This window comes from Pseudothermotoga sp. (assembly GCA_025060105.1).
In the GTDB taxonomy this organism is placed as follows: Bacteria; Thermotogota; Thermotogae; order Thermotogales; family DSM-5069; genus Pseudothermotoga_A.
In genome coordinates, this window is the sequence record JANXCS010000003.1 from 1 (window position 1) to 115343 (window position 115343).

The 115343-nt window shown below is 44.1% G+C and carries 109 protein-coding genes and 1 riboswitch (1 of these 110 running past the window's edge); of the genes, 53 read left to right on the plus strand and 56 right to left on the minus strand.

The window, feature by feature from the left end; all coding sequences use genetic code 11:
- The 9 genes from NZ875_03420 to NZ875_03460 form a co-directional block, all read left to right on the plus strand.
- A partial coding sequence (locus NZ875_03420) for a methyl-accepting chemotaxis protein (protein MCS7174784.1) occupies positions 1-639 on the plus strand: 639 nt, incomplete at its 5' end.
- Positions 640-844: 205 nt separating this feature from the next.
- Entirely contained in the window at positions 845-1717 is an 873-nt protein-coding gene (locus tag NZ875_03425; GenBank protein MCS7174785.1) for an RnfABCDGE type electron transport complex subunit D, read from the plus strand.
- Positions 1714-2313 carry an FMN-binding protein gene (locus NZ875_03430; GenBank protein ID MCS7174786.1) on the plus strand — a complete coding sequence of 200 codons (600 nt, stop codon included), beginning with the start codon at positions 1714-1716 and terminating at the stop codon, positions 2311-2313. The genes NZ875_03425 and NZ875_03430 overlap by 4 nt, the downstream gene beginning before the upstream one ends.
- On the plus strand, positions 2310-2912 hold the full coding sequence (locus NZ875_03435; GenBank protein ID MCS7174787.1) for an NADH:ubiquinone reductase (Na(+)-transporting) subunit D: 603 nt from the start codon (positions 2310-2312) through the stop codon (positions 2910-2912). Before NZ875_03430 ends, NZ875_03435 begins: the two co-directional genes overlap by 4 nt.
- On the plus strand, positions 2912-3502 hold the full coding sequence (locus NZ875_03440) for an NADH:ubiquinone reductase (Na(+)-transporting) subunit E (GenBank protein ID MCS7174788.1): 591 nt from the start codon (positions 2912-2914) through the stop codon (positions 3500-3502). Before NZ875_03435 ends, NZ875_03440 begins: the two co-directional genes overlap by 1 nt.
- Before the next feature lie 16 nt (positions 3503-3518).
- Positions 3519-4625, plus strand: a complete 1107-nt coding sequence (locus NZ875_03445; protein MCS7174789.1) for a 2Fe-2S iron-sulfur cluster binding domain-containing protein — start codon at positions 3519-3521, stop codon at positions 4623-4625.
- Positions 4626-4639: 14 nt separating this feature from the next.
- A complete protein-coding gene (locus NZ875_03450) occupies positions 4640-5089 on the plus strand; it encodes a hypothetical protein (GenBank protein MCS7174790.1) in 450 nt (149 codons plus the stop codon).
- Between the two features lie 61 nt (positions 5090-5150).
- Positions 5151-5570: a hypothetical protein gene (locus NZ875_03455; GenBank protein MCS7174791.1), complete on the plus strand. Its 420-nt coding sequence runs from the start codon at positions 5151-5153 to the stop codon at positions 5568-5570.
- A gap of 7 nt (positions 5571-5577) precedes the next feature.
- Positions 5578-6177, plus strand: a complete 600-nt coding sequence (locus tag NZ875_03460) for an HAD-IA family hydrolase (GenBank protein ID MCS7174792.1) — start codon at positions 5578-5580, stop codon at positions 6175-6177.
- A 51-nt stretch (positions 6178-6228) separates the two neighbouring features.
- Here the strand turns inward: NZ875_03460 and NZ875_03465 are convergent, their stop codons facing one another.
- The 8 genes from NZ875_03465 to NZ875_03500 form a co-directional block, all read right to left on the minus strand.
- Entirely contained in the window at positions 6229-6783 is a 555-nt protein-coding gene (locus NZ875_03465; GenBank protein MCS7174793.1) for a hypothetical protein, read from the minus strand.
- Positions 6784-6822: 39 nt separating this feature from the next.
- A complete protein-coding gene (locus NZ875_03470) occupies positions 6823-7686 on the minus strand; it encodes a bifunctional methionine sulfoxide reductase B/A protein (protein ID MCS7174794.1) in 864 nt (287 codons plus the stop codon).
- Between the two features lie 136 nt (positions 7687-7822).
- Positions 7823-8797, minus strand: a complete 975-nt coding sequence (locus NZ875_03475) for a phosphoglycerate dehydrogenase (protein MCS7174795.1) — start codon at positions 8795-8797, stop codon at positions 7823-7825.
- 14 nt (positions 8798-8811) lie between these two features.
- Entirely contained in the window at positions 8812-9654 is an 843-nt protein-coding gene (locus NZ875_03480; protein MCS7174796.1) for a MurR/RpiR family transcriptional regulator, read from the minus strand.
- A gap of 17 nt (positions 9655-9671) precedes the next feature.
- Positions 9672-10433: an SDR family oxidoreductase gene (locus NZ875_03485; protein ID MCS7174797.1), complete on the minus strand. Its 762-nt coding sequence runs from the start codon at positions 10431-10433 to the stop codon at positions 9672-9674.
- A 13-nt stretch (positions 10434-10446) separates the two neighbouring features.
- Positions 10447-11730, minus strand: a complete 1284-nt coding sequence (locus NZ875_03490) for a TRAP transporter large permease subunit (protein MCS7174798.1) — start codon at positions 11728-11730, stop codon at positions 10447-10449.
- 1 nt (position 11731) lies between these two features.
- Entirely contained in the window at positions 11732-12214 is a 483-nt protein-coding gene (locus tag NZ875_03495; protein ID MCS7174799.1) for a TRAP transporter small permease, read from the minus strand.
- Between the two features lie 65 nt (positions 12215-12279).
- The gene (locus tag NZ875_03500) at positions 12280-13281 is read right to left on the minus strand and encodes a C4-dicarboxylate TRAP transporter substrate-binding protein (GenBank protein MCS7174800.1); all 1002 of its coding nucleotides are present in this window, start codon (positions 13279-13281) and stop codon (positions 12280-12282) included.
- Positions 13282-13523: 242 nt separating this feature from the next.
- Here NZ875_03500 and NZ875_03505 point away from each other — a divergent pair, with 242 nt between their 5' ends.
- Positions 13524-14873 carry an SLC13 family permease gene (locus tag NZ875_03505; GenBank protein MCS7174801.1) on the plus strand — a complete coding sequence of 450 codons (1350 nt, stop codon included), beginning with the start codon at positions 13524-13526 and terminating at the stop codon, positions 14871-14873.
- Between the two features lie 62 nt (positions 14874-14935).
- Complete coding sequence (locus NZ875_03510; GenBank protein ID MCS7174802.1) at positions 14936-16378, plus strand: gluconokinase; 1443 nt, start codon at positions 14936-14938, stop codon at positions 16376-16378.
- Between the two features lie 2 nt (positions 16379-16380).
- Here the strand turns inward: NZ875_03510 and NZ875_03515 are convergent, their stop codons facing one another.
- From NZ875_03515 to NZ875_03540, 6 genes are read right to left on the minus strand one after another with little or no spacing between them, the layout of a single operon-like run.
- Positions 16381-18117 (minus strand): ABC transporter ATP-binding protein/permease, encoded by a 1737-nt coding sequence (locus tag NZ875_03515; protein ID MCS7174803.1) that lies wholly within the window; start codon positions 18115-18117, stop codon positions 16381-16383.
- Positions 18118-18146: 29 nt separating this feature from the next.
- Entirely contained in the window at positions 18147-18965 is an 819-nt protein-coding gene (gene prmC, locus NZ875_03520; protein MCS7174804.1) for a peptide chain release factor N(5)-glutamine methyltransferase, read from the minus strand.
- Positions 18962-19261 (minus strand): metal-sulfur cluster assembly factor, encoded by a 300-nt coding sequence (locus NZ875_03525; protein MCS7174805.1) that lies wholly within the window; start codon positions 19259-19261, stop codon positions 18962-18964. The genes prmC and NZ875_03525 overlap by 4 nt, the downstream gene beginning before the upstream one ends.
- Positions 19262-19275: 14 nt before the next feature.
- Positions 19276-19770, minus strand: coding sequence for a ferritin family protein (locus NZ875_03530; protein MCS7174806.1), 495 nt, complete (start codon positions 19768-19770; stop codon positions 19276-19278).
- Positions 19767-20255 (minus strand): ferritin, encoded by a 489-nt coding sequence (locus NZ875_03535; GenBank protein ID MCS7174807.1) that lies wholly within the window; start codon positions 20253-20255, stop codon positions 19767-19769. The genes NZ875_03530 and NZ875_03535 overlap by 4 nt, the downstream gene beginning before the upstream one ends.
- Before the next feature lie 45 nt (positions 20256-20300).
- Positions 20301-20933 carry a peroxiredoxin gene (locus NZ875_03540; protein MCS7174808.1) on the minus strand — a complete coding sequence of 211 codons (633 nt, stop codon included), beginning with the start codon at positions 20931-20933 and terminating at the stop codon, positions 20301-20303.
- 185 nt (positions 20934-21118) lie between these two features.
- Here NZ875_03540 and NZ875_03545 point away from each other — a divergent pair, with 185 nt between their 5' ends.
- Positions 21119-23857, plus strand: a complete 2739-nt coding sequence (locus tag NZ875_03545) for an Ig-like domain-containing protein (protein ID MCS7174809.1) — start codon at positions 21119-21121, stop codon at positions 23855-23857.
- A 213-nt stretch (positions 23858-24070) separates the two neighbouring features.
- The gene (locus NZ875_03550; GenBank protein MCS7174810.1) at positions 24071-25324 is read left to right on the plus strand and encodes a hypothetical protein; all 1254 of its coding nucleotides are present in this window, start codon (positions 24071-24073) and stop codon (positions 25322-25324) included.
- A 45-nt stretch (positions 25325-25369) separates the two neighbouring features.
- Here the strand turns inward: NZ875_03550 and NZ875_03555 are convergent, their stop codons facing one another.
- Entirely contained in the window at positions 25370-25807 is a 438-nt protein-coding gene (locus NZ875_03555) for an OsmC family protein (GenBank protein ID MCS7174811.1), read from the minus strand.
- A 293-nt stretch (positions 25808-26100) separates the two neighbouring features.
- Between NZ875_03555 and NZ875_03560 the strand changes: the two genes are divergently transcribed.
- Genes NZ875_03560 through NZ875_03575 form a run of 4 tightly spaced genes read left to right on the plus strand, consistent with a single transcriptional unit; the run spans position 26101 to position 30283 of the window.
- The gene (locus NZ875_03560) at positions 26101-27354 is read left to right on the plus strand and encodes an extracellular solute-binding protein (GenBank protein ID MCS7174812.1); all 1254 of its coding nucleotides are present in this window, start codon (positions 26101-26103) and stop codon (positions 27352-27354) included.
- A gap of 58 nt (positions 27355-27412) precedes the next feature.
- On the plus strand, positions 27413-28297 hold the full coding sequence (locus NZ875_03565; GenBank protein MCS7174813.1) for a sugar ABC transporter permease: 885 nt from the start codon (positions 27413-27415) through the stop codon (positions 28295-28297).
- Positions 28298-28319: 22 nt separating this feature from the next.
- Positions 28320-29150 (plus strand): carbohydrate ABC transporter permease, encoded by an 831-nt coding sequence (locus NZ875_03570; protein MCS7174814.1) that lies wholly within the window; start codon positions 28320-28322, stop codon positions 29148-29150.
- Complete coding sequence (locus NZ875_03575; protein MCS7174815.1) at positions 29147-30283, plus strand: ROK family protein; 1137 nt, start codon at positions 29147-29149, stop codon at positions 30281-30283. The genes NZ875_03570 and NZ875_03575 overlap by 4 nt, the downstream gene beginning before the upstream one ends.
- Before the next feature lie 5 nt (positions 30284-30288).
- Here the strand turns inward: NZ875_03575 and NZ875_03580 are convergent, their stop codons facing one another.
- The 5 genes from NZ875_03580 to NZ875_03600 form a co-directional block, all read right to left on the minus strand.
- On the minus strand, positions 30289-31224 hold the full coding sequence (locus NZ875_03580) for a hypothetical protein (protein ID MCS7174816.1): 936 nt from the start codon (positions 31222-31224) through the stop codon (positions 30289-30291).
- A 101-nt stretch (positions 31225-31325) separates the two neighbouring features.
- Positions 31326-33260: a TRAP transporter permease gene (locus NZ875_03585; protein ID MCS7174817.1), complete on the minus strand. Its 1935-nt coding sequence runs from the start codon at positions 33258-33260 to the stop codon at positions 31326-31328.
- A 12-nt stretch (positions 33261-33272) separates the two neighbouring features.
- Positions 33273-33731 carry a DUF1850 domain-containing protein gene (locus tag NZ875_03590; GenBank protein MCS7174818.1) on the minus strand — a complete coding sequence of 153 codons (459 nt, stop codon included), beginning with the start codon at positions 33729-33731 and terminating at the stop codon, positions 33273-33275.
- Positions 33732-33734: 3 nt separating this feature from the next.
- Complete coding sequence (locus NZ875_03595; GenBank protein MCS7174819.1) at positions 33735-34661, minus strand: TAXI family TRAP transporter solute-binding subunit; 927 nt, start codon at positions 34659-34661, stop codon at positions 33735-33737.
- A 160-nt stretch (positions 34662-34821) separates the two neighbouring features.
- On the minus strand, positions 34822-35655 hold the full coding sequence (locus tag NZ875_03600) for a DegV family EDD domain-containing protein (GenBank protein MCS7174820.1): 834 nt from the start codon (positions 35653-35655) through the stop codon (positions 34822-34824).
- A gap of 98 nt (positions 35656-35753) precedes the next feature.
- Between NZ875_03600 and NZ875_03605 the strand changes: the two genes are divergently transcribed.
- On the plus strand, positions 35754-36527 hold the full coding sequence (locus tag NZ875_03605; GenBank protein ID MCS7174821.1) for an SDR family oxidoreductase: 774 nt from the start codon (positions 35754-35756) through the stop codon (positions 36525-36527).
- Here NZ875_03605 and NZ875_03610 read toward each other — a convergent pair.
- A complete protein-coding gene (locus NZ875_03610) occupies positions 36519-37223 on the minus strand; it encodes a 2-C-methyl-D-erythritol 4-phosphate cytidylyltransferase (GenBank protein ID MCS7174822.1) in 705 nt (234 codons plus the stop codon). The two genes, NZ875_03605 and NZ875_03610, sit on opposite strands and share 9 nt — an antisense overlap.
- A gap of 105 nt (positions 37224-37328) precedes the next feature.
- Between NZ875_03610 and NZ875_03615 the strand changes: the two genes are divergently transcribed.
- Complete coding sequence (locus tag NZ875_03615) at positions 37329-38258, plus strand: anion permease (protein MCS7174823.1); 930 nt, start codon at positions 37329-37331, stop codon at positions 38256-38258.
- Complete coding sequence (locus tag NZ875_03620) at positions 38255-39100, plus strand: lysoplasmalogenase (GenBank protein MCS7174824.1); 846 nt, start codon at positions 38255-38257, stop codon at positions 39098-39100. The genes NZ875_03615 and NZ875_03620 overlap by 4 nt, the downstream gene beginning before the upstream one ends.
- On the opposite strand, the gene NZ875_03625 is transcribed toward NZ875_03620, so the two are convergent.
- The 4 genes from NZ875_03625 to NZ875_03640 all read right to left on the minus strand — a co-directional run bounded on the left by NZ875_03625 (position 39075) and on the right by NZ875_03640 (position 44552).
- Positions 39075-39806, minus strand: coding sequence for an rRNA pseudouridine synthase (locus NZ875_03625; protein ID MCS7174825.1), 732 nt, complete (start codon positions 39804-39806; stop codon positions 39075-39077). The genes NZ875_03620 and NZ875_03625 overlap by 26 nt on opposite strands.
- Entirely contained in the window at positions 39796-41604 is a 1809-nt protein-coding gene (locus NZ875_03630) for an LTA synthase family protein (GenBank protein MCS7174826.1), read from the minus strand. Before NZ875_03630 ends, NZ875_03625 begins: the two co-directional genes overlap by 11 nt.
- Positions 41605-41612: 8 nt before the next feature.
- Positions 41613-42998 (minus strand): MATE family efflux transporter, encoded by a 1386-nt coding sequence (locus NZ875_03635; GenBank protein MCS7174827.1) that lies wholly within the window; start codon positions 42996-42998, stop codon positions 41613-41615.
- Between the two features lie 1020 nt (positions 42999-44018).
- A complete protein-coding gene (locus NZ875_03640; GenBank protein ID MCS7174828.1) occupies positions 44019-44552 on the minus strand; it encodes a GNAT family N-acetyltransferase in 534 nt (177 codons plus the stop codon).
- Positions 44553-44656: 104 nt separating this feature from the next.
- On the opposite strand from NZ875_03640, the gene NZ875_03645 reads away from it, so the two are divergent.
- From NZ875_03645 to NZ875_03670, 6 genes are all read left to right on the plus strand, one after another.
- Positions 44657-45217 carry a YkgJ family cysteine cluster protein gene (locus NZ875_03645; GenBank protein MCS7174829.1) on the plus strand — a complete coding sequence of 187 codons (561 nt, stop codon included), beginning with the start codon at positions 44657-44659 and terminating at the stop codon, positions 45215-45217.
- Between the two features lie 55 nt (positions 45218-45272).
- A complete protein-coding gene (locus NZ875_03650) occupies positions 45273-46637 on the plus strand; it encodes an MATE family efflux transporter (GenBank protein ID MCS7174830.1) in 1365 nt (454 codons plus the stop codon).
- A gap of 3 nt (positions 46638-46640) precedes the next feature.
- Positions 46641-46703, plus strand: a riboswitch (Fluoride riboswitch).
- A gap of 30 nt (positions 46704-46733) precedes the next feature.
- A complete protein-coding gene (locus tag NZ875_03655) occupies positions 46734-47384 on the plus strand; it encodes a hypothetical protein (protein ID MCS7174831.1) in 651 nt (216 codons plus the stop codon).
- A complete protein-coding gene (locus tag NZ875_03660) occupies positions 47381-48319 on the plus strand; it encodes a MoxR family ATPase (protein MCS7174832.1) in 939 nt (312 codons plus the stop codon). Before NZ875_03655 ends, NZ875_03660 begins: the two co-directional genes overlap by 4 nt.
- Entirely contained in the window at positions 48319-49599 is a 1281-nt protein-coding gene (locus NZ875_03665) for a DUF58 domain-containing protein (protein ID MCS7174833.1), read from the plus strand. Before NZ875_03660 ends, NZ875_03665 begins: the two co-directional genes overlap by 1 nt.
- Positions 49577-50938: a hypothetical protein gene (locus tag NZ875_03670; protein ID MCS7174834.1), complete on the plus strand. Its 1362-nt coding sequence runs from the start codon at positions 49577-49579 to the stop codon at positions 50936-50938. The genes NZ875_03665 and NZ875_03670 overlap by 23 nt, the downstream gene beginning before the upstream one ends.
- Before the next feature lie 78 nt (positions 50939-51016).
- Here the strand turns inward: NZ875_03670 and NZ875_03675 are convergent, their stop codons facing one another.
- The 5 genes from NZ875_03675 to NZ875_03695 form a co-directional block, all read right to left on the minus strand.
- Entirely contained in the window at positions 51017-51994 is a 978-nt protein-coding gene (locus NZ875_03675; protein ID MCS7174835.1) for a Gfo/Idh/MocA family oxidoreductase, read from the minus strand.
- A gap of 2 nt (positions 51995-51996) precedes the next feature.
- Positions 51997-53205: a Gfo/Idh/MocA family oxidoreductase gene (locus tag NZ875_03680; protein MCS7174836.1), complete on the minus strand. Its 1209-nt coding sequence runs from the start codon at positions 53203-53205 to the stop codon at positions 51997-51999.
- 1 nt (position 53206) lies between these two features.
- Entirely contained in the window at positions 53207-54019 is an 813-nt protein-coding gene (locus NZ875_03685) for a carbohydrate ABC transporter permease (protein MCS7174837.1), read from the minus strand.
- Between the two features lie 15 nt (positions 54020-54034).
- Positions 54035-54886: a sugar ABC transporter permease gene (locus NZ875_03690; GenBank protein ID MCS7174838.1), complete on the minus strand. Its 852-nt coding sequence runs from the start codon at positions 54884-54886 to the stop codon at positions 54035-54037.
- Positions 54887-54955: 69 nt separating this feature from the next.
- Positions 54956-56233 carry an ABC transporter substrate-binding protein gene (locus tag NZ875_03695; GenBank protein MCS7174839.1) on the minus strand — a complete coding sequence of 426 codons (1278 nt, stop codon included), beginning with the start codon at positions 56231-56233 and terminating at the stop codon, positions 54956-54958.
- Positions 56234-56461: 228 nt separating this feature from the next.
- Here NZ875_03695 and NZ875_03700 point away from each other — a divergent pair, with 228 nt between their 5' ends.
- Both NZ875_03700 and NZ875_03705 read left to right on the plus strand, forming a co-directional pair.
- Positions 56462-57223: an alpha/beta fold hydrolase gene (locus NZ875_03700; GenBank protein ID MCS7174840.1), complete on the plus strand. Its 762-nt coding sequence runs from the start codon at positions 56462-56464 to the stop codon at positions 57221-57223.
- An 8-nt stretch (positions 57224-57231) separates the two neighbouring features.
- A complete protein-coding gene (locus NZ875_03705; protein MCS7174841.1) occupies positions 57232-58098 on the plus strand; it encodes a DMT family transporter in 867 nt (288 codons plus the stop codon).
- Between the two features lies 1 nt (position 58099).
- Here the strand turns inward: NZ875_03705 and NZ875_03710 are convergent, their stop codons facing one another.
- Complete coding sequence (locus tag NZ875_03710) at positions 58100-58612, minus strand: hypothetical protein (protein MCS7174842.1); 513 nt, start codon at positions 58610-58612, stop codon at positions 58100-58102.
- Between the two features lie 78 nt (positions 58613-58690).
- On the opposite strand from NZ875_03710, the gene NZ875_03715 reads away from it, so the two are divergent.
- Entirely contained in the window at positions 58691-58933 is a 243-nt protein-coding gene (locus NZ875_03715) for a DUF4258 domain-containing protein (GenBank protein ID MCS7174843.1), read from the plus strand.
- A gap of 62 nt (positions 58934-58995) precedes the next feature.
- Here NZ875_03715 and NZ875_03720 read toward each other — a convergent pair whose 3' ends face one another.
- Genes NZ875_03720 through NZ875_03730 form a run of 3 tightly spaced genes read right to left on the minus strand, consistent with a single transcriptional unit; the run spans position 58996 to position 62267 of the window.
- Positions 58996-60531, minus strand: a complete 1536-nt coding sequence (locus NZ875_03720) for a glutathione ABC transporter substrate-binding protein (protein MCS7174844.1) — start codon at positions 60529-60531, stop codon at positions 58996-58998.
- A 58-nt stretch (positions 60532-60589) separates the two neighbouring features.
- Positions 60590-61786 (minus strand): dihydropteroate synthase, encoded by a 1197-nt coding sequence (gene folP / locus NZ875_03725; GenBank protein ID MCS7174845.1) that lies wholly within the window; start codon positions 61784-61786, stop codon positions 60590-60592.
- Entirely contained in the window at positions 61761-62267 is a 507-nt protein-coding gene (locus NZ875_03730) for a CoA pyrophosphatase (protein ID MCS7174846.1), read from the minus strand. Before NZ875_03730 ends, folP begins: the two co-directional genes overlap by 26 nt.
- Before the next feature lie 46 nt (positions 62268-62313).
- Here NZ875_03730 and NZ875_03735 point away from each other — a divergent pair, with 46 nt between their 5' ends.
- The 6 genes from NZ875_03735 (at position 62314) to NZ875_03760 (ending at position 67700) form a co-directional block, all read left to right on the plus strand.
- Complete coding sequence (locus NZ875_03735) at positions 62314-63030, plus strand: ribonuclease HII (GenBank protein ID MCS7174847.1); 717 nt, start codon at positions 62314-62316, stop codon at positions 63028-63030.
- 153 nt (positions 63031-63183) lie between these two features.
- Positions 63184-64503 carry a glutamine synthetase family protein gene (locus tag NZ875_03740; GenBank protein ID MCS7174848.1) on the plus strand — a complete coding sequence of 440 codons (1320 nt, stop codon included), beginning with the start codon at positions 63184-63186 and terminating at the stop codon, positions 64501-64503.
- A 34-nt stretch (positions 64504-64537) separates the two neighbouring features.
- A complete protein-coding gene (locus NZ875_03745; GenBank protein MCS7174849.1) occupies positions 64538-65149 on the plus strand; it encodes a response regulator in 612 nt (203 codons plus the stop codon).
- The gene (locus NZ875_03750; protein MCS7174850.1) at positions 65136-65561 is read left to right on the plus strand and encodes a TrkA family potassium uptake protein; all 426 of its coding nucleotides are present in this window, start codon (positions 65136-65138) and stop codon (positions 65559-65561) included. Before NZ875_03745 ends, NZ875_03750 begins: the two co-directional genes overlap by 14 nt.
- Positions 65558-66217: an NAD-binding protein gene (locus tag NZ875_03755; GenBank protein ID MCS7174851.1), complete on the plus strand. Its 660-nt coding sequence runs from the start codon at positions 65558-65560 to the stop codon at positions 66215-66217. Before NZ875_03750 ends, NZ875_03755 begins: the two co-directional genes overlap by 4 nt.
- A 178-nt stretch (positions 66218-66395) precedes the next feature.
- Positions 66396-67700: a TrkH family potassium uptake protein gene (locus NZ875_03760; GenBank protein ID MCS7174852.1), complete on the plus strand. Its 1305-nt coding sequence runs from the start codon at positions 66396-66398 to the stop codon at positions 67698-67700.
- Here NZ875_03760 and NZ875_03765 read toward each other — a convergent pair.
- Both NZ875_03765 and NZ875_03770 read right to left on the minus strand, forming a co-directional pair.
- On the minus strand, positions 67671-69632 hold the full coding sequence (locus NZ875_03765) for a PQQ-like beta-propeller repeat protein (protein ID MCS7174853.1): 1962 nt from the start codon (positions 69630-69632) through the stop codon (positions 67671-67673). The two genes, NZ875_03760 and NZ875_03765, sit on opposite strands and share 30 nt — an antisense overlap.
- Positions 69633-69649: 17 nt before the next feature.
- Positions 69650-70801, minus strand: coding sequence for an MFS transporter (locus tag NZ875_03770; protein MCS7174854.1), 1152 nt, complete (start codon positions 70799-70801; stop codon positions 69650-69652).
- Positions 70802-70918: 117 nt separating this feature from the next.
- Here NZ875_03770 and NZ875_03775 point away from each other — a divergent pair, with 117 nt between their 5' ends.
- The 8 genes from NZ875_03775 (at position 70919) to NZ875_03810 (ending at position 80451) form a co-directional block, all read left to right on the plus strand.
- Positions 70919-72001 (plus strand): GntR family transcriptional regulator, encoded by a 1083-nt coding sequence (locus tag NZ875_03775; protein MCS7174855.1) that lies wholly within the window; start codon positions 70919-70921, stop codon positions 71999-72001.
- Between the two features lie 213 nt (positions 72002-72214).
- Positions 72215-73534 carry a sugar ABC transporter substrate-binding protein gene (locus NZ875_03780; protein MCS7174856.1) on the plus strand — a complete coding sequence of 440 codons (1320 nt, stop codon included), beginning with the start codon at positions 72215-72217 and terminating at the stop codon, positions 73532-73534.
- Positions 73535-73569: 35 nt separating this feature from the next.
- Entirely contained in the window at positions 73570-74457 is an 888-nt protein-coding gene (locus tag NZ875_03785) for a sugar ABC transporter permease (GenBank protein MCS7174857.1), read from the plus strand.
- A complete protein-coding gene (locus NZ875_03790; protein MCS7174858.1) occupies positions 74454-75305 on the plus strand; it encodes a carbohydrate ABC transporter permease in 852 nt (283 codons plus the stop codon). The genes NZ875_03785 and NZ875_03790 overlap by 4 nt, the downstream gene beginning before the upstream one ends.
- A 27-nt stretch (positions 75306-75332) precedes the next feature.
- Positions 75333-76787, plus strand: a complete 1455-nt coding sequence (locus NZ875_03795; GenBank protein MCS7174859.1) for an alpha-N-arabinofuranosidase — start codon at positions 75333-75335, stop codon at positions 76785-76787.
- 14 nt (positions 76788-76801) lie between these two features.
- Positions 76802-77455 (plus strand): L-ribulose-5-phosphate 4-epimerase, encoded by a 654-nt coding sequence (locus NZ875_03800; protein ID MCS7174860.1) that lies wholly within the window; start codon positions 76802-76804, stop codon positions 77453-77455.
- A 35-nt stretch (positions 77456-77490) separates the two neighbouring features.
- A complete protein-coding gene (locus tag NZ875_03805) occupies positions 77491-78927 on the plus strand; it encodes an L-fucose/L-arabinose isomerase family protein (GenBank protein MCS7174861.1) in 1437 nt (478 codons plus the stop codon).
- Positions 78928-78930: 3 nt separating this feature from the next.
- A complete protein-coding gene (locus tag NZ875_03810) occupies positions 78931-80451 on the plus strand; it encodes an FGGY-family carbohydrate kinase (protein MCS7174862.1) in 1521 nt (506 codons plus the stop codon).
- Positions 80452-80476: 25 nt separating this feature from the next.
- On the opposite strand, the gene NZ875_03815 is transcribed toward NZ875_03810, so the two are convergent.
- The 4 genes from NZ875_03815 to NZ875_03830 all read right to left on the minus strand — a co-directional run bounded on the left by NZ875_03815 (position 80477) and on the right by NZ875_03830 (position 84261).
- Complete coding sequence (locus NZ875_03815; protein MCS7174863.1) at positions 80477-82030, minus strand: alpha-galactosidase; 1554 nt, start codon at positions 82028-82030, stop codon at positions 80477-80479.
- 142 nt (positions 82031-82172) lie between these two features.
- A complete protein-coding gene (locus tag NZ875_03820; GenBank protein MCS7174864.1) occupies positions 82173-82535 on the minus strand; it encodes a hypothetical protein in 363 nt (120 codons plus the stop codon).
- A complete protein-coding gene (locus tag NZ875_03825) occupies positions 82532-83494 on the minus strand; it encodes a cytochrome B5 (protein MCS7174865.1) in 963 nt (320 codons plus the stop codon). Before NZ875_03825 ends, NZ875_03820 begins: the two co-directional genes overlap by 4 nt.
- A 95-nt stretch (positions 83495-83589) precedes the next feature.
- Complete coding sequence (locus NZ875_03830; protein MCS7174866.1) at positions 83590-84261, minus strand: endonuclease III domain-containing protein; 672 nt, start codon at positions 84259-84261, stop codon at positions 83590-83592.
- 53 nt (positions 84262-84314) lie between these two features.
- Between NZ875_03830 and NZ875_03835 the strand changes: the two genes are divergently transcribed.
- Positions 84315-85196, plus strand: a complete 882-nt coding sequence (locus NZ875_03835; protein MCS7174867.1) for a DUF4438 domain-containing protein — start codon at positions 84315-84317, stop codon at positions 85194-85196.
- Between the two features lie 45 nt (positions 85197-85241).
- On the opposite strand, the gene NZ875_03840 is transcribed toward NZ875_03835, so the two are convergent.
- From NZ875_03840 to NZ875_03880, 9 genes are all read right to left on the minus strand, one after another.
- Positions 85242-85775: a glucose-6-phosphate isomerase gene (locus tag NZ875_03840; GenBank protein MCS7174868.1), complete on the minus strand. Its 534-nt coding sequence runs from the start codon at positions 85773-85775 to the stop codon at positions 85242-85244.
- 13 nt (positions 85776-85788) lie between these two features.
- Positions 85789-87228 (minus strand): NAD-dependent succinate-semialdehyde dehydrogenase, encoded by a 1440-nt coding sequence (locus tag NZ875_03845; protein ID MCS7174869.1) that lies wholly within the window; start codon positions 87226-87228, stop codon positions 85789-85791.
- 16 nt (positions 87229-87244) lie between these two features.
- A complete protein-coding gene (locus NZ875_03850) occupies positions 87245-88081 on the minus strand; it encodes a GntR family transcriptional regulator (protein ID MCS7174870.1) in 837 nt (278 codons plus the stop codon).
- 24 nt (positions 88082-88105) lie between these two features.
- Positions 88106-89083 (minus strand): aldo/keto reductase, encoded by a 978-nt coding sequence (locus tag NZ875_03855; protein MCS7174871.1) that lies wholly within the window; start codon positions 89081-89083, stop codon positions 88106-88108.
- On the minus strand, positions 89080-90630 hold the full coding sequence (xylB, locus tag NZ875_03860) for a xylulokinase (GenBank protein MCS7174872.1): 1551 nt from the start codon (positions 90628-90630) through the stop codon (positions 89080-89082). Before xylB ends, NZ875_03855 begins: the two co-directional genes overlap by 4 nt.
- Before the next feature lie 22 nt (positions 90631-90652).
- Positions 90653-91291: a hypothetical protein gene (locus tag NZ875_03865; GenBank protein ID MCS7174873.1), complete on the minus strand. Its 639-nt coding sequence runs from the start codon at positions 91289-91291 to the stop codon at positions 90653-90655.
- A gap of 3 nt (positions 91292-91294) precedes the next feature.
- Entirely contained in the window at positions 91295-92206 is a 912-nt protein-coding gene (locus NZ875_03870; GenBank protein MCS7174874.1) for an ABC transporter permease, read from the minus strand.
- Positions 92207-92262: 56 nt separating this feature from the next.
- The gene (locus NZ875_03875; GenBank protein ID MCS7174875.1) at positions 92263-93783 is read right to left on the minus strand and encodes a sugar ABC transporter ATP-binding protein; all 1521 of its coding nucleotides are present in this window, start codon (positions 93781-93783) and stop codon (positions 92263-92265) included.
- A 168-nt stretch (positions 93784-93951) separates the two neighbouring features.
- On the minus strand, positions 93952-94917 hold the full coding sequence (locus tag NZ875_03880; GenBank protein MCS7174876.1) for an ABC transporter substrate-binding protein: 966 nt from the start codon (positions 94915-94917) through the stop codon (positions 93952-93954).
- A 223-nt stretch (positions 94918-95140) separates the two neighbouring features.
- Between NZ875_03880 and NZ875_03885 the strand changes: the two genes are divergently transcribed.
- The 4 genes from NZ875_03885 (at position 95141) to NZ875_03900 (ending at position 102823) form a co-directional block, all read left to right on the plus strand.
- Entirely contained in the window at positions 95141-97087 is a 1947-nt protein-coding gene (locus NZ875_03885) for a methyl-accepting chemotaxis protein (GenBank protein ID MCS7174877.1), read from the plus strand.
- Between the two features lie 18 nt (positions 97088-97105).
- Positions 97106-99229 carry a glycogen debranching protein GlgX gene (glgX, locus tag NZ875_03890; GenBank protein ID MCS7174878.1) on the plus strand — a complete coding sequence of 708 codons (2124 nt, stop codon included), beginning with the start codon at positions 97106-97108 and terminating at the stop codon, positions 99227-99229.
- Positions 99230-99281: 52 nt separating this feature from the next.
- Complete coding sequence (locus tag NZ875_03895; protein ID MCS7174879.1) at positions 99282-101033, plus strand: hypothetical protein; 1752 nt, start codon at positions 99282-99284, stop codon at positions 101031-101033.
- A gap of 86 nt (positions 101034-101119) precedes the next feature.
- Complete coding sequence (locus tag NZ875_03900) at positions 101120-102823, plus strand: YgiQ family radical SAM protein (GenBank protein MCS7174880.1); 1704 nt, start codon at positions 101120-101122, stop codon at positions 102821-102823.
- Between the two features lie 6 nt (positions 102824-102829).
- Here the strand turns inward: NZ875_03900 and NZ875_03905 are convergent, their stop codons facing one another.
- Positions 102830-104560, minus strand: coding sequence for an NAD+ synthase (locus tag NZ875_03905; GenBank protein MCS7174881.1), 1731 nt, complete (start codon positions 104558-104560; stop codon positions 102830-102832).
- Between the two features lie 85 nt (positions 104561-104645).
- On the opposite strand from NZ875_03905, the gene NZ875_03910 reads away from it, so the two are divergent.
- Genes NZ875_03910 through NZ875_03930 form a run of 5 tightly spaced genes read left to right on the plus strand, consistent with a single transcriptional unit; the run spans position 104646 to position 109186 of the window.
- Positions 104646-105329: a metal-dependent hydrolase gene (locus NZ875_03910; protein MCS7174882.1), complete on the plus strand. Its 684-nt coding sequence runs from the start codon at positions 104646-104648 to the stop codon at positions 105327-105329.
- Between the two features lie 10 nt (positions 105330-105339).
- The gene (locus NZ875_03915; GenBank protein MCS7174883.1) at positions 105340-106086 is read left to right on the plus strand and encodes a protease complex subunit PrcB family protein; all 747 of its coding nucleotides are present in this window, start codon (positions 105340-105342) and stop codon (positions 106084-106086) included.
- A 3-nt stretch (positions 106087-106089) separates the two neighbouring features.
- On the plus strand, positions 106090-107157 hold the full coding sequence (locus NZ875_03920; GenBank protein ID MCS7174884.1) for a hypothetical protein: 1068 nt from the start codon (positions 106090-106092) through the stop codon (positions 107155-107157).
- A complete protein-coding gene (gene galT / locus NZ875_03925) occupies positions 107145-108104 on the plus strand; it encodes a galactose-1-phosphate uridylyltransferase (GenBank protein ID MCS7174885.1) in 960 nt (319 codons plus the stop codon). The genes NZ875_03920 and galT overlap by 13 nt, the downstream gene beginning before the upstream one ends.
- Positions 108105-108106: 2 nt before the next feature.
- Entirely contained in the window at positions 108107-109186 is a 1080-nt protein-coding gene (locus NZ875_03930) for a galactokinase (GenBank protein ID MCS7174886.1), read from the plus strand.
- Here the strand turns inward: NZ875_03930 and NZ875_03935 are convergent.
- The 6 genes in view from NZ875_03935 to NZ875_03960 are tightly spaced (at most 46 nt apart) and all read right to left on the minus strand, a layout consistent with a single transcriptional unit that may run on beyond the window.
- Complete coding sequence (locus tag NZ875_03935; protein ID MCS7174887.1) at positions 109155-110081, minus strand: ABC transporter permease; 927 nt, start codon at positions 110079-110081, stop codon at positions 109155-109157. The genes NZ875_03930 and NZ875_03935 overlap by 32 nt on opposite strands.
- Positions 110078-111124, minus strand: coding sequence for an ABC transporter permease (locus tag NZ875_03940; protein MCS7174888.1), 1047 nt, complete (start codon positions 111122-111124; stop codon positions 110078-110080). Before NZ875_03940 ends, NZ875_03935 begins: the two co-directional genes overlap by 4 nt.
- Positions 111121-112665 carry an ABC transporter ATP-binding protein gene (locus tag NZ875_03945; GenBank protein ID MCS7174889.1) on the minus strand — a complete coding sequence of 515 codons (1545 nt, stop codon included), beginning with the start codon at positions 112663-112665 and terminating at the stop codon, positions 111121-111123. Before NZ875_03945 ends, NZ875_03940 begins: the two co-directional genes overlap by 4 nt.
- 46 nt (positions 112666-112711) lie before the next feature.
- Positions 112712-113776, minus strand: coding sequence for a BMP family ABC transporter substrate-binding protein (locus NZ875_03950; GenBank protein MCS7174890.1), 1065 nt, complete (start codon positions 113774-113776; stop codon positions 112712-112714).
- Complete coding sequence (locus NZ875_03955) at positions 113776-114528, minus strand: nucleoside phosphorylase (protein MCS7174891.1); 753 nt, start codon at positions 114526-114528, stop codon at positions 113776-113778. Before NZ875_03955 ends, NZ875_03950 begins: the two co-directional genes overlap by 1 nt.
- Positions 114525-115343: the 3' portion of a nucleoside hydrolase gene (locus tag NZ875_03960; protein MCS7174892.1), read on the minus strand. Its footprint extends 108 nt past the window's final position; 819 of the gene's 927 nt are visible here — the last part of the coding sequence; the start codon falls outside the window, past its right edge; it ends in the stop codon at positions 114525-114527. The genes NZ875_03955 and NZ875_03960 overlap by 4 nt, the downstream gene beginning before the upstream one ends.

The following is a 115343-nucleotide window of genomic DNA, read 5'->3' on the forward strand; positions in this document are numbered from 1 at the left end:
GTTGAGATGATCAAACAAGCCAGGGACAAAGTCGAACAGACTGCGAGTGTGGTATCCAGTTTGAGCGAACAAGCCAAGAACATAGGTCAGATACTACAGACCATAAACTCCATAGCCGAGCAGACGAACCTACTTGCGTTGAACGCTGCGATAGAGGCGGCCAGGGCAGGAGAAGCGGGCAGGGGCTTTGCGGTGGTTGCGGATGAGATAAGGAAGTTGGCTGAGGAGAGCAAGAGGGCGACGAGTCAGATAGGTCAGATTTTGAATCAGATAAGTCAAGGTGCGGCCAAGGCGGATGGTGCGACGAAGGAAGCGGTGGGTGTGGTGGAGGAGGTGGCGAAGAGATCAGAGCGTGTGGTGGAACAGTTTGGGAAGATAACAGAGCAGATAATGAACATGGGTAGTCAGATAGAGAGCTTAGCTGCGAGTGCGGAGGAGCAGAGTGCGGCGGCGGAGGAGATGAGCAGTGCGATGGACAGTGCTACGAAGTCGATAAGTATGATAGCGCAGCGTGTGGAGGAGATGACGAAGGCGGTGAGGGAGCAAGCAGGAGGGGCGCAGGGTGTGAGTGGTATGTCTGAGGAGTTGAGTTCGATAGCTGAGAGTTTGGTGGAACAGGTGAGAAAGTTCAAATTTTGATGTGTGAATCGAATGTGAAAAGGGGCGCAAACGCGCCCTTTTTTGTTGATGTAGCAAATCAGGGTAAAAATTTTGAATGAGTGAAACAAACTCAAAGTCGGAATGATTAGAATTGCTATAATTCGAATTGGAAGAAACTGTTAACGTTCAACTCGATTTTGTAGGGGTGAACAGTTTGAGCGAGAAATTCTTTTTGAAGCAACCTATGATGCGACGTATGCTCTATGCACTTGCTCCGATTTACGCTTTTGCAGTTTTCGCTTACGGTTTTAGGGTGATCTTGCTCAGTTTGATCGTCTTTCCAACAGGTATTTTCGTGGAGTATCTGTTCGAAAGGGCTAAGAGGAAGCCTGTCAGCGAAGCTGTCCTTGTGAGTTGTGCACTGTTTGTGCTCGCCATGCCACCAAAAGTTCCACTGTGGATCGCCACGTTAGGTATAGCGTTCGGTATTGCTTTTGGAAAGTGTGTGTACGGTGGTTTTGGAAGAAACGTTTTCAATCCAGCCATAACTGGGAGGCTGTTCATCTATATAACTTTTCCTGCGTTCATGACGGCTGGATGGATCAGCCCAAGTTTGTTTGGAATCGATGCAGTTTCGAGTGCGACGCCTTTGGAACTTCTGCGCGAAGGAGTGCAAGTGAAACTGTCGAGCCTCTTTCTCGGTTGGCGTGCTGGTTCTATAGGCGAAGCTCCCATTTTTTTGATGATTCTTTCCGCACTGTATTTGGTGTTCACAAGAACGGCGAGCTGGCGCATCATAGTTTCAACCTTTGGTTCGGCGACGATCCTATCTTTTCTGCTCGATCTTCTCAATGCTCCAAAAGCCCTACCGGTTGTTCCAGCCGTGCTGTCAGGCAGTTTGCTTTTTGTGTCCATTTTCATGGCGACAGATCCAGTTTCTTCCCCGAGGAAAGTTAAAGCTCACTGGTTATTCGGTACCATCGTTGGAGTGTCCGGTGTTCTTGTACGCACGTTTTCCCTCTTCCCAGAAGGTTGGAGCTTTGCGATCATGATCGCCAATTCCTTTGCTCCTCTTTTGGACGAGTTGATGCAAGATAAAAAGAAGGTGAAAGCGTGAAACTCAACAGAGAGGGTAAGATCTACACTATTCTCTTCACTTTCATTGTGAGCTTCGTTTTTGTCTTCTTGCTCTCCGCAGTCAATTCTTTAACGGTAGAAAGGTCTAGGAACAATCAAGAACTCTTCAAAATCAAAGCATTACTGAATGCGTTCGGTATTCCTTTCTCGTCGAACGAGGACGCATTCGAAAAGTTCTCAAAGTTCGTTCAGCGCTTCCAACCTTCCGATATAGAACTTTACCGCACAGTTCTAAACGGTGAGGAAATGTACGCGTACGTGTTCCAAGGTAACGGTTTGTGGGGACCGATCGTTGGGGTGATCGCTGTAGATTCGAAGGTGAACAAGATCTTCGGGATCGATTTCATCTCGCAGAGTGAAACACCAGGGCTCGGTGCAAGGATAGAAGAAAAGTGGTTCAAGGAGCAATTCAGAGGGAAAAATGTCCAGCATGGCCTGATCGTAACTAGGACCAGAACGGGCGCAGAGAACGAAGTTGATGCCATCACGGGTGCCACCTCGACGTCGAAGGCGGTCGAACGGATCGTCAACGATGCTTTGAACAATTTGAGGAAAACTTTGGGGGTGAGACCGTGAAGGTCAGAGAGATTACCCTGAAGAACCTTTGGTTAGAAAATCCCGTGTTCGTTCAGATACTCGGTATTTGTTCTACATTGGCGGTGACGAACAATCTCAGAAACACTCTCGTCATGACGGTGGGAGTTTGTTTCGTTACGGCCCTATCGAACGCCACCATCTCGGCCTTCAGATCCTTCATACCGAGAAAAGTGAGAATGATGGTTCAAGTGTTGGTGATCTCTTTTTATGTGATTTTGGTCGACTTGGTCTTGAAGGCCTACATTCCGGAAGTGAGTAAAGCATTGGGACCGTACGTAGGTTTGATCATAACCAACTGTATCATCATGGGCAGGGCGGAAGCCTTCGCACAAGCGAACCCTCCTTTAATTTCCTTCTGGGATGGTCTAACGTCTGGATTCGGTTACATGCTCGTTTTGGTGGTGATCGCTTTTGTGAGGGAGCTTTTAGGTTTTGGAAGTTTCATGGGATTCAAGATCTTACCAGATTCGTTCGTGCCTTGGACGATCATGGTGGTTCCTGCGAGTGCTTTCTTCGTCCTTGCCAGCTTCATATGGATCGCAAGGACTATGCAGATGAAAAGAAGAGGTGGTAAATGATGCCACGGATCGACCCATTCTCACTTTTGATCGCTTCCATCTTTACAAGCAACGTTCTTCTCAGCTATTTTCTCGGAATGTGTTCCTTCATATCCATATCGAAAGACCTCAAATCCTCAAACGGCTTGGGTATGGCCGTCACGTTGGTGATGACGATCACTACAGCCGCGAACTGGATCGTAGAAAAGTACATCATACAGGTGTGGAATCTTTCTTATCTCAGATACATTTTGTACATAATCGTGATCGCTGCGGTGGTCCAAATGCTAGAGATGATAATCGATCGTGTATCACCAGCACTCTACATTTCGCTGGGAATCTTTTTACCACTGATCACCGTGAACTGTGCCATTTTGGGCGTGGCTCTTTTCATGCAACTGAGAAACTATTCTTTGATCCAATCTATCTTTTACGGTTTTGGAAGTGGCCTTGGTTGGTGGCTAGCCATAGTGCTCCTCGCGGCTATAAGAAAAAGGATCGAGAACGCACCAATCCCAGCAGGTTTGAAGGGAGTTGGAATCACGCTCATCACGATAGGGCTCATGGCGATGGCCTTCATGGGTTTTGCGGGCATGCTGCCAGTTCAGTGATTGGGGGAAGATTCAAATGGATTTTCTTGCGCCTTTGATCGTTTCTTCTCTCGGTGCAGGACTCGCGTTAATGATCTCCATAGTCGATGCGATCGTGAACAATTACGGAGAAGTGGAAATAAACATCAACAAGGGAAAGAAGAGGTTGAAAGTCAAGGGAGGTTCACCTTTACTGCAGACTCTCGCTGCACAGAATATCTTTGTGCCATCAGCGTGCGGTGGTAGAGGAAGCTGTGGGGTGTGCAAAGTGAGGATTTTTTCCGATGTGGGTCCATATTTGCCAACAGAACTACCGCATCTGAGCAAGGAGGAGATGGCGAGCAACGTGAGGCTTTCTTGTCAGATAAAGGTTAAAAAAGATCTTCAGATCGAGCTTCCCGAAGAACTCTTCAAAGCTCAGAGGTTCAAAGGCATCGTGGAGAGTATCAAGGACCTCACTTACGATATCAAAGAAATCAGGATAAGACTTGTAGAACCAGACAGTATCGATTTTCTGGCAGGTCAATACATCCAATTGGTCATACCACCTTACGGAAAAGTGGAACAGTCAGTACAGCGTGCTTATTCTATATCTTCTCCACCGAGCGATTCTGGACACATAGAATTGGTGATAAGACTAGTTCCAGGGGGCATAGCGACGACTTACGTTTTCAACCACATGAAAGAAGGGGAAATAGTTGAATTTGTTGGTCCATTCGGCGAATTCTACATGAGGAACACAAAAGCGGATATGATCATGATCGCTGGTGGTAGTGGCATGGCACCGATAAAATCGATCATCCTAGACATGATCGATAGAAAAATCAAAGACAGAAACGTGTGGTTTTTCTTCGGTGCGAGAAGTAAAAGAGACCTGTTCTACGTGGAGCTGTTTCGAACGATCGAGAAAGATTGGGACAGGTTCCACTTCATTCCAGCTCTTTCCAATCCAAATCCTGAAGATGATTGGACTGGTGAGTTGGGATTGATCACGGAAGTTGTGGATAGGTATTTGATGAGTAAGATATCAAAAGAAAATGAAAAAGAAGCTTACCTGTGTGGAAGTCCTGGTATGATAAATGCCTCGATACAGGTGTTACAGAAACATGGGATCAACAAGATCTATTATGACAAGTTCGCCTGATGGGAGGTGAAACGATGAAGATGACACCTCAGCAGATCAAAGCTCAGGAGAACATGAAACCTGGCAAGATAACGGCCGATGGTTTTTTAGGTGACGACGATAGGAACATAGTTGATATAATTCAGGAAGACGAAACCAACTTTGCTCGCCTCGGGATCGATTTCAACGAAGTTGCTGAGCTGATGCGAAAACTCATGAAAGAAGGACTCAAAGGTTTAGGCGAACCCATCGTGTACGAAAAATGGGAAATAAGAGTGGATGAAGCGCGTGGTTTCTTGCCTTGTCCGTATCAGGATGGAATATTCAGAAAGAGAGTCGCCACGGTGAGGAACCTCAGAAACGATGAACAGATCATTTTCAGTGATCTTTCCATACACCTGCTCGAGAAGCACCACTTTTTGCAGGGGAAAGGCTCCAAATTCAGGATCGAACCAGAGAAGATCAAAAAAGTCTTCTATGATTAAGGAGAAGTGATTAAAAGTGTGGATGACTGATCAAAAGCGTGTTAGATCACTTCTCATACTGGTGATATTCGGATGGAGCTTTCTATTCGCTTTCGCTTCGATACTGTACATCGCGGAAGTTGAATGGTATGTTCTACTAGTTTTCTTGGCTGTCTACACTCTATCTGCTGTGATCAGCACGCTTCAATTCATAAGCTATTCAAAAGGCATCTTTGTGAGTGACTTTGAAATAATCCTGCCAGGTGTAACGAGAAAAAAGTTCTCTTCACAAGATCTGGAAAAGATTGTTTTGTCTGACACTAGATCGAGGTTTGGAACTAACTACTTTGCCATGTTCTATCTGAAGGGGAAAAAGTTTCCTTACGGTGTGACGTTCTCATCCGACGAAAAGCGCCGAGAGATCATCGAATTGTTATGTGAATTCTGCCCACACGTTCAGCTGGTAGATAAAACTAAACGTTCCGAAAAAAGGAAAAAGTGAGATTGAAATGCAGCAACACGGATTTAAACTTTTCATTTTCGATGTGGGTGGAGTCTTGTGCGATGGAACTTCCGTGACCCATTTGATAAGTGAGTATCTATCTATAAACCAGCAGGAATTTATCAAGCTTGCCAAACTTTCTGGACTCAGAGACCTTCAGACGGGAAAAATCACAGCAAGACAATTTTGGGAGAATTTTTCAAAGCTTTCAGGTAAACACGTTGAAGAAGATCTGTGGGTTAAATTCTTCAAACCAAAGTTGAAGTTAGAAACGGCGAGGCTGATAGAACGCTTGAAAATGAGATACAGAGTGGTCGCTGGTACGAACACCATAGAGTCACACTATCAGATTCACCTTGAAAATGGAGATTATCGTTTCTTCGATCGTGTCTATGCATCCCACCAAGTAGGCTATCTCAAGCCAGATGATGATTTCTTCCATTACATTTTAAAGAAAGAGTCGATCTCACCGCAGGAAACTTTCTTTGTGGATGATTCATTCGAAAACGTTTTGGCAGCTCAAAAGCTTGAAATTCACTCTGTGTTGTTCACAAATGCACAAGATCTACAAAGCAAGTTGTCTTCTCTCAAGCTGATCGATTTTTAAATGAAAAACCAAGCCCCATAGGGCTTGGTTTGAGCGTTACTGATTTTTCCATCAGAAAGTTTGGATAGAACTTCGGTGTAGTACAATATCGACGTTTGGAATCGGCCTAGTGGCGTACGGAACGATTGGGTAAAACTTCGGTGTAGTACCTTCATAATATACGGCGAAGAAGAAGGCTTTTTTAGCAACGTCCTTGATAGTGACCATAGGTAACATCAAAGCAGTTGAAGTTGCCGAACTGCCGGTACCATAAGTTGCCAACACTTCGATCATGTAAACTTTCTCAACGAACGTCGGTGGATTTTGAACTAGGTAAATGAATTTTGTCGAGTAATCTGTAACATTCTTCAAAGTGATGGTCGGTGTTGGATAACCAGAAGGTTTTAATAAATGCTTGACAAAATCGAGTAATTCGCTCGCTTCAGTTGTGAGTGTTGCATCCATTGTCTTTACATAAACAACTTCGGTGGCACTGGCTGTGAACAGCTTGGATAGCAAATCATTTGCGAGTTGGTTCGGAGAAGGGCCAAATAGATTTGCACATCCTGAGAGTACGAAGATGATTGTAGCAGCCAAAACCATAATGAGGACGTATTTGTACCTCACCTTTCATCCCTCCTTCGGTTATGAAAAATTATAACACGATCACCAAATTATTTTTCTTCTGAAGTGACAGTAAGGAACTTTACCGGTTCTTTCGTAATAATCTTGATGATAATCTTCCGCAAGCCAAAACGTCGAAGCTTTTCTTATCCGGGTTGTCACTCGATAACGTGTGCTCAATCGATTCTTCAAACTCTCCGCGACCATTTTCTGTGATTCGCTTGTGTAAAAAATTACACTTTTGTACTGTTCGCCTATATCTGGACCCTGTCCATCTTCTTGAGTGAAATCATGAATTTCGAAAAAGTATTTTATTAGGTTTTCTTCGTTCATCTTTTTAGGATCGAATATGACTTCCACGGTTTCGACATGGCCTGTTTTCCCAGTGCACACGTCTTCGTAAGTTGGGTTATCCACATGTCCTCCCATGTAACCGACTCTGGTATCGATGATCCCTTCCAATTGTTTGAACAGATGCTCCACACCCCAGAAACAACCTGCCGCAAAGAAGATTCTATCTATCTTGGGTTTCTGACCAGCAGGTACAAATTTCAAAGAGACACTGTTCACACAATGACGAACATTTTTCGGTGTGAAACCTTCGTTAAAGAAGACATGCCCAAGGTGAGCTCCACAATAGGCACACGTTATCTCTATTCTGACGCCATCTTTATCCAACTCTTTTCTCACAGCGCCAGGAATTTCATCGTCGAAAGCAGGCCAACCACAACCAGAGTGAAATTTATCTTGGCTTCTGTAAAGCGGTATGCCACAGTTTTTGCAGGTGTATATTCCCTCTTCAAAATGATCGACGTATTCACCACTGAACGGTGGCTCTGTACCTTTACCAAAAAGTACGAACTTTTCGAATTCACTGAGTTGCGTGTTCCTTTTTATACGTTTCAAATTCTCTCCATCTCTCCCAAACAAATCATATCATAAATCAAAATTAAGCGAACCTTCCGTTAGTTCAGGATCATTCAAGTTTCCTTCCAACTAAAAGCGCTTCGACATTAGCTACGTTTCCTTCGAGGTCTATACATCATTCCTTAAAACCTTTCTGGCGGAGTTTTTCCAAGACGGTGTTGTTCGCAACGTACTTTGGAATCTTACCATTGAAGAAATCTACGATCGACTCAGCAGCCATCATGTTCATGCGCAAGATGGCTTCAAACGTGTGAGCGCCGACGTGAGGGGTTAAGATAAGGTTTGGACAATCGAACAACGGTGAGTCTGATGGTAATGGTTCGGGTTCGAAAACATCGAGAGCGGCGCCGGCGATTTGCCCATTCTTCAAAGCATCTATGAGCGCAGTTTCATCAACTACACCAGCGCGTGCGGTGTTTATCAAATACGCTGTCTTCTTCATCAAGGAAATCTTTCTCTTATCAATGAGATTTCTCGTGGATTCATTGAGTGGTACGTGCAAACTGACAAAGTCACTCTGTTTTAAGAGTTCTTCGAGCTCTACTTTTTCTGCTCCAACCTGCCGCAGAGATTCTTCCTGAACGTATGGATCGTACACAAGAACCCTCATACCCAAGCAAATGGCTCTTTTAGAAACTTCCCTACCGATTGAACCGAAACCCACCACACCGAGTGTCTTACCAGACAGTTCGATACCGATGGAGGAAACGAATTGTCTTTTTTCATAGAGTGTCTTGTGCGATTCTACCAGCTTTCTTGCGAGTGCAAAGATGAGACCAACGGTGAGTTCTGCAACGGAAACTGCGTTGGCATTCGGCGTAACCGTGACTGGAATTCCTAGCTCGGTGGCAGCTGAAAGGTCTATGTTGTCAACGCCCACGCCGTGTTTCGCGATGATTTTGATTGATGAATTCTCAAGCATGTTGCGCGTAATTTTTTGAACTCCTACGATTATTGCTTCAAAGTTCTTCAAATCTTGGCTCTCTATCTTTTCTTTCCTTTCCACAACGAAACCATTTTTTTCAAGCAAAACGATCGGTTCGTGTGAGTATCTTCCGAAAGTTCTTGCCAAAACAAGCACCTTCTTCACATAATCGCCCCCATTCAGTACTTCAACTCGGAAATGGCGAGCCTGCTCTTTTTGAGATTCTCTATCGCATTTGGATCTTTTGTTGCGAGCAATGTGTAGATCGTATCTAAGATGACGAGCTGAACTATGCGTGAGGTCATGGCATCCGTTCTTATCCTGGTTTCCTTCGTATTCGTAACTAGAACGACGCTTGAAATTTTGGCGAGGCTGGATTTAGGATTCCCAGTGATCGCCACAACTGGGACGTTCACTTCGATGGCTTTTTTCGCAAGAGCAACGATGGATTTCGTCTCACCGGTGTGTGAAATTGCCACAACTAAATCTTCTTTCGTTGCCGTTGCGAGGATCGTGGCCATGATGTGCTCATCGTTGGAGAACAAGCAGTGTTTACCAAGTCTTGTGAACTTGTGAAAAGCATCGAAAGCCACCGCTGCTGAAGCAGCAAAACCGAAGAAGAGAAGTCTCTTTGCGCTCAAGAAAAGTTCTGTCGCTTTTTCCAAGCTTTTTATGTCCACTGTATCGAGTGTATCCAAGATGGCTCGAACGGTCGCTTTGAAGATTTTCTGCGTGATAGTTTTTGAATCATCTCCCTCAGAAATGTCCTCATAAACTATTTCCAGTGGAGCCTTGGAGAGTTCCTGCGCGAGGAGGACTTTGAACTGCTGAAAACTCGTCAAACCGATTTTCCTGTAAAACTTGACGACCGACGCCTCACTCTTCACACCGGCAAGCTGGCTTAACTCGCTTATTGAGCATTCGAGTACAGTCCTTGGATTTTGTAGGATCACATCCGCGATCTGACGTTCAGCTTGTGTGAGATCTCTGTAGTTCTCTCTTATAGTTTGAAGTACGTCCATAAATCGCCCCCCAACGTTCAGGCGGTCGTGGCACCTCCATCGATCACAACGTAGCTACCCGTCATGAAAGCGGCCTCATCGCACGCTGCAAACAGTATGGCAAAAGCGATCTCTTCCTCTTTGGCAAGTCTTCCCACGGGTTGTCTTGCGATCATCTCTGCAAGAACGGCTTCTGGGTCTTTCGATGCTCTGACTCTCTCGGCGAGTCCCTGAGAATAGGTTGTACCTGGACATACCGCGTTCACTCTGATGTTATCTTTGACATAGTCTATGGCGAGCGATTTTGTGAGTCCAAGTAGCGCAGCCTTGGAAACGCTGTAAACGCATCTGTTTGGTATCCCTTTCAAGGCTGCCACTGAAGAAACGTTCACTATGACACCCCCACCCACCTTTTTCATCTCGGCCACGGCGTACTTCGCGAGGAACATGGGGCCTTTCACATTCACAGCCATGGTCCTTTCGAAATCCTCTTCAGTGAGATCTTCTATCTTTCCAGATGGGACGATCCCTGCGTTGTTGATGAGAATATCCAACCGTCCAAATGCATCGACAGTCTGCTTCACTATCTTTTCCGCCTCTGAGGCTTTCGATACATCTCCATGAACGAAGGTGGCTATTCCACCAACTTTCTTTATCATCTCGACAGTTTCGTTCCCGCGCTCATTGGATATATCGTTAACTGCTACTTTGGCACCCCTTTCAGCGAACATGATCGCAGCTTTTCTACCTATGCCAGAACCTGCCCCAGTGATCAAAACGACTTTGCCTTGAAAGTTCATCCGCTAACCCTCCTCAACCGAAGATGAGTTTTGGTATGAGCAATGACAGTTGTGGGAAAAAGATGACGAGAATAATTATGATGATCGTTGCTATCAAAAATGGCCAGGAAGCTTTCACGTACTCTTCCAAGGTAGCACCCAGAACGCTACAACCTGCGTACATCGAAGCACCAACTGGAGGTGTTTGATTTCCCATAGCTGCGGAGAGTATGAAAACGAGTCCAAAGTGCACAGGATCTATACCAATCCTCCTCGCAACGGGTAGAAAAACCGCCGTGGTCATGAGTATCAATGCGGTTGCATCTATGAAAAGACCTGCGAAAACCAAGAAGATCATTATGATTATCATAAGTACGTATGGATTAGTTGAAATACCCAACAAGAAATTGGCCATGGTCTCGGGCACTCTTTCCCACACCATACCATAGCTGAATATGTTCGACATGGCCAAGATCGCCAACACTGCGCCGATATCACCCACGGAATACTCCAACGCTTCAGTGAAGAAGCTCTTCAAACTCATCTCTCTGTGTATGAGAAAACCTACGATCATTCCGTACACGACGGCAAAGGATCCTACTTCGGAAGGTGTGAAGATGCCAGCCCTCAAGCCAAAGATGAGTAGCACTGGGAATATCAAGGCCCAAATGCTCTTTGATAAAGCTTGCGATATTTCTCTATATGACGCTCGTCTTTCTCTTTCCGGTTGGAGTCCCAACCTTCTCGATACGAAGTAGATCACGATCATGTAGATCACCATCAGCAAAAGACCGGGTATGATGCCTGCCGCAAACAATCTTCCAATGGAGACCTGACCGATGGTTCCATAGAGGATGAAAGCTATACCAGGCGGTATGATTGGCACGATCAAGCTGGTCCAAACGTTCACCGCCACTGCAAAACCACGTGGATAACCTCTTTTCAACATTTCAGGCCCGAGCATGCGTGTTTCCATCGCTGCGTCGGCTATGCTTGAACCCGACACACCACCCATGAGGGTTGAGAGCACTGCTGAGACTTGTCCAAGTCCCCCTCTCATGTGACCAACGAGCGATGAAGCAAAGTCGAGCAACCTTTTGGTCACACCTGCCGAGTTCATTATGTTACCCGCTATGATGAACATGGGTATGGCTAAGAGTGTGAAGTTTATTATCTGAGACAGAGAGAGCTGGATAGGTATGGTTATCGGAAGATAGGGATTCTGCAAAAACCATATGAAACCGGCTATCCCTATGGCGAATGCAACTGGCATACCAAGAAGCATGAAAGCAAAAAATGCTATCAGCATCCAAATCATTTCATTTTGCCTCCTCGATAGATTTATTTCTGAATTCCTTCAATATTTTTTGCACAGTTGTTCTCACCAGCAACAACGAACCAACAGGAACAGCCAGAGTTACCCACGCATAACTGAAATTCGGCATTCCCTGAAATTTTCTGAATCGCTGTGTCCAGGTTAGTTCTGATCCCCAGATAACCATATAAGCACAGAAAGCTAAAATTATGAACAAAGTGATGATCCTGATCAGTTTTTGAGCTTTTTTTGGTAATCTTTTAACGAACAGATCCACCGACATCATTTTGTTTTCGCGCCATGCAACGTCCATGGCGAAGAAACAAGCCCAGGCAAAGAGAAAAGAGCTGAGGTCCACTGCCCAGTTCATTGGATGTCTCAAAAACCTCGCAATACCTGAAGCAAAAACCATTATAATCATCGTTATTAGAAGTATCTTCGCCGCATTCTTTTCAAACCACACCAGATACTCGTCCAACTTTTTCACGATCTCTCACCCCATCTCAAAGTATAAAAAATCCCAGTCCCCGAATGGGGACTGGGTTGAAAAATTCACATACCCTTGACTTCCTTCATGAGTTGTTCGAGAGCATCCATGATACCAAGCTTAATGTAAGCTTGCTTTGCAGCTTCCATGAACGCAGCTTTGTTGACATCGGTGATGACTGTAATACCTTTTTCGATGCATTTTTTCTTGAAATCTTCACTGAGTTCTTTCATGATTCTCAGCGAAACTTCAATGCCAGCCTTGTCGCATTCTTCTTCCACGATCTTCTGATACTCAGGTGGTAAGCTTCTGAACCACTTTGAACTGACGACTTCGAAGTTGATCAGCAGTATATGACCAGTCTCGGATGCGAACTTAACAACTTCGTACAACGAGCCATTATAAATATTCGCATAAGTCAACTCAGCACCGTCGCATGCCTTCGTTTGAATAGCTTGGTATATCTCGCCGAACGCTATAGCGACTGGTTGTGCACCGAGTGCTCTGATCGACTCTTGCCATGCGGGTGATGGAGGTGTTCGAATTCTCAGACCAGACAGATCTGCAGGCGTTCTAATGGGTTTATTGGTGAAGAAATGTCTGTATCCTTGGACCCAATAGAACGAAAGAACTTTGAATCCAAACTTGTTCTCAAGCTCATCGAGCCACTTTCTCATCGATGGAGATCCTTTCACTTTTTGCAACACTTGGATGACTTCTTCTGGTGTTTTGGCACCCATGAAATCAATGAAATAAGCGATGTTCATCACACCGATCGGAGGAACGTACATACCCATTCTCGCAGAGTCAGTGTTCTGACCAACTGGAGCCCCTCTTCTGATTTGCTCAAGTATGTCTTCTTCGACCCCAAGCTGTGCACTGTGATAAACTTCGATTTTAACATCGCCGTTCGTTCTTTCTTCGACTGCTTTGGCCCATTTTAAGAATGCTGCATGGTAAGGTTCGCCGGCGGCTAAAACGTGGTTGAATTTGAGGACGTACTTCGGAGCCGCGATGAGTGTAACGAATGTGAGTACCAGAACAACTGCCACCAGCAGTCTTTTCACCGCTGATCCCTCCTCCTTAAGAAAAATATTTTGACAAAACCCCACTATGCGTGGGTATGTCAAAAAAATTATATACGAACGATACCCCCACTTGTCAATCATGGATTTTTGTTAATAGTCATCAGCATCGTCTGACCTAGCTGTGAAAAAAACGTGAAAGATGGCTCGAAGAGACATTGAAGTCAGCAGAGCGTTGGTAAGATCCTAACTGAGAGAGCCACTTCGAACCAAGGGGAACTGAAATGGTCGACTTGGTAATCGCACTCAATCTTTTTTTCGCTACAGTGTTTCTAACGATCAAAGAGCCAAAGATAAAGTTGAAGAATCGTGATGTTTCGCTCGATCAAGCGAAATCTTCTATCTTTGTTCTGATCTTGTTGATCGTCACCGGTGTCGTACCACTCACCTTGATCAGAACGTCCCTCATGAGGCAACTCAACATAGTTCCTTGGCAAATACTCGTGATCTTCTTTGGTTCGGCGTACATCTGTACCAGCTTGGATGCTTCCGGCCTGTTGAAGGTGATTGCCTACAAATTCTTGATGCTAAGTAAAGGAAGTGGAAGAAAGCTCTTTTTCAACACCCTGCTGCTTGCTGGAATCATGACGATCTTCACGTCGAACGACATAGTGACCCTCACGCTCACTCCAATCATCGTTTATATGTCGCAGTACTCTGGTATAGACCCTGTACCCATGTTGATCACCGTCTTTTTCACTTCCAATACTTGGAGCATGTTTTTCTACATAGGTAACCCTACGAACGTGATAGTTGCCCAAGCTTATTCTCTAGGTTTTTTTGACTATGCGAAGTTGATGTTCATACCAACTCTTGCAGCTATAGCTGCATCGATCGTAGGCTTTTATTTGCAGTACAGAAAGAGGATACCGAATCGTGTTGAGATAAAACTTCAACTCGATGTTCAAAAGGTCATCAAGGACAAACTGTACGCGTGGCTCTCTGGTTTGACCTTCTGTGCATTCTTTGTTACTGTATCGATCGGCGATTTTATAAACCTTCCTCTGTGGAAAGCGGTTGTGTTGTACTGTGCTGTTTATCTTGTACTCAATTTTGTTTTCTCCAGCAAAATGTCAGATAAGGAGCAATCAGGTATCGATATGAGCCCTGATCTTTCTTTTTTCATGGACGTGTTCAAGAAAGTCCCTTGGAAGATACTGCCAATGATTATCACCTTCTTCATCTTCATTCAGATCTTCTCGATGTACGGTATAACTAACTTAGTGGCCAAAGTTTTTACGTTCAAAAATGATTTACTCGCCATCGTTTTCACTACGTATGTAACTGCTTTTGCCGCGAACATCATGATAAATCAACCCATGACGATTTTCTTTGCACACGTACTGTGGCAGAAACCCATTACTTACGCTATGAGTTTGGTCATAGGCTCCAACATAGGAGGAAATATAACGCTCATGGGAGCCTTGGCTGGTATGATGTGGTCCCGAATTTTGAAAAATTACGGTATAGAGATGAACAACCTCAAGTTCTTCAAAAACACCTTTCCCGTAGCTCTTCTGACATTGTTCGCTTCAAGTTTGGGTGTCGTCCTCACCCAAACGTTTTTGAAATGAATTTTTTGTTGCTTATCCCCTCCAAGTTGGTGTAACATAGCTCAGTGTGGAGGTGTGTCGTTGTGGGACTGTACGTCGGTGTCGATATAGGTACAACTGCCGTTAAAGTTATCCTCTATGACTCTGATGCGATGAAAGTCTTAGTTGATGTGAGTCAACAGTACGACGTTTTCACCACAGGGGCGGCCATGTTTGAGCAAGATCCAAAGCAAATAGAAAATGCCATCTTCAAAGCGTTGCGAATCATCGGGGAAAAATATCCAAAAATTGAAGGGATCGTACTGGACAGTATGCTCCATTCTTTACTCTTCCTCGACGAGCAGTTCGAACCGTTGGGCAATGTTGTGCCGTGGGTAGATGAAAGATCAATTCCACAAGTGTTTCAAATAAAGAAGAACAGAGATCTGGCACAGTTGCTCCAAAAGAAAGCAGGATGTGCCAACAATTTTGCGTATCCTTTGTTTAAATTGATGTGGTTCGCTCAAAACGACAAGGAAAAACTCATCAAATCGAGCAAGATTGTCTCCATAAAGGATTACATCTTTTATAAACTCACCGGCACTATGGTCAGCGATATTTCGGTAGCCTCAGGCAGTGGATTTTTGGACATCCATACGAAAAGGTGGTTGGATGACCTCTTAAGAGATTTAGTTGGAATAGACGAAAGAAAGTTGCCTCAACTCGTACCACCGAGTTTTGAAGAACCTTTAAGCAGTGAAGCGGCTGAAAGGACTGGATTTTACAAGGGCACACCTGTTTTCATAGGGATCTCGGATGCAGCTGCTTCCAGCATAGGATCAGGCGCGGGTGTAGACGATTCTTTGACGATCTCTTCGAGTAGTAGTGCTGCAATAAGAGGGATCGTCAGTGAACCACCGAAAGAATACCCTTCACCTGGTGTATGGTGTTACGTGGTGGATGAGAAGTACTACATCAGTGGTGTGGCCACAAGCAACGGTGGGATCGTTTTCGATTGGTACGTGAAACTTTTCTCGAAGTATGATCATGCACATCTAATAAAAATGATCGAAGAGAATTTGTACGATGTGAATTTACACAAGGCCGTTTTGTTCTATCCCTTCGTGTTCAGCGAGAGATTCCCAGAGCTCGATCCAAATTTGAGTGCAAAGTTTTTGCGACTCAGAGGAGACATTTCTGAAGCAGCTGTGGCGAGAAGTGTTCTTGAGGGCATCATTTTCAATCTCAGGAGGATCTTCGATGTCGTCAAGTTTTTACCAAAGAAACTTGAGCGAGTTTACTCAACAGGTGGTCTAACGAGGGCGGACGTGTGGACGAAGATATTAGCAACGGTGATAAATGAGAGGATCATCGTTCAGAGTAAAAGGCAAGGAACGGCTCTTGGAGCGATATGGCATTTACTCGGAGAAAACCACAGGAAAAAAGCAATGGAAGCGATCAAGGAAGAACTCGAGGTCTATGAACCTGATGAAAAGCTCCACGCTCACTATGAGAAACTTTATAAGTTGTGGTGTGAAAATCTATGAACTTATGAAGCAAACTGTATTTGGTATAACTGATAATAAACTCCGCGAGCAGCAAGGAGCTGAGTGTGTTTGCCTTCTTCGACTATTTTTCCATTGTGAACAACGAGTATTCTGTCGGCGTTCTTCACAGTTGAAAGCCTGTGTGCGATCATGATGACGGTCTTCTCTTTGGACAGTTCTTTTATCGTTGTCTCTATGCGCGTTTCTGTTTCAACGTCGATGTTACTGGTGGCCTCGTCGAGTATGAGAATCTTCGCATCGAACAAAACTGCTCTTGCCAGGGCGATGAGTTGCCTTTCACCGGCCGAGAGAGTATAACCCCGTTCAACTATTTTCGTTCGTATACCGTCGTTGAGTCTACAGACGATGTCATACGCATGAACTCTCTTCAGAGCCTCGATAACTTCTTCCTCACTGTAAGTATCGTCGAACAGCCTCACGTTGTCGAGCACAGTCCCAGTGAAAAGTATTACATCTTGAGGCACGGCAGCTATCTGTTTTCTTATCCTCTTTAAATCGTATTCGAACATGTCTCTACCATCTATCAAGATGCGACCTTTTTGAGGCACGTACAAACCGTTGATCAAGTTCATCAATGAGGTTTTCCCAGCACCAGTTTCGCCGACTATGGCTGTGAGTTCTCCCGGTTTGAACGAAACGTTGATGCCTTTAAGAACCCATCGATCTGAGTCATAGCTGAACCAGACATCTTCGAACTTTAGCTCTCCTTTTTCTATAACGAAGTGCGCCTTTGGATTTCCCTCAGGTTCAGGTTCTTCATCCATGAGTGAGAAAATCTTCTCGCAAGAGGCTGTCGTGTTTTGAATGATATCGTATTTTTCAGAGATATCCTCGAGAGGCCTCATGAAGGTGTCTATGTAAGCGATGAATGCGTATAACTCACCGAATTTTATCGTTTCTTGCAAGATCATTTTTGCACCAAAATATACTATCACGCTGGTTGCGAGGTATCTGACGAAGCTTATGAAAGGTCTGAAGATTCCAAACACGTACATTTGCTTCAAGAGTGATCTATAAAGTTCAGAGTTCACATGATCGAATTCTTTTCTTTTGTAATTCTCGGCAAGGAAAAGTTTTATCACACTCATACCGCTTATGTGTTCAGCCAAATAAGCGTTGACCTTTGCAAGATTTGTTCTCACTTCTCTGTAGACTTTCAAATCGAAGTATCTGAAAAGTATCATGGCTGCTGCGATGATGGGGAAAATGAAACTGCTCGCTGTGAACAACTTCGAACTGAGTCGAATTAGAAAATAGATCGTACCAGCAAGCAGAAAAACGTCTTTCACCATGGAGGTAATAACGTTCGTGAAAAACTCTTGGATGTTTTGCGTGTCGTTCACAATCCTTGTGGTGATCCTACCTGAAGGATTTCTATCGAAGAAGGTCATCGGTAATCGCATCACTTTTTCAAAAAGCTCGATCCTGACATCGTGCACGATCCTGTTTCCAAGATAAGAAGTGATGAACGTACTAACATAACCGAGTAAAAACTGAGCGCAGAAAACAACTGTAACGAGTAGTCCCATTCTGTAAATACCACTGATTCTCTCGAACTGTGCGAGGGCATCGTTGTTGAGATAATCATCTATGGCTGTTCTTATGAGCTGTGGTGGTAGCAAATCAACGATCGCTGCGATCAGAACTATGAATATCGCGAGAATGAAGAACCAAACGTACGGTAAAGCATACTTGAGTAGCCTTGCCAAATGTACCACCCCGAAAGTTAGTTCCACGAATTATTTTATCACTCAACGGCGAGCTTGAAGAACCTTGTTTTGTTGAACTGATCATTAAAGAACGTGATTTTTCCAAATGCGTTGCAGAGTTTTTCTATCGAATCTTTTTGCTCTGGTGAGAACTCCATGATGATGGTTTTATCTTTCAGGAGAGAGACATCTGAAAAGAAGTTTCTGAAAAATTCAAGGCCATCCTCTCCAGCAAACAGTGCCTCCGAAGGCTCTTTTCGAACATCTGCGGGTAGCTCGGCTTTCGTGGAAACATATGGGGGATTTGAAACTATCAACTCGATCTTGTCTAAGAAAGGGATCAACGGCTCCAAGTATGGTCCTTTGAGTAAAGTGATATCAACTCCATACTTTTTGGCATTTTTCTTCGCGATTTCGAGTGCTTTCTCGTTCACATCTGTGGCATAAACCTCAGAATGAGTGTTGAGCGCGATCGCTATAGCGATACAACCAGTACCTGTACCTATGTCGGCGACTGTTTTGATGTCATTCTCATGAATTGTTTCAATGGCGAGATCGACGAGAACTTCTGTTTCTATTCTAGGTATGAAAACACCTTCACAGATATGGAGCTCAAGGTTGTAGAAGTGACACTTTTTGGTGATGTATTGCAATGGATAACCTTCAGCCCTTTTCCTCGCTAAAAAGAGAGCAGTTTCCACTTGTCGTTGTTCGACTTCATCTTCGAAATCCATCAAGAGTCGCTCCCGCGTTTTTACCATAACTTCAGACAAAAGAAACAGCGCTTCCGAACCTGGGGAATCGGAAGCGCTCTTGAGAATGTCTCTCACAGCTGTGTAAAGTTCTTTCAATTTCATATTCCAAAGCGCTTTTTAACTTCCTCACTCATTCTATCCGGTGTCCAAGGTGGATCGAAGGTGAGATTGATTCTCACATCTTTGATGCCTTCGATCTGTCTCACTTTGTCTTCCGCATCTTGGAGTATGAGACCAGCGAGTGGACAAGCAGGTGTCGTCATGGTCATGGTAATGGTCACATTGTTCTCATCATCGATGTCTATATCGTAAACTAAGCCTAGACTCACCACGTCGAGTCCTATTTCAAAATCAATGACATTCTTCAAAGCTTCAAGCACTCTTTCTTTCGTTACCACGATAAAACCTTCCTTCAAGAAATTTTTTCCAACATGTCGCTCAGAATCGCCACATGTGACATTTCTTCACGAACGATGAATTCTATCTTATCTTTTCCAAGGCCTTGAGGCACCATCTCTTTCAAACCAAGATAAAATATGATGGAATCTTTTTCAATATCGATGGCGATCCTGAGTAACTCGGATACGGATTTGATATCTTTGAATCTCTTGGTTGGATCCAACTTAGGATCGAACACTTTGCCACTCACCATCGCTCTGAGATAAGCTGCTGCCTCACCTTGTGGATCGACAAACTGAGATATCTCACGTTCTTTTTTCGCAAGCTCGAGTCTCATTTGGTGGAACCTTCTTTCATGTTCCTTTTCCATTTCGGCGAGTTTCAGAAAGATGGATTTCTTAGTGTACTCAGGGAAAAGCTCGGCCGCCTTGTTGTAGAATGTAACTCCATTCCTCTCAATTTGTTCAGCCATTTCAAAGATTTCGTCGATGTTGAACAAGTTCCTCACTCCCTCTTTGCAAGTTCTCTGTCGAGCATTATTATACCAGCGATATTGTCTTTTACGTGCTCGAGCAGAGTGACGATCTTCTGAGCGTTGGCTTCTTCTTCGATCTGTTCATTCACGAACCAGTTCAGAAACACAAGAGCCGCATTGTCATTCATCTTCCTAGCCAACTCAACGAGTCCATTTATGCTCGCCGTTACTTTTTGCTCGTGTTCATAAACATGTTTGAAGACTTCGAGTGGAGAAGACCAACTCTTCCTTGGTTCACTCAAAGCGAAAAGCTCCACCCTTCCTCCGCGCTCGTTCACATGCTCATAGAACTTCATCGCATGATTCACTTCTTCCTGAGCTTGTTTTTTCATCCAATGCGCCATGCCTTCGAAGTTCTCATGATCGAAGTACGCAGCCATGGAGAGATAAAGATAAGCTGACTCGAGCTCTTTTTTGATCTGTTCATTGAAAGCTTTTTCAATTTCCTTAGGAATCATTTCTCATCCCCCCATACTGTAGAGGCTCCCAAGGGGAGCCTCTTTTTAGACTTTTTTGTGGCACAACCACCAGTCAAGGCATTTATACTGTTCTTTTCTTTTCGCAGCTTCTTGAACGTTCGTCGGCGGAGGAACTATGACTTCATCGCCGAAAAGTTCATTGTTGGGCCAGTTCGCAGGTATAGCTACTTTGTGCTCGTCTGCAACCTTGAAAGCTTTGATGATTCTCACGATCTCATCGATGTTTCTTCCGACCTCCTGAGGATAGTAGAGTATCGAGCGTATGATTCCATTGGGATCGACCACGAACACGGCCCTCACCGTGTTACTGCCCTTCGCTGGATGAATCATTCCAAGATTCTCAGCAATCTTTCCTGTATCCGCGATGATGGGAAATTGGATCTCCACACCCGTGTTTTCTTTGATCCACTCAATCCACTTGATGTGGGAAAAAACTTGATCCACACTCAAACCTATCAGTTCAGCGCCGAGTTCCCTGAATTGGTTGTACCTCTTTTGAAAAGCGATGAACTCCGTCGTGCACACAGGGGTGAAATCTGCTGGATGGCTGAACAGAACAAACCATTTACCTTTGTAAGCGTCTGGGAGTTTCATCTTGCCATGGGTTGTGAGCACTTCAAATTCTGGAAACTTTTCACCTATCAAAGGAATACCCATGAAACCACCTCCTGTTCGATCTCAAGTAAATTGTACCATACATATTGTATGTATTACATATCGTAGTTCAAATATAAAAATTTTATAAGAAATTGTCCGAGAACGTCTTTAATGTTTTTCTAATCCAAGCTCGCTATAAGTCGCAGTAGAAGGAGGGTTATCCTTAAAGCGAAGGAGGGAGACTCATGAAGGTGAAGATCGGATACACCATCTTCCTTCTGTGTCTCACCTCTACTTTGTTGTCACAAGCTCTTTTTAGCAACTGGCAGGTAATATCTGAAGGTCGAGATGAATCACGTTACAGAATCGTTCTGGATGGCTCAGTTGTTGAAGCTTTGGAAATTTCTTGGTACGCTGTTTCTGCATCCGGTTCGATCCACAACGATTGTGTGTTGTTCATATGTAACGACGCTTTCGGAAAACCTGCGGCGGTGTTCAGATACGGTAGAGACGGTGACAATGTTGATAACATCAGTGGTTGGCATTTGGTGTATTTGATCTTGCCGAGCAAAACTGCAGTGAAAACTCTAGACATTGTTCTTCGAAAGAATTATTCCAATCCGAAGTTGGTGACAAAACTGAGCACAGTCAAACCTGCAAACCTCTATGTCGATCTTCAGTGGTTCCCGTTGACACATCAAGGTAAGGTTTCATACACGGGCTATGAATCGCTTCCTAGAGGAAAAGTATGGATGCACGCTGCGGGATTCTTTGGTGCTCCCAGCGACTCAAGGATCGACTACGTGATCTGGAAGAGATTCACAAAACCAACGGTTCCACAGAATTTTTCACCCAACCCAGACGTCTATTTCGATACAATTTATGCCGGCACGATCAATGTGGTCGGAGAAGGTTGGACTGGCCAGGGAGGCTATACCGCAGCAATTCAAGCCGGGATAGGGCAAGGTGACTGGATAAACAATGCCATCGCTTCTGGAAAGGCGCAATTGCTATGGAAAGCTACGAACCATGCCTCTGAAGGTTTCATAAGAGAGATGATGGTCAACACCGCCAGCGGTGTTATAGATATCGCTATAGATGTTCTTGATCTAACTCTACTTGGATACATAAAATTCGCTATTGAGAGCGCTTTACTTTTCAATACACTTCGCGATATAGATGAAAAAGTGTTCGGAAAAACAACGGTGGTCTTCGAGAATTTTCCCCTCAATCCCAATCAATCTTCCATCAATGTATGGTTGCGACTCAGGGCACAAGTGGTCGCACTCGGTTTTGCCCACAGTGTTCTCAGCTTTCATACAGACGGAACTGTCGAAGGAGATTTGAAGGGTAACAGGGGAATGGAGATAGGCACTATTCTTCTTCACTACAAAGGTCCACAGTCACCAGAGATTCTTGAGAGCTCTCTGAAAGATGGTTCAACGGAGGTATCACTCCAACAGCAGATCACCTTGAAACTCAGCACAATTGTAAACAGTCTTGATTCATCTAAGATCTTTTTCAAAAAGGCTGGAACGGGTCAAATCGTTCAGTCAAACGTTAGACTCGAGGGTGATACAGTCAAAATCTCTCCAAAAACGAACTTCGAACCGAACACAGCTTACGATCTGACGGTGCAATCTGGTGCGTTCAGATCGAACCAAGCTGGTAACTTGAGAGAATTCAATCTCAAATTCACGACAGGGAGTGCACCAACCATCGTGGGTTGCACGTTGAACAATGGAGCCGTTGAAGTGCCGTTGAAACCTTCGATCAAGTTCTTACTCAACAAAGATGCCATCATTGCCTATTCTTCGTTCATAGTTGTGAAGAAATTGAACGGTGAGTACGTAACCGATGCTGGTAGATCCGCCAACGTGAGTATCGTTGGTAAGGAATTGATCGTCAATTTTGTAGAAGCGCTTTCGCCGGAGCAAACCTATGTTCTTGAGGTACAAAGAGGAGTCTTGAAAGATTCTTCGGGGAACATGAACACGCCTTACTCGATCATTTTCACCACGGTTCCTTATGTGAGAGTAGTTTCAACTCAACCATCCAACAAACATCCGGATGCTCCAGCGGATAAGCCGATCACGATCCAGTTCAACAAAAACATCAAGCCTGGTTCGAAATATGACTCCATACAACTGAAGAATGCGAAGACAAACGCAATCGTTGCCATCGACAAACTCATCAGTGGTTCCAGCCTTGTTTTGAAACCCAAGCAACCCCTTCAACAGCTGGTAGAATACGTCGTGGTCATACCTGATGGAGCAGTGGCGAATGCAGAAAATGATGCACCCAACACAGCCCATAACTTCAGCTTCAAATGTGGTGCCCCCCCACAATTGGTCAAAGTTGAGCCAACGAATGGTTCAAAGGAAGTTTTTAGAGATCAAATCATTCTGTTGACTTTTTCGGAAGCTATCAGAGCTGGAGCTGATTTTTCACGCCTTTCCGTAAGGACGGGAAACACTCAAATAAATTACAGCATAAAGTTGGAATACAACTGCATCTTTCTGACACCAACCTCGATTCTCCCTGCCAACACCTTGGTGACAGTTTTTATACCAAAGAACGCCTTTGTGGATCTCGGTGGTTCTTCGCTCGACAAAGACTACACGGTGAGTTTCACAACAGGATCAGGTGCATATCCACCACGAATCGTTTCATCTTCACCCTCCGATGGTGATCAATCTGTTTCCATAAACAGTAACATCTATGTGCGCTTTGATAAAACGATTCTGGAAGGCCCGAACTGGGGTAACATCGTTTTGAAAACGATCTCGGGTGAAACAGTGCAGATCCAAAAACTCATTTCCTATGGCGTGCAACTCGAAGTCAGACCAGTTCAGAAACTGAAGCCCAACACAACTTACACGCTCATCTTACCAGCAGGTTGCGTCAAAGAGCAACTCGGTTCACTCCTACAAGGTGAAGTGAGTATAAAATTCACAACTGAGGCTCGATCAGGTACCATGTGATGTTATCTTCCTCATTTTCTATTCGCAAACTTAAGACCTTAATTACCTTAACGTATCACGGTGGTCAGCAAAGCAAGTGATCGTTTGATCTCTGTGAGCCAAAAATTGATATCAACCGTTCAGCGTCTTTGCGCGACTTTTTCGCATGTTGTCATCCACTCGGTGAGGAACTTTAGCGGTAGAATATCTTGGAAACGTGAGGGGGGATGGACGATGAGAAACTTCGCTTGGCTTGTAAACCTGTTTTTGATCGTAGGTTTAGTGATAGCTGTTTTCTTCTCGTCCTCCTATAATGAATCTGACAGGGATGTCGTTTGGACAAGGTTCTTAGGAAAAATGGGTAGAGACATCGCTTATGATTTGACAATGCTCGATGATGGCATTGTTGTTGTCGGTTGGACTACATCTTCGAGTGGCACAGGTGATCAAAATGCGATGATAGTGAAAATGACTAAGGATGGGAAACTGTTGTGGCAACGAGAACTTGGCTGGTCTGGGAATGAAGGAGCAAATTGCGTCGAAAGAACAAAAGATGGAGGATTCATAGTCGGCATAATCAGTGATTCGAAAGGCGGAGATACACCGGCCGAGATTGGCAATCAGGATGTTTGGATTTTGAAATTCAACGGTCAAGGGGATTTACTCTGGAAGAAGTGTTATGGTACAGAAGGTTACGAATCGATCTTCGATATCGTTGAAGATGAAGGTTATCTGTTCGTCGGTTATACAACGAAAAATGGCAGCGAAGATTTCTGGGTAGTGAAGGTGAACGAAACAGGTGATCCGGTGTGGGAAAAAACCTTTGGTGGAAAAGATTGGGATTGTGCGTTCGCGGTAGACAGTACTAAAGATAGCTACTTTGTTGTTGGAATGACCAAATCCACTGATGGAGACGTAACTTCTCCACGGGGATCTTCAGACATGTGGATTTTGAAACTCACAAAGCAAGGGGAGTTACTATGGCAAAGAAGCATAGGAGGGGTCGATTGGGATCAAGCAAGTGACGTCGTTGCACTCAACGATGGAGGGTGTGTGGTTCTTGGAACAAGCTGGTCTGAAGAACTCTCTCATTTGAGGAAGGGAAATTTTGTGTTCGCAAAATTCAATGCAAACGGCCTGGTTGAATTATTGAAAAGTTACGGTGGGAATCGAGACGATATAGCGCAGAAACTTGTGAAATTGGAAGATGGATATTTGTTGGTGGGAACAACTTGGTCTGAAGATGGGGATGTGAAGGGTAAAACTAAAGGGAGCGATTATTGGCTTTTGAAAATCAGTAGGGATGGGGAAATCATGTGGAGTAAATGCTTGGGGGCGGAAATGGACGAGATCGCTTATGCTCTAACCATCGACGGTTATACTTGCTTCGTTGCAGGCGTTTCTTATTCTCACATGATCGGTCTTCGGACGCGTTCACATGGTGGTGGCGACGCGCTGTTGTTCAAACTTGAAGTGAAGAAAAACTGAGTCTCTAAAAACGGCCCAGGTTGTTCCCTGGGCCATAGATTCGTTTTAAATTCTAGACAGGTGAAACTTCAACGGTGTTGGATTTTCAATGTTATCTGAAACAGGGCACCTATCTTCCACTGACTTGAGCCATTTCGTGAGTAAATCTTCCGAAGCATTGCTTTTAACCTTGATATTTACATTGATCTGTTTGTAACCAGCCCTCTCTTGGAAAGATCTTCCTTGAAGGCGTGCGGGGTTAAGGGTACCTTCAATGTCTATACTCAGTTCGTCCAACCTTATGTTCATCTCCTTGGCGACCAAGTGGCCCACGACATTGATACAACCCGCTAATGCCGCGAGCAAATATTCCACTGGATTTGCACCTTTATCGTCTCCTCCAAGCTGAGGTGGTTCATCGACGTACATTGTGAAATTTCTCGCTTTCACCACAACTCTCGAAGGAGTTTCCGATTTCGCACTTACAGAGAATTTGACATCCATGTATTTCACCTCCTAGTTTTATTCTATTCTCACAGTATTCCGACTAAATTACTCGGAGATTAAAAATGGGGCGTTATTCGTTTCAACATTCAAAAGAAAAATGGAGAGAGATGACATAAAACTTAGTCATCCTTAGAAAGACTGAGAATCAAGATCGCAGTAATTGGCAAAACACGTTTTTCATTCTCTTCGATCATTATTTGTCATTTTTGGTTCTTGATTTTAACATTGAATTGAAATATCATTAGTAAAGAAATCTTTCTAACCAACCTTAAACGGAAGGAGGGGATATCGTGAGGAAAGCTAGTGTTGTGTTTTTCGCGTTGATGATCGTTGCCTTGTTCGCCGAAGTTGTCGAGCTGAATACGATTTTTGGTCCTGAGGATCTGAGTTATTACATAGGACGAAACCAAAAATTCTACGATCAAACAGGTGTTAGAGTCAACATCACGGTCGTTCCCTATGGAAGAGATCAAAACATCAAGCTCATAGCATCGATGTTAGCTGGGGGAAGTCAATATGATATTTTCATCATCGACTGTGTTGAAGTACCTCTCTACGTCGAAAACGGTTGGGTCCTTCCGATCGACGAATGGCTCACGGAAGCTTTGAAAAAAGACGCGATACCTTTCGCACTGGATGGAATGGCTTACCAAGGCAAATGGTATGGCTTACCTTGGGTTTCAGAATGGAAATCTTTCGTATACAACCGCGAGATGATGAAGAAGGTTGGCTATCAAGAATTTCCGAAAACTTGGGACGGAGTCGTCGAGCTGGCGAAGAAATTGCAACAAGCAGGTGTCGTCAAATACGCCACAGCGTGGTCTTGGGCGCAGAAGGAATGCTTGGTGTGCGACTTTGTAGCGATCCTTTCAAGCTTCGGTGGAAAATTTTTCGATGAAAATCTGAATCCTGTATTCAACGACGAAAAGGGTGTCCAAGCCCTTCAATTCATGGTAGACATGATCTATAAACATCAAATCGTTAATCCAGCTTCACTCGGTTGGACAGAAACTGAAGTATACAAAGCTATTTACAACAACGACATCGCTTTTGGAATGATGTGGGGTATACCACTCGTGGATCTTGACAATCCCGAGATCTCTAAAGGTGTTGGTCAGTGGGAAATAGGTTTGATGCCATCTGTTGACGGTAAAAATCCATACAGTGTTTCTGGACCCATGGGATGGGCGATTTCTTATGGCACGAAACATCCCAAGGAAGCCTTTGAATATATAAAGTTTTTGGCAGGTCCAGAGGGTTCTCTAGATGCAGCTTTGAAGGCTGGAATAGTTCCAGGCTGGAAATCTGTGTGGGAAAATCCAGAATTCAAGAAAAAAGTCAGAGGTTTGGACAAGATGTATGAGCAAGCAATGTATATAGTTCACAGGCCAAGGGTACCTTGGTATCTGGAGTTTTCGAACGTTTTGCAAGAAGAACTCCACAAAGCTCTGACGCGCCAGAAATCTCCAAAAGCTGCCCTCGATGCTGCTGCCCAAGCAGCCATTAGGATAAAGAACGAATACGAGAAGGCAAAGAAGAAATGATTATTCACAAGGTGGGGTGGTTCGCCCCACCTTTTTTCCTTGAGAGAGTGAGGTAGCCTTGGAAAAGCGTAAAAGGACCATCGGATACATGTTCATGATACCTTCTCTGCTTATACTGCTTCTGGTTTTGGCGTTTCCACTGGTTCATGCTTTTTATTTGAGCTTATTCAATGTGCGCTTTTTTGGTGGAAGAATAATCACGAGTTTTGTTGGCTTGGAGAATTATTTGGCTGTTCTTCGAAGTGAATCTTGGTGGCGATCTTTCATCAACACCGTGTATTTCGTCCTAGCAGACATAACCGTTGGTATGTTTCTTGGTTTCATTTCAGCCCTCGCTCTGAACAGGAGATTGAAGTTCAAGTCTTTCATCATAGCAGCCATACTTCTGCCTTACGTTCTGCCACCGATAGTTCACGCATTGATCTGGAAGTGGGCATTCAATGCAGATTATGGCTTCATAAACCAAACATTGCTCAGGTTTGGGATCATCAAGCAAAACATTTACTGGCTTACCGATTCGAGATTAGTTCTCTGGGCCCTCATCCTGGCTAATCTTTGGCAGGGAACAGCTTTCGCTACGATCATATACCTTGGAGGTATGAAATCCATACCTGATGAGCTCTACGAGGCAGCGAGGATGGATGGTGCCACACGAATGCAGCAAGTTATGTACATCACACTTCCTCTTCTGAAACCGTTCACTCAGCTGCTCTTGGTTATGAAGACGATACTGACTTTCAAGCTCTTTGAGCTCATTTATGCGGTGACTGGTGGAGGGCCAGCGGGCAGAACAAGAGTTGTGTCTTACGAGATTTACAGAACTGCTTTCGAATCTTACAAATTCGGTCAAGCAACGGCGATGTCGTACATTCTCCTTGGAATAGTTGCAATTATAGTTCTGCTTTACAGAAAGTTCCTTGCCACGGAAGCGGGTGAAGAGTGATATGGCACACACGTTCTATAAGATGTCAGTCATAATTGTGATCTTAGCTGCCGTCTTCGTGTCCGTGATCCCAATATATTGGGTTCTCGTTACGAGTTTTTCACTCGACGTGGATTTGATGAAAACGTCCCACAGTTGGTTCCCACCGAGACCTACAGTTAAAAATTACAGAGATGCGTTGGGGATAGGTCAAGGGATGTACAGCGTGGCTTCTCAAGTGAAGGTAACTTTGTTCAACAGCACCGTGATAAGTTTTTCCGTCACGGGGATAACTTTGATTTTGGCGATAATGGCGGCGTATGCGATCGAAAGACTTAGAGTACCGTTGAGAGGATATGTGAGCTTTTTTGTATTGCTGACGCAGATGCTACCTCCCATCATACTCGTGATACCAATATATCTGTCACTCGCTCGCTTTGGTATGCTCGATAGAAAAGTATCTCTCACATTCATTTACATCGCTTTGAATTTGCCATTCGCTATATGGATCATCAGTTCCTATTTTAGAAGGTTACCTATATCCGTAGAGGAAGCGGCGATAATAGATGGCTGTAGCCACGTTAGAGTTCTTTGGAACATACTGGTTCCAATGTCAAAACCTGCTATCTTCACATCGGGCATCTTTGTTTTTCTCTCAGCTTGGAACGAGTTCATAATCGCTTTAGTTTTAACCTCAAGCTTGAAGGCTAAGACTCTACCGATAAGCATTTCTGAATTCATGGGAAGGTTCTACACGAACTACCCACTGATGTGCGCAGCCGGGATAGTTTCGATGGTTCCTCCGATAATATTCGCTGCTCTCTTCCAAAATTTCTTGATCGAAGGTCTTGCGAAAGGAGCTGTCAAGGAGTGATAGAGAGATCAAATTTGAGAGAGTCTGAGATCAGAGTGCTCGAATGTATCAGAAGAAATCAACCGATATCCAGAGCAACGATAGCCTCTTTGACAGGGTTGAGTAAACCTGGTGTTTCGGAAGCCGTTGAAAAACTGTTGAAGCGAAACATCATTAAAGAATTCAGGAAAGGCAAAAGTACGGCGAGAGGTGGAAAGAAACCAACTTTACTTGTGTTCAATCCCAACTGTGGTTACATCGCTGGGGTGGACATTGGTGGAAGTAAGATTAGGGCGATCATCGCAGATTTAGACGGGAATATCGTTCGGAGGGCTGAACGTAGGGTGGAAGAAATGGAATCTTCCGAAAGTTTGGTTGAACAGGTATCCAACGTGCTCGTGGATATAGAAATTCATAAGTATAGATTGATCGGTGTGGCTGTTGGAGTTCCTGGTACTTGTGACAGAGAAACTGGTGAGGTACGATACATCCCAGCTTTCAATTTGAAAGACGTTCCACTCAGAAAAATGTTGGAAGAAAGATTCCATTTACCTGTGTTCGTCGAGAATGATGTAACTTTGAATGCCCTTGGGGAAATGTGGAAAGGTTCAGCGAAAGGATTGAAGAACATTCTATTAATCTCACTCGGTACAGGTACTGGAGCGGGGCTGGTGTTGAATCGTTCACTGTACACTGGTTCGAAAGGTATGGCTGGCGAGATCGGTTATTTCGTAACCGATTGGTCCATGGAGAGAGACGTTGAGTATCGCTTTGGTAGACTAGAAAGATGGTTCTCTGGATATTCGTTCATTGAATTTTTGAAAGGAAAGAGTGTTCGAACTGAGCTGAAATGGATCTTTGAAGATCTCAATTCTCATCCTGATTTTGCTGAATTTTTTGAACACGCATGCGAGCATCTGGCTGTAGCGATAGCGAATGCGGTGTGTTTGTTGGATCCAGACGCAGTTGTTTTGTCCGGCGGGATAGGTTACAATCAATACGAAAAGATAGTAGAGAAGATCAAGCCCATCGTTTCAAGGATAGTTCCACCTGAGATACTTGAGCACGTTCGGTTCATGAAGTCTGAGCTCGGTGAGCTTGGAGTTGTACTCGGAGCGGTTTATTTCGTTCAAAGCGAATTGTTCGTGGTTTAGACAGTTCATATTTTCAGGTCCAGTTGGTGAACCGTTCTTACCTGACCATCTTCTGTGAGATAGATTCCAGTGGAATTCAATCTTCCAAGTGGAATCCCGCCATCGTAGAAGTTGAACTGCGTCCTCACAAAACCAAGATAAATTGCGCCAACATTCATTTCAGATAGAGAAAGCAACTTCAACCCGTTCCCATCAGTTTTCAGGATTTTTAGTTTTGCGAACACGACGTCTGATTCGTCTATCCAACTGTTTCCATCATCGTCGTATCTTGAAAGTTCTAAAAATCCTTTCCCAGTCAGAGGTCCGAACAGCTCACGGCCATCATCCAGCTTACCGTTGTCGTTCGAATCCAACACGAGCAGTGCGACATTTTTTGGAAGGAAGAACTCTTCAAATTCGCCGTCAAGATCGAGATCCAACTGAAGTTTCTTTTCGAAAGGTCCTATGGGAGCATCATCCAATTTCAAAACGATCGGATCTTGCAACGCGCCAACGGTGAGTCTAAAGTTTTGTCTGCTTTCGTACAATCTACTCAATTGAAGGTTCACTTCGAATTCTATTCTTCTGCCATCTTTCGTTTCGATGTAACCCTTCGCTGAAAAACTCGTAGTCTCAGACTCTCTTTGGTATTCATTCTTTTCGTAGATCAATCCCACCTGTGTTCTGATTCCTCCCGGTTCTGCAATGGAAAGCTCTTTGGACTCTGAAGATTCGAGAATGATCAATCTCACCTTACGTCCTGTCAGCTTTTCCAAGAGAGCCTTTATCAACATGAGCTTCAATCTGTCTTTCTCACTCAACTTGATTTCAAACTTGGTGCTCTCAGATCGAACAGGTTCAGTCTGTACAACTCGAACGATTCGAATCCGTTCCTGTTTTTCGCTCAAATGTTCGTAACTTCTCACTGAGGACATCGACACGTGATAATTTTCGATTTTCAACCTATCACTCCTCTTATTTTTATCGGCAATTTTGAGGAACTGGAAAGATCTGCAAAAAAATTTGGCGGCCTAAGCCGCCAAACCGATTTAGTAGTGGATTTTCAAGATTTTCTCGTCAAGCGCATCCTTGCTCTTTGTAACAAAAACGCGAGGACTATCAAACCGAATCCTATCAGATCGGTTGTACGCCTTGGTTCGACGAGCAGTACTCCACCCAGACCATAGAGCAATCTTTCCCACGCAGCGAGATTACCGAACAAATAACCAGCGAGGCCTCCGGAGAGAGTGAACAATCCAACAGCACACGTGAAGGCGGGCCAGATGACCTCCAGTGGGTTCGAAACTTTCACTAACAGTAATTGTGGAGAGAGGACAAAGGCGTAAGGGACGAGGAAAGCGGCAATGGCCAATCGTGACGCAGTCAAACCTGTTTTCATCGGATTGGCCCTGGCTATACCGGCTCCCGCCATCGCAGCGAGTGCTACTGGGGGTGTCACGTCCGCTATGATACCGAAATAGAATGCGAACATGTGTGCGGGCAGGATCGGCACACCCAACCTCAGAAGGGCAGGGGCAGCGATCGTTGAAGTGATCACGTAGTTTGCGGTTGTGGGAACTCCCATACCGAGCACGAGGGATGTCAGCATGGTGAAAAAGAGCGTGATCAAAAGATTACCGCCGGCCAGGTCGACCAACGCAGTTCCAAGTTTCAAGCCTATACCGGTGAGCGTGACCACACCTATGATTATTCCGGCGCACGCCGTGGCGGCAACGACACTCAGGGCACCTCTAGCACCAGCTTCGAGTGCCGCCGGTATGTCTGAAAACTTTATTCTCGTACTTTTTCTTATGAGCGAAGAAGCCACAGAGAATACGATCGCATAGAGAGCCGCTTTCATGGGAGTGAAACCAGTCACTAAAAGATAGATGATCGCAACCAACGGGAACAGAAGATGACCTCTCTCCATCAAAACCCTCTTCATCTTTGGAAGCTCTTCCTTGGAGAGACCTCTAAGGCCAAGTTTCTTTGCTTCCCAGTGTACACCCATCCACACTCCGAAATAGTAGAGCGCGGCTGGTATAGCCGCAGAAACGATGATTTTAGAATATGATATACCTGTGAACTCGGCCATCAAGAACGCGGCGGCTCCCATGATCGGTGGCATGAGCTGACCGCCAGTGGAAGCCGTCGCTTCCACCGCTCCGGCAAACTCAGGTTTGTAACCAAGTTTTTTCATCATGGGTATAGTGAAGGTTCCAGTACCCACAACGTTTGCAACGCTGCTACCGCTGATCATGCCCATCATTCCACTGGAGAAAACTGCCACCTTTGCAGGTCCACCCGTTGCCCAGCCCGCGAGCGCGTTCGCGAGATCTATGAAGAGCTGTCCAAGCCCCGTCCTTTCGAGAAAAGCGCCCAAGAGAATGAACAGGAAAACGAAGGTTGAAGATACTCCGAGCGGTATACCGAAGATACCTTCCGTTGTGTAGAAAAGATGTCCTACCAACCTTTGAAAAGAAACACCTCGATGGGCCAAAATGCCTGGAATGTACCTTCCATACAGTGCGTAGAGGATGAAACAGATCGCCACCACTGATATGGGAAGTCCAACCACACGGCGTGCTGCTTCGAGCACCAACGCGATTCCCAGAAGACCAACGATCAAATCCAAACTCGTCACGGTTCCAGCGCGCAGCACCAGTTCTTTATAGTTAGCAACAACATAGATCGTTGCCAAAGGTGCGATGATCGCTAATAGCAGATCAAACCAATGAAGTTTTTCTCTGGACCATCTTTTGCTTGCTGGATAGAGTAAAAAGATGAGAGAAAAGCCGAAAGCAAGGTGTACTGAACGTTGTATCATCGCATCAAACACACCGAAGGCTGCGGTATAGATCTGGAAGACCGAGAAGGTGATGGCGATTGCGGCAACGATTCTTGCCAGAAAACCTTTGAATGTTCTATAACGAGCCTCTCTGTCATATTTTTCAAGAATTTCACGCGTTTGCTCAGAAGACATCTTCTCGTTGCTCACGATCATTCCTCCTCAGAATATCTTGGATCTTTTGCTCAGTTTCGGTTTCACATAAAAGGTTAAAGTATCACCAACGTTGGCAATGCTTTTGAACCACACTGGGCCGTCTCTGAAAACTATGCCGTGACCATCGATGTGAGAAACACGGAGGGTGATCCGCTCAAATTTTCTATCGAGTTTGAGAACGAACTCGCCATCTTCAAGAGCGAATCCCCCTCCGATGTCCGAAGGTAAACCAGCACCATAAGAACTATAACGACATTCGTACAAAAGCATCTCACCGTTCGGTTCGATTCTGAAACGTTCTTCTACCTTGGTTTTCTCGACCGAATGGATGAACACCAGGCTGAAAAATGGCTCTTCCAATCGTTTTTCGAAAATTACCTCGCCTTGTTTTTCGATCAACAGAACGAACTCAGGCTCAATGATCGTCAGTAAGAAGGCACAGAAACATAGCGAAAACTTAACCACCGTTTAGAGTCCCATCTCCTTGAAGAATCTTTCGGCGCCAGGATGTAGTGGTATGGACATACCTTCTTTTCCTGTTTCTGGAATTATCAATTCTCCCTTGGCATGAGCTTCGATCAATCTTTTTTGGTTTGCATACATAGTTTTGAGAAGTTCGTAAACGAGACTCTCAGACATTTCAGCTCTGACTGCCAACATGGCCTTCACTGCAACCGTGACAACGTCTGTGTCAATACCTTTATATGTACCTGCAGGAACAACGATCTTCACGTAGAACGGATAAGCTTTCTGCAGAGACTGAATGATCGCCTCGGCGACTGGAACAAGAACAATTTTTCTGACTGCCGCAAGATCGACTATCGCCGCCGTTGGATGACCTGCTGTGACGAAAGCTGCATCGATGTTGCCGTCTTTGAGGTTGCTAGCTGCTTCCGCAAAGCTGAGGTATTGCACTTTGATGTCGTTATAAGTGATTCCAGCCGCTGCGAGGATCTGTCTGGCATTCACTTCAGTTCCACTTCCCGCAGCTCCAACGGCCACCCTTTTGCCTTTCAGATCGTACACGCTGCTGATGCCTCTGTCTGCCAACGCTACTATCTGCACAGTTTCAGGATAGAGTGTTGCCAAACCTCTCAGTTGTGGGAACGGTTCTTTGAACAATTCCACACCGTTGTAAGCGTAGAAAGCAACATCGTTTTGAACGAAAATGAGGTCCACTTCTTTGTTTCTTAGCAAATTGATGTTCGCCACCGACGCACCCGTTGACTGTACCATGGCGTTCATACCCTTGATGTTCTTGTTCCAAATATCTGCCATACCAGCACCCAATGGGTAGTACGTTCCAGCCGTACCACCTGTAGCGATCGTTAAGAATGTGGCCGCATAAATTGTAATAACTGAGAGCAAGATTGCCACAAAGATCAGCTTCTTCATACATATACCCCCTTTGAAAGTAGTATGATCTGATTTTATTCTAACACAACGCTTACGGAACTACAAAGACTTTAACACAGATTAAGCAAACCAACTCGCTCTTCAATGATTCTTGCTGGTTCGATGTGCCGCACAAAACAGGACACATAAGGGATCACAATTAGAAAGCTTTACCAACAAGGATTCCAAGCACATCTGGTCCTGTGTGAGCCAGAACGGTTGAACCTACCCGTGCGATGCCGTCGCATTTTGGGAACTTTGAGAGTATTTCTGTTAATTTTTCTTTCATCTTCATTGAACCATATCCGCCGTACAGAACGTATTCAGGAGAATCTTTCGTGAACGCCTTGACCAGCTTGGTCAATTTCTCTAGAGCATCTTGATCGTTCCTACCGATCGCCGCTTTACAGACTTCTCCATCTCTGTCGAGTCGTAAAACAGGTTTTAGATGCAAAAGCTTACCTAAAAGAAGGGAAAGCTTACCGACTCTACCACCTTTTTTCAAATGATTGAGCGAACCGAGCAAGAAGAACATTTCGCAGTCCCTACCGTATCTCTCGACAGACTGTTGTGAAACATTCCTTCCGTTCATAACGTCGTTGATCAAACGAGAGAGAACGTAAAATATTTTTCCACTGACACCCTTGGAATCCAACAGGACGAAGTTCTTCAAACTGAGGTTTTCGATGACCATTCTCACGGCGTTGAACGTTCCACTGAGTTTTTGTGACAAGGTCAACACGAAGACCTTTCGGTACTTGCTTTGAATGCTTCTGAACAAGCTGACAATATCCTCAAAGCTTGGTAATGAAGTCGATACATCGTGGCCTTCGCTCATGAGCAGACAGAGTTTATCTGCATCTATATCTACACCGTCTCTGTATTCTATTCCACCGACACGTACCCTCAACGGTAATCTATACATATCCATCGGCGATGACCAGTTCTCTGGAAAATCTGCCGTGCTATCCACAACGAAAGCAACCTCGTTCAAAGCCTTTCCCTCCAATTGAATTTTTCAAAAAAATTCTATCACTTTTTTCCATCAGTACAGATTTTCACATGTGAGAGAATAATCTCAGGGGTGTGAAGATGGATCTTGGACTCATTAACAAGAGGGTACTTGTTTGTGGTGGAACGAGGGGTATAGGTCGTGCGGTCGCCGAAGAATTTGCGAAAGAAGGTTCTGTCGTGTTCGTGGTTGCGAGGCAACAGTCAAAAGAGGTCGCAAAACAGATTTCGATGCTGTACCCTGCCAAAGTGTACGGTTTCGATGCTGATCTTTCAAAGGATGAAGATATAAAGCAAATCAAAAAAGCTGTTGGTGAAGTGGACGTGCTCGTCGCCAACGCTGGTGGCCCGAAACCTGGAGATTTCTTTGAGTTGCACGATGAAGATTGGCATTTTGCCTTCGAACTTCTCGTGATGAGCACCGTCAGATTGATAAACGCTTTCTTACCTGGGATGGTTGAAAGAAAATGGGGTAGAGTGATCGCTATAACTTCCATTTCCGTTTTCGAACCCCTGCCAAGGCTGTTGCTTTCCAATTCTTTGAGGATGGCCGTCGCTGGATTGATGCGAAGCCTTTCTGGAGAGTATGCAAAATACAACGTAACTTTCAACTGTGTTGCGCCTGGCCACACGATGACTGAAAGATTACACCAGATCATTGAAGACACTGCGAGAAAAACTTTGAAGAGTGAACAGGAAATAATGAAACAAATGGCAGAAGAAAACGATGTCAAGCGTTTAGGTAGACCAGAAGAGATAGCTGCTGCTGTGATTTTTCTGGCCAGTGAGAGGGCTTCTTATATAACGGGGACCACTCTGAGGGTAGACGGTGGTTTTGTAAGCTCCTCAATATGAATGCTTTTGAGCTATGAATTCTGCCAGAGTGATATCTTCCTTCGTTGTTATTTTGATGTTTCTCTTGTCTCCCTGTAAGATGGCAACGGGATGATCGTTCAGTATGAACACACCCGATGCATCGGTCAGGGCGGCTTTTTCCTGAGGTGTGAGTCTTTCGTATAACCTTAGAAACAGTCTAACTTTGAAAGTCTGTGGCGTTTGTATTAGATAAGTTGAGTTCCTATCGGTCAAAGATTTGATCACGCGACCATCCGAAGATAAACCGACAGTATCTGTAGCTGACACTGCCAAGGTTACGGCTTCGAATTCTTCACACAATCTTATGCTGGAGAGAATATGCTCTCTTGTAACGAAAGGCCTCGCTGCGTCGTGCGTCACAGCTATATCCTCTTCACCTATGTTGAAACGTTCATCTATGAAATAGAGTGCTTTCATTAGTGAATCTGTTCTCGTCTGACCTCCTTTTATGAATAACAACCTCTCATCTCTCAAATACGATTCCACCAGCTTTTTTGCGTATTCGAGCCATTCTTGTGGAAGAACAACGATGATCCTTGCAAAACTTGAAACTGACGAGAATGTCGTCAAACTCCAGATCAAGATAGGTTTATTCGCTATCTCAACGAACTGCTTCGGAATCTCTCCGGAGAATCTCTCAGATCTTCCACCAGCCAGAATGACTGCGTAAATCAATCAAAATCCCTCCTAACGATTATATGAATTCCACCCGATTGCACACACAAGGTGAAATTAGTGTAAAATGAATTACAGTCTTTCTACTTTTAGAGGTGTCGAGCAATGTGGTACGTGTTTCCATCCGTGTTTTTAGGTTGGTCACTCGGTGCCAACGATGCAGCGAACGTCTTTGGTCCAACTGTGGCATCAGGCTTGATACCGCACAGAAAAGCTATGCTGCTCGGAGCGATCTTCGTGGTGTTGGGAGCTGTGGTGGGCGGTTCCCACTGTCTCATCAACGTATCTCAGATTTCAACTGGTATAGCCCTCGACAGCGCCGTAGCTATTTTATCTGCTGCTTTGACCGTCACGGTGATGACCTTGCTCAAATTTCCAGTTTCCACATCTCAGGCCGTGTTTGGAGGAATAGTTGGAGTGAACATTCACAGGTTCGGATTTTCGAATGTCAACTGGGCTCCCATGGCAAAATTCGTGATCGTGTGGGTGCTCACTCCCATCGGTGCTATGATCATTTCTTTTTTACTTTACAAGCTTGGATCCACGCTTTTTAGACGAATCAAGTCGATTCAGGTGCAAGATAGCTTTGTTAAATTAGGATCTTGGATTGCAGGTTTGTATGGGAGTTACGCACTCGGTGCCAACAACGTAGCGAATGTTACTGGAGCCCTTGTAGGTAGCTTGTTCGGCGTGTTTGAAGCTGCTTTGTTAGGAGGTATCTGCATAGGACTTGGCATGATCACGTTCAGTAAAAGGGTGATCATGACTGTTGGAAAGAGCATAATCGCACTGGATCACTTCTCGGCGATGATAGCGATCTTTGCGCATTCTTTGACTGTTTGGGTTTACAGCTTGGTAGGAATTCCAGTTTCATCCTCTCAAGCTATAGTTGGAGCAGTGATAGGTGCAGGTTATGCAAAAGGAGTCAAACTCTCCAACGTCAAAATGATTCTGAACATCGTTTTAGCGTGGGTAGAAACACCTTTCGTTTCGGCGACGGTTTCGTATTTGCTGATCCGAGGGATTGAATTATGATCTTGAAAAAATGTGCACTTTTAGTCCTATTCCTCTGCATAATCAACTCGATAATGGTTTCACATGCAGCTGGATTTGGCAGGAAACATTTCGCCGTTTATGCTACCGCGCAGGATGGCATATTTTTCAGCAAACCGCAACTGAACACTGTCGATTTCGAAAAAGCAGAAGTTAGAACAGTATCCTATGGGGAAGAATCTCACATGGAGGTGGGGAGCTTCAAATTTAAGGTCACTTTGATGTTAGCTTTTTCCACCTTTTTGCTCATGGTGGTAACCATCGTGCTCAAGAATAGATCCAAAAATTGCGTCTTTTTCAAAGCGCTCACAACAATTTGTATCATCTCCATCGCTTTACTGAACTATAGTGGATCGGAATGGTTCATACTGGCAGGCTTGATCTTCAGTCTCGTTGGAGATATCTTCCTAGAATTTGAAAGACATTTTCTTCATGGTATGCTCGCTTTCTTTATTACTCATGTCCTCTATTCCGTTGGTTTTGTGAAACTGTTCGGTATACCGAATTGGTGGACCTTTGCAGGGATTTATTCGATTGTGTTGTTTCAATATTTCTTTCTGAAAGCGAATCTTGGCCGGTTCAAACTGACAGTCCTTTTTTACAGCTTGGCTATTGCAACGATGTTTTCACTGAGTTTTGGGGCTATGGGGAGTGAGATCTATCCTCTGAGGACCTTGCTTCCAATCGGTGCAGCTTTGTTCGTTCTCTCCGACTCGTGCATCGCTTGGGACAAGTTCGTAAAAAGACTTCCTTTGAGAAATTTTCTGGTCTTGTTCACATACTTCATCGGTCAATTGTTCATAGTCCTCTCGATCGTGACCTGAGTTTTCGATTGTACGTAGCGATCTGTAACAGTTGATGAATTTCATCATTCGTCAAAGCTCTCCACTCACCGAGCGTCAGATCACCTAAGGTTATATTTGCAAACCTTACACGTGTTATCTTTTTATACTCAAGACCTATCGAACGAAGTATCCTCTTCACCTCGTGATACTTCCCTTCCGTCAACACTAACCTAACGATACCTTCCTGAATTTGCTCGATGGTTGCTGGCGCGAATTGAACTTTTCCGACGGCGAGTCCAGATTCGACGATCCGTTTCATCTCTTTGGTGAGTGACCCTTGCACGTGGATCACATATTCTCTCTCCAAGAGTGATTTTGGATCTATCAACATGTGTGTGAACCAACCGTCGGTCGTCAAAATGATCAAGCCTTCGACGTCCCTATCGAGTCTCCCTGCCACGTGAAGTTGATCAGACCTTGGATGATCGATCAAGTCAAACACCGTTGCATCTTGAACTCTATCGCACACATACCCTGAAGGTTTGTTCATGATCAAATACAGATGCTTCGGCGCTTCGATGATCTCACCGTGACACTCAACGACATCGACTTCATGTATTTCAAATGAAATATCCCTCACCGTGCGCCCGTTCACTTTAACGAACCCCGACTTGATCAGCTTTTTAACTTGACTTCTGCTTCCCAAACCGGCGTTGGAAAGATACCTGTCAAGCCTAATCTTCACCACTTCCTTTCGATCTCAGACCTTCCAAGAAATCTCGAGAGATATGTATTTGTTTGATGGCTCTTTTGTATCCGTCTAAGCATTCATAGTATGGCAATTGTTCTTTGGTTTTCAAATCTAAGGCGACACTCTTTTGGATCACGCCGTCTTCTGAGACAGCGAAAAATCTTGAGCAATCCACAAAAGAGCCATCGGGCAACTGATACCTCAAAGCTGCAAAGTTACCACCGTTGCAAAGGTCTTCACCTAGCATGAAGGATGGTTTTTCGCTCATTCCGATCAGATTCAACAGTGTCGGTGCAAAATCTATCTGTCCACCCACGTTATCGATTTGGTAGCTCCCTCCAAGACCAGGTACATGAACTATGAGAGGAACATTCATCGCTTTGAGGAAATCGTATTCTTCTCCGAGCCATTCTGAAACGAGTTGTTTAACTTCCCTGTTGAATGGGTACAGTCCTGCGTGATCTCCATACACAACTATGATTGAATTTTCGTATAAACCGGATTTTTTCAGCAATTCTAGAAAGTATCCAAAAGCGCTGTCTGCGTAATTGATCGCTTGCAGATAGTTTCCAAACAGCGTGTTTTCGTGGTTGGCGTCCAATTTGAGCGTTTTGAGATTGCTAGGTAAGAAGAACGGTGTATGGCTGGATAGAGTGACCATGAAAGCGAAAAATGGGCGAGGAATGTTCTTCAAAATCTCAACTGCTTGTCTGTAGAATGAAAAGTCACTCAGACCCATGTTGATGATCTCATCTGGCGACAAGTCTTCCAAGCTTACGAAATCTTTGAAGCCAAGATGCGGATATACTTTATCTCTGTTCCAAAAAGTGGCATTGTTTCCGTGGATCGCCAAAGTGTAGTATCCCATCTTAGCTAAAATACGGGGTAACGCATCCAAATCGATGTCCGAATAAACTTCGTACGCAGGTTGATCGATGGGTGCATGTAGGGACGTTAAACTAACAAATTCGGCATCAGCGGTGTTTCCCGAACACGACTGTTGATAATATCTGCTGAAGTATATTGAATTGTTCCCTACGAGATCGTTGAGATTCGGTGTGATAGGCTGGTTGTTGTAGCTTCTTCGTATCACCATGTTTTGCAGAGCTTCAAACTGAATGACTATCACATTCTTCCCTTTGGCGACGCCGGTAAAGTTCTTCTGTGATGTTGGTTTGTTGAATTCGTTTGACACAGGATTGGATGGAATTTGTGGATCCTTCTGTAATAGATAGACAGGGTCATACAAATGGTAGGCTATCAACCCATATCTGTTGAAAACTTGCATAGGTTTGAGATCTTCAACGAAAATCGGAAAGCTCGCGAAAGCAAAGCACAGTACTATGCACAGCCACAGAGATTTTGATTTTCTTGAAGATCTTTCCTCGCGATCGAAGTGTTTGAGGACCTTTCTGTCCAATTTCAGTATGAACGGAACATCCGCCACAAATGAAAGTGATATGGGGTTGAGGAAATACTTTATACTGGAACCAACTTTAGGTAACTGTGGGAGTAAGAGCAGATGTTTAATGGAAGGTAAGGAGCCAAAGTTTTGAAAATAGAGATAATCAACGACGAGCATGCAAGACACGATGGTGTACAGGACGAAACGCTTTTTTTCCGTGAGAGTTGAGAAGACAAGGAAGAGAAACGACAACCACAACAAACTTGCCAAGTAGCTTTGAATCTTGGATGGTCCAAACGTGAACAAGTAAAACAAAACCATCTTTGCATTGATCAGTGTGAAGAGAAGAAATCCGTATTTTCTAGTTATGCTCCACAAGGGTACCACCAGCTCGTTCAACGGTTTTGATTTGTTTGGTCATGCGATTGCCTAAGCTTTTTTATGACACTTCTGCCCCAATTGAAAGCTACCACAGCATTTGTTAAATTACCAATGACTATACCCCACCAAACGCCAGAAACACCGATGTGTAAGATGTTCACGAACAACCAGCAGAAAAACACTTGAAGAATTATCGTTCTGAAGACTGTAACTATTAAACTCTTAATTCCGTGACCTATACCCTGAAACATAGCAGAGGTGAACATGCCGAACGGTGTGCCAGGCAAGAAAAGGCTGAGGATAACCAATGCATGAACGATATCGGAGAATATCGCGCTACCATCTTTAGAGTAAGTGAAAAGATACGCTATTTGCTTAGAGAAAATCTGTATAACCGCCATCACCGATATTCCTATAATGAATCCAAGTTTAATGGCGAACAAGTGAGCTTTTTCAAGTTTCTCAGGATCTCTGGCTCCAAAAGCAGCACCAGTCACGGAGGTAACAGCGGCGGATATGCCCAACATCGGAATGGTACCAAAATTTATGATCCTCCATGCGCTCGTGAAAACGGCTATGCCTTTAGCCCCGGCAGCAATAGCTGCGAATCTGTTGAGAATGAAAATCGCTACAGACATCGAAAGCTGTGCCAGAGAGGCTGGGATTCCTATGACAAGGATTTTCCAAAGAATAGAGAAATCGAGATGGGTTTTCTTGAAGTCCAAATTGAGGTAGGTATTTCTGCGAAAGAAAAACCAGTACAAACTCATCCAAAGTCCCACGGATGCAGATACGACTGTAGCATACGCCGCCCCTAGAACACCGAGCTTCAAAGGATAAATGAATATAGGATCAAGCACGATGTTCAAAACCGATCCGGTAGTGATGACCAACATGGCGCGCTTGGCATCACCTTCGGCACGAAAAATCGCGTTGGCTATGTTGGTAAACATGAATATCACTGTGAACAGAAGTACAACGTACGAATACTTCAAGGATAACTGGAACGCCTCATCGGACAACTTCATCAGCATCAAAGCTGGCTTAATGAGCAGCAAAGAAAGAATCGTTATTGTACCACCCAAAATCAAAACCAATATTATCGACACCTTTGCGGCATTTTCAGCAGCATTTTTGTCTTTGGCGCCTATTTTTTGTGAAACGACGGCATTGGTACCTATACCCAGTCCTGTGGCGAAAGAAAGGATGATCATGAATATAGGGAAAAACGCTCCAACGGCTGCCAGTGCGTTTGGTCCCAACCCAGCGACCCATACGGCATCGGCAAGGTTGTAAAGTGTTTGCATCAACATGGCAAACATCATTGGTGTCGATAATTTCAAAATCGCTTTCTTTGGATCTCCCAGCAGTGTAGCTACACCCTTGTACGTCGTCTCCATGAGCATGCACCTCCAAAGATAGTTCGCTGGCAGGACGATTTTAACATCATCATTCAAAAAGTTTTTGTAGTTCAAGCTGGATAATGTGAAAAAAAGATAAAAGCGTCGGCATCTTCAACTTTGTGGCTATAAAAAATGAGCAAACTCAGTTTTGAAGAAAATAGAATTGATTTACGGCAATTCAACCGCATCAGTTTTCACAACTAATCCTGCGAGATTGGAGATCTTCATTGGTAGCATGATCATATACATTTAATTTCTAAACATGAAGTAATTACTAATTTATAAGTAGTCGATTTAACTATTATTTATAGTCTGTATTCGCATAAATAATAATCATATGTACTAATTAAATGGACATGATGTAGAATTACCAATAAGTTATGTATATATGATGTATTTATCAGCAAAGAGAATCATAACCTTTTGGAAAACTCCTCACCATCTGCTTGAAAAGTCGAAACTTGCAACCTCGCCAGAATACTAAAGGCTTCGAATTCAAAGTGTTCACAAACAAGTTGCTTATGCAATATAATGTACCTTATATTGCATATTGAAGAAAAGGTTCGATGTTGATCTACCAAAGCGAGTTGATAGTTAAGATCGCTTCGAGAAGGATTGCAAGCAAGAATGCTTTGCGGAGCGGCGTAGTGAAAATTTTGATAAAACCATCGAAGGCTTAAAGTTCATGCAAATTAAGAATTCCCAAGCCAAGCAGATTTCAAATCCTCGATCGGTTTCCTCGAGAAGTTGTTAACTACTGGATTTTCTGACACCAAAAAAGCATGAAATTTTCGACAAACCCAGGCAAAATTTCGCCGATAAAAGTTTAATGGTTCGAATCTATAGAACTATTAATATATTTGATCAATCAATATTAATAAGTACCCATTAAAGCTCAACTTTGACTTTTTAATCAATACTTAGGGTAAATTGATCTCTAAACGATAATTTAGTTATGCCATTATTTCATATTTAGGATCTAAGCATAACTTGGTTTCCTTGGACGCTCGAGGTTTTTCACTGGATTTTGAAAACGAGGTCTATTCTGACTTCGTTCCTATCAACGTCGTCGTTGTGATACTGCGTGAGGTCGAAACCGTTCAGTTCAAAACCGTGCTTGCGGTAGAACTCTATCGCTTTGAAGTTGCTGTTATGAGTGTCGAGCACTATCGCACGGAATTTCTTCTCTTTAGCTATTTCCTTTGCCTTGTTGAGTAACATCGATCCAAACCCACGATTCCTGTATTCTTCAAGAATGAACAACTCAAAAATTCTCAATCTGTTACACCAATGTTCGTAACTCAGCGTCATCCAACCTACGATTTTCCCATCTAGCTCTAGACCGTAGATCTCGCAATCTTCCATCCATGGTCTGTAGAGATATTCTCGAAACGTTTTCACAACCCTTTCATCGTTCTTTGACCTTTTCACTTTCACAACCCAACCATCTTCATCTTCTGCGACCTCCACTCTGTAGATGTCGAAGGTTTCCCAATGATACTCCAACTTGAATGACTCCCATTCTTTCTTGTTTAATTTCACGATGTTCATTCCCATTCACCTCAACTTCGAAAGCAATCAGAAACACTAATTCTTAATCTCATAACCCCTTTGTCACGAATTTTTGTTAATTGAACATTTCTGGGTGAATCGAGTTGCAAAAACTTAGAACGATTTCAACCCAAGTTGTAAGTTTATACGAAGAACTGGACGAAGTGCACGACAAACTAGCTCTCAGTTGTGATGGTTGTAGACTTTGTTGCGATACTCCTGCCTACAACATAGAAGTTTCTATGATGGAATTTTTCCCACTGGCTTGGTACTTACTCGAATCTGGACAGTTTGAACGATGGTATGAAAAATCTCAACGTGTGACACCACAAGATCGGTGTCTTTTGTTAGAGACGAACATTGCTTTCAAGCCCGAGGGTGGTTGTTCTTTCCACCGGTATAGACCTTTGATTTGCCGTTTGTTTTCTGCCAGTTTCGTTGTTCGAAAAACTCCGCAAATCCTTTCGTGCGTACTTTTGAAGGAAAAGCTACAGAATAATTTTCATCAGCTGGTCAATGCACAAGTTTATTTCGACAGATTGTACAATATCGATCCGGAATTGGCTATAAACAGATATGATATAAATACCGCGTTCCGTAAAGCACTAGAGTATGTTGGCTTGAGATTATGGTTCAATAACTCGTCGTTTCCGCTCGCTGGCTGACGAATATTCAGAATTGAAATTGATTTAACCATCAATTAGAGAGGGGACTTCACAAATGGCCCGCGATTTGACTGAGGGGAACCTCAGCAAAAATTTGTTGTATATGGCGTTACCCACCATGGGTGGCTTTGCGATCCAGATAATGTATGACATAGTCGATATGTTTTGGATTGGTAAGATTTCATCATTTGCAATGGCTGGTGTTGCTGTTTTCTCATCAATTTTTTGGCTCGCAACGGTGTTGAACGAGATCATAGGTACCGGATCGGTTTCACTGATATCTCAAGCTTACGGTGCAAAAGATTATGTTCGCGTGAATCGAACCATTGAGCAAACGATCGTGTTCAAAATTTTTGTTGCAGTCATTGCTTCTGCCTTTCTGATTGTCTTTCTGAATCCTTTGATGAGATTCTTCAGCAGAGAATCAACGGTGATATCGTCAGGCCTCGATTATGGTTATTGGCGTATATTCTTTTTACCAATCTTTTTCGCGACGTATTCTATCCACACGGCTTTGAGGACAACAGGAGAGTCTAGACTTCCAACCATCATATGGATCAGTAGCGCCGTTTTGAACATGGTTCTGGATCCGATTTTCATGTTCGAACGCGTTCCGATCGTGAATTTTAGAGGTTTGGGTCTGGGAGTCAAAGGCGCCGCGATAGCTACTGTTCTATCAACATGTGTTGCTTTCCTTTGGGGAATGGCAATCCTAATTCGCGGGCACGGTGTTGTCAAGATAAAGATTTCTGGACTTTTGAGACTAGATTGGGCCATCGATAAAAAGTTGATAACCATAGGCTTGCCAACGGGCCTCGAGATGTTCTTGAGGAACCTTTCTTGGATGATCATGATGAAGTTTTTCAGCATGTATGGTTCAACGGTGCTCGCTGCTATAGGTGTTGTCGATCGGATGATGGGTTTGGCCTTCGTTCCACTGTTTGGATTCTCTATAGGGGCGAGCACGATCGTCGGCCAATGCTTGGGTGCGAACAAGATTGACAGGGCGGAAAGAACGGTCATGTTATCCGCAATTTACAGTTCTTTGTTCGTCTCGGCATTCGTGATCTTGGCAAACACATTTCCCGACATGATAATCAAGCTCTTCACCAGTGACGTGGAAGTCGTGAGAGAAGGGATGTTGGCTATTCGTATAGGGTCTTGGGCAATACTACTGGCCGGTTTTTCCGTTTCTATCATGAGTGCTTTCTTTGGATCTGGATACACCAAAGCTGCTATGTTTTCGAGTATTGTGGGCAGATGGTTCGTGCAAGTGCCTTACGCATTAGTGGTGGTATACGTGTTCAAACTCTCTGGGAAATTTCTCTGGTTTTCCTTTCTCGCAGCTGAGTTAGGAGAAGTCCTTTACGCTTCCATTGTTTTTTTCAAAGGTAAATGGAAGACATACAGGGTCGTATGATAAAATAAAGTCGGCAATGGAGTCCGCCGTCAATTGCCCGAAGGGGCTGATGACTCCTACCCAAAAGGGTAGGAGTTTTTGTTTAGGTGAGGATCGATGGACCTTGTGGGGATCAGTTTGAAAGATGCTATACTCGAATTTCAATTCACATGTCCAATATGTTCACTTGTGAAGAAAGCTGTGGACTCAAGCATAGACACTTTCTTCTATGAACTTGTCAACGATGTTGGACTGAGATCTGAACTACGCTCGAAAAGGTTGTGTCAAGCGCACGTTCAAAGGATCGAATCTTACCTTAGTCGTCATATGGAATTGAGCTTCATGAGTTTGGCGATCGTCTACGCAGACTTACTCGATCACCTAGCCAAGCTCACCGAAAAAAGTTCCAAATCTGTACAAGATGGGATTTGTTTGTTTTGTGAAAAAGAGAGAACCTTCGAGATGGTATATCTCCAATGTTTCATAGAAAATATCCGAGACGTTTTTGATCTCTACAGTTCTTCAGAATCCGTCCTTTGCTTCGATCATTACATTTTTTTGTCGTCAAAGCTCAAAGATCCCTTGAGGAACGAACTTAAGCATGTGCAGCTTCTAAAATATCAACGTTTGATGAATCTGCTCACTTCTTACATTAATAAGCATGATTACAAAAATAGGGAGAATTTCACGGAGGAAGAAATATTAGCACGAAAAACTGCTGGGAATTTGATAGCAAAAAAGTGCCATTTTTGGAGGCGTTCAGGATGAATTCAGTCTCAGATTTTGCGAACCGTGTGTTGGACAACGTTTGTCGTGTAATCGTTGGGAAAAGGAACATCGTTGAAAAGATGTTGGCTGCTTTTTTGAGCTCATCTCACGTGCTGATAAACGATGTACCGGGTGTTGGAAAAACTATGCTGGCCAGATCCTTTGCAATATCTCTAGGACTGAGTTTCAGTAGAATTCAGTGCACACCGGATTTAACACCTTCCGATATCACAGGATTCAGCGTCCTTGACCCGAGAACTGGTTCCTTCAGCTTCAAAAAGGGTCCCATTTTCACCGATGTGCTGTTGGTAGATGAGGTGAACAGGGCCACTCCGAGAACGCAGTCTGCTCTTTTACAAGCGATGGCCGAAAAACAGGTGACGATCGATGGTACAACGTATCATTTGAATGAGCATTTCTTCGTCATAGCGACACAAAACCCCGTGGAATTCGAAGGAACTTTTCCGTTGCCAGAGGCACAACTCGACCGATTCGCCCTGTGTTTGAACCTGGGTTATCTAGAAAAAGAGCAGGAAATAGATCTACTCAAGAGATTACAGAAATCTCATCCTATCGAATCGCTTAAAGCTGTGTCTGAACCAAGCGAGTTGACTTGGATGAAAGAGCTCGTCAAGGAAGTGTATGTGGATGAGTCCATCATGGACTATGCAGTCAGACTGGTCGCACGGACAAGATGTCATCCAGATGTGGCGCTCGGTGCCAGTCCTAGGGGTAGTATCGCTTTAATCCATCTTTCTCGTGCTTTAGCGATTATAAAGGGTAGAAATTTTGTCCTACCAGACGATGTAAAATCAATCGCTGTGGATACTTTGGCTCACAGATTGGTGCTAAAACCTGAAGCTCTGTTGATGCGTAAAACGAAGCAAGCAATCGTTGAAGAAATACTTGAGACTGAGGAGGCACCAATAAAGTAGTGAGACTCAAGTTGAACTCCCTCACTTCGAACGTTCAACCTTTGATTCTTCTTTCTGCGACAGCTGTCGTCTGGCTAGTTCTCGATGTGATGGTTTTCAGCGTTCTGTTCGGCGTCGTTTGTCTTTTTTTATGGTTGAACTATCTTAATGTGAAAAGAAACATTTCGAAGCTTGAAGTGTACAGAAGATGTTCAACGGAAAGGGTATTCGTTGGTGACGAAGTTTGGATTCACCATTCGATTCACTCTCCGGAAGGACGGATCTTGGTTACACTCATGGGGCAAATACAGGTTGGTCGTTCTCTCACGTACAACCTCTTCGAAAAGAACGTGACCCTCAACACAGAGCCTGTTACACTGGACGTGAGGACGTCCTTCCCAACGAAGGGAAAAAAAGTGTTGTGCGATCTGGTGTGTTATTATGAACATCCTTTTGAACTTTTCAGAATATGGGCTAAATTCAACGCACCACAGGAAATACTCGTTCTTCCAAGATTGATGCCTCTAGAGTTTTTCCCTGCGAGATTGAGAGAACCTATACCGGGAAGAAGGTCAGATTTCAAATTGTTCGAGGATCCTTTGAGAATACGAGGATTGAGAGCATATTCGAACGATCCTATAAAAAAGATTCATTGGAAAGCCTCAGCAAAGTTTGGAAAATTGCTGGTCAAAGAATATGAACCCACTGCTGCGAGCAAAACTTTTGTCTTCGTTGATTTGAACATGTCCAAGGAAATTTTCGCGAAGAACGTGTGGGCTCAGATCAGAATTAACTATGAGGAGGAAGTCGTGCATGCTGCGACAGCCATTTTATATTGGCTCTCTCAGAGTAACGATGCTATGAACGTGACCGTTGTGGGAAAGCAAGTCCTAGAAATGGATTGGGCTTCGAAAGATGGTTGGGTCCGAGCCGTTGAGATGCTCGCGCTGGCTGAAGGTGACGAGGATGGCCCTCAGTTGACCGATGTACTGTTTTCGCAAATACCTAAATTGACGTTTTCTTCGACAGTGGTAGTTCTCTCCATGTTCTTGACTGATTCTATCTTACCAGTACTGCTGAAAGCAAAAGCGCGGTGTGCTCGGCTCATGGTTTTTCTTTTGCCTTACGGTTTCAGAGATCCTCGTTATAGACCCACGAGGACTTACGAAATGTATCCACTGGACATGGTGAAACTGCATGAAAAAGCAAAGTTGTTGGAACAAGAACAAGTGATCGTGAGAATCGTAAAACCAAATCAAACCTTGCAGGAGGTTTTCTATGAGATCGACAAGATTCACTGATTGGTTCTTAACTGTGATCTGTGCAATTCTGACTTTACCGATGCTTGGGCAGGATAAACCATTGTGGCTTTACATAGCGATACCCGCTTCGGTTTTCTTCACATGTATGATGTTTGATCACAAGCCGAGCTGCTCAAAACCTCTGTTTTCTTTAATAACGTTTTTTTCGAGTTGGATCACATTTTACTGGATTTCAAGGAGCAGTTTACAATCTTTCCTCACCAGTCTGGGTATAGGAGTGATGATGAACGCTCTCAAGAGTCGAAGCATGTCGATTTGGATTTTCGTCATCGTTCTGGGGACATGTTTGAGTTTTTCTCAATGGATAGGAAAAGTCCAAGCGATTGTGACTTTTCTGATCGTGGTATTTTCTATCCTCTGGATCAAAGTCCGCGTCAACAAAAAAATACTCATATTCTTTTTAATCTTTTCATCGCTGACCTCACTTGTCTTACTGAACTTTAGATTTTCTCCAATGCAGTACGTATTGAAATTGTTCCCTAAAGGTACTCCGCAGAAGGAACTGGTGACAGTTCAAATTGAGCCAGCAGAGAAGCACAATGCAAAAATCGAGCAAACGCAAAAAAGTGCCTCAATGGACCTTGGCTCGATTTTGGAGAAGATTTTCTTTCCTATTATGTTGATTCTTTTCGGGATTTTCCTGTTCACACTCAGCTTCAAAATGTTCAAAGTTAAGGGAACTTTGGTTCTTCTAACGCTGGGTGCCGTGAGCTTTTCTCTGATCATGTCAGTGCTTTCGCTGGTTTTCTCGTTAATCAAACCGCAGATGGATTCTAGTCTTGTTCAAAAAATCGAGGTCGAATCGGTTCAGCAAAATTCACAACAGAATGTCCAGTTCGTCGAGTCTACGCCAACTGCGACGAGCGAATCAAAACGTAATGTAATTGGAATTGCAAATTTTTTGAATTGGTCTTCACTCGTTTTATTGATTCTCAGTGGTTTTTTCATGATCTACTTGACCTTTTATATAACTACGAACGTACGTGCTCCTGTGGAATCGAAAAAGCCGATGCACACAGGAGTGAATGAAGTGACGTCTCATGAGAGCCTTCTCAAATACGAAGTGTCTGAACACTTCGTCAAAGAAGCATATTGGTGGCTTAGAAGAAAATATTTTCCAAATCTGCATCATTTGACTCCGTACGAGGTTTTAAACTTGAAAGATCCGTTCGAGGCGTTCAAGAGATTAACAGATGTGTATGTGACTTTGAAATACGCGGGCAAAAAATTACGATCCGAAGAGATCCAAAATTTTTATACTGATTTTCTGGAAACTTGCAACTTTCTAGAGAAAGATCTCCCACAGAGATCGACTTGAATTCACTAAAAATCCCGAGGTTCCAACCCAAACTTCATTTGAATGTAGAGCCCAAAGAGCAAAGGAAACGTGAAAAGATTAAAATCTAATCGTTGTATGATTATCGGCCGCTTCTATAGCTTTCAACGCGATGTACGTTGCATAAATGGACTGTTGCTCACTCACCATACACTCGTTTTTGCCAAGCACACAGTTCAAAAAATCTTTGAATATACGGCCACCTTCTGTGAGTGGTACGAAACGTGTCCCATCTTCATCGATGAGTTTCACTCTTCCTTCCGCAACCTCAAGAACACCTTTTGTACCCACGATCCTCAACCTGTCATCATCGTGTGTTTCTGCACCTTCTGGACGCAAATAGTCCACCGAAACGGTTGCGATCACTTCCTGCTCGAGCTCGAACAAGCATGCGCCTGTGACCTCAAGCTCGGCGTGGTTTCGATTCGCCATTCGAGAGTGGAGTGCACATACACTCACGAAACGTTTGTTCGATATCCAATGGATCCAGTCTATCGCGTGTATGCCAACCCAGGCGAGAGTTCCTCCAAATGTTTCTCTTTTTCTGAAAAAAGCGGGCCTCTCACCGAGCTTGTAAGATTTTTGAGCGTTCATGAGCCTTATATCACCGATCGCACCAGACTCAACAATGTGTTTTGCTGTGAGAAACCAAGCTTTATATCTTAAACCAAACATCGCTGCGAAACGAACTTCTTTTTTTAACAGTGAATGCAATTCTTGGATCCGCTCAAGATCTTTGAGGTTAGTTGCGATGGGTTTCTCAACGAAAGCGTGTATGCCCATTTGCAACACTTCTTGCAGGATTCTACCGTTCATGTAAAAGTGAGTGTTTATGACCACCACGTCCGGTTTCTCCAATCTCAGCATTTCTGAGTAATTTTCGTACACACGTGGCTTCAATGAGAGCCTTTCGAGTTTGAAGAGTAAGTGCGAGACATCTTCATTCAAAACACCAGGTGCAATCGCTGAAATTTCAAAATCTTCACTCAGTTCTTCCAATACGTATCCATAGTGACCACTCGCACCGATGATGCACACTTTTAACAAGATTCAAACACCCCACCACATTGCCCTGAATTAACTTTCTTACTCGCCCTGGCCCAGGGTAGATTCAGCTCACTTGGAAGTTTTCCTTGGTTGAAACACTCTCTGATCCATTTTGAAAGGTCCTCGATCCAAACCAAGGGCGGGTCGCCCTCAATTCGTTTCAAATTTTTTGGAAAATCAACAACCTCAGAAGAAAGATGTGCACAATTCACAGTTAAAGTGAGACTGAGAGCAGATTCCAAAGTGCAGTAAGTTTTTTTCTCACCTTTCAGAAGATCTACAACGTCCCATAGCTTTTTCATACTACCGTGATTGACTGCCCCGTAAATTTCTTTCGTTCCGTTCCGATGAACGACGAGAAGGCTATCCGTACTGTCCAAAAAATCTGGATGGTTGAAGTATACGATTGCTTGAGAGAATTCAAGTTCGAACATCGGTCCCATCTTTTCTTTAACAGCATGAGACGCGAAGAAGAGTATCTCGACATCCTTCGTGCTAATCCTCATCGCGCAGGTGTCGAAACTCTCTATCTGATTCGCCCTATAAAGTTCTGCCTCAACGAAATCGGGATATGCGCTGTTCAACATATCTTGGCCAAGCAGGAAAAGCATGAAATGTAGAAAGTGTGCTGTGGCGTTTGAGGCAACACTGTCCAGTACCCATTGACCGTTGATTTTGAGTTTTCCTGCCCAGAGAGATCTATTGTAGTAAGCGGTGTTCCTCGGCCAGAGTACCAAACATTTGAATCTTTTTGCTGCACCGAATTTTCCAGACAGGATATCTTCTTTCAACCGTTGAACGGCTGGATCATAGCACCACTGAAAACCAACAGCTACGGTGCGTTTCCAATAGTTTCTCACTCGGATCATCTCTTTAACTTGCTCAACAGTTGGTGCGGCAGGTTTTTCGCAAAGAACATGACTTCCATGTTGAACAGCATAACAAGTTTGCTCACAATGCAAGTGTATTGGTGTTGAAATCACAGCAAGATCGGCATTCATATGTGAGTAGAACTGTTCCAACGTCTCAAAGATTGGAATTTTCGCTTCGATAAGTTGCGCGTAAATTTCACTCTTGGTGGCGTATGGGTCTACAACAGCTACGAGAAGGGTATTGTGCAGATGACTTTCTCTCAGTAAATACTCTGCGTATTTTTTACCGTAGCCACCTGACCCGACGAGAACAACTTTAATCGTGTGCATCTCAATACTTCAGCCCTCCTGCGGTGATACCGCGCATGAAGAACTTCTGGAACACCAAGAAAATGATCAGAGTTGGTATGATCGATACGGTTGAAAACGCCAAAATTGTGTTCCATGGTACTCCACCGTACTCTCCCTGGATGACCGCGAGCGCGAGTTGCAAAGTGTACAACTTCCTTCTGTTGACAACGATCAATGGCAGAATAAAGTCGTTCCATCGCCAGGTGAAAGAGAATATGGCTAAAGCTGCTATGAGTGGTTTTGATAAGGGAAAAACGATTTTCCAGAATATTGCCCATTCACTAGCACCATCGATTTTCGCACTCTCAAGGAATTCATCTGGAATATCCTTCATGTACTGAATAGCTGTGAACATACCAGTCGGTGTGTATACAGCGGGGAGTATAAGACCCCAGAGATTATTTATCAATCCTAATCTCCTTATGATTACAAACAATGGAACCATTATCACCTGCGCAGTTACGAAAAGTGTCATGACGACCAACCTGTTGAGAGCAATTTTACCGATGAAAGTTCCTTTTGCAAGACCATATCCTCCCATCACGTTGATCAAAACAGTTATCACTGTCGCAACACAAGCGACGAACAAAGTGTTTTTCAAATAGGTCGACATATCTTGTTTTTGTAGAGCTTCTTTGTATCCCTGAATTGTCGGCTTTTCAGGGAAGATGGTTGGGGGATAGGAATAGATCTCTTTCAGTCCCTTGAAAGAGGAAGCGATCGAGTAATACACCGGTAACATGTAAAAGATCAACATTGTGAAGAGAAAGATCCATTTTATGTATTTCGCCATCGCTTTCCCTCCCATTCAACGTTCCCGCACGCGTAGAGTGACCATGGCTATGGCAAATGAGATCAACAAGAAAACGATCGACATCGCATATGCGTATCCTATACGCCATTGGGTGAACGCGGTGTTGTATATGTAGAGGGGTGTGACCATCGTCGAATAGCCTGGTCCTCCACCAGTTAGAACATAGATTCCCGCAAAGTCTCTGAATACGTGTGCAATATCCGTCGTTAAAACTAGCAGGTTCGTGTTCTTCAACAGTGGGAACGTGACGTACCAGAACATTTGCCATCTGTTCGCACCATCCACCTTTGCGGCTTCGTGCAATTCCTCAGGAATGGATTGCAATCCTGTGATGAACATCATCATCAAAAGTCCGGTCATACCCCATGTGCGCAGCAGAGCGATCGCAATCAATGCAGCAGTTGGTTTGAGTAACCAAGGAACCGGATTGAAACCTACAGATTTCAAAACGTGGTTCAATAAACCTAGATCGTATGACAAGAGCCATTTCCACATGGTTGTCCCTGCGACGGCAGGCATCATGTAAGGCCAGTAAAACAAAGCTCTCAGAATTTTCGAGGAGGTGGTTTCTTTGTACAAACACACTGCGAGCGCCAGTGATATGAAGAACGTCATCGGTACAGTCAGTATCAAAAGTTTGATGGATACCCACACCGAGTTCCAAAACCATTTGTCTTCAAACAGTCTGGCGAAATTCGACCAACCCACAAAACGCGGAGGAGAAAGAAGGTCCCAGTTGGAAAAACTCATCACAAAAACGCTGAATATCGGCAGCAAAACGAATATAGACAAAAATATCAACGCTGGTATCGTAAAAATGAATCTACTACTCACTACCTTGTTCATTTCAATCCACCTTCAATCTGCATAAATTCAACATAAGGGGGGTACCACAGTGGTACCCCCCTCTTCATTTCATTTCTTTCCGCCAAGCTCTGCGACAAGTTTATCGTATTCTCTTCTTAAACTCTTGATGGCCTCATCTAGATTGATCTGACCAGATATCACTGCGGATATTTGATTCACTATAGGCGTCTGCAATCTTGAATAAATGGTCGAGTTACGCACATTGACCACCCAGCGTGGTGTAACCTCGGCCAGCCTTCCACAAACTGCTTGCACTTGGTTCATGATATCTCGGTCATAGGCAACGTTGTGCTCTTTGTACGCAGACATATGGTATGTCTTTTTGAGATAGATATCGTAACCGAGTCCTTTCCACCCTACCCAGAGTGCAAACTTGGCAGCTGCCTCTTCCCTATCTTTCTTTCCTGTCTTGAAAGCTCCGAAGAATCTTCCTCCTTCACAGCTCAGCCATTCAACATCTTTTGGTAAGTATGCAGGTACAAAGTTCTTCTCAACCTTGAGTAAATCGAGCGTGCTCCAGCTTCCAGCCCACAATACAGCGGTCAATCCACCCGTGAAAGCCATGTTTGGATCTTGGGCAGCTATCCATTCTGCAGGTACCATGAGGTTATTTTTGAAGAGGTTCACAAATTCTTCGAGCGTTTTCTTTGCCCTCGGATCTTTATCCAATGTGAAGTCTAAGTTCTCATCGAGGATCTTGACACCTCTGATGCCCAGATAGTTGAACAGCCTCTCGGCAGTTCTCTGCATGGACATGGCGTAAGGCAAGTTGTTCGCTTCTTTTACTTTCTTCAATACGTCGACGAACTCTTCCCAAGTCCAAGGATCTGACCTTCCTCCGAACGGTGGGAAGGGAATCCTCGCCTTTTTGAAATAATCGGCGTTCACCCATAGACACTGCATGGTGAAGTGTAAAGGAACGTACCTGATTTCTCCTTTCGTATCAACGACTCTGACTGCTGCCACATCGTACATAGCTTTCAAGAACTGCTCCGGTTTTATACCTAGATACTTCTCGATGTACGGCCTAAAGTCAATCATGTACTGCATATAACCGGGTGCGAATGGATACGTGATCGTTACAAGATCTGGTAGATCACCACTCACAATGCCTAACCTCACCTTTTGCTCGTACTGTGCGTATGGAACGTCGACTAGCTCGAAGTCAACGTCAGGGTTCTGCTTTTTGTATTCGGCAATGGCTGCTTCGAGTCCTTCTCTCTCAGTTCCTCCCCCGCACCAAACGACCAATGTGATCTTCGCGGCGAGGACACTGCTAATCAACGCTACCAACAGTGAGAGTGAAACCCACTTTACCCACTTCATGACTACTCCCCCTTTCAGTGAAATATCCGTAAAAAATTTTATCAAAAACCATTTATTGTTTCAACTTTCAACACATCTAATCTAAAAAACGAAACATTCATTTTGATCCTGATGTATTGCAAAAAATTTTTCTCTAGCTCTAAGGTTATCGACGATTTCCATAGTTTTCTGATTGAATTGAAAATGAACGCAATTTGAGTACAATCATAATTAGCTTTGGGGGTGAACGTGTTGAAGTTCGCAAACTGTAAGACGGTGAAGTGTTCGCTACCGATGTTCTTGATCGGTGGTGAAAGTGGTGTGTTGTTCATCCACGGTTTCACAGGATCACCCCACGATTTTGAGTATATGGCGAGAAAAGTTCACGAAGCTGGTTTCACAGTTTCAGTACCGAGACTTCCCGGTCATGGTACCTGTGGGGAAGATTTTTTGAAAACCACCGCGAACGATTGGTTACGGAGGTCTTTCGATGCTTACTACGATTTGAAAACCGTGTGTGAGGATGTGCACATCGTTGGGCTTTCCATGGGTGGTGTCATAGCGCTGATCATGGCTTCGATTTTGAAGCCGAAAAAGCTTGTCACACTTGCCGCCGCAACACACCTCAGAGACGATCGAATCAAAATTGCGTGGCTTGTTAGTTTATTCAAGAAGAAAATTCCAAAAGATAGCTCACAGGTCTACAACGATCCAGATTATGAATTTCTCAATAAAGAATATTGGTCTTTCAATTGGCCCAAACAGGCATCAGAACTTTACAAACTCATCAAAACGGCGAGAAAGAGCGTTGGTCAGATCGTTTCAAATACACTCGTGATTGCAGCCCGTAACGACAATTTAGTTCCACTTAAGGCCGCACAATTCATATACGACAATGTACGTTCTGAGAAGAAAAAGCTTTTGATCTTTGAACAATCTGGTCATGTTTTGAGCAACGATGTAGAAAAAGAGGCCGTAACTGAAGCGGTCATAGACTGGTTGAAAGGCTGAGAACAAAAATGAGTCTAAAAGTGATCTTGTCAGGATTCTGTGTTTCACTGATATTTGGCCTTTCTTTTCTCTTCACAAAGAATGCTCTCGACTACGTTGAACCACTGACATTTCTTTCCTATCGTTTTTTCGTAGGAAGCCTTTTCTTTTTGCTTCTCGCATTGACTCGGGTGATAAAGTTAGAGAGAAGACCGTACTGGAAACTGTGGAAATTAGTCATTTTTCAGCCGATCTTGTACTTCCTTTTTGAAACATTCGGGCTTCAAAAGATCAGCTCTGCTGAAGCTGGCATGATAGTTGCGTTGATACCGATTGTGGTCAACGTATTTGCAGCTTTCCTTCTGAAGGAAAAAGGCGATCTGTTCCACTACATTTTGGTGATAAACGGTTTCGTTGGAAGTATTCTCATTGTCGGTTTCAACATATCGGCTCAGAATTTCACTGGAAAATTGTTCATGCTCTTCGCAGTCCTGTCCGCAGCTTTGTACAATATAAGCGCGAGAAAGCTTTCGAAAGAGTTCTCACCTTATGAAATCACCTTTTTCATGATGATCTCAGGTTTCATATTTTTCAGTTTAATGAGCTTGGTGAGTGAGCGATTCAGAATCGTGCTCAACGTGAGTACGGTATTTGGAGCTCTCTACCTCGGTGTTTTTTCCTCTGCTGTTGCGTTTTTCCTGTTGAACTACATGGTGAAACACGCATCTCCAATTTTGACAAGTTTATTTTCGAACTTTACAAGCGTGGTCGCACTGGTTGCTGGTATGTTTTTTCGAAGCGAGAGCGTTGAAATTCGACAGATATTCGGAATATGTATCGTTCTGATCTCGTTGTTTTTGATAGCTTATAGAAAGAGAGGAACTATCCACAGATGATTCATGGCGTGATAGGTTTGGGATACACAGCGACGCTACCATCTCTTTCGAAAATCACTGCGATATAAATTTTGTTGGCTTCATTCTTCAAAGTGATTATAGGTAGAGAATAGATACTTCTCTTCTGCTGAGCTGGATTGATGAAAAGAAGGTTGATGAGATAAACTCTATCCACAACATCTGGTTTGAGTCCCAAGTCAAATGAATAAATTGGAGTTGCAGCTTTCGTCTCGTACACGGACAATAATTGCACTTGATTGCCCAAGGAAGACAAAGTGGTTCTGAGTTGTGCCAACAGATTACTCTTTGCTGTGAGTATGGCTTGTTCGGAGCTAAAGGTTTTTACATAACCATCCAAGGCTGTTGGCGAAATTGTCACAAAATTTTGAAGAGCGCTGACAAGTTCTTGAACCAATTTGTCGAACGTCGGTTTTTGCTCTTGAGTTTGTTGCGCACATGCGAAGAGTAAGAGAATTAAACCAATAGAAACAAAAGACAGGATCCACTTTTTCACGCAGAACACCTCCAATAAATTTTTTCTACAAAAAACTATACTATATCCAACCACAAACGGGAAGGGAGAAATTTTCACATGGTCTTACACGTGGAGCTTTTGGGGAAAGATCTTCTTTTAACACCTCATGCGTACGAAAGGATGATCGAAAGGGGCATCAGCCTTGAAGAACTCATGAACGTTCTCTCATCGAAAGACTCATACGCTTTCATTCAAAAAAATGGAAGAATCAGAATAGGGAACGATTACATGGAAGCTGTTCTTCAACTTTCTGGATCTGTTTTGTATCTTGTCACCGTTGTGAAGAAAAAGTCTAAGTAAACAAGATGATTCTAGCGAGTTCAGAGTTTTGAACAAAAAGGTGCGGCTTAAGCCGCACCTTTTCATTCAAACCAAGCATATTTGAGGATGACAAATTCAGTTGGCAAGAGCCAGACGTTCTTCAAATCTTTTCTGTGTGCAACGATGTTCGTCATGTTGTAGAGGAAAATCCATGGAGCGTCTTGTACGATTATCTTCTGCGCTTCGGCGTAGTATTGTAACAACTTGTTCTTATCCAGTTCATAGGCAATTTTATTTATAAGCTCATCCACCTTTGGATTGCTATAGAAAGCGTTGTTGTCGCCCGTTCCACTCGGCTTGATGTTCTCAGAATGGAACAGAGGATACAACACCCAATGACCTTCAGCGGTTGAAGGAGCCCAACCGAGGAGGAAAAGTTCATAATCCCAATCTTGTGGGTTGGGAGATGAAAGTTTGTTGAGGTAGCTTGCCCACTCCATGGGTTTGACATCGACGGTGACGCCTATTTCTTTTAACATGCCTTGGACGGCTACAGCAACTTCATAATCGTTGAGATATCTTCCTTTCGGTGTGAGCAATTCAAGCTTGAGATTTTCATACCCTGCTTCTTTCAACAACTGCTTTGCTTTCGCCGGATCGTACGGATAACCCCCTGTGGAGTGATAGCCAAAAGTGTATTTTGCAAGGGGCGAATCAGAAGGTATTGCGAAATTCCTCATGATGGTGGTGCAAAGTTTTTGTTTATCTATGGCGTAGTTCAAAGCCTGTCTGATCCTCACATCGTTCAACGGAGGTTTCCTCGTGTTGAATCCTATGTATATGACTCGCAGGCCAGGTTCGACCCGAACCACGAGTCGCTCATCTTTCTGCAACACAGATACTAGAGCAGGTGGTGGGTTGAACATGACATCCACATCACCGGCTCTCAACTGGTTGACCCTCGTCACATCTTCCGGTACTACGGTGAAAACTATCCCGTCCAAGTAAGGCTGCCCTTGTCTCCAATAGTTGGGGTTCTTCACCAACTCGATCCTCTCACCAGCTTTCCATTCTTTGAACATGAAAGGACCTGTGCCGACAGGATTTCGACCCAACTTTGCAGGATCATCACCGTAAGTGTCGAGTGCCTTTGGGGAAACTATCAAAGCACCTTCGTGCGCTAGTCTGTTCAGGAACGGAGAATAAGGCTTTTCCAAAATGAATTTCACAGTGTAGTCATCGACAATTTGAACCTCCTTCACAATGCCTTTGAACAGACCAGTCCTTCTGAGAGATTTCGTGAGCACATAGTCGTAGTATTTTTTCACAGCTTGTGCGTTGAAATCTGATCCATCGTGGAACTTGATACCTTTTCTCAAATAAAACGTATAAACAGTGCCATCCTGTGAAATCTCCCATCTTTCCGCCAAAGCTGGGTTGATGTTCAACTTCTCGTCGAACTCAACCAAACCTTCGAAGATATGACGACAAACGGTTCCACTTATGTTGTCCGTTTGGTTGGCTGGAAGCAGTGAAACGGCATCAGAACCAAGAACGTAACGAACGACTCCTCCATACTTTGCTGAGAACGAAAGCGCGGCGATCAAAATCGCTAAAATCAATACGACTTTCTTCACGAGTGCTCACCTCCTTGGTGGTTCAATCATTGTTTTTATTGTACCATATTCGTACGCTTCAAAATGAACGATTGTCCGTCTTACGGATGGTTTCGATCAACTTGATCACGTGTGAATTTTCCCTAACGTCGTGCACTCTGATCACGTCAACGCCGTTCAGAACACAGTAGGCCGTGACAGCGAGGGTTCCATAGAGCCTTTCTTCTGGGGGTACATCGCCTAAAACTTTCCCTATGAAAGATTTCCTAGAAGCACCGATCAAAACGGGTCTTTTAAGACTTTTGAACTCTGAAATGCGCTTTATGATCTCCAAATTGTCCTCGAGCCTTTTCCCAAAGCCTATACCAGGATCTATCATGATCCTGTCATCGATGCCTGATTCGCTGAGAAACTCGATTCGTTCTTTGAGGAAATACAAGATCTCTTTCACAACGTCATCGTAGTGTGGATTTTCTTGCATTGTTTTTGGTTCACCTTTCATGTGCATCAGAACAACCGCAGGTTTATACTTTTTCAAGACTTCTACCATGTTTGGATCGAACCTCAAGGCGCTTACGTCGTTCACTATCTCGGCACCTACTTTGATCGATTCTTCTGCAACTTTCGCCTTGTAAGTATCTACTGACACCACGACATCGAAATTCTTTTTCACTAGCTCTACAGCAGGAACGACTCTGCTCATTTCTTCTTCCTCAGTCACTCTATCCGATCCCGGTCTGGTCGATTCACCACCTATATCGATTATGTCGACACCTTCTCTGATCATTTGAGCGACGCGATCCAGCAACTTATCTTTTTCAACACGGCTCGCGGCATAGAAGGAATCTGGTGTGACGTTTATCACACCCATGATCAGGGTTCTATCGAAGTACAGCTTTCTACCAGAAGGAAGATTCATACAGCGAATAACTTCACCAAAGAGACAATCTTCGATGTCTTTCGCAATTTTGTCGAGTTCCCAATAGTGCATCATGGAGAGTTTCTCAATGAGCTTTCTGTGTTGAGCGAGTGTTCCCATCGTGAGCACGTGAGTACGATCCACTCTGTGTGTGATCGCTTGCCTGTGGACGGCGGCATCACCTCCGGCTGCGAGCATTTCTTGTTTTATCACATTCGCGGCGATCACAGGTACATCGTAAATGAGCAGACTGACAAACTCTCCCTTGTTTTTGAATATCACAACCGATGCTGGATCGACACCGACCCTCGATAGATGTTCGATCGGATTGTTAACTTTCGTTACGAGGAAGTTCATCTCTATATCCCTCCAACAGATGTTCGATCTGCAAGAAAGAATTCCTCATAATTCTCGCCGTGGCTCCCCAGACGACGAGATCACCGAACTTGAACCGAAAGGTCTTTCCTCCCTTCGGAAGAACAATTTCTTCACAATGATTTTCTTCGAACAGCTTCAATTCAATGAAATAGATATCTTCCACTTCGTTCCTGTTCAGCCGAAAATGTGGTAGTTCGATCTTGACGAGGAAAGGTTGCATATACAAGTTGGATTTCGCAGTCACGGTTGGGCTGAGCTTGCCAAGTAACTTACAATTTTGCTTTAAAACTCCAACCTCTTCTTCAAGCTCACGGAACAAGGCATCCACCATCGATTCATTCTCTTCCACTATACCTCCAGGGAAAGCGACTTGATTTGGATGTCGTTTCAACCTGCGCGCTCTCCTTATTAGAACAACGTATGGACTACCAAAAAGATGTACGATTGGAACTGCAACCACGGATAGCAAGAACGATCACCAAACTTTTATATTATTATAGAGCTGAGTGCTGGTTCTACTCATTCTGGAGTATCATGTTATATCGATGAGAAGAGAGCTTTTTTTATTCGACGATTTTTATCGAGCAAGTTTTGGTACCATCATAGGGATCGATGAAGCTGGCAGAGGTTGTTTGGCAGGACCAGTCGTGGCAGCGGCCGTTATTCTGTTGGAGCCCGTCGATGTGTACGATTCGAAAAAATTGACGCCTAAGCAGAGAGAAATCCTTTTTATGAGGATACAAACATGTGCAAAAGTGGGTGTTGGAATAGCAACACCAGAGGAGATAGACGTGTACAATATTTTGAACGCAACAAAGGTGGCTATGAATCGAGCGCTTGAGAATCTCAATTGTCCAAGCGGCTTCGTTTTAGTGGATGGAAAATCTTTAAAGCTTTCTCAACAAGGTGTGTGCGTCGTCAAAGGTGATATGAAAAGCGCCTCTATTGCAGCAGCATCTATAGTCGCGAAAGTGACGAGAGATCGATTGATGGAACAATTCGACAAGCAATATCCAAACTACGGGTTTACAAGGCACAAGGGTTATTCGACAAAAGAACACCTCAAAAGCCTTCATCGTTATGGCCCTACTTCTTTCCACAGGCTCACTTTCAAACCCGTTTTGAACTTACTCAATGAGCGCTTACTTGCAGAGATCGTCGAGAAAGATACGGAACGTTTCCGAATAGTTCTTCAAAAATTGAAGCAAATCGTTGCTAGTTAAGACATTCTGGGTTGATCGTTCGTTGATATCGATGAAAAGTTTCTGTTACTTACTTCTACTGTTTTGTTCTGCGTAGCTTTTTATATTCTTCACGCATTTGAAAATTGACCCTGCATAAAATAATGGCATATGAAACTTTCTGGGGGGATCAAAATGAGAGCTGAAGACATTTTGAAGATCGTTGAGGAGGAGAACATCCAATTCATAAGGCTTCAGTTCTCGGATATCAACGGTAACATCAAGAACGTGGAGATACCTTCTCAAGAACTCCCAAGAGCTTTCGAAAGAGGTATCATGTTTGACGGATCATCCATCGAAGGTTTCGTGAGGATTGAAGAATCTGATATGTATTTAAAACCTGACCTCGACACTTTTTCAATTCTACCTTGGACTACCAACGGTATCAAGAGCGCCAGGCTCATCTGTGATGTTTACAAACCGAACGGCACGCCGTTCGAGGGGGATCCACGCTACAGATTGAAGCTCGTTGTCGAAAAAGCTAGGAGAATGGGTTTTGAGCCTTACGCAGGTCCCGAGCTAGAATTCTTCGTTCTGCCCAGAGATCCAAAAGGTTTCCCAGTCGCCGAGTTACTCGATAAGGGTAGCTATTTTGATCTTCTACCACTCAATGAAGTAGAATCTTTGAGAAGTGAAGCTGCAGTTGCGCTCCGCACAATGGGAATAGAAGTTGAGGCTTCTCACCACGAAGTTTCTCCGTCTCAGCATGAAGTTGACTTTCGATATGGCGAGCTCGTGAAGACTGCCGACAACGCACAAACTGTAAAGCTCGTCTTGAAAACGATCGCCATCAAGCACAATTTGCACGTTACGTTCATGCCAAAGCCTTTCTTCGGTATCAACGGATCAGGTATGCACACTCATTTGAGCCTTTTCAAAAATGGAGAGAACGCATTCTATGATCCAAACGCTTCTGACGGGCTTTCGAAAATACTCTACCATTTCGTCGGGGGACTTCTCGCTCATGCAAAGGAGATCACGGCTGTCACAAACCCAACGGTGAACAGCTACAAAAGACTCGTACCAGGTTACGAGGCGCCTGTGAACATCGCTTGGTCGAAGGCTAATAGAAGTGCCCTCATAAGGGTCCCAGCTGCCAGGGGCAAATCGACGAGAATAGAATACAGAGCACCAGATCCAAGTTGTAATGCATATCTGGCTCTAGCAGTGATCGTTGCAGCAGGTCTCGATGGCATCGAGAAAGGTATAGAGCCACCACTACCCATAGAAGAAAACATTTACACGATGAGCGAAGAAAGAAAAGCACAATGTAAGATAGAGGCCCTGCCTGGTTCACTGAGAGATGCCTTGGAAGAGATGAAAAACTCTGAGCTGGTGAGGGAGGTTCTGGGAGAACACATATTCAGGAAATTTTTGGATCTGAAGAGGAGAGAATGGAGAGAATTCAGCATCTCTGTGACAGATTGGGAGATCAAAAGGTACCTCTCGGTTTGAAATAGTGATAAACTACTAAATGATGTGAACAATCATGGTAAACATCCTGGTCGTGGACGATGAGCGGCACGTTAGAAATCTCATCAAGAAGATCCTTGAAGAGAATGGCTACGATGTAGTCACAGTAGCCACAGGTGAGGAAGCTCTCGTAGAGCTTCGAAAGGCGAGATTCGATCTTTTGATACTCGATCTGAAGCTACCTGGTATCTCTGGGACAGAACTTTTGAGAAGAATGAAGCAAGAAGGTATAGACATTCCGATCCTCGTTGTGACGGCTATAACGAATGCAAATCCAATTGTAGAAGCAATGAAGTACGGTGCGATGGACTATTTATCTAAACCATTTCCCGCACAAGATCTTCTCAAAAAGGTGGAAGAACTCCTCAACAAGGATCAGATCAGCTTTGAAAAGCTGACACGTTTGGTGGAAGAAAAGTTAGAGCAGAACAAACCGATCATCGCTGAAAAGCTCGCACGACAATTGTTTGCAATTCGGCCTGACGCAGAAGCACACTATATCTATGCCATGGTGATGGAAAAACTTGGCAATCGAGAATTAGCGCACAAGTACTTGAAAGCTTGTCTTTCAATCGATCCAGAACACAAAAAAGCCCTCAAGGAGATCATCAAATATGAAGAAAGCTGAGCCATTGTATGTGGTTATAGTTGGTTGTGGACGTATAGGTTCTATAGTTGCAACGCGTCTTTCAGTTTCGGGGAACAACGTAGTAGTGATCGATTCCGATGAAGTTGCGCTCGATAGCTTACCCGATGAATTCACAGGTTTCAAAATCGCAGGCGATGCCACCGAAGTGTCGCATCTGCGTGATGCGAAGCTTGATAGAGCTGACATCTTGCTCGCTCTCACCGGCGATGACAACACCAATTTCATGGTTTCCACAGTTGCAAAAAGATTCTTCGGTGTCGAGAAAGTCATCGCTCGAGTGAACGATCCGAGCAATGAGGAGATTTTCAAAGAATTTGATATTGAAATCATATCACCCACGAAGCTCGCGGCACTGAAAATTTTGGCGGAGTTGGGAGTGGACGTGACTTGAAGCTGGTAATAATAGGCGGGCACCGAATCGCTTATTATCTTGCACGAATGATGATCTCGAAAGGATATCACGTTTACATTGTGAACAAAGACCCACGAACTTGTGAGAATCTCGCAAAAAGTCTGTCGGCAGTCGTCGTCATGGGTGATGCGAGTAAAAAAAACGTACTCGATCAACTCGGTTTGACCGAAGAAGACCTCGTAGTGATTCTCACCGACACAGACAGGGACAATCTCATCATATCTCAAATGGTCAAGCACTATTATGGAGTGGAACGTATAGTGACTTTAGTGAACGATCCAGAGGACATCGAAATATTCCGTAGACTTGGCGTAAAAGCAGCGGTGAGCCCAACGAACTTCTTAATTCAAACCATTCAAGGACTTTTGTTGGTGGATGAAATGGAGGAATTTTCACTGGTCGAGGAAGGTAGGTTGGTGTTTTTGAGACTAGAGATACCCGAGAGTTCTCCTTCCGCCGGGAAAAAATTGAAAGATCTACAGCTTCCAAATAACTGCGTGATTGGTGCGATCCTCAGGAACGATTTGATCGTGATCCCCCGTGGTGAAACGGAGATCTTACCCCGAGACAGAGTTATGGTCCTTTGTGAGCCTGCGATACAATCCCAAGTGATAAGCAAGCTCGTCGGGGATTGATATGAACGCCACATTTCGTGAATACCGTATTGTATTTAGAACTTTGAGCCGTCTTTTCATGTTTTTTTCACTGATTTTAGTTATCCCGCTAGTATGGTATTTCTCTGATCCAAGATCGCCCTCGTTACTGATCTCTTTCTTATTACCTTGTTCCATCTCTTTGATATTCGGTTTAATCATGAAAAGACTTTCACAAGGAGTTGTGAGTGAAGTCATCACGATGAAAGAAGGAACTGTAATAGTGTTGATTTCGTGGTTAGTCGTGATATTCATTTCTGCTCTACCTTATCGAATCTGTGGCTTGCTCAATTTCTCCCAGGCGATTTTCGAATCGACGAGCGGCTGGACAACCACAGGTTTGACGATGTTCACGGATGTAGAACGACTCCCAAAATCTATTCTTTTTTGGAGAAGTTTGACCCAATATTTAGGAGGAGCTGGCTTCGCCGTGATAGTCATGAGCACTCTCATAGGTCCTACAGGGCTTGGTTTCTACCAGGCCGAAGGTCACGTGGATAATATCATGCCAAACATAAGATATTCTGCAAGATTGATTATGACGTACTATTTGTTGTATGCGGTTCTAGGCACCGTTGCCCTCATGTTCAGCGGATTGAATTTTTTTGACGCTTTAAATCATTCGATGACGGCTCTCGCAACTGGTGGTTTTTCAACCAAGAGTATGAGTGTTGCAGCTTTCAACAATTTCGTAGCGGAATTGATATTGATCCTTCTGATGTTCATCGGGGCTACGGGCTTCGGAATTCACCATACCTTTTGGAGTAAGGATTGGTACGCTTTGAAGAAGAATTCAGAACCAAGACAAATGATTACTTTGATTTTACTTGGTGGTTTTTGCATATCACTCGCAGGTGTTGGCAAGTTTTTCCCAAATTGGTCCGAGGCACTGCGCCATGGATTTTTCCAAGTCGTTTCAGCGCTCACTGGTACAGGTTTTTCCACAGTGGATCTGAAAGCTTGGCTTTTCTTTCCCACAGGTTTGTTCGTGTTAATAATTCTCATGTTGATGGGAGGATGTATGGACTCAACTTCTGGTGGTATAAAACAGTACAGAATAACAGTTTTACTGAAAACGTTGCGATTCTCCATCAAGAAGTTTCTGTTACCCAAGAATTCAGTCGTGTATGTGGAAATCTGGAAAGGTTCTGTGAAAAGATATTTAGACCTTCAACTTGTAAAAGAAGCTTTCATGATCGGCTCAGCTTACATTTTGTCGTACATCGTTGGAACGTTCGTTTTAACACTCATCGGTTATGACTTAGGACAGGCTATGTTCGAATTTGCTTCTGCTCTAGCAGGTGTTGGACTTTCCTGTGGAGTTACATCACCAAACATGCCGTTGGGAGCAATGTGGACATTGACTTTAGGCATGTTCATGGGTAGACTCGAGTTCTTCGTAGTTATATATGCTTTTGCAAAGATCTTTTCAGATTTACTTGGACCTCTTCGTAAAAAAACTTGAATTGGTTGCATCTCCAAGGTACATAGGCCAGCCTGAGACAGGCAAACTGTTGAGTTTATAAACCAACAATTTGTCACCGATGATTACAGTTAGCAAACCTTGGGGGGACAATTTCAATTTGCCTGAGATCGGATTCGGTAAATCTTCCTGTTGTATGATGGAACCATCGCTAGTTGAGATCAAGTAGAGTTTCTCACCTGCTGCGAGCAAACCAGCTTCAGTCAACAGGATTGACTTTGCAAAAAGGCTTTCTTTCAACCATATAGTTTTTCCTGAGAAATTCAACGCATGTATTCTTCCAAGGTTATCACAGATATAAAGGGTTTTCAAATCACAAACGGCTTGAATCAGTTCTGCTCCGTCAAAGGATTGAGACCATTTTATCTTTCCATTCTTGATATCGATAGACCATATTGTATCTTGGGTGATCACGAAAGCTGTATCAGCAGCGAGGATTATCTCGCCGGATTTTGCGGCTTTTGTTACGAGTGACCAAACTTCTTTACCAGAAAAATCCACTAAGCGTAGGATTCCAAGCCAATCTAGTAAGACCACACCGTACTCTTCATGGACGGCAGGGGGACAAATGAACCAAGCGGCGAGTCTGACTTTCCTTGGAGGTTCAGTTCCATTCAGATCGATGAAATAGAGCGTTCCTCCATCGTCCACAGCGACAAAACCGTTCGACGTTCTGGCTACAGGCAGTGAAATGTTTGATTCAACAGAAATTTTACTTGTTGTTTTGTCTGAGATAATGTATATGTTCTTGTCCCAGCCGCCGAGCACGATCGAACCATCTTCTAACAAAACCGGATCAGCGGTTAGTATGAAGGCTATTTTGTTCGATTGAACTTTTAAGCTTTTTGGATCTATTCTGAGGAGATTACCATCGAGACTGTTGGCACAAAAAACGTTTCCCAACGCCAAGCTGTTGTTCACCCTTTGAGAAAGTTTAATCTCTGCAAGAAAAGTCAAAGCTTTCTGAACTTCCTCTGTCTTTTTCTCCTCCTGAACTTTGGGTGTGGTACTCATGGTAGATTGGGTCGGTAAGCTGGCTGTTTGAAATAAATTCAAATTGATCATGTTTGCCAGTTTGACACCAGCTCCAAAGGTTTGAAAGAGTTTCAACGAATTCAGAAGAACACCAACGATGGTAACGTTCCCCTTGTCTGTAACTACATAGAGGTAATCTCTATGGGAAACGATTGAAACGGCCGAAATATTCAAACGATCTTTCACTGAAAAATCAGCCATTGAGAGCAGTAAAATCGATCTGTCTTTCATCAACACAACAAAACCGTTTCTGAAAGGAATCATTTGCTGAAAATCCATTGTGAATTTGTATTTCGCCTCGAACACTGGCACAGTTCCAATCAGATTCATTACGTAGAATTCTTTCCTCGTGGAGAACATGAGTTTATTTTCCACAACCTGCATGGCAACGATGGGATCCGGTGCCGAAACCTCCCAGACCCGTTTCATTCTCTTATCGAAGGCAATCACTTTTCCATCGCACAGTGCAACCAATGAATCACCGTAGATATCGATCTTAGTTATCTTCTCGTTGATAGCATAGGCGGCTTTTAACTTCAGATTTTTGTCGAAAACTGTCACAGAATAATCGTGGAGAACGTATATATCTTCAGCAACCATAACAGCATCGATGATCCTACGATCTGGTTCGACTGAATTGATCAAATTGAGGTTACTATCGAACACATCAATTTTCAAAGGGCTCAGCACGTACAACGAATCACCTTGCGAGAACGATTTAATGGCGTTCGGTACATTAACTGTACCCAATCTAACTGGTAGCAACGGGATCGAAATATCATAAAGTTCAACTCCTCCTTCTTTCACGAGCGTAAGGATTGTTCCTAAAGATATTTGTGAGAAGATTAAAATCACTATCAATACTGGCAAACGTTGCATATGCAGCACCTCAGACTTTATGATACCAATTTTCCGAGTTTTTTCTTGAACCTCCAAGTGATCAAAGCGTTCATCGCATAGAAAAAACAGCTGAGTAATAACAGTTTCCCATAATCATTCGGACTCCTCACCAGAAGACCGTACAGATATGCAGCCAATGCCCTCGAAGAATTGCTGAGAAGAACGCCGAACCCATTCGCTGGCATCACCATTTCCTCAGGTAAATTGTTGAATATTAGGACAGTGAATGAAGGATTCACCATGTTCATCAACATGAATCTTAAAACATACAAGCTTGAAAAAATCACCAAATTTCTAACGAAAGAAAGCACAAGCATCAAGGGAACGACGCTCGTATAACATGCCAATATGATTCTGATTGCACCGAATTTCCTCTGTAGGAAGCCACTGCTGAGACTACCAATGGCCGTCATGATCTGCGCCAATGCCATTATGAGACCAACGAGGCTGAGGGATATTCCAAACAAATCATGGAACATGAGATTACTGAAGCTCAAAAACAAACCAGCCCCAAACCCGACGAGAACGTTGGACAGGATGTAGTACCATAAAACACGCTTCTGAAGATCATTCAGTTTCAGTCGTCTCAAGTTGAATGAGCTGATAGCCCTCGCTGGAACAACTCTAAGAGCCACGCTCGAGAACAACTGGAGCAAAGCTGAGAACGAAAGCGTAGGTAAATAACCGAGCTTGTCCCCCATGGCCCCTCCAAGAACATTTCCGAGAACGTTCGCCACCATAGAAACAGAAAACTGAGAACCGAACATGAAGTACCGTTTCTTCGATTCCGTCGTTCCCATGAGTACGACAGTGAAGATCAACCCGGAGAGACTCGATATGGCTCCAGAACCAAGAGCAAGAAAAACTTGAGTCGAATAGTCTTTGATCACAGCTCTCAATATCATCAGAATGCCAACGCATACGTTTGAAACAATCAAAAGTTTTCTTCTATTGATTTTCGAAAAGATAGCGGCGAGAATCAAACTCAAAACGGCGCTTCCCCAAAGGTTTGCAGAAACGATGGTACTTATATGTTGATTTGTAAAATTTTCCCTGCGCATGTGCAGGTTGAAAATCACTCCATAAACTTGTCCAGCGAAGTTTGTCAAAAACGTGTAAATGTACAAAGAAAGCTCCGTTCGCTTCACGTTTCCAAATTATACCTTTTATGATTGATTCTTCCTGCATATAGACGTTAAGTTTCTTCAACTTTCAACTTTTCTTGACTGAGGGATTAAAACGGCGTAGAATTGGATAGAACAAAAATGTACGTACATAAAGGAGTGAAAGTTATCATACCCAAGTACAGGCTCATCGAGCAGTTCTTACTATCAGAAATCAAATCCGGTAAATATACAGCCGACGGAAAGTTGCCCACGGAGAAGGAACTCATGGAAAAATTCAGCGCGAGCAGGGAAACTGTCAGAAAAGCGCTCGATAGATTGACGGTAAAGGGCATCATAGTGAGAAAACCAGGTGTTGGAACATTCATCAACTCAGAAAGGAGCAACCATTTGGTGGGAATCATCGTACAACAGATAACTAGTTATATATTTCCCTATGTGGTCTTCGGTGCAGAGGATTATTTGTTCAGAAACAATTACAAGATGTTGCTTGGGAATGCATCTGAAGATCCATCTCGAGAAAGACAAGTCATAGAGGAATGGATCGAATCGGGAGTCTGCGGGTTGATAATTGATCCAGTTTACAGCGCCACGAAACGTTCGAATAGAGACTACATAAAGTCTCTGGTAAAGTTAGGGATAAAAGTTGTAGTCGTACATACTGACTGGAATATAGATGGAACGAGTTGCGTGATTCTGGACGATGCTTACGGTGGTGCAAAAGCGGCCGAGATATTTCATCAGTTTGGCCACAGAAGGGTCGCTGTGTTGTACAAATCGATACACTTGCCGAGTTTCGTCAGGGCAATGAGCTTCATTCAGAGGGCCAGAGAACTCGGATTTGAGAAAATTTACGAAAAATCATTCAATGTCTCAGAGTTCACAGGCGTACCCATGCAAATGGCATACGAGCTTCTAACGATGCCTAGGCAGTTAAGACCAACTGCGGTGTTTTGCTACAACGACGCGACTGCACTTCAACTGCAGTTGGTTGCGAAGAGATTGGGCTTGAGTATTCCGGAAGATCTCTCAGTGATTGGTTTCGACGATGCACCGATAGGTGATTTCAGAGATATTCTCACAACTTTTGCCCATCCTAAAGAAGAAGTCGGCAGAAAAGCAGCTGAATTACTATTGAAGATGCTCGATAATGGTCAAGTAGAAAGATGTGTTCTCCCACCGGAACTGATTGAGAGAAGCTCGGTGGCATCCCCGAGTTTTTGAAAAACTTTGTGAAACATAATGTACGTACAATAAAAAACACACTGAGCCAAGCGATGCAAAAACAGGTTCTCGTTATAGTTGGTTTCTTCAAACGATCTTGACAAGACGGTGACAAGGAGTTTATAATACTGATGTAAGTATTTGAACGTACATAACACAAGTTTTATCCATCATGGGGGATGCCAGTGATTCCACAGAAGGGAGGGGGATTACATGGTTAGAAGGTTGCTGACGGTGGCTTTAGTGATCCTTTTCATTGCGGTTGGGTTCTCCACAGTTAAGATCTCCGTTTTGTGCTCTCCAGATAATGCAGATGCTCTCAAATGGCTCGCAGGCGAATTCATGAAGCGAAATCCAGACATTCAGGTCGAAATCGTCCCACTCTCATGGGAAGTTCTCTATCCAAAGCTGTTACAAGATTTGAGATCGCAAGCAGGATCATTTGAAGCGTTCACCTATGACGTCATGACAACGGGTGCTGTTTCCTTCGGACTTGTAGATCTTGGAGAATTCATGAGCAAATATCCACACCTTTTGCCTCCAGATTACGATCTGGGAGATTTCATTCCACAAGTGCTTGAAGAGTCCGGCAAGTGGCAAGGTAAGCTGATCGGTTTACCATTTTACAACAACACGATGCTTTTCTACTACAGAAAGGATTTATTTGAAGATCCGAAGTTGAAACAAGCATTCAAGGAAAAGTACGGTCGAGAGTTGACCTTGCCCGTCACATGGGAAGAAGTCAAGGAAATAGCTGAGTTCTTCACAAAGAAATTCAACAGGAACTCTCCCACCGAGTATGGAATTGCCTTGATGTTCCCAAGAACTCACACTTTGTTCTACATGTATCTACTGTTCTTCGGTGAGTACAGAAACGCCCCACTCGGTATCATGAAACATGGTCAAGCAGATTTAGAGTATGGTGAATACTTCACGGCCGACCGCAGGCCTGCATTCAACAGCGAAGAGGGACTTAAAGCTCTTGAAATGATGAAAAGGCTCATGCCTTACAGCCCAGATCCACTAGGCTCTGATTATGGTGAAACGATAGAATACTTCAACCAAGGGCTTGTAGCAATGGTTCCTCAGTGGACAGGTCCATACCTCATCTTCAAGTCGACCGTCGGAGCTGAAAAGGTCGGTATTATACCTATGCCTGGAAGATCGGTGAGTGGCCAATGGGCTCTCGCTATCAACAAGTTTATACCTGAGGAGAAAAAGGTGGCGGCTTTCAAATTCATAACCTTCGCCACAAGTAAATGGGCCGATAAAAGCAAATTCCTCAGATTTGCCGTAGCTCCAGCGAGGATGTCCACACTCAAAGATCCAGAGGTCAGAGCCGCCGATCCAAGAGTGCCAGCACTCGAGGTGACTTACATCACCCAGACACACAGGCCAAGAATTCCAGAAGAACCACGTCTTGAAGACATCACCGTTGAAACGTTCTCAAAAATACTTGCAGGTACATTGCCACTCTCCATGGACACACTCAACGATCTTGCAAGGAGATGGCGAGAAATACTCGGTAAATGAGGGGGTGAAGAGGGGGCGTAAGCCCCCTCGTTTTTATGAAAGGCAGATTAATTCCTTGGTTGATGGTTCTTCCAACTTTGATTCTTTTTCTTTCTATGACCATCTATCCTTTCGCCTTCATGATCTGGGCTTCTTTCAGAGACTATGATCTCTCTAAACGCGCTGAAACTCACTTTATAGGTCTTTCGAATTATTTCCAAATACCGAAGGATAGAACCGCGATCGAGTCGTTCAAATTCACAGTTAAACTTCTTTCTATAGCTGTGCCGATTGAAATTCTCCTCGGAGTGGGTATAGCTTTCCTGGTTAGAGGTGCTAAAGGTGAGAAAATCATACGTTCTTCCTTCTTGATACCCATGATGGTGCCAGCCGCCGTATCCGGTGTGGCTTGGAAAATGCTTTATAACTATGCGTTTGGTCCAGTGAATTGGTTCCTTTCCTTGTTTGGTGTGTCCAAAATTTCCTGGCTCGGTGATATGAACTACGCTCAGCTCGGGATAATAATCATCGATGTGTGGCAGTGGACACCTTTCGTTTTTCTTATGATATACGCAGGTCTACAGTCTATACCTCAAGATTTGATAGACGCGGCAAGGGTCGATGGTGCCGATTGGGGTAGAGTGTTTCTACACGTCGAGTTCCCTTTGCTCAGACCATTGATACTTGTTGCTCTTGTGCTGAGAATCATCGATTGTCTTAAGACGTTCGACATAGTCTTCATGACCACTTGGGGTGGCCCCGGGGCAGCAACACACACGTACAGCTTTTATATTTACAAGGTTGGAATTTCTTTCGGGTGGAATATCGGCTATGCTTCTGCGCTCAGTGTACTTCTGTTAATAGTCAGTATGGTCTTAGTCAATCTCGTCTTTAGGTTGGTGAAGATGAGGCGTCAACTGGGATTTGGAGGTGAAGAATTGTGAAAAAAATTCTCAGAGTTTTCAAATACATCCTCATCGGCATCTGCTTAGTCTTTTTCCTTTTTCCTGTTTATTGGCTCGTGATAACAGCTTTTAAACCTTCGAACGAATGGTTCGGTTGGCCACCAAAGTTTTGGCCTTCGCAACTAACTTTTTCGAATTTTTATGGCGCTAAAGAAACCGAAGTTTTCGGTGGAACGACGGGTTCCATAGAGAACATCTTTCCATACTTGAGGAACAGTATAATCGTTGGAGTATCCGTTGCGCTCATCGGAACTATTGTCAGTGCCCTGTCAGCTTACGCCATAGCGAGGTACAAAGTTGGCGGAGCGTTTTTAGCGGAGTGGATCATTTCAATCAGAATGTTACCGCCTATCGTTTCCGCATTACCACTGTATGTGATATTTTCACGCTTGAGGCTTATAAACACATGGTGGGCCTTGATACTTTCGCATTTGGTGATAGTGGTACCCTTGGGTGTGTGGTTGCTGATAAGTTTCTTCAGAGAAATCCCTAGGGAGATAGACGAGGCAGCTTATGTAGACGGTGCGAATCCTGTTCAAGCTTTCTTTTACGTGGTTTTACCGCTCAGCGCTCCTGGATTAGCAGCCGTTGCAGTGCTTTCTCTGATACAGAGTTGGAGTGAGTTCCTGCTCGCTTTAGTCTTGACCAACGATGCTCGAGCGCAAACGTTACCCATCTTTCTAGGTAGGTACATCACCGGTTGGCGCGTAGCTTGGGGCCCCCTTTCTGCTGCCGGAATAGTGACCATGCTGCCGGTGGTCGTGTTCGCAGTGATGGCTCAAAGATACCTCATAAGGGGACTAACTTTCGGAGCTGTGAAGGGATAACACACGAATTTTGGAGTGTGATGTGGTATGCCTTATCAAATTGTTGTAAAAAAAAGCAAGGTTCTGGGCCCAGTTAGTAAATACATCTACGGTCATTTCATAGAGCACCTTGGTAGATGCATCTATGGTGGTATCTATGATGAAAATTCTCCTCTTTCAGATGAGCGTGGTTTCAGAAGAGATGTTCTCGAATCCGTTAAAAAAATCAGAGTCTCGATATTGAGGTGGCCAGGAGGAAATTTTGCTTCGAATTATCATTGGGAAGATGGCATAGGACCAAAAGCATCAAGGCCTGTCAGATTCGATCTCGCTTGGCAGAGAGAAGAATCAAATAGGTTCGGTACAGACGAGTTCATAGAATACTGTAGAGAAATAGGAGCAGAACCTTATATTTGCATCAATATGGGTACTGGAACCTTAGATGAAGCCTTGCGTTGGTTGGAATATTGTAACGGAAAAGGGAACACGTATTATGCACAGCTGAGGACGAAGTTTGGTCATTCTGAACCGTACGATGTGAAGTTTTGGGGTATTGGCAACGAAATGTACGGCGAGTGGCAAATTGGCCACATGAAAGCAGAGGAATATGCGAGGAAAGCCAGAGAATATGCAAAATGGATGAAGGTTTTTGATCCCTCGATAAAAACCATTCTTGTAGGTTGCGATGATCCCACCTGGAACTTAGAAGTTCTGAATACTGCTGGCGACATCATGGATTACATTTCTTATCATTTTTACACAGGATGTGAAGATTATTATGGTACAGTCGCCACGGTGTACTTGCTCAAAGAAAGGTTGTTGGGGCTCAAAAAGTTGATCGATATGAGTCGCGCCAGAAGAAAAGATATCATAAAGATCGCTTTGGATGAATGGAACGTTTGGTACAGGGTCGTAGACAACCAGCTCGAAGAACCGTACGAATTTAAGGATGGTATCTTCGTGTGTGGGGTGTTGATAACACTACAGAAAATGAGTGATATAGTTCCTATAGCAAATTTGGCGCAACTTGTGAATGTTTTAGGCGCGATACACACCGAAAAAAGTGGTCTGTACCTCACTCCCGTGTATAAGGCATTCGAGCTGATCGTTAACCATTCAGGATCTATGCTTGTAGAAACACATGTTGAAAGCGAAACGTACGATGTGGAAAGCGTTATGTTTTTCAACAAAACTCCCTTTTCTCTATCGAACGTGCCTTATTTGGATGCCTCTGCAACTATCTCCGAGGACGGAAAAAAGTTGTATGTGACCGTCATCAACTATAAAAAGGATGAAGCTTTGAGAGTACCGATCAAAGTTGAGGGGGTTGACAAAAGGATAGCAAAAATGTACACATTAACAGGTCCAGATGTACATGCTCGCAACAGTTTTGAGAATCCAGACGTTGTTAGCATACTGGAAGAAGCAATTTTGGTCGATGAGAACTTTAACCTCACCTTGAGGCCTTCCTCATGCTCGGTAATCGAGATGAATCTCGTTTGAAAAGAGGTGAGCACATGTACGAAGTGGAGAAAAAGCAGTTGTACGAAGCACACTTGGCATTGGAGAAATACGGCTTGGTTTCATACACGAGTGGTAATGTGAGTGTTAGGGTGAATGACCATGTCATAATCAAGCCATCGGGTGTTCCGTATTCTCAACTCAAACCGGAAGATTTCGTGGTCGTTGATCTTTCGGGAAACGTGATCGAAGCCAGTAAAAAACCATCGATAGACACGGCAACTCATTTGTATCTCTACAGAAATGTGAGCTGGGCACGCTCCATCGTTCATACTCATTCAACTTTCTCTACCGTATGGGCGGTCATTGAAAGACCGATACCTGTGTTGTGCACCGCGCACGCCGATGTTTTTGGAGAAGAAATCCCGTTGACGGAGTATGCGTCCGTTGGATCTGAAGCCATAGGTAAGGCCGTTCTGAAAGTGATGGGACGTTCTGGCGCGGTGCTGTTGAGGAAACACGGAGTGATGGTTCTTGGAACGAGCATAGAGGATGCACTTAAAAAAGCGATATTCCTCGAAGAAGTGGCTAAGATTGCGTACTTCGCCAACTTGATGACCATTCCAGTGCCATTAACCAATGTGGAAGTTGAGAAACTCTTTGAGCAGTACCACAGTAGGTACGGGCAAAGAAGAGAAACTGGGAGTTAGAATATAAGAAAACCGCATGAAGGAGGTAGATCGTGATGCAAGCACGGACGACTGTGGGGTTACTCGTGGGGAACAGGGGATTCTTTCCAGGTTCACTCGTGGAGGAAGGTAGAAAGAGGATTCTGAAAGTGCTCAACGAGATGGGAGCGAATGTGATAACTCTCAGTCCTGCAGACACCAAGTACGGTGCGGTTGAAAACCTGAAGGACGCAGAAAAGTGTGCAAAGCTCTTTAGAGATCACGCGGATAAAATCGATGGCATCATAGTGACGCTTCCAAATTTCGGCGATGAAGGTTCGGCAGCGTTGGCAATACGCATGTCCGGTTTGGACGTACCAGTTTTGGTCCACGCTTTTGCTGACGAACTTGGAAAAATGGATGTGAGCCACAGGCGCGATTCTTTCTGCGGGAAGATATCTCTGTGCAACAACCTCGTTCAGTTTGGTATATCTTTCACAGATACAAAACTGCACGTTGAGGATCCTGAAAGTAAAGAGTTCAAAGAAGATATCGAGAAATTCTTTGCGATTTGTCGCATCGTGAAAGGTGTCAAAGGTTTAAAAATAGGTGCCATAGGTGCTAGACCAGCCGCTTTCAATACAGTCAGGTTCAGCGAGAAAATACTGGAGAAGTATGGGATCAGCGTGGTGACGGTAGATCTGTCAGAAATCATCGCGCGCGCCAAATCTTTTGAATCGAAATCCGAGAGGGTAAAACACGAACTTGAGAAACTTCGCACAACCTTCAACGTTAAGAATGTTCCAAGTGAAGCTTTAGAGAGAATGGCACGCCTTGCTGCAGCCATAAACGAGTGGATAGAGAACAACGGGGTAAAAGCCATGGCGTTGCAGTGCTGGACGGCACTAGAAATGCTCTACGGTGTGGTTCCATGCGCCGTGATGAGTCTCTTATCTGAATCTCTATTACCGAGCGCTTGTGAAACCGACGTCATGGGAGCGCTCTCCATGTACGTCCTTCAACTTGCTTCGGGAAAACCTTCTGCACTGATGGATTGGAACAACAATTACGGTGATGATCCAGACAAAGCCGTCATGTTCCATTGTAGCAATCTGCCAGTATCGTTCTTCCAGAGTTGTGAGATGTCTTACCAGCAAATCATTGCAGGCACAGTTGGCGCTGAGAACGCGTACGGTACATGTGTTGGTAGGATCTCACCCGGTCCAGCAACTTTTCTGAGACTTTCATCATTTGACACAGAAGGTATCATCGCAGGTTTTGTAGCTGAAGGAGAATTCACCGACGATCCAATAGAAACGTTTGGAGGTTATGGTGTTGCAAAAATAAACAATTTAAGATCATTGCTCCATTTGATAGTCAAATACGGTTTTGAGCACCACGTAGCTGTGAGTAAGAGCTTGGTCAAAGATGCAGTCATTGAAGCACTGGAGAACTATCTCAACTGGGAGATCTTCACAATTGGTGAATGCTCATGCCATCGTGAGGAGGTATGAGCTGTGTATTTGATTGGTACTGACATAGGAACGCAGGGGACAAAATCCGTCCTTGTGAACGAAAAGGGGAAGGTTCTCTCCGAAGCCACGAGAGAATACGATGTGATAACACCGAAACCGAACTGGGCTGAAGTATGGCCCGATGTGTGGGTCAAAGCAGCTTTTGAGACGATAAAGGAAGTCATCGAAAGAGCGAACGTTCCAAAGAAGAACATCGCTGGTATCGCTATCAGTGGTTTGTACGGTGGTTCTGGCATTCCCGTCGACAGAAACATGGAACCGTTACGGCCTTGTTTGATATGGATGGACAGACGTGCGGTTCGGGAAACCGAGTGGGTCAAGGAGAATGTACCGAAGGACTTGATCTTTTCGATAACTGGAAATTATGTTGATTCTTATTATGGTTTCACCAAAATCATGTGGATAAGAAACAACGAACCCGAGATTTGGAAAAAAGTCTACAAATTCGTCACTCCGAAGGATTACGTTATTCATCGAATGACCGGGTGCCTTGCCATAGATTATTCCTCTGCTGGTAATCTTGGAGGCGTGTTCGATGTAAAAAAGCTCAATTGGTCCAAAGAAATGTGCGACATTTTGGGCATACCTATGGAATATCTGCCAGAAAGGATAGTCAAGTCTTCCGAAGTGGTTGGAAAAGTCAAGCGGGAAGTTTCACAGCTCTGTGGGTTGTTGGAGGGTACGCCCGTCGTTGCTGGAGGTATAGATGCACCGGTGGCACAACTTTCCGCTGGGGCACTCGAAGAAGGAGAGCACGTCGCGATGGTTGGTACATCAACGTGTTGGGGTACTGTACACGATGGGAGTAAGCTTGCTTTCGGATTGGTCAGTTACCCATACGTCGTGTACGACACTGAGAGGATATACACCTTCGGTGGTTCTGCAACAACGGGTGCGTTGGCACGTTGGTTCAAAGAACAATTCGCAGAGAGCGAAACTGTTGTAGGTGAGCGAATCGGAGTATCACCCTATCAATTACTCGATGAAGAAGTCAAGCGAGTGCCGCCGGGAAGCGACGGCATCGTAGTGCTGCCTTACTTCATGGGTGAGAGGTCTCCCATCTGGGATCCAAGCGCACGCGGTGTCATCTTTGGCGTAACTCTCTATCATAAGAGATCTCATATCTATCGAGCTTTGATGGAGGCCGGTGCTTACGCTCTGAGGCACAATATAGAAGCAGGTTTGAAAGCCGGACTGAAATTGAACGAAGAGTGTTGGATCGTGGGAGGTGTTGCAAAGTCCTCCGTGTGGGTGAAAATATTCGCCGACGTCACCGGTTTCAAAATGAGACAAGTTGAAACCTTGGTCGAAGCACCTTTTGGTGACGCGTTCCTGGCAGGTCTCGGTACTGGCGTGATAGATAAACCTGAAAGGATTAAAGAGTGGGTGAAGTACAAAAAGCCCATCGAACCAGAACCTGAAAATAAGAAAATCTACGACAAGTATTACGAAATTTACCTAAAACTCTATGAAAATACGAAAAAACTCATGCAAGAACTTTGAAACCCCGTCTCTCGGACGGGGTTTTTCAAAGCTTTTCAAACGAGAACTTCTTGCCGTTCAAATCCACGAAAAATTTTGTTCCCTTCGAGGTGATGAAGTAGGTCAAATCAGTACTAAGAACGTTTTCGACCCTCGCTTTTCCTCCGCGCAATGATACAGCATGTCTCAAAACATTCTTGGCTTCCTCATCCAGCAACGTTAGGTCATCACTGAGAACTATCATGTTATCCAACATTCCACAAACGTATGCATAGATTTGTCTTTCCTGCAAGTTCATTTGAGTTTGCTGTGCTCGTAACAAGAGACAATCTGGATCGTTGACCCAAAAACGTTTGTGCATGAAATATCTTGTAATCGCATTCCTAAGTGCCCACTTTGCTGATGGAAGACCCGCATCGGGTTTATCGTCTCCCCAGTACGGTGCCGTATCTGGACCGATCCTCATTCCATCAACTAAACCAACTGCCGGGAGCAAAGGACAGCCGCAACCTAGGATGAAAGCACCTTGAGTCGCCTCTCTGATGACTTTCAAACCTTCCCGCAAGGCTTCCACTGGAGTTCGGCGCTCTGTTCTCTCACCGGGAATGGCACCAGCGAAAAGAAAGTCGATCTTGAAATATTCAACGCCGAGCTCTTTCAGATCTTTGAACAAATTCCATAACCATCGCTTCACATCGTTCCTCGTGAGATCCAAAGCGTATATTTTCTTATTCCAATTCTTGTAAGCCATCTTCGGTTCACCGTTCTCGCTCACAAACCATTGAGGATGTTCCTTAAAAAGTTGGGATGTCTCCGAAGCACTGAACGGTGCCAGCCAGAGCCCCACTTTTAGACCATATCCTTTCAACGCCTCTATAATTTCTTCCAGCCTTGGAAAACTTTCTTTCGTGATAGTCCAATCACCTATATCATGTTCATACCCATCATCGATTTGAAACGTTGTGATTCCAAACTGGCCCGCTAGTTTCGCATTTTTCAACAACTCATCCCAACTCAAATCGAGGAAGTAATGATACCAACTACACCAACCAACAGTTTCGAAGGATTGAAACTCAACCTTGTTGTGAGCTTTTACAGCTTCTGCATAATGTTCGAGCAGAAGCGCCGTGTTCGAATTTTCAGCTATGAACAAAGGTTCAAGTTCCGTAGGTTCATCGAAACATCGATCGAAATATTCAAGACAGGCTACGACACGATCGTCCTCGATCGTGAAAAATCCATGACCGATTCTAGAGCTTAAAAATCCCGCTACCGAGCCCTCAGTTGCGAAGAAATAATCACTCACGAGTTTCTTTTCAAAAATTTCTGGAAACATTGAGGCACTGTATTTCCAATCTTCATTGAGTTTCACCTGAATCTGCTGATTTTTCTTAACAGTACGACATGGCCCCCAAGATTGCCAATTGTTCAAAAGCAAAACCTCCTTAACCGGTAAAGCGAGTAGCTCTATGCGTCCAGGTCTACCGACCACTGTTCCAGAAATTAACCAAACGTTGTTGATTCGTTGTACCCTCAATTCAATAGAACAGTCTTTCTGCTTAAAACAAAATGTGCCTTCTTTCAAAACCTCCAATAGCATGTTCCTACCTCCCCATCTATTCTTGCTCGAACGAACCATAGCATTCCATCAATTAGAGTATCACTCTCTGCAAAAACTCTACCACTTATGAAGAATAAACCGGCCCAGACGGCCGGTTCAGACATCGCTCATAACTCATGGATCATATCAACCATGGGAAGAAGAAGTGAACAAAGAACATGGCCATGACTATGAAATCGGTCCACCTATGTATGCTGAGCCATTTTCTTTTCAAGATTTTCCTGAATAAATAGATCGAGAAAAGGGTTAAGATACCCAGCCAAAGCAGAGAACCTGTGTGGATTCTGATAGCACCGAGGGCAAGATAACCGTGAATCGATCCAGTGAACAAGAGAGCTATACCCGTGAATCTGTGTATTTTAGAGCCGTAGAAGAGAAATCTCTTTGACCAAGAGAATTTTTTCAAAAGTCTTCGGAGCGGAAAGAGAGAAAAATTGTAGAACAAAAGTACGACACTCGTCCAAGCTAAAATTTTGTACATCATAACATCCTGAACCCAACGATGCTGAATTCTTTCAAAATTGCAGGGTCTGGATGTTCATGGGAACATGTTTCTCCAAGCTCGCATTCGAAATGAATCGTGTAGTCTCTTCCTGGGTGCTCATCTTCGTTCAAACCGAGTTTTTCGCGCCAATCTGTCACATCTGTTACGTCATACACACGATCTGCCACCATGATGAAAGCTTTGTGCACTTGCTTTTGAACTGATGCCCGAATGGTTTTTCCATCGAATTTCGAAAGACTCACTTCATCGAAAACCAGTAAGCCTATCGCCGGTACACGTTTGAGGAGTTCCACGTGACCTGGACGTTGCTTTATCTCATAAGTCAATTCGTTTCCCATAGGATAACCATAATGTTCACCGTCTTTAACGGTTTTTGAGTTGGTCATGTCGTAGACTACACCGAAAGCCGCCACGTAAGCTTTGCTTTTATTCCTTCCATTGAAGCGGGCAAGCTGTTCCACCCTGAAAACGAGTACTCCAAAAGGTTTAACTCTGCTGAGTAATCTGGTTCCATGTGGGGAGAGTTTCACTATGTCGTGAGTGAGTTCTTCACCTGCACTGTGCCTGTTTTGGTGAACACCATTTCTCCAACGAGCTGACGTGGAAACATCGTACACGATCCCATTCACAGCGACTAAGGCAGGCTTACCTTTGCCGTCGTGAGTTTTCAGTTCGTCAATGTTGATCGCTAGGAAACCCACGAACGTGGAGTCGTTCAACAACTTTGGATCGACTTCTGCACGTGTGAGAAATTTCTTGGGAGCTTTGATTCTATAGACTACACCCTCTACTGAGACGAACTCGTCCGTTTCCATGAGCCTCTGTAAACTTATCAGCGGAAATTGGCCTTTGAACTGAGTGATATCGAAGTTCGTAAGATCCTGCGCCAAAATCACAACCGACAAAAAGATCACCAAAAACAGAATGATCTTTTTCACAAACATCACCTCAATTTGATTCTATCACAATAATGAATCTCATTTGATCTAAACATGACAGAACAAAAACAAATCATTCTTGTAAATCTATTAACTTAGTAACTCTTTGGGTTTTCGAAAGGGGTGTTCATAAAACCTGAACACCGACAAATGTCTTTCAGAACACACGAACCACATCTTGGATTATTCTTTTTACAAGTTCTTTTTGCATGTTCTACGATCAGTGCGTGAAATTCTTTCATAGTATAGACATCCTCAATCACTGAGTGGAACACGCGTTGTATTTCAACATAACTTGCCTTGTCGCTCAGCAATCCAAGTCTGTTCAAAATCCTTCTGGTGTAATTATCTACAACGAAGTATGGGCGATCAAACGCATACAAAAGAATAGAATCTGCCGTTTCTGGTCCTATTCCATCCACAGCTAACAGTTCTTCTCTTTTGAGGTTACTTTTGATCTTTTCAAAATCGAAGTCATACTCGGAAAGTTTTGTAAGAAGTCTTTTGAGCCTTTTCGATTTTACTCTCCAAAATCCAGCAGGCCTTATAAGTTGTGCGAGATCTTCTTCCGATATTTCCAACATTTTCTGCGGATCTAAAACACCATTCTTTTTTAGATTATCGATGGCTTTTTCCACATTCCTCCAGGCTGTGTTTTGAGTGAGCACGGCTCCAACAACGATCTCAAACCAGCTCTCAGCTGGCCACCAACCTTGAGGACCATACGCTTCATAAAGCCTTTGGTAGATATCTTTCAGCAGGTACAATTGAAAATCCTCCCGATCTTTGAATGCTATCATAAACGTAGGAGGTGAAAAAAGTGAGAACAAACAAAGAAAAGTTAGTCATGATCTCCGTGCAAGGAACGATCGTGAAACCCGAACACACAGGAAGGCATGCCGTTGCACACGATGGTAAACCCTTCATGCTTCCTGGAACGGGTGGTATCACTTATAACGTGAAGGTGGGTGATCCTGCTTTCGGTTGGGCTGCAGATCACGTTGAACCGGGAGTTTCCACGATCCTCGATCAAGAAAAACGCGAATCTGGTCCAAACAAAGGTTACAATTTTTACGCATGTATCGGTAATGAAGCGAGAGTTGTGACAGGAGATGCCAAGGGGGCGAAGGGTGTAGTTACTGGCCATCATGGTGGGGCAGAGCACGTTTTGATAGACTTTCCTGATGAAGTCTTAGAAAAGTTGACACTCGATGATAAGATCCTCATAAAGGCTTTCGGTCAAGGCTTAGAATTGCTCGATTATCCTGATGTTCACGTGTATAACATTGACCCAAATCTCTTTGAAAAACTCGGAATAGTTGAGAAAAACGGTAAATTGCTCGTTCCAGTCGTAGCCGTCGTGCCTTCGTATTTGATGGGTTCTGGCATCGGTTCAACGAGCATGGGCACAGGTGATTACGATATCATGACGGCAGATCGAGAAGCTCTGAAGGAAAACAACTTAATGAACCTTCGCTTTGGAGATATTGTTTTTATTCAAGATCATGATAACAGCTATGGTCGTTGCTACCGAAAAGGTGCGGCAAGCGTTGGGGTGATCATTCACAGTGATTGCAAATATGCAGGTCATGGCCCTGGCGTGACCATATTCATGACATGCGCAAAACCGTTGATCGAACCAGTCATAGATGCAGATGCGAACATAGGTAAAATACTGAAAATTGGTAGATATAGAGGATGATTTTTTTTAAAAAGCCCCATCTTGTTGCAAAGATGGGGCTTGATTTTACACCAAGACGAATCCATCGTTTTGACGGAAGACTCTTTTTTGGAAGCCAGATTCTTCAACTGTCACGTAATCGTGCCCAGCGTTGGCTGGATAAACTGCGAAGAACACCAACGGTTCATCTGAGATGTTCACCGATCTGTGAGCCCAAAATGGTGGAATATAAACTGCTTTATTCTTCTCTATGGGCACCGTCTCGAAATCTCCCGATTTTGTTTGGCACAATATCAATCCCTTACCACCCAAACCGTAGTACACTTCGGCCGTATCTTCAATGACATGGAAATGACCTTTAGTCATGAAATATTCGCCTTGAACCGTTCCTGGGTGAACAACCGTTATTAAGAAAATGAGTTCACCCTCTCTTTCAGACACCGGCACTTCAAACACTTCATAAATAATAGGATTTTGTCTCTCAAGGTTTGGATCACGCTTTAAAAATATGTTTTTCACGTCACAATATCTTCTTACGATATGTCGTCCTACAAAACTTTTTAAGTCGTTCAGATCGAACAAGACTGAGAATGGTCTCATTTCTTGCCACCTCTCAGTAATCGATCCTCACATGTTTGAGTAAGAGGTACTGTTCATAGGCGTGATGGGAATTTTCAACACCAAAGCCACTCTGTTTCCAGCCACCGTACGGATATGCGAATTCTCCTCCAACAACATTGTTTACGCCAACTGTGCCACATTGTAAGAGCATGGAAGCTCTGAGAGCCTTGGTCAAATCTTTCGTGTAAACGTACGCAACCAAACCATAATCCGTATCGTTTGCCATCGAGATGGCTTCGTCGAAAGATTCAAAAACCATTATAGGTGCGGTTGGTCCAAACATCTCCTCTTTGACAACTTTCATGGTGTGATCTGTCTCAACCAAAACCGTTGGTTCGTAGAAATAACCCTTTTCAAATTTATCCCCCGACGGTTTTTTTCCACCATACAGAACCTTTGCACCCTTTTCCAATGCTTCTTTAACAGCGCTCTCCACCCTCCTCCATCCTTCAAGAGTCGTGAGTGGACCCATAGTCACGCCTTCTTCTAAACCATTACCAACCTTGATCTTCTTGGTTTCTTCGAGAAAAACATCGACAAAATCAGAAAATATGGATTTATGTACGTACATTCTGTTAACGGCATTGCATATCTGACCTGCGTTTCTGAACGATCTTCGTACGCCATCCTTTGCAGCGATCGATACGTCAGCATCTTCAAAGACTATCATTGGACAGTTACCACCAAGCTCTAAGGTGAGTTTTTTGACGGTTTTTGATGCTTCACTCATCACGTGCTTTCCAACATCGGTACTACCTGTGAAAGCTATCTTCGAGATCAAAGGATGACTTATTAGTACCTCGCCAACTTCCTTGTTTGTCCCAGTGACGACGTTCAAAACCCCGGCAGGTAATCCCGCTTCTAAGAAGCATTTGACTAATTCGAGTGTTGACAGTGGGGTATAAGATGAGGGTTTGGCAACCACTGTGCATCCGACTGCTAGGGCTGGCCCAACTTTCCATGATAAAAGAAGCAATGGATAATTCCACGGTACTATGGCGGCAACAACACCCACAGGTTGCTTAAGAACCAAGCTGAGTCTGTTGTTTTTCTCTGTGGAATAAGTCTCACCCAACACACTCAGAATATTATCTGCGAAATATTCTATAGAATCCAAGCTTGCCTTAACCTCTTCTTTAGCTTCACTGAAAGGCTTTCCCTGTTCCAGTGTCAACAACTTTGCGATTTCATTCTGACGCTCTCGAGCCACCTTCACTGCTTGTCTCAGAATTTCGGCTCTCTTGCTTGGACCTGTGTTGCTCCAAACCTTGAACGCTTCGTATGACGATCTTATGGCCTGTTCAGTTTCCTCAACCGTAAGTGAAGGAACCTCACCAACTACTTGTTCAGTGTTTGCTGGATTCCTCACTGGGATGGTTCTGCCCGAGGACGATTCCACAAATTTGTTATTGATGATGCACTTATAGATCATTGTTTATTCCTCCTTATCAACGCCCGTTGAACGTTCTGTTGAGAGTTTTGGTCAACTTGGATTCTTTGTTGAGAACCTGTTCCAACTCGTCAGTTTCGATGTTGGAAGTTTTAAACAAACGTGTCACGAACCTGGCTCTATCGGCACGATGTTTGGCTTCGTAATACTCTACCGGAACATTGTTGTGTGTGTAAGTTATGCTTCTCAGAAAGATCAATGGTGATCCCCTATCTATCCAAAGTAACTTGGCATCCTCTGAGCTCGCTGAAATTGCCTCGATGGTTCTTTCACCCCATACGAGCTCGATCTTGTACTTTGTTTCCAATATTTCATACAGTGATCGGTTTTCGAGGTCTTCATCGAGGAGATCTGGACAAAACTTTCGTGGTATATAGTTAACGACAATCAAAATAGGTTCATCCTTGACAAATCTCAGTCTTTGAAGTTCCACGATCTCGTCGCCTATGTTCAGATCTAGATAATAAGCCAACAATTCATTTGCTTTTACCAACCTCTTTGATAAAATCTTGGTTCTAGGTTCTAATCCTTGAGACTTCATATCCGCATGGAAACCTGTGAGCCTTGATACCAGATATTCGTTTATTTTCGGCCTGATCACTACCGTGCCAACACCTCGTCTTCTTTTGATCACACCTCGGTTCACTAGATCGTTTAGAGCTTGACGGACGACTATACGACTGACGCCGAAAGCTTCACACAACTCTTTCTCGGTTGGTAACATATCGCCAGGTTTTAAATTCTTAGAGATCCACCTCAGAAGTATGCTCTCAATTTGGTAGTACAAAGGTACGGGAGAATCTTTGTTCACAGGTTCCAGCGGATGAAATTTCACCCCTTCGCCTCCCAATATACTATGTTAATCAATAACGTTCATTTCTTGAACAACTTTTTCAATTTCATTGTAAATTTCATCGCTCAACTCCCAGTCGATTGCCTTCACGTTTTCCTCGACTTCTTCGGGACCAGTAGCACCTGCAATGATCGAAGTTACCTCCTCGTGTTTGATGAGCCAGTTGAGACTCAAATGAGTTAGGGGTTTGTCGAACTTGGATGCCAAAGTTTTCAGTTTATTTGCAGCGGCGATGTATCTTTTGTAGTTCTCACCGGTCAATTTAGGATTTGCTGAGCGTACATCCGTGAAGGATTCATTGTCTGACAACTTGCCAGTCAGCACACCTTGCATGAGGGGACTGTACGGGAAGAAAGCCAAACCGTTTTTCTTACAGAACGGTAGAACTTCACTTTCGGTACGATACTCGAGTGGTATGTTGTGATAACTTTTTGGATTTCGTTCAAACAGATTGTATAAACCTTGCATACTGCTTATGTGCGGCAATAAACGTTGAGCGGTATCTACTGAGAAGTTTGACAAACCAATGTATCTGATTTTACCTTGCTCTTTCAGTTTGAGCATGGCTTCCATCGTTTCCTCAATTGGTGTGTTAGGATCTGGCCAATGCAACTGATAAAGATCGACATAATCAACTTTGAGCCTCTTTAAACTAGCATCTATCTCTGTCATGATGCTCTCTTTGCTCAAACATCTTTTTATTCTGCCTTGTTGGTCCCATATCAAACCACATTTTGTCGCTATAATGATCTTGTCGCGAGGAAAACCCTTGATGGCTTTCCCAAGAATTTCTTCTGCGTGACCGAATCCGTAGACGGGCGCCACATCGAAAAAGTTGACTCCCAATTCTAGCGCTTTATGAACGGTTTTAATTGAGTTCTCATCACTGGAGTTTCTCCAAACGCTCGGGCCTGATAATCCCCAACAGCCCAACCCTATTACTGATACCTTCACTGGAAATTTTTCAGTGCTCCTGTACCTCATCGATCTTCCTCCTTCCTGGGTTTTTGTAGGGTTGCCAACTCATCGAACACGTTTATTAAAGATTGATAACTTTTCTCAAATAATTCATAGAGTTTCTCATAGATTTCCCAATGAATTTGCTTTGGCTCAATGGTGATGACATCTTTTACAAAGCTTTTTGCTTCTTTCAAACTTATCATCTCAGCTCCTATCGCACCAGTTATAGCTGCTCCTATCGATGTAGCTTCCGCAGGATACTGAGGAACCGTCACAACCTTTTGAAAAATGTCTGAAATTATCTGTCTCCAGTTACGACCTTTGGCTCCTCCCCCGATCAATCGGATTTTTTCGAACTTGAAACCACCAACTTTTTCAAAGATGTCGAGTATGATCTTCAAGTTCATCGAGACACCTTCCAAAACCGCCCTCAACAAATCAGCTTTATTGTGTAACACTGAAAGTCCAATGAAAGCGCCCCTCGCATTCACGTTCCAACGGGGACTTCTCTCTCCAAGTAAATACGGAAGAAAAATCAATCCCTTTGCCCCTGGTTCAGTGTTGTCGAGGATATCATCCAAGATCGTGTAAACATCCAGATGAAGATCTCGAGCAACTTTGCTTTCCAAATCACACACAGTGTTTTTGATCCACTGATAGGCTCCCCCTCCGCTTTGCATCGTACCAGTCGGGCAGAAAAAGCCGGGCACAGGATAGAAAAAGTTGAATGTTCTCGCAAATGGATCAAAGAAAGGTTCATTAGAACAAGTACTGATCCAACTCGATGAACCAAGGTAAAGGTAGGCTTCCGTTGAATCGAAAACCCCAGCTCCCACAGTAGCACATGGGCCATCTCCAGCGCCTCTGACCACCAGCGTTTTTGGAGAGAGCCCCACTTCTTTCGCAACTTTCGGTAGAACATTGCCAACGATCTTTATAGAATCTGTGGCTTCTGGGAGCTTTTCTAGATCCAAACCGAGGGCTGATACGAGTTTTTCTGACCAACGCTTCTTCTTTATGTCGAAAATATCACTCATAGAAGCGTCGGAGAAATCTGTTCCAAAAGCGCCGGTGAGTTTATACACAATGAAATCTTTAGGGAAAAGGAATTTATGAGTTCTTTTGTATACCTCTGGTTCATTTTCTTTAATCCAAGCGATTTTTGGTCCAAAGTATGTAGGGGTGATTCTACCACCAGTGATGAGATAAACTTCGTTGTTCCCAACCGCCTGTTCTAGCTTTCTAGCTTGCTCGACACTCCTTTGATCGGCCCATATGATGGCTCTTCTGAGCACGTTACCTTCCTCATCCAGTGGTACCACTCCCATCATCTGTCCACTGAAACTCACACATTTTACTTGCTCCGGTTCTAGTTTGGTTTCCAAAAGTAATTTAGTGGTTGTCACTTTCACCGAATGCCACCATTGCTCTGGGTCTTGCTCAACCCAGTTGATAGCTGGATAAAAAGTTTCGTAAGGATAGAAGGAGCTGGCCAAAAGCTTTCCATCCGTTCTAAAGAGAGTCGCTTTGTTGCCTGTGGTTCCAAGATCGTATGCAATTATGTATTCCACTGATACCACCTCTGCGAAATAATCATGGAAAATTTCGAACAAGTTTTGCAAAATCCCTACTGAATTCGAAGGCGTCATTCAAGGCCATTTCATCCTCTTGAAGTAGCCGTTCAAACAACTCTACCGGTACTGTCAGATGGGTCGCTCCAACGTTGATTGCTTCAATCACCTGTTCAATTGTTTTCAAACTCGCCACTATGACCGTCAATTCTCCTTCAGTTTTGTTTATCATCGAAATGAAACAGGACAATTTTTCGCGTGGGTCAAAACCTTTTTTCGAAGATCTATCAAAATAAAAGGCCACATAATTGACTCCAAAAAGAACCGCGCTAACAATTTGTTGAGGAGTGTAGACTGCCGTGGCACAGACACGAAATCCGGCTTTTTTGAAAGTCAGAGCAAGATCGTATTTATTCCGGATCCAAGGCAACTTAATAACGAATTTGTTTGGATCGATTAAGCTGAGGATCGATTCGTCAAATGTTTCTAAATGAACGAAGATTTCAGGTACTTTCGCCAACTTGAGTCTCTCAATTACTTCTTCGATGGTTTCACCAGGTCGATCTCTGAGAATGATGGTTGGATTCGTCGTGATACCTAAATTGAAATCTTCAGCTATTTTTATTGCCGTTTCACTGCAACCATCTATGTAGAGTTTCACAGCTTATCCCCTCTTCGCTTTGATGTATTGGTCAAAGAATACTGCGGCTATTATGATCAAACCGATCATCATCTGCATGACAAACGGGTCTATTCCGAGCAGGTTCCCCCCATTCCTCAGTGTTTGAATCAGGATTGCTCCTATGACTGTTCCGAGTGCAGTCCCTACCCCACCACTCAGGCTCGCTCCACCTATTACAACGGAAGCTATTGCATCGAGCTCATAGCCTTGACCAGCTGTTGGAACACCGGCAGCGAGTCTAGAAGCAAGCATTAAACCTGCCACACCGCTTAGAAAACCTGAAACTGCGTAGGCAAATAGATAGTTCAATCTCAGATTCACACCGGAAAGTCTTGCAGCTTCTCTGTTGCTACCAATAGCATACAAATTCCTTCCAAACTTTGTGTATTTGAGAACGATCCCTGAGATCAAAGCTATAGCCAACCACAACCAAACGAGTGCAGGCACGTCCAAAAAGATCATGGAAGCAAAATTCGTAAAACCTCGAGGCAATCCTGTGATCATTCTTCCACCTGAGATGTACATCACCAACCCTCTGACAAACGTCATGACACCGAGAGTGGCTATGAAAGGAGGTATCTTCATATCGTACACTGCAAAACCATTCGCTAAGCCAAGCAAAATTGAAACGGAAAGTGCTATCAAAATCGCCTGAACGCTCGAAAGTTGATAATCCAGTCTGTTTGAAGTTAGCATCGCATAGACCATCCCTGAAATACCAACTATCGCGCCCACCGATAGATCTATTCCACCTGTGATGATCACGAACAACATGGCAAGCGCTACAACACCATTTATGGATGTTTGCCGTAGCAAGTTGGTTATGTTTCCAAAAGACAGGAAGGCACCTTTCGTGGCAACGGCGAGCAACACGACGAGGACAGCGAATATCAAAAGCAAATTTTTCTCACTAAAAGTTGTAAACCCTTTGAACACAGAGGCGCGATCTTTCACAGTACGTCCACCCCTCTTTTAGTTCCAATATAGTTGATCATCGCCAGAGTCAAAAGTTTTTCTTCAGAAAATTCGTTCCGCCCTACTTCACCAGCTATCGTCCCATTCGAGATGACGATGATCCTATCACTTATACCTATCAGCTCGGGGAGATAAGATGAGATGAAAACAACAGCCTTGCCTTGACTGACGAGCTCGTTGATCAACCTGTATATTTCAGCTTTTGCTCCAACGTCTATTCCATTCGTCGGTTCATCCAATATCAAGACATTGGCCACTCTACTTAGCCATCTGGCCAAGATGACTTTCTGTTGATTTCCTCCACTCAGCTTTTGAACAGGATGAAATATGCTTGGGGTCTTGATGGCCAATCTGTTGACCTGATGTGAAGCTATTTCTTTCGCTCTCTTATGGTTTACGAAAATTGCTAGAAAGGACAGTAGATCCGAGTAGTTCACGGAATTGACGTTGAATTCAACATTTTGTATAGAAAACACTCCCTGTGTTCGTCTGTCTTCGGGAAGATATCCAATACCATGTCTAATAGCATCTCTCGGTGACCCTATGGTGACCTTCTTACCTTGCACATAGATCGAACCTGATTGAAAACGATCCAAACCGTATATTGCCCTTGCTATTTCCGTTCGTCCTGCTCCGACTAAACCGTAGATACCAAGGATTTCCCCCGCACGTAAAGAAAATGAAATGTTTTTGAATTTCTTCCCCGTGAGGTTTTCAACCCTCAACACTTCAGGCCCCAAGGTTACTTGTTGCTTATAATACATTTCTTCTATCTTCCTACCCACCATTAGTGGTATCAGCTCTTTCACGGAACCTAATTCAGAAACATTATAAGTTCCAACAACTTTGCCATCTTTCAATACTGTGACCGAGTCGCATATCTCAAAAACTTCCTCTAAATTGTGTGAGATATATATCACACCGATATTTTGTTGCTTCAAAGTTCTTATCATGTTGAACAGAAGTTGTTTCTCTTTGCTGGTTAACACCGCTGTGGGTTCATCGAAAATGACTAATCTGGGGTTCATGAGTAACACTTTTGCTATGGTTAGCATTTCTTTCTCAGCCAGGCTCAGTTCTTTTATTTGCTTGTTCACATCGACCTCGAGCCCCATTTCTTTCAAAAATCTTTGAGCCTCAGCTTTCATCTTCTTCCATCTCACAAATCCCAAGCGTGTAGGTTGAGACCCGAGAAAGAAGTTTTCTGCAACGCTCATGTCTGGGGCTATCATTACATCTTGATACACAGCAAAGATTCCCAACTTTCTTGAAAGAATTGGATCTATCTTTTTAAGCTCCCGTCCCAAAAAATAGATGTTTCCACCATCTTTTTCATACGCGCCGGTGATTATCTTTATCAAGGTGGATTTACCAGCCCCGTTTTCACCGACCAATCCTCGAACCTCGCCTGAACTTAAAGTAAAATTCACATTGTCGAGAGCTTTCACGCCTGGAAAAGACTTACTCACATTCTCAATTCTCAGCAGATCAACCACCACGTTCCCCCCGTTTTTCCAGCCCATTCAAGTTTGCTCTGGCCATTCCCATGTGCACGATCGATACACTCAAAGTTCTCAAATTTGTACCACACTGATTCTAATTCTATTTTTTGTTTAAGAAACGAGGGGGATAAACCCCCTCGTTTCAGTGGCAAGGAAACAGTCTCAATATCTCTTCCTCAAGTATGGATCAAGTACCCATTTGAGTTGGTCCATATTTTCCCTCGTTACGACATAGACTCCTGTATCAAAATAGGTTGGGAGTGGTTCACCGTTGATGGCCATGAATGCGAACATGACACCTTTGTAACCCATACCATGTGGATCTTGAACGATGAGAGCTTTGAGTATGCCCTTTCTCAATGCCTCAACTTCTTGAGGATCAGAGTCGTACGCAACCGCTATGATTTTATCTTGCAGTCTTCTCTCTTCGAGCACTCTAGCTACTCCCACACCAGTGTGGTTGTTATCCGCAAATATCGCTACGAGCTGGTCACCGTATGCGGTAATTAAATCTTCAGTGGCAGCCATGGCTTTAGCTATGTCGTTGTCGACATACCTTGTTGGGAGAATTTCAAGTTCTGGTGCGAGTTCTTTGAGCCTAGCCTTGAACCCATCATCTCTGTCGATCAAAACCTGAACGCCTGCCATTGAACTGATGAGTCCAACTTTTCCTTTCAATGGTTTTCCAGCTTTTTTGAGGAACTCGACCACTTTTTCTGCAGCTAATCCTCCACCGAGTTTGTTGTTGGTGGCAAGAAAGCTGTTATAACCTGTGTTGAACACGAAGTTGTCGATGAGAATGATCTTGATACCCTGTTGATAAGCCCTGTTCAAAGCTGGTGCCGTTGCGTGAGAGCTTGTAGATGATATAACTATAGCAGCTGGTTTCGTTCTTATAACATCTTCGAGTATGGCAACTTGTTTGTCAATGTCTGCTTCGGATGGAGGACCGTACACTGTAACCTTGATCAACCCCTGAAGATCCTTCTCGGCGTTCTTCGCCCCAACGATGGTGTACTGCCAGAACTCCGAGTCTGTCGCTTTGACGATGAAAGCAATGTTGTAAGCTCCGAAGACTGTAACAACACACAGTGCAAGAACACTCAGCAACGTGAACAACCTCTTCATACAAACACCCCCTCACAAAAAGGATTCTATTATAATGTTATAACTTTTAATGAACCCGTCAACTTCCAATTCGTCGGGTTTTCTTACCTTGAAAGCGCAAAATTTCCCATTATAGTTTTATGAGCTTTCGAATGCTCATTCAAGTTTTTGATTTCGCTTGTAATCTCATTTGTTTATCACATCTATGATATCTATGATAGGATCTGTGACGGAGGTGAAAGCCGTGAAAACCATACGTTCTCGGATGCTCAGTTGGCTTTTGCTACCGATCGTGATGCTTTCCACTGGCATCGCCTTGATCGTTTATATCAACGTCTCTAGATCGGCTGTGTCGATGACTGAAAAAGCGGCACAAAAACTGGTGGCCTCTGGAAGCAGAACCATGACGGAGTGGCTCAACAGGATCGTGGATCGGGTGCGGGTTTTAGCAGAGAAAAAGGTGATAGCTCAAGCTGTAATTGAGGGCACAGAAGATCTCTTTATCTGTTATGATGATGGGATAGCGCGATCCACCAAAGGACAAGAAGCAGATATTTCAAATAGATCCTACTTCAAGGAAATCTTTTCTGGTAAAGATTTGATAATCAGTGATCCGGAACTTTCGCCGTTCAGTTCCAATCCTTGCTTTGTAGTGGCAGCATCTTTCAAAGATTATCAGGGAAAAACCTTGGGGTTCTACGCGGGAACGATACCACTCGAGACGTTGGCCAAAATGGTCGAGGAGATCAAACTGAGTGAAACTAGCTTTCCTGTCGTTGTTTCATCAACTGGGGTTGTGATGGTTTATCCCGACCGTTCAAAAGTTTTAAAGCTCAATTTGACCGATGCAGATAAAGAGTTAGGTTACAGAGGGCTCAGTCAAATTGGCCAAAGGATGGTGGAATTGCAAACCTCCTATGGAAAGTATACAGACGATAAACATCAAGAGTATTACGCATTTTTCACACCGGTGAAGGGTACCCCTGGATGGTCCCTCGGAATAATTGTTCCTTCAGCAGATATTCTGAAGGACGCTCGGAGAATGAACATCCTTTTAACCGTACTGTTCGTTGTTTTGGTCTTCGTGACGGCTTTAATCGTGTACATCGTGTCTGGCAGCGTTGCCAATTCCATAAAAAAACTCGCTGCCGGTGTAGCGGACTTTGGTGAGGGAAATCTTTCAGTGAATTTCGCGATGAAGGGTAAAGATGAAGTTTCTCAAATGGCACACGCGTTGGATCGAATGACTCACACGCTCCGCAACACGGTCGAGGAAATTCTGAAAGTATCGAACAGCATAGATGAAGCTTCACAAAATTTTCATCAAGATTCTGCCCTGCTGGATAGATCAGTAGAACAACTCACACAGGGAATGAAAGAAATAGCTGAATCTGTTGAAGGTGCTACGAGTCTACTCAGCCAGATCACTACAGGCATCGATGAAGTTGCCAGCAGCGCGCAAAATGTTGCCAAAGCCTCCCAAGAATTGGCTGAAAAGTCGACGTATGCGAAGACGATCACGACGAAAGGCGAGCAAATCCTGAACTCAATCACAGCTGCTATGAATGAATCTCAGAACAAATCAAACCTTGCGGCTAAGATAGTTGAGGAGTTATTCATTAAAGCCCAGAACATCGGTGAAATAGTTAATACAATCAATTCAATCGCGGAACAAACAAATTTGCTGGCTTTAAACGCTGCCATTGAAGCGGCGAGGGCTGGCGAAGCAGGAAGAGGTTTCGCGGTCGTGGCGGATGAGATAAGGAAACTTGCTGAACAAAGTAAACAAGCTACCGAGAAGATCAATCTGATCCTGGGAGGCATAAAGCAAGAAACCGACCGGGCAGCGAATGCCACGAAAGATTTGGTGCTCTCTATTCAGCACGTAATACAGCAGTCGAGTCATGTTATGCAATCGTTGAAAGAAATAACACAGCGTGTAAACGAAATTGCTACTATGACGAACAACTTAGCTGCGAGTGCGGAACAACAGAGTGCAGCATCGGAAGAAATGGATGTGGCCGTTAAGTCTCTAGAGCAATCGATGAAAAAGATTGGGGACAGGATTCAAAAGATGAACGATAACGTCGAAAGTCAAGCGAAGATCAGTCAACAAATAAGCGAAGCGAGTTCACAACTCGTAAAACTTGCGGAGGTTTTGAAGCAACGAATGGGGTGGTTCAGAGTGTGATGGAGGTACAGATCGAAAATGAACCCTGGTCCTGAAGTACGGTTACGAACGAAGAGAGGTTATCCAAAACTTGGGGCAACACCAGACGACAGCGGTGTGAATTTTGCTTTGTTCAGTAGGCATGGTAGGAGGGTTATACTCGAGCTTTATCAAAATTACTACGATGATAAACCATCACACAGATTTTTCCTCGATCCGATCAGAAACCGCACCGGTGATATTTGGCACATCTATGTATATGGTGTTGGACATGGTCAGTATTACGGTTGGCGTGTCGATGGAGAATACGATCCTGAGAATGGGAAGCGTTTCAACGTGAACAAGTTGCTGTTCGACCCTTACGCCAAAGCGATTTCATCTACGATAGATTGGGATGAACCGTACATATACGGTTACGATAAGAATTCGCCGCTGAACGATCTGTCTTTCTCAACGCTCGATTCGGCACAAAGTCATGCCAAATGCATTGTGATCGACGATTCTGTTTACCATTGGGAGGATGACAGGAGACCCAAAATTCCATGGAAGGACACCATCATTTATGAAATGCATGTACGGTTTTTTACGATCAGTCCAACATCCGGGGTGCAGTATCCTGGCACTTATAAAGGGATTTTGGAGAAACTCGAACATCTCAAGGAGCTCGGTGTGACCACGATAGAGTTGATGCCCGTGTTCGAATTTTCTGTGAACTCCAACATGAACGTGAATCCGTTCACCGGTAAGCGTTTGAAAGACATGTGGGGTTACAATCCCCTGGGTTTTTTTGCCGTAACTGGAAATTACTCAACTGGCATCAAACTCGGAGAGCAAGTTTTCGAGTTCAAGGATTTGGTCAAGCAATTACACAGAAATGGTTTCGAGGTGATCTTGGACGTAGTTTATAACCACACAGGTGAGGGAAACGAGCTTGGACCCACACTCTCATTCAGAGGCATAGACAACGAAATTTACTACATGCTTGATCCATCGAATAAGAGAAATTATTTGAATTATTCTGGTTGTGGTAACACGCTGAACTGTAACCATCCCGTGGTGAAGGAAATGATCATAGATAGTTTGAGATATTGGGCCACGGAGATGCACGTGGATGGTTTCAGGTTCGACTTGGCCGCGATCCTTGGAAGAACACCGGATGGAAAATGGATAGGAGATCTGTCCCTTTTGAAAGACATCTCGGAAGATGCTGTCTTGCACGATTTGAAACTCATCGCTGAAGGTTGGGACGCGGCAGGAGGTTATTTCCTAGGCCAGTTCCCACAAGGATGGGCGGAGTGGAATGGAAGGTACAGAGACGTCGTGAGGCGTTTCGTCAGGGGTGATGAAGGAACTATCGCCGAGCTTGCGACTCGCATCGCGGGAAGTGCGGACCTGTATGCTGGAAGATCGCCACACGCGAGCATAAATTTTGTGACGTGTCACGATGGTTTCACGCTGAGAGATCTGGTGAGTTATCGATACAAGCACAACGAAGCCAACGGGGAAGGTAACAGGGATGGTACAGATGAAAACTTCAGTTGTAACTACGGCGTAGAAGGCGAAACCGATGATTCCGAAATAAACAGGATAAGAAAGCAGCAAGTGAAAAACTTCATAGCGATACTCATGGTTTCGCACGGCACACCAATGGTGCTCATGGGTGATGAGATGTACAGAACACAGAAAGGTAACAACAATGCTTACTGCCACGATGATGAAACTACTTGGTTGGACTGGTCCTTGAAGGATAAACATCACGATATTTTCAGATTCTTCAAGAAAATGATTCACTTCAGAAAAGCCCACCCGGCACTCAGGCGAGAGCATTTCTTCACGGGACAAGCGACGAGTCGTGGTATACCCGATTTGACTTGGCACGGTGTGAAACCTTTTGAACCCGATTTTTCTTACCATTCTCACTCTATCGCTTTCATGATCAGTGGAGATGTGAAAAATGGTGAGCAAGATGACGATATCTACGTGATACTCAATCAATGGAGAGAACCTTTGAGGTTTGTGTTACCGTACTTGCACGGAAAAAGTTGGTACAGAGTGGTCGACACCTCGAAAGATTGCCCCGAAGATTTTCTAGATGAGCCAGAACACGTAGGTTATGTATACATTGCACAACCAAGAAGCACGGTGATTTTCATAAGCAAATGAGATGAAATAGATAGAGTATAATACAAGAAACACCATAAGGGGGGATCACAACGTGAGAAAGATCTCGATCATATTCATCCTTTTACCCAGCATCGTTGCTCTATCGCTCGTTCCGATCACTGCAGATTTTGCATTGATTTTGAACGATATCGAAATGGTCCAAAACATATTGCCTCTGACCGTCAAATCGAAAGGACCATCGACTGGTTTTGTCTGTTTCTTTGGTAAGCTAACGTTGAATTTACCAGCGTTTTTTGAGATCATCGGGTCAGAAGATTTAGAGAAAATGCAGGATTTTCTGGACGTTTCGATCGTCACGAACGATCCTGAATGGGCAGAAACAAACTTGCAGCAGTTCATCCAAGGCAAGACCCCCATTCAACACGAAGGCATGCATTATTTTGTGAGCAAGATCATGCTCGAAGATGTTGAAGCCATGGTACAAGGAAAACTGGCGGGGCTTGAACTCGACAGAACCGTATTGGTTCATGGAAGGATCCGCACCGTTCCGATCCTCGGCATAATTTTGCATTTGCTTGGCTTCAGCGAAGGAATACCAATCGAGGATGAATTCACGCTGAATATTGATCATGATGACATCTTGAGTATGCACATTGTTTCAAAGAAGGTTTGCAAGTCAGATTGGGAATTGGAACAGTTGAGAAAAAAGTCCGCACCGCATGGGCTCAAAGTCCTTCCGGATGCCGATCTGATTTTGATAGTTCCTACTTCTCTATTGAGACAGGTTCCCGGAGAATTCATAGAAGAATTCGATATGGATTTCGATGAGCTGGGATCGATCGCTCAAGGATCAACTTTCATTGCCTTGAGTGCTTCTCAAAAAGATTCTAAGCTTGCGATTTCCTTCGATATAGAACAAAAATTCATAGAGAAATTGGTCGAGCAGTTTGAAGAAAGAGCAAGCGTTCAAAGAACAGACGATTGGATCATCGCCGTTTCTGAAGATTTCACATTGAAAGTACCCAGTAAAGGTGGGGTAGCTTTTCTTCTTTTCAACGTTGAAGAGCAAGATCTAACCGGCATCGAGATGAACGTTGTTGCGAGATTTTCTCTCAGTCAGGAAGAATTATTCATCGATGTTTCAATCTCTAGAGACGGCTGTTCTTTGATCATAGACGCCAAAATTTCCAGTTCTGCCCTCAAGGAACTTCTGTCTGAGATCTTGTCAGATTTACTTCCCATGCCAGAAGAACTCAAAATGCTTCAGAAGATTTTGAATGTCATAGATGAAGCATACTACTATGAAAATGCCAATCCACCTGAAAATCTGGAGCAATTGCAGTCGCTGATCGGCGAGGAACTTTCAAAAGATATACTCTATTCTCGGGAAGAACAAGACGGAACGTTCATCGTTCGTGTTGGTATCAAGACCGATTTGGTTGAACATTTCAGCGAAGACGATATCTACGAAATCATAGAGATCGCTGTCGATGAAATCGAGATCGATGAATTGAACAGGATAATTTATTTCATCAAGAGCTACGAAAAGTATGAATTACCCTCGATACCCGAGATCGTGAGAAACTTGGTCGAAGGCTTCAGGATGTACTATCGCGACTATGGAACTTTACCAGAAGATTTGAAGGAAGTGCTGGTTTGGTACACTTGGTTGCCTTCCACAGTTCGTGAAATGGTGGACTTCAGTGGAGAAAATGAGGAAAAAAGAATAACTTTGAAGATCAAGAGTGATGAAGAACTCGAGAAGGATCTGATTGAAGAACTTTCGTTGGAAAAAGTTGTGTATGAAAACGGTGTCATGATCGTGATCTTCAAGGTTGAATAGTTACCATTCCACACCTCATTGGGGCAGTGAACTGCCCCTTTTGTTTTTTGCATAAAATGTTAGTCTAAACAATTGGAGTGATAGGTTTGTTCCTTCCAACAACCAAAGAAGAAATGGAAAAACTCGGTTGGAAAGAACTGGATGTGATATTGATCACGGGTGACGCTTACGTGGATCATCCATCTTTCGGTATCGCCTTGATAGGTCACTACCTCGTTTCGAAAGGGTACAGAGTGGGTATCATTTCACAGCCTGATTGGAATTCAGAGAAAGATATCACACGGTTGGGAAGACCGAGGCTTTTCTTCGGTATCACAGCGGGAAACGTTGATTCTATGGTTGCCAACTACACCGCATCGATGAAGAAAAGAAAGAACGATGATTACAGTCCAAACGGTGTGTCAGGAAAGCGTCCGGATCGAGCGACCATCGTGTATTCAAACTTAGTGCGAAGGTTTTTTCCAGACGTCCCCATAGTACTTGGAGGCATTGAAGCCAGTTTGAGAAGATTTGCACATTATGACTGGTGGCAGGACAAAATCAGAAAATCTGTACTTTTGGATGCGAAAGCGGACTTGTTGGTGTATGGAATGGGTGAAAAAACTGTGCTGAACATAGCAAAAATTTTGGAAAAAACAGGTGATATCGAGAAGTGCAAAGATATCAGAGGTGTTGTGGTATGGACATCGAAGAAACCCGAAGGTGCTGTAGAACTTCCAAGTTATGAAGAAATCTGTTCTGACAGGTACAAATACGCAGAATCAGTGAAGATGCAAATCTTATTGACAGATCCTTTTAAACCAGTTAAGTTGTGCCAAAAGCAAGACACCAGATACGTGGTGCAGAATCCTCCAGAGTTTCCTTTGGATCAGAGAGAGCTGGACGAGCTGTACCTTTTACCTTTCGAAAGGAAAGTCCATCCTTATTACGAATCGATGGGACACGTCAAGGCCATAGACACCGTTCAGTTTTCCATCACCGCTGTGAGAGGTTGCTACGGTGGTTGCTCCTTCTGCGCCCTAACGCACCATCAATCGATCCATATAACCTACAGGAGTGCAGAATCGATCTTGGAAGAAGTCAGGATGCTGACGAAACATCCCGATTTTAAAGGTACAATAAGCGATGTTGGTGGTCCTACAGCCAATTTGTATGGCTCTAAATGTGTGAAAAGAGAAACTCAGGGCCCATGCGATCGGCCCTGTGCTTTCCCAAAAACTTGTTCCAACGCGATACCAAATCATCGAATTTTCATCGATCTTCTTGAAAAGATTCGATCGATACCAAAAGTGAAGCACGTATTCATTTCATCGGGTATACGACACGATCTCGTTCTAGCTGATCCGTTCGGCAAGGAGTTCATTCGAAAACTGGTTCAGTTCACACCAGGCCAATTGAAACTCGCACCTGAACATGCTCATCCGAAAGTTTTGAAACTGATGAGAAAGCCACCTGTAGAACTCTTTCTGAGATTCAAAGATGAGTTCGAAAAGGCCGCAAAACTTCAAAACAAAGAAAGGTACGTCGTGGGTTACTTCATAGTGGCACACCCAGGTGAATCGGTAAAGGAGAATGAGTATCTCAAGAAATTCATTCAAGAAAAGCTCAACTACAAGCCTCAACAAGTGCAGATCTTTACACCCACACCAGGCACCATCAGCACTGCAATGTACTACAGTGGGGTTGATCCCATGACCGGAGAAGAAGTGTTCGTGGAAAAATCCTTAAAGAAACGGAACTGGATGAAGCAGAACATCACGGGATCAAATTCCTCAAACTCGATTGAATGAAAGGCATCAAAGTGTTTCTTTGAATTTGTTGGTCAAAGGCATTCGCCAATCTTTACCAAAAGCTCTCTTCGATACTTTGATACCTATCGGTGCTTGTTTTCTTTTGTACTCATTGGCGTGAATCATTCGCAAAACCTCCACCACCGTCTTGGAATCATAGCCTCTCTCGACGATCTCCTTAGCATCTAAACCTTCTTCAACGTACAAGCGGAGTATCTCATCCAGTACCTCGTACGGTGGCAGTTTTTCTTGATCGAACTGTCCTGGTTTCAACTCGGCCGTGGGTAGTTTGGTGAACACCCTTTCTGGTATGATCTGCTTACCTTTCCAACGGTTGTACCACCTTGCGATCCTATAAACATCTGTTTTGTAAATATCTTTTATGACCGCAAAGCCACCCGCCATGTCACCGTAGAGAGTACAATAACCCGTGGCGATCTCGCTCTTGTTACCCGTCGTCAAGACGAGCCAACCGAACTTGTTCGAAAGAGCCATCAGGTAGTTTCCTCGGATGCGTGCCTGTATGTTCTCCTCGGTTACGTCCATCGGCTTGCCAGAAAAAACAGATTTCAAGACCTGAAGGTATTCTTTAAACACCTCGTTGATCGGCAGAATGAACGTTTCTATGCCAAGATTATCTGCCAATAGCAGAGCATCCTCAACACTTTCCTTCGACGTGTACATAGATGGCATCAACACGCCTTTGACGTTTTCAGCTCCAAGAGCTTCGACCGCAATGGAAGCAACGAGGGAAGAGTCTATACCTCCGCTCAGTCCCAAAACGACCTTTTTGAAACCGTTTTTTCCTATGTAGTCTCTGAGCCCTGTTACCAGCGCTGTGAACATCTCTTGTTCCCGTTCGTAAAGTTGTGAAACAGAATTTTTCAGCCGATCACTCTTCAACCTCGGTTCATCGAACTCGACTACCTCGACTGGATAATTTTCAATGTGTGTATAACGACGCCTCGGATCGGTCAGATTCACCCTCAAATTCTCGTCCAAATCCACGTCTACAGTGAGAAGATCTTCCTCGAACAACTTGGCCCGTACTAACAGATCTCCGTTCGCGTCGCACACGAAACTCGCTCCATCGAACACGAGTTCGTCCTGACCTCCAACCATGTTGCAGTAAGCGATCGCAACGTGATGCTCGTACGCTTTCGCCGAGACATACTTTTCTCTGAGTTTGGCTTTTTCAATACAGTACGGCGAGGCGGAGATGTTCAAGATCAACTGAACTCCGTTCCCGCTGACCAGAGTGGCCAAGGGCTCGGCTGGGCTCCAGATATCTTCGCACACCGTCAAACCGATCTTGATCGAGCCGAATTTGAGGATCATCAATCTTTGACCTGGACGGAAGTATCTTTTTTCATCGAACACACTGTAGTTTGGCAAGAAAATCTTTCTGTATATGCCACGCACTTTCCCATCATGGATGACTGCTGCGGCGTTGTACACATCTTCATCGAAATCTATGAAACCAACGACACAAACGGTTCTCTTTCCTAAGGTATAGCGCACCACTTCGTTCAGAGCATGGCGGTTGGATTCTAAAAATGAAAGTCTGAATGTGAGATCTTCCGGTGGATAGCCCGTGATGAAGAGTTCAGGTAAGAGTAGTAAGTCGCTCTGTGTTGATTCTGCAAGGTCTATCGCTTGTTTTGCCTTCATCACGTTACCTTCGAAATCTCCTAAAGTTGGGTTGAGTTGAGCTAGTGTGAGTCTCACTCTCTTCACAACCATCACCAGAAAAATGATACCATTGAGTTTTGAAAGAAAAAAGCATCGCTCGATGATAAAATGTTTTTTGGAGGTGATTCGATTGAAGATCAAATACCTTGGTCATGCCGCGGTGTTGATCGTTCATGGGGAAAAAAGAATCATGATCGATCCGTTCATCACGAACAACCCCCAATCGCCCGTGAAACTTCAAGACATTCCCAAGGTGGATTACATACTCGTTACTCATGGACATGCCGATCATTTGGGTGACACTGTGAAGTTGGCGAAGCGTGATGGATCAACGGTCATAGCAAATTTTGAATTGTGTAGCTATATCTCCAAACATGGTGTGAGCACACATCCGATGCACATAGGTGGCAAGTACGCCTTCGACTTTGGGAGTGTAAAACTGACGCCTGCACTGCATGGTTCCAGCGTCGTCGAAGGTGACCTTCCAGTTTATGCGGGCAATCCCTGCGGCTTTTTGATTGAAATCGGTGGTAAGAAGATCTACCATGCTGGCGATACGGGTTTAACGAAAGACATGGAATTGCTCAAAAAAGAGAACATAGATTTGGCTTTCCTTCCAATAGGTGGTAACTTCGTGATGGATCTTTGGGACGCAGTCGAAGCTGTGAAAATGTTGCAACCTAAGATCGTAGTCCCCATGCACTACGATACTTGGCCCGTCATCAAGTCGGATCCTTCGAGATTCAAAGAGGAAGTCGAGAAATTGAACGTGAAGTGTGTCATAATGAAACCTGGTGAAACACTCGAGCTGTGAGGCGATTCACATGCGTCTCACATTCTTTTTCTTTTTATCGTTGGCGAGTGTTGTGTTGTCGATGATCTATCACATTCCAACCGACGTGGCGTTACCGGACGAGTTGTATTTACGTTCTGGAAGCAAATCTGTGAATTTTCAATACTTGATGCTCTCCTCTGAGCCTGACATAGTCATGCTTTTGAAAGGTTGGATCTTTTCTCCTGTGGAATGGCCCGGGGAACGTAGTTTTACTGTGATCATAGAGGGCGAGGATTTCAAACACGAGTTCTCCGTCAAAGGTGTACGGAAAGGTATCTATTTCTACATGCCTCAACATCTACTTGTGTTGCCTACAAACACGAAGAGCATAACGGTGAATGGGATCGCGATCGAACTTCCAAGGAAATTGGGTTTTTCTGTGAAACGTATCAACGTTGGAGCATCGGAGGCGGGTTTAGTAACGTTGAACGAGCTCATGAAAGAAACTTACGATTTCAGACAAGGTGAAAAAGTATTTTTCAGGATCGACGCTGGACGCAAGAACACCGGTGGTTACGACGTGCGCGTTGAAGATCTCAAACTGGTAGGTTCGACCATCATGGTCAAAGTTCGCGTTGTACCACCCCCTCCGGGCGCGATGGTGACCCAAGCGATAACTCATCCATCCGTTCTGTTGGAGATCACCGACACATTACCATCTGGCTATTACACAGTCAGGTGCACTCTCATCGACGAAGATGAGAAATATTTTCAAGTGAAGTTCGAGGTGCGTTGATACATGTTGCTGTTCGGTCGGGATATAAACGAATTTTTTGAGACTGTAGAGTGTGATGCTCCAATTTCTTTGGCTCTAAGGAAAACGAGGTACGGTTTTGTGATGAACTATCGAGACGAACAACACGTGCAACCGGTGAAAATACTCGAATACGATCGAAACACAGTTTGGTGTCCACAGAGTCAATCTCTAAAAGGTATTGTCGTGAAAGACGACATTTTGGTTGGATTGGTGGGGTTCACAAACGTTCAGGCAAAGGAAGAAGGCGAAAATGTCGTCGTGTCAGCTGAGCCTGAGAAGGGTTCTTTCATCGTCATTTTGAAAGCATCTGAAAAGTTCGAATTGTTCAAAAGATTTCTCGAAACGTTGTTGATTTCTTTCGAGGGGATGCGTGTTCAGATCCCAAAATCTTTCATCCCATACGATCAGGAAAAGAACGTTCAGTTCGACAAGCCCGATCAGATCGCTCTGTTGAAAACAACCGATCAAAATCTTGCACAAAAGCTTCTTCAAAGAGGTCTTCAAGTTGCAATCGAGGCTGAAAGTGAAGAGGAAGTGGAAAGTTTTTATCGACTAGGCGTTCGATATTTCCACCTGAAAGACTACAACAAAAATTTGTGTAGAAAATTTCCAGATTGTTGTTTTGTGATAAAGCACGGAACACTGATCGAATCTTTGAGGTTCGCACACGGAATCGTTTTTGACGCAGAAGGATTATCACTCGAAGATATAATTCTGTCGAGCATGTTGAACCGTTTGCTGGTTCTTTATGTGAAAGTCTTCCCTACGTGGACCAGACTTCTGGATATACTGGGTTTCGGCGCACTCGGTTGGATTAGATCCATCAATCCGCTTTTTACAAGGATCGAAAAGTTGAATGAATCATCGTACCGCATACTTTTCATTGACGAGACCAACCTGCCGAGTGTCGCGATTTTGAACACTTTGAATGGTGAAATCGAATGGATTCAGAGTTCCAGACGGGTCAAGGTTGTCCGAAACACAAAGCTCAACGATGATGGAAGACGGTTTCATTTCTATGTGGAGGGAGAAAGTGAATGCTCGAGCTGAGATACAACCCACTCACCGACGAATGGATCATAGTTTCTGCCGAAACTCAACGCAGGCCAGTTCAACCATCCCAACAGAGCTGCCCAATATGTGTTGGAGGGTTGGAACTTCCAGAAGGATACGATTTGGTCAGCTTTGAAAACAGATTTCCGGCGCTCAAAAGGAACCCACCCAACGTCGAATCTGAATCGAGCATCTTTTCGAAGAAGCGATCTTTCGGTGTGTGTGAAGTGGTTGTTTACACTTCCCAACACGATACGGCACTACCGGGCATGCCATTGAAACAGATAGAAAAACTCATAGACATGTGGATTGACAGGACCATTCAACTGTTTTCGCTCGATTTTGTCGAGTACGTTTTCATATTCGAAAACAGAGGTAAAGAGGTGGGAGCGAGTCTTTCACACCCACATGGTCAAATATACGCATTTCCATTCCTTCCGAAGCGAATCCTCGCTAAAATGGAGGCCATCCAGAAATGGTATACGGAAAAAAATTCCTGCGTCATTTGCGACGTGGTTGCTGAGGAAACTAGTGTGAAAAAAAGGACCGTTTTCGAAACCGAAAGCTTCGTTTCTTTGGTGCCTTTTTATGCGCGTTTTCCATTCGAAGTGCATATCTATCCAAAACGCCACATTGTCTCACTACCGGAATTAACGGCTCAAGAAAGATCCGAGCTGGCGAAACATCTGAAGGTGATCACATCCAAGTACGATGGACTTTATGACCAAGAGTTTCCATACATGATGATGTTTTTTCAAGCACCGATCAAAGCTGTTGGTGCTGAACTTTTTCATCTCCATGTGGAATTCAATCCACCCAAAAGGGATAGAGACAAAATCAAATGGATGGCCAGTGTGGAGACGGGTACCTGGGCCTTCATAAACCCCATGGTGCCTGAACAGGCCGCTGAGATGTTGAGAAGGATCGAGGTGAGTGAACCGTGACTTTGAAAGTGAGAGCGCCAGGGAGAGTGAACATCATAGGAGAACATACCGATTACAACGACGGTTTCGTACTACCATTCGCGATAGATAGGTACATAGAGGTGGAAGCGAAACCTTCGAGCAGGTTCATCCTCACTTCAAAACTGTACGGGCAAACCCTCGAAGTTGTGAAACATCGAAGAACTGGTAACTGGACCGATTACATCATGGGCGTTGTGTGGGCTTTGGAAGAATCGGGTTATCGCGTGGAACCTTTCGAAATGGTTGTAGATTCCACGTTACCAACCGGTGCTGGTCTTTCAAGTTCTGCGGCTCTCGAAGTTGCGAGCGCCGTAGCCATCATAAAGATGATGGGATACAAGATCGATCCCATGGATCTAGTTCATCTGTGTGTGAAAGCTGAGCGCGAATTCGTCGGTGTTAGATGTGGGATCATGGACCAATTCACGGCAGTTTTTGCCAAAAAAGATCACGCCATCTTGCTGGACACGATGACGCTCAAGTATGAATATGTGCCACTCAATTTGGATGATCACGAGTTCGTGTTGATAGATTCCAACGTCAAGCATGAACTGTCGGCGTCCGAGTACAACAGGAGAAGACAGGAATGCGAGATGGTTTTGAAAAGTTTGAACAAAAAGTCTTTCAGAGAACTTTCCGAGAATGATCTGGCATCTTTGGATCCGATTCTGAGGAGACGTGCCAAACACGTCATTAGCGAGAACAAAAGAGTTTTAAAAATGGTTGATGCTTTGAAAAAAGGCAACATGTTCCTCTCAGGATGTTTTCTTTATGAATCGCACGCCAGTTTGAGGGATCTTTATGAAGTTTCCTGCGAAGAGATCGACTTCATCGTAGGTTTTTTGAAAGGTAGGGTAGGTATAATAGGGGCCAGAATAGTCGGTGGTGGATTTGGAGGAAGTGTGCTCGTCCTCGCTCGCAAGGGGTATATTCAGTTCAGCTTCGAAGAGTTGAGCAAGGAGTACAAAAAGTACTTCAAAAGAGAGATAAAAATGCTGCACGTGAACAGCAGTGATGGCGTTTTGAAACTCATAGCTCCTGAATCCTCGAGTGTGATTTGATCCTCAGCCTTGCATAGATGACTAAGACGATCAAGGTGAGAATGAAGGGTATCATGTTGGTTATCTCCGATGGAATCCTTAAACTTTGAAGGGTGAAACCGAACGCTTCAGCTATTCCAAACAGAAGAGCACCGAAGGCTCCAAAAATTGCAGATTTTCCCCCTAAAGCCTGTGCTGCAAGTGCTATGAAACCTCTACCGCTGGTCATATCCCTGGCGAACCATGATACATAACCCATGGATAAGAAAGCACCAGCAAAACCTGCAAAAATTCCGCTCAAGATCAATGAAAGATACCTCATTTTTGAGACAGAGATACCGACGGAAACTGCCGCATTGGGATTTTCTCCAACAGCCCTCATCCTGACACCGAGGGGGGTTTTTCTAATAAAATAATCGACGACGAAGATCGAGATGATCGCCAAATAAGTGAGCGCGTTATGGTTGTTCAGCATCTTGCCAACGAACGGTATATCTCTCAACAACGGTACGTCCAACCTAGGTATCGGTTGGCTCCCAAGGGATGCTGAAGTACCTTTCTCACCCGTCAGCAAGAACAGCATGAACACCGTAAAACCGGAAGAGAGTAAGTTGATCGCCACACCAGCTATCACCAAATTAGCGTTCAATCTGAGATGGACGAACGCCAAGATCAAAGCGAGGATGGTGGATGAGAAGATACCAACCATCAAACCGATCCAAGGGTTTCTCGTGAAAGCACCGATTATGGTACCCCAAAAGGCAGACATGAGCATCATGCCTTCGATGGCGATATTTATGGTACCAGTTATTGAACTCAGCAAAGCTGCCATGACGGCGAACAGCAAAGGAGTTGAGACCCTCAATACGCTGTACCAAAAGGCTGGATCGACGATGTTTGAAACGACTATATTCATTCTTTCATCGCCTCTCTCTCGATGATTCTCTGTTTGAATTTAGCAAGCAACGCCTCAGCGGTGATGAGCAAGATCATGATGCTCTGTAGAACGATGACGACTTCTGGAGCTATCCCAGTGAGTCTACCCATGATGTTCGCACCGACTCTCAGATAAGCGATGAAAAATGCACTTGGTATCACCAAAAATGGATTGTTACGCGCGATGATCGCCACCACTATTCCATCGAAACCATAGCCAGGAAACGATTGCCACACGAACCGCCTGTACATCGCTGAAATCTCGATACCGCCAGCGAGTCCAGCGATGGCACCAGCAAGGATTTGCACCCAGAACATAACGTGTGAGACGTTTATACCCGAATAGAAAGCGAACTTTTTGTTGGCACCCATTGCCCTTATTTCGTAACCGAACTTCGTGCGATACACGAGTAACCCGATCACTATGACCACGCCGACCGCCACGAACAAGCCTGAATTGAGTCTAAAGCGCGTTAAAGTTGCTAACCACGCGGTTTGTGGGAATCTGTAGGAAACCAACGCACCCGCAGCTTTGTCTCTGAAATAGTTGTTGACCAAAAACAGAACGAGCAGATACGATATGTAGTTCATCATGAGCGAAGAAACGAGCTCGCTCGCTTTCCATCGAGTTTTCAACCAAGCTGGCACAAAAGCCCAGGCGGCGCCAAACAACGCCGCACCAAGGAGTGTCAGTAAAAGATGTATCCAGGAAATGGCTGGAAATGTGAGTGCGATCAACATCGCACCGAAGGCTCCAAAGAAGAATTGCCCTTCAGCTCCTATGTTGAATATTTTCGCTTGGAACACAAGGCAGAGCGAAAGGCCTGTGAACATCAGTGGAACAGCGTTGTTCAAAAACTCGACGAACCTTCTCTGTGTGGATATCGGGCCATAAAGGAACCATTTGAAAGCCTCCGAAGGATTTTTAGTACCAAACAGAAGGAACACATAACCTATGAACAGAGCGATCAGAATACTGAGAGCGAATCGAAGAAATTCGAGCCATGCGATCTTTGCCTTCATCCACCGGCCAACTCCCTTATCTGCGCTTCTGACTGTCTTCTGACACCGAGCATGTAATAACCTATATCGGTTTCAGTGAGTCCATCGTTTCTGAAACTCGCCACGATCTCTCCTTTGTACATGACTATGATTCTGTCAGCGATCTGGAGAACTTCCTGTAGATCCGTTGAAACTAACAAAACGGCTTTTCCTTCATCACGCATCTGTAAAAGCTTCTTCCTTACGAACTCGCTCGAGGCAACGTCTATTCCATGGGTGGGTTGGTTGGCAATTATTATCTTTGGTTCATTCGTCATCTCACGTGCGACGACGACCTTTTGCATGTTTCCACCGGAAAGCATTCGCATCAAAGTTGTGGGACTCTTCGCTCTGATGGTGAACCCTTTGATGAGATTTTGTGCATGGTTCAAAACAACTTTCGTTCTATAGATCAAACCCTTGCTGAAAGGTTCCTGCGAGTATCTATCTGAAATCAAATTCTCTGCCACAGTTAGATCGAGGGCGCTACCAACTTCAACTCTATCTTCGGGTATGTGTGAGATGCCGAGCTTTCTCAATTTCCACGGTTTGACTCCGAGGACGTTTCTTCCACTCACGATGATCTCGCCAGTTGCTTTTTCTCTAAGGCCCGTTATTATCTCAACGAGCTCCTTTTGACCGTTTCCTTCCAAACCAGCTATAGCGAGTATTTCGCCTGATCTCAGCTCAAAATTGATGTTCTTGAGTATGTGTGCTCCATCTTCTCTGAAGTAATTCAAATTCCTCACGGTCATGACCGCTTCTCCGGGCTCACGGAATGTCCTTTTTATATCGTATTCAAACTTTCTACCTATCATGAGTTCAACGATATCTGTTTCGCTCAGATCCTGATTTCTGTAAGTACCGACAACTGTACCGTTGCGCATTATCGTTATTCTGTCGGATATCTGCTTCACTTCGTTCAATTTGTGGGTGATGAATATCACAGTTATTCCGTTCCTAACCAAATTTTTCAGTACGACGAACAGTTCTTGGACTTCCTGTGGTGTCAATACAGATGACGGTTCGTCGAGTATGAGTATCTTCGCACCCCTTATGAGCGCTTTCATGATCTCCACACGTTGCTTCACACCCACCGGGAGATCCAACACCTTTTCTCTAAGTGGTAGCTCGAAGTTCAATTGCTTTGCAAGTTCACTTATGCGGCGTTCCATTTCTTTGATGTCCACACTCAGACCTTTGCGGGGTTCGATACCCAACATGATGTTTTGAGCGACTGTGAAGGAAGGTACCAACATGAAATGTTGATGCACCATGCCGATGCCGAGCGATATAGCTTCTTTCGGTGAACTCAGATGCACAGTTTTCCCAAAAACTCTGATTTGTCCAGTGGTTGGTTTTTCCATGCCAAACAAAATCTTCATCAACGTAGTTTTACCTGCTCCGTTTTCTCCAACCACGGCGTGTATTTCACCGATATCCGCCGAAAAATTCACTTCTTTGTTCGCAACGACACCGTTGGGATAGATCTTCGTAATGTTGATAGCTTCAATCGCTTTCACATCCATCTCCCCATGAAAGCTGGGGGCTAAAACCCCCAGCTGTCCATCACGGTTTGACACTCTGTCTCAGCTTGTCGAGCTGTTCTTGAGGCATGCCGAAGACCGTGCTGACTTTGATTTCACCTTTGAGTATCTTTTGTTCAAGTTCTTTTATTCTGTTTCTGAACTGTTCCGGTACGAGTTCTCTGTAATATTTGTTATCAGCTACACCCACTCCTCCTTCAGCTATTCCGAGCGCTTCCGCTTGACCGTATTTTAACTTGCCTTCCAAATGGAGTTTCAAACCACGGAAGATCGATACATCCACGTTTTTCATCATGGAAGTTACGATGCGTTTAGCGATTTCTTTATCGATGTCTTCGTAGATCAGCGCCTGATCGGAATCAACACCGATTGCCCATCTATCAGCTTCTTTCGCTGCCTCCAGTAGGCCAATACCAGTGTTACCTGCCACGTTGAAAATGATGTCTGCACCTTGTCGGTACATGGCTAAGCTGAGTTCTTTACCTTTCGCCGGGTCGTTGAAGCTACCGACGTATGAGATCAGGACCTTGATGTTCGGATTGACGTATTTCGCACCTTCAATGTAACCCACCAAGAAGTCGTTGATGACGGGTATATCCATTCCCCCGAGGAATCCTATGATGGGCTCAGGGTTGGTTTTTGGCATACCAGATGTGGTGATCAAAGCCGCAAGAGCGCCAACTAGGAAAGAACCTTCGTTTTGTTTGTAGAGAATAGAATAGACATTCTTCAGACCGGGTTTCTTGTAATTTACCGATGTGTCGAAGATGAAATACTTCTTCTCAGGATGCATTGGGGCGATCTCTTCTAAGATCTCTTGCATCTGCCAAGTTCCGACGATGATGATGTCATAATCTTCATCTGAAATGTCTTCCAAATATGGCCTCCAGTTTGCCGGATTGTAACCTGCTTCGATTATCTTACCTTGAACTCCCAGCTCCTTGATGGCCATTTGGATGCCTCTCCCTGCCGAATCAAAGAAAGACTTGTCTCCGAGAGCGCCGTTCAACAAAAGTACCACCTTCAACGGCTTTGCAAAGCTCAGTAAGACCATCAACACCAGCGCAAGGATCAAGAATCTTTTCATCACCACTCACCTCCCTCGATGAGTATTTCTATCGCCTTTATGGCAATTTGAATTGATTTTTCCAACCCCTCTTCGAATTTTGGACCAGCTTGGATGTAACCATCTTCCGAGAGTTCTTCTCTGACCGTTAAGATCGCACCAGTCTTTAGACCTTTGATCCTTCCCACCACGTAGAGTGCACCTATCTCCATCTCTACAGCTAAGACTCCCGCTTTGACGAGCAAGTTTTCTACGTGAGAATGCCTTTCGGGATCGAAATTTCTGCCATAATAAGAATCTGTGGATGCCACCACACCGACGTGATAGCGGTTGTTCACAATCTTTGCGGCTTTCACGAGTGACTGAACCACACTGAAGTCCGCAACGGCAGGATATTCAGGTATGATGTACTGTGCCGTTGTTCCATCCAACCGAACCGCCGCTGTGGCGATCACGCTATCACCGAGTTTGAGATGTTTTTGAAAAGCACCCGTGGTACCGACACGGATCACAACCTTGGCGTTCGTCGTTGCGAGCTCTTCAATGCCTATCGCCATCGCTGGAGCACCCATACCCGTAGACATCACGCTGACTTTTTTCCCGCTGAGGAAACCTGTATAGGTCAGATACTCTCTGTTCTCCCCAACTTTTTTTGGTTCTGAGAGATACTTAGCAACACGCTCAACTCTTCCTCTGTCACCGACAACGATTACGTATTCCCCAACATCTTCAGGGTTCACTCGAATGTGGTATCTTGGATCAACCAAGATCATCTACCTCCCTCTAGGGAGCGAAGTTTTTCGAAAAGAATTTCAAAGAATCTCTCCCTATCGACTTTCAGAAGGATCTCAGCGTTGGGTTGATTACCAGTGGTCCTCCATAGATCGACGACCGTTTGACCGTACGTCAGTTCACCTTTCGTTTCGACGTCCACGAAGTATTCCTTAGATTCAAAAATTTCTGGATGTATCAAATACATCACAGTGCATGGATCGTGCAGAATCGCTCCATCGATGTTGAAAATTTTTTTGTAAGTGGACTTGAAGAACATCAACAAATCTGCAAGTATTTCGAATTTCGGTCCAAAAGTTCTCAATCTGCTCGCTTCAGCCTCCGTCGCCACAACTTGATGGGTCAGATCCAGTGGGGCCATCACTATAGGTATTCCAGATCTGAAAACTATCTTCGCCGCTTCTGGATCGGCAAAGATGTTGAACTCAGCAACGGGCGTGACATTACCAAAAGCGATACCTCCACCCATGAGCACGATCTTGCTCACCCTGTGGGCAAGCTTTGGATACTTCAAAAGAAAGATCGCGATGTTCGTGAGAGGACCGGTCGGTACGAGAACTACTCCTTCGTATTTTTCAACCATATCTGCGATGAAATCAACTGCGTGCATTTTCTCGATCTTTCTCTTCGCCGGTGGGATCTCCGCTCCATCTAACCCAGATTGACCATGTATGTTCGGAGCCACCACGATGTTCCTAATCAAAGGTTTGGCTGCACCAGCGAACACAGGAACGTCGATGTCGAACAAATCCAAGATCCTCCGCGCGTTGTTGGTGGTGTTCTCAAGATACGAATT

Coding starts and splice junctions, on each gene's coding strand:
- NZ875_03915 (MCS7174883.1), top strand. CDS start 105,340: ATGCGTCTCACATTCTTTTTCTTTTTATCGTTGGCGAGTGTTGTGTTG.
- galT (MCS7174885.1), top strand. CDS start 107,145: ATGCTCGAGCTGAGATACAACCCACTCACCGACGAATGGATCATAGTT.
- NZ875_03740 (MCS7174848.1), top strand. CDS start 63,184: ATGAGAGCTGAAGACATTTTGAAGATCGTTGAGGAGGAGAACATCCAA.
- NZ875_03855 (MCS7174871.1), bottom strand. CDS start 89,083: ATGAGGTACAGGAGCACTGAAAAATTTCCAGTGAAGGTATCAGTAATA.
- NZ875_03845 (MCS7174869.1), bottom strand. CDS start 87,228: ATGATCTATAAGTGCATCATCAATAACAAATTTGTGGAATCGTCCTCG.
- NZ875_03480 (MCS7174796.1), bottom strand. CDS start 9,654: ATGGACGTACTTCAAACTATAAGAGAGAACTACAGAGATCTCACACAA.
- NZ875_03765 (MCS7174853.1), bottom strand. CDS start 69,632: ATGCAACGTTTGCCAGTATTGATAGTGATTTTAATCTTCTCACAAATA.
- NZ875_03760 (MCS7174852.1), top strand. CDS start 66,396: ATGAAAAGACTTTCACAAGGAGTTGTGAGTGAAGTCATCACGATGAAA.
- NZ875_03775 (MCS7174855.1), top strand. CDS start 70,919: ATGTACGTACATAAAGGAGTGAAAGTTATCATACCCAAGTACAGGCTC.
- NZ875_03680 (MCS7174836.1), bottom strand. CDS start 53,205: ATGCACACGATTAAAGTTGTTCTCGTCGGGTCAGGTGGCTACGGTAAA.
- NZ875_03425 (MCS7174785.1), top strand. CDS start 845: ATGATGCGACGTATGCTCTATGCACTTGCTCCGATTTACGCTTTTGCA.
- NZ875_03595 (MCS7174819.1), bottom strand. CDS start 34,661: ATGAAGAAGCTGATCTTTGTGGCAATCTTGCTCTCAGTTATTACAATT.
- NZ875_03460 (MCS7174792.1), top strand. CDS start 5,578: ATGCAGCAACACGGATTTAAACTTTTCATTTTCGATGTGGGTGGAGTC.
- NZ875_03785 (MCS7174857.1), top strand. CDS start 73,570: ATGAAAGGCAGATTAATTCCTTGGTTGATGGTTCTTCCAACTTTGATT.
- NZ875_03880 (MCS7174876.1), bottom strand. CDS start 94,917: ATGAAGAGGTTGTTCACGTTGCTGAGTGTTCTTGCACTGTGTGTTGTT.
- NZ875_03490 (MCS7174798.1), bottom strand. CDS start 11,730: ATGATTTGGATGCTGATAGCATTTTTTGCTTTCATGCTTCTTGGTATG.
- NZ875_03815 (MCS7174863.1), bottom strand. CDS start 82,030: ATGCTATTGGAGGTTTTGAAAGAAGGCACATTTTGTTTTAAGCAGAAA.
- NZ875_03655 (MCS7174831.1), top strand. CDS start 46,734: ATGGACCTTGTGGGGATCAGTTTGAAAGATGCTATACTCGAATTTCAA.
- NZ875_03820 (MCS7174864.1), bottom strand. CDS start 82,535: ATGATGTACAAAATTTTAGCTTGGACGAGTGTCGTACTTTTGTTCTAC.
- NZ875_03450 (MCS7174790.1), top strand. CDS start 4,640: ATGAAGATGACACCTCAGCAGATCAAAGCTCAGGAGAACATGAAACCT.
- NZ875_03570 (MCS7174814.1), top strand. CDS start 28,320: ATGTCAGTCATAATTGTGATCTTAGCTGCCGTCTTCGTGTCCGTGATC.
- NZ875_03800 (MCS7174860.1), top strand. CDS start 76,802: ATGTACGAAGTGGAGAAAAAGCAGTTGTACGAAGCACACTTGGCATTG.
- NZ875_03705 (MCS7174841.1), top strand. CDS start 57,232: ATGAGTCTAAAAGTGATCTTGTCAGGATTCTGTGTTTCACTGATATTT.
- NZ875_03750 (MCS7174850.1), top strand. CDS start 65,136: ATGAAGAAAGCTGAGCCATTGTATGTGGTTATAGTTGGTTGTGGACGT.
- NZ875_03935 (MCS7174887.1), bottom strand. CDS start 110,081: ATGAATATAGTCGTTTCAAACATCGTCGATCCAGCCTTTTGGTACAGC.
- NZ875_03745 (MCS7174849.1), top strand. CDS start 64,538: ATGGTAAACATCCTGGTCGTGGACGATGAGCGGCACGTTAGAAATCTC.
- NZ875_03920 (MCS7174884.1), top strand. CDS start 106,090: ATGTTGCTGTTCGGTCGGGATATAAACGAATTTTTTGAGACTGTAGAG.
- NZ875_03485 (MCS7174797.1), bottom strand. CDS start 10,433: ATGAACTTTCAAGGCAAAGTCGTTTTGATCACTGGGGCAGGTTCTGGC.
- NZ875_03440 (MCS7174788.1), top strand. CDS start 2,912: ATGCCACGGATCGACCCATTCTCACTTTTGATCGCTTCCATCTTTACA.
- folP (MCS7174845.1), bottom strand. CDS start 61,786: ATGAACTTCCTCGTAACGAAAGTTAACAATCCGATCGAACATCTATCG.
- NZ875_03605 (MCS7174821.1), top strand. CDS start 35,754: ATGGATCTTGGACTCATTAACAAGAGGGTACTTGTTTGTGGTGGAACG.
- NZ875_03620 (MCS7174824.1), top strand. CDS start 38,255: ATGATCTTGAAAAAATGTGCACTTTTAGTCCTATTCCTCTGCATAATC.
- NZ875_03695 (MCS7174839.1), bottom strand. CDS start 56,233: ATGAAGTGGGTAAAGTGGGTTTCACTCTCACTGTTGGTAGCGTTGATT.
- NZ875_03445 (MCS7174789.1), top strand. CDS start 3,519: ATGGATTTTCTTGCGCCTTTGATCGTTTCTTCTCTCGGTGCAGGACTC.
- NZ875_03840 (MCS7174868.1), bottom strand. CDS start 85,775: ATGAGACCATTCTCAGTCTTGTTCGATCTGAACGACTTAAAAAGTTTT.
- NZ875_03555 (MCS7174811.1), bottom strand. CDS start 25,807: ATGGATGTCAAATTCTCTGTAAGTGCGAAATCGGAAACTCCTTCGAGA.
- glgX (MCS7174878.1), top strand. CDS start 97,106: ATGAACCCTGGTCCTGAAGTACGGTTACGAACGAAGAGAGGTTATCCA.
- NZ875_03635 (MCS7174827.1), bottom strand. CDS start 42,998: ATGGAGACGACGTACAAGGGTGTAGCTACACTGCTGGGAGATCCAAAG.
- NZ875_03950 (MCS7174890.1), bottom strand. CDS start 113,776: ATGAAAAGATTCTTGATCCTTGCGCTGGTGTTGATGGTCTTACTGAGC.
- NZ875_03505 (MCS7174801.1), top strand. CDS start 13,524: ATGGTCGACTTGGTAATCGCACTCAATCTTTTTTTCGCTACAGTGTTT.
- NZ875_03795 (MCS7174859.1), top strand. CDS start 75,333: ATGCCTTATCAAATTGTTGTAAAAAAAAGCAAGGTTCTGGGCCCAGTT.
- NZ875_03690 (MCS7174838.1), bottom strand. CDS start 54,886: ATGAACAAGGTAGTGAGTAGTAGATTCATTTTTACGATACCAGCGTTG.
- NZ875_03715 (MCS7174843.1), top strand. CDS start 58,691: ATGGTCTTACACGTGGAGCTTTTGGGGAAAGATCTTCTTTTAACACCT.
- NZ875_03660 (MCS7174832.1), top strand. CDS start 47,381: ATGAATTCAGTCTCAGATTTTGCGAACCGTGTGTTGGACAACGTTTGT.
- NZ875_03685 (MCS7174837.1), bottom strand. CDS start 54,019: ATGGCGAAATACATAAAATGGATCTTTCTCTTCACAATGTTGATCTTT.
- NZ875_03955 (MCS7174891.1), bottom strand. CDS start 114,528: ATGATCTTGGTTGATCCAAGATACCACATTCGAGTGAACCCTGAAGAT.
- NZ875_03670 (MCS7174834.1), top strand. CDS start 49,577: ATGAGATCGACAAGATTCACTGATTGGTTCTTAACTGTGATCTGTGCA.
- NZ875_03550 (MCS7174810.1), top strand. CDS start 24,071: ATGAGAAACTTCGCTTGGCTTGTAAACCTGTTTTTGATCGTAGGTTTA.
- NZ875_03615 (MCS7174823.1), top strand. CDS start 37,329: ATGTGGTACGTGTTTCCATCCGTGTTTTTAGGTTGGTCACTCGGTGCC.
- prmC (MCS7174804.1), bottom strand. CDS start 18,965: ATGAAATTGAAAGAACTTTACACAGCTGTGAGAGACATTCTCAAGAGC.
- NZ875_03545 (MCS7174809.1), top strand. CDS start 21,119: ATGAAGGTGAAGATCGGATACACCATCTTCCTTCTGTGTCTCACCTCT.
- NZ875_03535 (MCS7174807.1), bottom strand. CDS start 20,255: ATGATTCCTAAGGAAATTGAAAAAGCTTTCAATGAACAGATCAAAAAA.
- NZ875_03805 (MCS7174861.1), top strand. CDS start 77,491: ATGCAAGCACGGACGACTGTGGGGTTACTCGTGGGGAACAGGGGATTC.
- NZ875_03640 (MCS7174828.1), bottom strand. CDS start 44,552: ATGAACATCGTGAAATTAAACAAGAAAGAATGGGAGTCATTCAAGTTG.
- NZ875_03650 (MCS7174830.1), top strand. CDS start 45,273: ATGGCCCGCGATTTGACTGAGGGGAACCTCAGCAAAAATTTGTTGTAT.
- NZ875_03940 (MCS7174888.1), bottom strand. CDS start 111,124: ATGAAGGCAAAGATCGCATGGCTCGAATTTCTTCGATTCGCTCTCAGT.
- NZ875_03540 (MCS7174808.1), bottom strand. CDS start 20,933: ATGGGTATTCCTTTGATAGGTGAAAAGTTTCCAGAATTTGAAGTGCTC.
- NZ875_03780 (MCS7174856.1), top strand. CDS start 72,215: ATGGTTAGAAGGTTGCTGACGGTGGCTTTAGTGATCCTTTTCATTGCG.